Source organism: Sphingomonas yabuuchiae (assembly GCF_014199595.1).
Lineage (GTDB): Bacteria > Pseudomonadota > Alphaproteobacteria > Sphingomonadales > Sphingomonadaceae > Sphingomonas > Sphingomonas yabuuchiae.
Genome location: NZ_JACHNX010000013.1, coordinates 1 through 92,098, shown reverse-complemented (window position 1 = coordinate 92,098; position 92,098 = coordinate 1). Strand labels below are relative to the sequence as shown.

The following is a 92,098-nucleotide window of genomic DNA, read 5'->3' as shown; positions in this document are numbered from 1 at the left end:
ACACGCTACGATCGCTGCCCCACGGCCTTCTTTCCCGCCGTTGCTCTCGCGGCCACCGTCATCTTCTGGCTGTGATCAACGAGTCCTGACCCTAGTGTCTATGTGGTTGACCCCAGCCTCGACAGCGGCGCGAAGCACGGCGAGCGCCGCCTCCTGGTCACGCGGCGGACCGAACACGCCGGGGCCGGCGAGTTGCATCGCGCCATAGCCGAGGCGCTTCACGTTGCATCCGGCGAAGGAATAGGTGCCAGCCTGGTCGATCGTCATCATCTTATCTCCTGTGCTGGCCCCGAGATACGGCTTGCGGATCATAGCGATAAGCCGGAGTGATCCGCACGGGCTGTACGGAAAACCGAACGATGAAGGCTGACCTTGCCGATCTCAATGCGTTCCTGGCAGTTGCGCAGGCGCGGGGGTTCCGCGACGCTGCACGCGCCATCGGGTCGAGCGCCTCGACGCTAAGCGAAGCGGTGCGGCGGTTGGAGGCGCGGCTGGGCGTCCGGCTGCTCCATCGCACCACGCGCAGCGTCGTACCGACCGAGGCGGGGACCCGGCTGATCGAACGTCTGGCGCCGGCACTCGGCGAGGTGGAGGCGGCGCTCGACGTCGTGAACCTTTTCCGCGACCGGCCGGCGGGCACGCTCAAGCTCAACGTGCCGGTCAGCGCGGCGCGGCTGGTGCTGCCGGCGATCCTGCCCGGCTTCCTCGCCGCCTATCCGGACATTCAGGTCGAGATCGTCGCCGAGGACGGTTTCGTCGATATGGTGGCGTCGGGCTGCGACGCCGGCATCCGCTATGACGAGCGGCTGGAGCAGGACATGATCGCGGTGCCGATCGGCCCGCGTGTCCAGCGCTTCGCGACGGCGGCGGCACCGGCCTATCTCGACGCGCGCGGGCGGCCGGACCATCCGCGCGATCTGCTCGACCATGCCTGTCTGCGCGGCCGGTTCCGCAGCGGCGCGCTCACCAGCCCGTGGGAGTTCGAGCGCGACGGCGAGATCGTACGGATCGAGCCGCAAGGACCGTTGATCGCCGGTGTCGCCGGTGCAGTGGAATTGCTGGTCGATGTGGCGGTGGCGGGCGGAGGGATCATTCACCTGTTCGAGGACTGGCTCGCGCCAGCGTTGGGAAGCGGCGCGCTTGAACCGGTGCTGCCCGACTGGTGGCAGTCCTTTTCCGGCCCGTTCCTCTATTATTCCGGTCGCCGTCTCGTGCCGCCGCCGCTGCGCGCGTTCCTCGACTTCATCCGCGGTTAGAGCATCGCGAGCGGCTCGGGGCCGCGTGGCGGCGGGAACAGGTCGTCGAGGCGTCGTAGCTCGGCTTCGGATAGTGTGAGGTCCAACGCCGCCCGGTTGTCCCGCACATGGGCGATGGACCCCGCCTTGGGGATGGGGAGGATGCCGTCCCGTGCAAGCAGCCAGGCGAGAGCGAGTTGCGCGGGCGTGGCGTCGCGCTCGACGGCCATTTGGGCAAGGCCGGGATGGGCCACCAAGCGGCCTTGCTCGACCGGGCTGTAGGCCATGACCGGCATTTGATGCCGCGCGAGCCAAGGGATCAGATCATATTCGGGGCCGCGTCGGGTAAGATTGTAGAGGATCTGGTCGGTCTGGCATTCTTCGCCGCCGCTTGCGATGAATTCCGCCATGTCGTCGGTGTCGAGGTTGCTGACTCCCCAGCGCAAAATCTTGCCCGCCGCGACTAGCCGCTCCATGGCCTCTATCGTTTCCGCTAGCGGAACATTGCCGCGCCAGTGCAGCAGGTACAGGTCGAGCCGGTCGGTTCCGAGCCGGTCGAGGCTCGCCTCGCAAGCTCGCGGCAACCGGTCGCGCGAGGCATTCTGGGGATAGGCCTTGCTGACGAGGAACACCTCGTCGCGTACGCCCGCGATCGCTTCGCCGACCAGGCGTTCGGACTCGCCATCGGCATACATTTCGGCAGTGTCGATCAGGGGCAGGCCAAGCGACAGCCCCTCGCGCAGCGCGGCGATCTCATCCGACCGACGAGCGGGATCTTCCGCCATCATCCAGGTGCCTTGGCCAAGCGCGGGAACGGTCGTCCCGTCCGGAAAGCGGATCATCTTCATGTGGCGGTCAACGTTCGATCAGGCGTATCGGGCCAAAGTCCGGTTGGTGGCCGACTACACCGACGCGGACGACCATATCGCCGCACGCGGGATGTGGGGCAACTCGGGTCAGCTAACCGTAACCCCCTTCCAAAAGGCGATGCGTCCGCGGATGTTTTCGGCTTCGGGCTTGGGATCGGGATAATACCAGGCGGCGTCGGGATTGTCGGCGCCCGCAACGTTCAGGCTGTAATAATGCGCCGTTCCCTTCCACGGGCAGATGGTCCTCGTGGGGCTTGGTCGCAGGAGCGCGGCGTCCACACTCTGCACGGGGAAATAATGGTTGCCCTCGACGATCACCGTATCGTCGCCATGGGCGATCCGTACGCCGTTCCATCGTGCTTCCACCATCATACGTCTCCTGACGCGGATGGACGTCGGCATTTGGTCGATTTTCGTCAAGGTCAGGTCCGGGCCATTCGGCTTTCGGGGGCGATAAGCGCTACCGGATCGGTTCGCCGTGGCGAGCGGAAGTGTCGATTGGTCTTGCCTCCAACGCCCTGGCAGGAGATCGGGCGCTGCCAAATGCGATCGATCCTGTTAACGAACGGCGATGCTCAAGACCCGCATGAAGCGCCTCGCTACCCAGACGGAACTCGACCTTCGGCGCCTTGCCGCCATCGAGGCGGCGGTGGCGGCCTTGGACGACGAGGATCTGCTCGACTTCGCCGACATTTTCGCCGGAGGCGATCCGACGCCGCTGCGTGCCATGGCGGAGGAACAGATGCGCAAACGCGGTATCCGCCTGTGAGGAAAATGCCGTCTCGCTTCCGGCGGCTCGATGGCGCGCTGGCGGAACTTCCGGTCGAGGAGCCGATGCTGCTCACCGAGCTCGACGGTTTCCTCGCCGGGCTTATCGTCTGTCCCCAACCGATCCCCGGCGATGAATGGATGACGGTGATATGGGGCGTCGAGGTCGATGGCGTTCCACCCTTCGAGGACCCGCTCGACGAGCAATGGTTCGTCAAGGCGGTTGCGGCGCGGCGCGACGAGATCGCGCGCGATCTGTCCCGTGGCAAGTTGCAGCCGATCCTCGACGTCGACGAGCGCGATGGCGAGGTTCTGTGGGAGTACTGGATCGACGGCTTTTCCGACGCCATCGCGCTCCGCCCGGAGGCGTGGGACGCGGCGGCGGCCGATACAGAATGGGCCGGTCCATGGCAGCGCCTTCTGGCGCTAGTCGCGATCGCGCGGGGCGAAAGCGATCTCGACAGCGTCGAGGTCAACGCCTTTCAGGACCGTGCGGCGGCCGAGCTGACAGATACGGTCCAGCGCCTTTATGCGGCCCGCGCGGGTGTCGGCGAGGCGAAGGCGACCGCCGTCGTGACGGCGAAGACGGGCCGCAACGATCCATGCCCTTGCGGATCAGGAAAGAAGCACAAGCATTGCTGCGCCTGACCTGACCCGCTGACCCGGCGGGCCTTCGCCGCACCAGATCGACCAAGCGCTGCCCGTCCACGACAGGGAAGGGGAGTACGGTCATTCCACCGAACACATGCTTGATTATCAAGGAGATAGATCCCGCATAACTGAGGGGTGTGCCGTCTATCGGCCCGACAACCGCACCGGGGATTTGCCTTGTCAGGGACGGCGGTGCGGTTCAATTTCGTCATCAGATGAAGACGCCACCCATTTCCGACGAATATGCCCGCGGACGACGCGATGGATTGCACTTCGCGCTGTCGATCCTCGAGGTGGAGGAAGCCAAGTGGGAAGCACTGCTCGGCAAGAGCCCGTCGTGGCGGACGAATGCGATACGGGTCATCCGCCACAAGGCCTATCAGGTCGCGCGCAAACGCGTGCAGACGGCACTTCATCGCTTGTTGCCGAAGTAGAAGGCCGCATTGGCGAACGAAATCGCGCAGAGGATCGACCAAGCCGGCTTGTAGGCCGATCCGCCATGTTCCTGCACTGAACGGGGAAGTGATATGAAATTGTATGGAGTACCGGCCTGGGGTTCGGCGATCGTCGAGACGATGCTAGCGCTGGTCGGCGAGCCCTATGACTTCGTCGACGTCGAAGGTTTCGACCGTCCTGATGCGGCGCAGGACAGGCTGGCGGCGGTCAACCCGCTGCGGCAGGTTCCGACGCTGGTGCTGGACGATGGCGAGGTGCTGACCGAGACCGCTGCGATCGCGCTGTGGCTGGCGGACCGACACGCGGGGCTGGCGCCTGCGCCGGGAACAGTCGAACATCGCCGCTTTTTGCGCCTGCTGATCTGGATCGTGGCGAACGTCTATCCGACCTTCACCTATGGCGATTACCCCGAGCGCTGGGCGCCTTCCGCACAGGACGAACTGACCGCTGCCACCAATGCCCATCGCGAGCGCCTTTATCGCTGGCTCGAGGAGCAGGTCGTCGGCCCCTATGTATTGGGAGAGCAGGCGTCCGCCCTGGATTGCTACGCCGTGGTGATGATCGACTGGCGTCCGGGCCGCGAGTGGTTCGCCGAGAACACGCCGAGATTATTCGATGCCGCCCAGTTGATGCGGCGCAATCCCAAGTTGGCGGCCGTGCTGGCGCACAACAAGTTGATTGTCGATTGATGGCCGATCTTCGGCAATGCACCGCGCCATCTGGTTATCGCATGCGCCGACAAGCACCGACCAAATGACGATTGCACGTTGTGCCAATGCATTGTAGCAATGCGATGTGCAGGCGGTTCCTGCATGTCAATGAAATCAACCACTTGGCAAGTGTATTGGTTGGGTGGGACTCCTGCCGCCCCAGCCGTATCACCATCTAAGCTATTGCTTCGGCGCCAACCATCTCGAGCAGGTCTACGTCGGCTATCAACGTACTGAACCCGACACCACCTTCATGATTGAGGGCCTCGTCGCAATCTAAGAAGCGATGTTCGGGGATTTCATCGTTCACGGCGTCCTGGAATATGTCAGCAGGAGAGAGCATGTCGAAACGCGCTTCTCCGCGCTGACGGACGAGCAGAAGAACGTTGATCGGCTTTTGGGCAGATCAACCGGAATGGCGTGAACGGTCGCATGACAGAGCGGTTCGAGATTTTCGAATGGCGGATGCCGCAGGAATAGGTGGAAGCATGTTGCCACGGGCTGTTGCAGCGCGGGCAACCGAATTTGCTACCTGTACAGTAGGTCATTCGAATAGCCTCGCCCCGCAGCTGCCGACACCTTCCCTCGACCAGGAATTTTAAGCGTAACTATGCCCGCTTGGGGATCCCCTCTACGTTTCGGGGCGACCGGTTCAGACCTAGCTGGCTGATGTCCCTGTCTTCGGCAGCGAAGCGTCGCGATACCAGTCGGCATAGCCGGTGGTGTGGACCATGTGCCGATTGAGATCAGGGGCACCATCGTCCCACCAGACCGGCCCCCGCTCGCCGAGCGCGACCTTGGTGGCGTGGACTTGGGCGCGCGCCTGACGAAGGGCTGGCCCGTCACCTTGCGCCATCGCCGTTCGTACCGCCCGGCGGGCCTGCATCAACGCATCGACCAGTGCCTGTCGCTCGTCCGATGCCAGGGCCGGGTTGCTCTTGCGCCACAACCGACCGCGCACGACGATATAGCGACCATCGGGGGTGATCGGCGGTGGGGATTTGGGTGCCGATAGGCCACCGGGGCGGGTACGGCCCGCCTTCGTCTTGCCCGCGGTTCCGCTATCGATGACGCGTTCGGCCGATCTGGTGCTGGTCACGCTTTCTGCCTCGCAAGGAACGACATATCGTCAGACGAATACACGGGGGGCGGCGTTCCGGGCGGGTGGCGGTTCGGCGTCGATGATGCTTGCGGGCGGCAGGGAAAGGGTTAGGCTGACCGCATGGCCGCTTTCGACGACAGTTCCGATCCCGATCTTGGTGCAGCCTGTAACCGGCTGGCGATGTGGGTGGAGTCGTTGCCGGAGCGGGCACTGATCGATCCGGCGTCCGAACTGGCCGAGGACGATCTGGCGCTTATCCTGCGGCGTCTCCATGCCATGCGGCACTTGGGGGAGGATAGTCCTGCGACGGACCGTCCTCCCGCCGCCGTCGCGCGGGCATCCGTGCCGGTGACGGCGAAAAGCTGACGGCGCGATCGGGGGCGAAGTCGCCCGCCCGACATTTTCCTTCCGTTTGAACGGCTCCGATAGAGGGCAAGGGCGTTCTATGGCCTGGCCGCTGGCAAAGTGTCGGTCGCACCAATGGAGCCGACATGTCCGATCGTCCCAGCCCTACACCGGTGCCCGGAGCGGCCTCGCCCGGGGGAAACGCGACGGGCGAAGGAGCCGCCGCGCTAGGTGACTTTGCCTGACGACCGCCACGCCATTCTGTTCACTATCGGGAGTGCTAATCATGGATGACGAACGCCTCTGGAGTTTCGAGGAAAGCCTCTGGACCGAAGGCCCGGACAATTATCGGGAAAAAGTCGATGCCGAGGTCGTGATGGTGCTGCCCCGGCCGCCTTTCGTACTGACCGGCGACGCAGCGGTGTCGGCGGTGGCGGACACGCCCGTTTGGGAAAGCGCCGAACTGACCGAACGGCAGGTGTCACGACCCCAGGAGGGATTGATCGTCATCGGCTATCACGTCGCGGCCAGCCGGGACGGCGAGGCCTATGAGGCCTATTGCACCTCGGTCATCCGGCGGCTGGAGCATGAGGTCTGGCGGGTCGTGCAGCACCAGCAGACGCCGAAGCTGGCCAAGCCTCTGGCCGAGGCATAAAGATGGGGAAGGAGGGCTCTTCGGTACCGACTGGTCGGGCTCTCCTTTACCATCATCACGATGGAATAGCTTTCGTCCGTCACGCCGAGCAGGCGTTTGCCCGCAGGAAAGCGATCTGAGGCAAGCGTTTAAGTCAGCCGCAGCAGACGTGCGCAAATCCGACATCGGCCTTCGTCGTTTTGGCGAACCCGCTTAACGCCAGCGGGTCGCGCGTTGGATGGCCTCGTCGACCGGTACGTCATGGAGCTGCCGGTAGCGCGCCTCGACCAGGCTGAAGAGTCCGAAGGCCAGCAGCCCGACACCGACGATGATATCGAAAGGATCGGTCAGCCAGGACAGCACCCGCGCCATGCCGCCCGCCTCGCTGGCATGTTCCTCGATCCCGGCCTTGGCCAGAAGATAGCCGCTGATCAGGAAGACGAGGCCGCGTGCTGCATAACCCGCACGTCCGCTCCACTGTACCCAGGAATGTCGCGCTACCGATGGATCCAGATAGCGCAGGAACGATCCTTTGACGGCTTTGGCGAACTGGACCACGCCCAGCACGATCAACACGGCGGCACCCAGCAGGACCAACGCCCAGCCGCCGGGCAGTTGCATGGCCGACCGTGCACTTTCCTGAGCGCCGTCTCCCGACAGGGCCGCTCCGCGCATCAACTGCACCGATTGCGAGGCGAGCAGGAGGTGGATGGCACCGCTGACGCCAGCGCCGATCCGCTCCATCACGCCTTTACGGTCGGTTCCGTGCCGTTCGACATCCAGAGCCGCGTCGGCCAGCCGCCATATGCCATAGGCCGTAAGCCCGACGGCGATGATCGCCAGCAATATCTGGCCGCCGCCCCGGCCGAGATATTCGATCGCACCGCTTTGGTCTTCCGCCCTGCCGGTCCGGACGATCAGCATGGCGATGACGATATAGAGCAGCCCGCGCGTCGCGAAGCCGATCCGGGTCAAGGCCGTCAGGCGCGAGCTGGCGTTCATATGATCTCCCTTACCCCGGACAAAACAAGGACAAAGCGATCTCGTTCCAGCATCGGAATGGCTTTTCGACTTGGCCCCCGCCCTAATAGGTCACGGTCACGACGACCGTGTCGGTATAGAGGCCGGGGGCGGGGGTCGGTTGTGCGGGCACCCGCCCATAGATCACCAGCGCCTGGGCAAGGCCGGTGCCCGAGGCCTGGACGCCGCTGTCCCAACTGGATGAAAAGGCGGCATCGCGGAACAGGCCATAGGTGATGAAGCTGCCCGAGGGCCCGCGCATTCGGCGGCCGCCCGACGCATCGCCATTGCGCCCGGCGTCGAGCCGCAACGCATAGGGCGTCTGGCTGGTGCAGGTCAGGGTCAGGCCGCTTTGCGCCGTAACCGCCTTTGCCAGCACGCCGGTCGTCGGGAAGGTGAGTGCGGTGGCCGCCACGGTGCAACCCTTGGGAAGCGTGGCCGTCACCTCGAAGGTCGGGCGGACGGAGGCGGTGCCCGCAAAGCCGGTGCAGTTGGTGCTGGTGCCGAGCAGTTCGGCTCCATAGCTGAACAGCGTGGCGTTGCCGATGAAGCTGGAGCGATAGGCCCCCGGCACCGCTGTCGCCTGGCCGCCGAACAATCGCGCATAGATGGTGCGCGTCGCCGAACCGGCCCCGTTCAGCAGGTTGGAAATGATGATCGCGGGCACCGTGCCCAACGCCGGATTGTCCAGCGATCCCCAGGCGACCGATCGCGCCGCGTCCTGATAGAGCTGGTAGCGCAGCGATCCTCCGGTGCCCGTCATCAACCGGCCGGAGCCGTCCGTGCCGCCGCTGCCCGCGCCGATGCCGGGACAGAGTTTGACGACGTTGAGCACCGGGATGCTGGTGCAGGTGACCGTGACCGTCCCCGTCACATCGACCGGGCCACTGGTCAGCAGCGAGGGGCTACCGAAATCGATCGACGACACCGTGGCCGAGCAGGTCTGCGCCCGTGCCGGGGCAGGCATGGCCAGACAGGCGAGGACGGCGAGCAGTATGAGGATCAGCCGGGTCATGGCGCCGCACTCGCCATGGGCGTACAGACCGCCCGGATACGCACCTGCTCGCCCGGCTGCGCGGCAAAGGGGAAACGCGCCCGGCAGCGGCGGCCATCGGGATCGGTGACAATCGCTTCGTTCTGGCCCCCGAGCGCGCTCAGGAAGGCGGCACCGTCATAGCCGACCACATCCTCGGGCAGCCCCGGCCGAGCGATCCCCGAGCCCAGCGGCAGCAGCCGACCCTCGCCATCGACGAACTCGACCAGCGCGGCGTCGGTTTCGCGCGCCACGCCGAACGCGATCAGTGCGGGCACGCGGGTAAAGGCCACCGCCTCGGCATGGGTCGAGGCGATGCGCGCGTCGACGGGCAGCGAGGAGGGATCGATGGAGATTGCGCTCGGCTCGAACGGGGCGATGTCGGGAACCAGCAGCTTGCCCGACGCGCCGGTGGTGCCGACCAGCCGGTTCTCGCGGTACACCCGCACGCCGCTCGCGCCCGCATCGGCCACCGCAAAGGACTGGTCGAGCCGCCGCGCCGCATAGAGGTCGCCACCGATCAGCGCGACCGCGCCCTCGGCCTGCAAGGTGCCGGAGACGTTGCCGCCCGCATAGAGGCCGGTCGCCTCGAACTGGGCGAAGCCGGTCGTATGGCGGACGATGGCATGGCCCGCCCGCTCACGGCCATCGGCAACCCGCACCGACCAACCCCAGGAGCCGGGTTCGTGCGCGCCCTGCCGCGACATCTCGGCATAGCCCGAGACGCGCCCCTCCGACACCGTCGCGCCGGTCGTCACCGAGGCGCGTCGTCCGAAGGGCAGGCTGGCCCCGACGAACAGGCCGAAGCTGCGGTCGCCGCTCAGGTCCGCGACGGCATTGGCGAACAGCGACAGCCGCCCGACATTGGCGGTAGAGGACAGGCTGGCGAGCCGATAGCGGTCCCCCGCCGCCGTCTTGGAATTGACGAGGCTCACCCCGACCGAGGCCGAGGTCGCGGCGATAGGCAACGACAGGGAGAATTGATCGACCTCGCGCGGCGCGCCGAAGATCCGCCGGTCGCCCACCAGGATTGGGCCGAAGGACGATGTGCGCGACGCCAGGTCCTCATAGCGGCCGATCGCCCGCATCGACCGGATCAGCACCGAAAAGCCGGACCGGCGCGTCTCGAACGCGATATCGACCAGCCCGCCCGTGCGTCCCCCAGCCTGGCTGACCACCCCGGCGAGCGACAGCAAGGCCTGGTCCCGCAACGTCACGACGCCGCCCGCGCCCAGCTGGACCAGACCCGCGCCCAGCTCGGCATGGCCCTGTAGCGTCAGCCGGTCGGTCATGCCGCGCCGAACCGAGGCCGAACCGATCAGCCGCCGGTCATAGTCGTTCGACAGGATCGCATAGCTGCGTCGGGCAAAGCCGACCTCCGCGCTGAAATCGGTCAGCCCCTCCGCCAGCAACTGGGGAGAGGCATAGAAGGGCGCGGTTTGTACGGTTTCCCGGCCCAGCGCATCGCGGACGACGACGGTCGCGACACCTGCGCCCTGCACGATCGGCGGGTGCATGACGGCATAGGGGCCCTGGGGCACGTCGGCCGACAGGGTGCGGACCCGGTCGATGAACAGGTCCAGCGTCGAGGGGGCGGCGGCGCTGCCCAGCAGTCGCGGCACGGGCATGGTGACCAGGTCGGGCCGCATGCCGAAGGTCCGCTGGATCTGAAGCCCCGCCATGCGGATCGGGCGGGTCCAGGCATGGCCGCCATTGATCGTGTCCCCTGCGCGCAGCGTCACCAGCCGTCTGGGGTCTTCATAGCTATAGCTCGTGGCCAGCCGGGTAAAGCGCGGCCCGCCCGACAACAGGCCGACCGCGCTGCTCTCGAACAGGCCGAACGCGCCGAAGACGCGCGTCCCGAACGCACCCGATGCGCCGGTAAAGCGCGGGCCGACCGCGCTCCGGTCGCCGCTGGCGAACAGCGTATAGTCCAGCACCGCGCCGAAGGGCGGCCGGTCCGGCGTCAGGCCGGAACGGTCGCCGCGCCCGCCGTCGATCAGGGTCGGGTTCTGCACGGTCGGGCCAGCGGCCAGCCACATGATCTGGCGCATCTGCTCATAGCGATAGCGCAGCCCGGAAATACGCTCCAGCGGCACGTCGCCCGTCTCGGCATCCGGTGGGACCTTGACGCCCAGCGTCCGCAACTGGGCGACGGGTGCGGTGAAACTGCCGTCTGCGCGCTGCGTGAACGAGGCGACATAGCCGGTCGGCTTGTCGTTCAGATAGACCTCGAGTTGAAGCGCCTGTTCCTGGCGGCTGGGGTCGACATCAACCCCGACGCGAAGGCTTTCGCTGTCCTGCGCACCGGCGGTCTGCGCGCAGGCCAGCGTGGCCAGGATGATCCCGGCCAGTTCACCGGCGCGGCTGGGTCGCAAGGGAGACCTCGATCGGGCCGCCATCGGAAACGGCCCGCATCCGCAGGTCGGTGCCGCCGGGCAGGGCGGTGCCGGGGTTCAGCGGAATGCGCAGTTCGGACCCGGCCAGCACATAGCCGACCAGCCCCGGCCTCGCGAGAAGCTGCTGGCTGCCCGCGATCAGCTGAAGGTCGGCGATGCGCAGTCGCCTGTTGCCCTTGTTGCGCCCGACCAGCGCCGCGCCGCCGCCCGAACGGTCGATCCGCCATTCCACATCGGGCATCCGGCGCGGGATGTCGGAGAAGAAGGCGGGGATCGACTGACGCACGACGAGATTGACCGTGCCCGGCTGCGCGCGGGTCGGCTCGGGCACTTCGTCGATCAGGACGCGATAGGCCTCCTCGCCGACCGGCGCGGCCTTGGCCGTGCGGACGACACGGATCAGATATTGCTGCTGCGGCGCCAGCGTCGAGAAGGGCGGGCTGGCGACGACCTCATTCGTGGGGGTCAGGACGTCGGTGCCGTTGCGCGACGACCATTTCATCACGCGGACCTGGACCCGTACCGGCCGCTGCTCGGCATTGCTGAGCGTCAGCGAGGTCGTGCGCGCGCCCGGCAGCGGGTCGATGGCGACCGGCGCGACCCGGATGTCGGATGCGTGGCCGATCGCCGGGATCGCCAGCCCCATCGCCGCCGCCGCGAGCGACCGTTTCGGCCACGGCGTCATCAGTATGTCACCGTGACCTGGACGGTATCGGTATAGCTGCCCGCCGCCGGAGTGGTCTGGGCCGGGACGCGCCCGTACACCGTCAGCGACTGCACCGCGCCGTTGCCGATCCCGGCCAGCGTGTCGGTGCCTGCGGTATTGCCCCAGATCTGTGACCGGGCGGGATCGCGGAACAGCTCATAGACGACCGTAGCCCCCGCGCCTGAGGTCATCCGCCGCGCCGCCACCGTCGCTCCCGTGCCCGCACCGGCATTCAGGCCGATATTATAGGGGGTGGTGTTGGTACACTGGACGCCGATCGTGCTGGTCGAGGTGATCGCGGCCTGGATCACGCCGGTATTGCCGAAGGCCAGGTCGCTCGCCGAGGTCAGGCGGCATTCGGCCTGGATCGTCATCGACACCTGGAACTGCGTGCTCTGCTGCGCGGCGGCGGGATCGGCGATCAGGACGCAGCCCAGTGCCGCGATGCCGAGAGGTGCGAGATAGGGTTTCACGATATTGTGCCTCCAAATCACGCCTGATCAAAAGCCCGAAGGCCTTATCAAGGTGCTAAAGCTTCGGAATCGGACGAGAATTTCGGAAGATGCTGTTTGTCGCGGTGGCCTGTGCCATGGCACGACGAACGTGCTAGGGGCGGGGCCATGTCGAAAACCCAAATTCAGTCCGGCAGCGTGACCGTCGACGGCATCACCTATGACTGGCATCTCCAGCGCGAGCCCCATCTGTCGGATGACGAAGGATGGAAGGGCATGACCATCGCCCTTTCCGAACAGGGCGCCAAGCGCGAGGCGCATATGGAGTTTCCGGCTCCGAAGCGGCTGCTCAAGGGCTTGCCGCGCGGGCGGCTCCAACTCGATGACCCGACGATCACGCGCTGCGTGCGCTCGGCACTGGCGGCAGGCTGGGACCCGATGTCGCGCGGGCGGCCGGTGGTCTTCACGGTTGACGCCGAGGGGAATTGAGGCCTCAGGGGCGATCTGCTGTCATGCTAATTTCTTGCCCCTCTCCCCTGGAAAGGGGAGAGGGATAGCGGAGCTTGCCAGCCTGCTGGCTAGCGCAGCTTAGGTGAGGGGTGGAGCGAGCCCAAAGGCTCGCGCGCTCGCCAAGCGAGCGCTTCACCCCTCACCCAGCTCCGACTAGGCCTTTGCTCTCGCAAAGACCAAGTCTGCGCAACCCTCTCCCCTCTGCGAGGGGCGAGGGAAGGAAGAGATGGTTTCGGACGCCGCTTAACTGTCGTCCATAACCAGATCGAACGCGGCGGTGGCCATGGTCAGGCCGTTGACCAACAGCTCCACCTCATGGCGACCGGGATGGTGGCGGCGCGTGCTGAAGTCGCGCATGACTTGACGGATGCCCAGGGTGGCGGAGGCCGATCCGGCAAGATCGAAGGTCTTGAGCTTGAAGACCTTGGCCGCCGTCTTGCTCGCACCCCGCGCATAATGGAGGCGATAGTCGACGACGAGGCGCTGGTCGGCTTGGGCGAGGGACGCCAGCTCCGCCGTGATCGTCACGGCCTCGCCCAATTCCACGGTTGCGGGCTCGACGGTGAAACAGGCGACCCGCACCTGTGCCCCATGCGCTACCCCGATCAGCGCCAGGGCACGCGGATCGCCCTTCTTGATCAGCGAACGAAGTGCATGGCGGACGATCCAGGCCGTGCGCGGCGTCTCGCGATCCCAGCCGTGCAGATGCTCGACCAGCCAGTCGGGGCGATCCTTGCCGATATCGTTCAGGTGGTTGGCGACCGATTTGCGGACATAGAGGCTGGGATCGTCGCGCAACGCATCCAGGATCGGGGCGGCCAGCGTCGGATCGTCCCGCAGCGCCGGGACGCGCGAGGCCCAGGGCAGGCGCGGGCGGCTGCCCTCGCTGGCGAGGCGGCGGACATGCTCGTTCGGGTGGTCCGTCCAGCGGAGCATCTGCGCCAGGGTCCGCGCGGGATCGGCGGCGAGGAACGGGCGGATGGCGAACTCCGCCGAGCCGAACCGGGTCAGGTCGGCCAGCGCCTCCATCGACCGATCGAAATCGCCCAACCCTTGCCGGGCGACGAACTCGGTGACGGCGATCGCCTGGAAACTGTGCGTCAGGTGCGGCGCGATGGCCCTGACGACATGGATTGCGGTGGCGTAATCGGTGGACATAGCTTCATGGAGCGCGTCGGCGATATGGCGCACCCGTTCCATGATCGACAGCCCGTCGAGTCCGTTCAGCGCCGCGTCGAGGAATGCCCTGCGGTCGAAGACGGGCGACGCCGCCACACCTGCATCGGCGATGATCGTCACCGCCGCGACGCCCAGAATGTCCTTCATCAGGGGATAGGTTTTCGCGTCGCTCATGAGGGTCGGTCGTCCGCCTGGAATATCGCTGGTGGCGATCGTTACCGCATCGGCGCGGCATCGTGTGCGCAAAATGCCGTCATCAAACCGCCGCCGGGACGTAACGCGGCTGAAACGTCCCGGCCATAGGCGCAGCCCCCGCAAGCGCCACGCGCATCGCCTATGGGGAAGGCTTCATCATGAAATTCGTTACCGCCAGCGCCGTCGTGGCGCTGCATCTGTCCTTTGCCTCCGCAGCCTGGGCGCAGGCCGTGCCGGAGCCGGGCGCGGACAGCGATGTGATCGTCACCGGCACCCGCGAGCGGGGCCGGACGCAGTTCGATACGCTGGCCCCCGTCGACGTGCTCCCCGAAACGCTGATCCGCTCGGGCGTGTCGGGCGATCTGAACGACACGCTGGCGCAGCTGTTGCCCTCCTTCAACGTGCAGCGCCTGCCGGCGGCGGACGGGCAGGCGTTCGTCCGCCCAGCCACCTTGCGCGGGCTGTCGGCGGACCAGACGCTCGTGCTGGTCAACGGCAAGCGTTACCATCGCTCGGCGCTGCTCGGCACACGCGGGGCGCAGGCCCCCGACCTCGCCAGCATCCCCAGCCTGGCGATCAAACGGATCGAGGTGCTGCGTGACGGGGCCTCGGCGCAATATGGGTCGGACGCGATTGCGGGCGTCATCAACATCATCCTCGACGATGCGCCCGGCATGGAAGCCTATGGCCAGTTCGGCCGATATGATGCGGGCGACGGCAATGATTATCAGTCGGGCATGCGCGGCGGCATCGCGCTGGGCGAGCGCGGCGCGATCGTCTTCATCGGCCAGTTCGAACATGCCGAGGCCACCTCGCGCACCCGCCAGCGCCCCGACGCCATCGCGTTCCAGGCGGCCAATCCGACCCTGACCGTTCCCAATCCCGTCCAGCGCTGGGGCCAGCCGGACGAGGAGCGGCTGCGCGGGGCGCTCGACATGCATTACGAGCTGGCGCCCGGCGCGACCCTCTATGCCTTTGGCACGGCACAGCAGGGGGAGGGCGTGACCGATTTCAACTGGCGCAATCCGGCGGGGACGGGTAGCGTCTATAATGCCAGCAGCGCCTTTCCGGGTTTCAGCTTCCGCAGCATCTATCCGGTCGGCTTTACGCCGCGTTTCGGAACGCGCTTCGCCGACATCCAGGCCGATAGCGGGGTGCGCGGCGAACTGTCCGATGCCTTTTCCTACGACATCAGCGCGTCGTCGGGCCGCAGCCGCATCGACTATACGCTCGCCGAGAGCCTGAACGCCTCGTTGGGGCCGAACAGCCCGACGCGCTTCTATCTGGGGCGGCTGACCCAGGTCGAGACGAACCTGAACGCCGATTTCGTCTATCGCCTGCCCATCGGCGGGGTCGAGCCGCTGAACATCGCCTTTGGCGGCGAGCGTCGGATCGAGCGTTATGTCGTCGGCACCGGCGACCCAGCCTCCTACGCCATCGGGCCGGGGGCGGCGACGGGGCTGGCGCCCAATTCCAACGGCTTCCCCGGCTTCGGCCCGCAACAGGCGGGCCATTTCCGGCAGAGCAGCCATGCGGGCTATGTCGACCTCGCCTGGCGGCCGGTGTCGATCGTCTCGCTCGGCGCGGCGGGACGCTATGAGGATTTCTCCAGCTTCGGCGACAAGTTCACCTACAAGCTGTCGGGCCGCGTAGAGCCGGTGTCGTGGCTGGCGCTGCGCGGCACCTATTCGACCGGCTTTCGTGCGCCGACGCCCGCGCAGTTGAACACGCGAGTGGTCAGCCAGGGGCTCGACACCCGCACGCTCCAAGTGTTCAACCAGGGCCGCCTGGCGCCCAGCGATCCGCTGGCGATCGCGCTCGGCGCCAAGCCGCTGCGCCCCGAAACCTCGCGCAATGCGACCGTGGGGCTGGCGGTGCAGACGCAGATAGGCTTCACCGCGACGGTCGATCTCTATCAGATCGATGTCGACGACCGGTTCAGCCAGTCGGCGACGATCGCCATCCCGACGACCTTGGCCAATCCCAATCGCTTCACCTCGATCAGCTACTTTACCAACGACTTCAACACGCGCACGCGGGGCGTCGACATGGTGCTGGGCTATAACCGCCAGATCGGCGGCGGGCGGGCCAGCGCGACCCTGGCCTATAATTACAACCGCACCCAGGTGCGCAGCGGCACCAGCGCGGCGATCGCCAACGAGACGCAGCGGCGCATCTTCGAGGAACGGCTGCCGCGTCACAATGCGACCGGCACGCTGGGCTATGATATCGGCCCGGTCGGGGTGATGCTGCGCGGGCGTTATTACGGGCCGTGGACTGATGTGACGGGCAATGCGACGGGCGAGCTGTTCCAGCGCTTCGGCGGCATCGCGCTGTTCGACGCCTCGCTCACCTATCGCATCACGCCCAACATCTCGCTCCGGGGCGGGGCGGAGAATATCTTCGACACCTATCCCGCCGAGGCGACCAACCAGGCCAATCGCGGCCTGATCTACTCGCGCAATGCCCCCTATGACACCGATGGCGGGCGTTATTATGTGCGCGTCGGGGTCAGCTTCTGATGATCGACCGGCGCATGATGCTGGCAGGCGGGATGGCGGCGGTCGTCCCGCTGCCGGGGATCGCCGCCCCGACGCGGGCCCATGCGCCGGGACCCGATGACGAAACTTTCTGGGCGGGTGTCGCGGCGGATTATGATCGACCGTCCGACGGCATCGTCCAGCTGGAAAACGGCAATTGGGGTGCGATGGCACGGCCCGTGCGGCTGGCCTATGAGCAGGCCGTCGCGCGGGTGAACCGCGACACCAGCTATTATGCGCGCCGGGGCATGCTGGCCGATCTGCGCGCCGCGCGAGAGGCGGGGGCGAACGAGCTGGGCGTGCCGCCTGAGGAGATCGCCTTCACCCGCAACGCGACCGAGGCGCTGAAGGCGCTGATCCTGGGCTATAACCGCCTCTCGCCCGGCGATGCGGTGCTGTACGCCGATCTCGACTATGACAGCATGCAGGCTTGTATGGAGAGCCTGGGCCCCCGGCGCGGGGTTCGGGTGCGGCGGATCGCCCTGCCGGAACCCGCGACGCGGCAGGCGCTGATCGACGCCTATGCGCAAGCCATGGCGGCGGAGCCCCGGCTGAAGCTGATCCTGCTGACCCATCTCAGCCACCGCACCGGGCTGGTCCTGCCGGTGCGGGAGATCGCCGCGATGGCGCGGGCGCGGGGGATCGATGTCGTCGTCGATGCGGCGCATAGCTGGCAGCAACTGGACTTCGCGCTGTCCGATCTCGACTGCGACTTTGTCGGGCTGAACGGGCATAAATGGCTGGGGGCGCCGCTGGGGACGGGGATCCTCCATATCCGTCGTCCCGCACTGGCGCGGATCGACCGCGATCCTGCCGAGGATGCGGGGGGACCGGACAGCCTGCTGTCGCGGGTCCATACGGGCACGCTGGACTATGCCGCATGGCTGACCGCACCGGCGGCGCTGGCCTATCAGCGGCGGATCGACCGGGCGGCGCGGGCCGCGCGACTGAGGGCCTTGCGCGATCGCTGGGTGGCGCGGGCGCGGCAGGTTCCGGGGATTACCGTGCTGACGCCCGACGATCCGGCCTTGCACGGCGCGATCACGTCCTTCCGCATCGACGGCGTGACGAGCGCGCAAGGCAATGCCGAACTGGCCAAGCGGCTGCTCGACCGGCACCGCGTCTTCACCGTCCATCGCACCGGCCCGGCCAAGGGTGCATGTATCCGCGTCACGCCCGCACTGTTCACATCGATGGCGGAGGTCGACCGGCTGGCCGCTGCCTTGCCCGATCTCGTCGCGTCTTTCCCTCCCTCGCCCCTCGCCGAGGGGAGAGGTTAGCGAAGGACTGCGTTACTCCACGGTCACCAGCGTGACCGACCGGGCGGGAACGGTCAGGGTCAGGCGGTCGCCCCTGATCGCGACGGCCTTTACCGGCTGGGGCACGAAGGGATCGGGCTGGCCGAACTGTACCGGCCGGTCGATGCGGTCGGCGGTGATCGCGGATGCCTGGGCGCGTCGGCCGGACAGGGCGCTTGCCACCATGTCCACGGGCGCGGGTTTGTCGGGGTCGAGGTTGACGATCGACAGGTGCAGCTTGCCCGCCGCATCGCGCGACGCCGAGGCGCTGATCGTCGGCAGGCGCGTCGCGCCCTGGACATAGTTCGGCGTATCGACATCGACCGGAATCTGCGTCGCGCCCTGATGCACCTTGTACAGGTCGAAGACGTGCCAGGTCGGCGTCACCACCATCTCCTTGCCCCGGGTCAGGATCAGCGACTGGATGACGTTCACCATCTGCGCGATATTGGCCATCCGCACCCGGTCGGCATGGTTGTTGAAGATGTTGAGGCTGAGGCCCGCAATCACCGCGTCGCGCAGCGTACTCTCCAGATAGAGGGCGGAGGGCGCGTCCTTTTCGCTGTTGAACCAGGCGCCCCATTCGTCGACGACCAGAGCGACCTTCTTTTCGGGGTCGTAGCGGTCCATGATCGCGGAGTGGCGACGGACCATCTCGTCGGTCAGCTGCGCCCGGCCCAGCGCCTTGGCCCAGTCGTCGCGGGTGAAGCCGACATTGCGGCCCTTGGCATACCAGTCATTGCCGGTGAAGGTGTAGAAGTGGAGCGACAGCCCCCACAGGAGCGGCCGGGGATTGATATAGGCGAGCGGGGTGGGATTGGGCCGTGACTTCATCGTTCCGGCCATGACCTTTTCGGTCCACTCATAATCGTCGGTGTCCGCGCCCACCGCGATCAGCTTCGTCGGGCCGCCCCCAAAGGTGCGCAGGTTGGCGGCATATTGGCGATACTGGGCGACATAGGTTTCGGCCGTCATCTTTCCGCCACAACCCCAGCTTTCGTTGCCGACGCCGACATAGGGCACCGCCCATGGGGCGGCACGGCCATTGGCGGCGCGCTCCGCCCCGGCCGAGCTTTCGACGGGCGCGGTCATGTAGCGCAGCCACTCGTCGGCCTCGCGCACGCTGCCCGATCCGACATTGACCGATACGAAGGGCCTGGCCCCGATCTGGTCCAGAAAGTCCATGAACTCATGCGTGCCAAAGGCATTGGAATCGGGCGCGTTGCCCCAGGCCGCGTTGATGCTGCGTGTCCGTTTGTCGCGCGGGCCGATGCCGTCCCGCCAGTGATAGCCGTCGGCGAAACACCCGCCGGGCCAGCGGATCACCGGCACCTTCGCCTGCCGCAGCGCCTGGGTCACGTCGTTGCGGATGCCGCGCGTATTGGGGATTGGCGAGCCCTCGCCGACCCAGATGCCCTCATAAACGCCGCGTCCGAGATGTTCGACAAATTGGCCGTAAATCTCGGGCGCGATACGGGGGCCGGGACGGTCGGCATGAAGCAACAAAGTGGTGCGCGGCGCCGTCGTTTCACCGTTCGCTGCGGCTGCTGGCGCCGTTGCCGTTGAGAGCGCTAGTACGAAGCTGCCGACCCAAGCAATACGATGCGAAAAGGCAAATCTACCCATCCCCGATCCTCCCCCGATATCTTATATTGTAAGAGTAATGCCACCCATTTGCATATGCAACCTGTCATTCCCCCTGAACTGAAGGCGGCTGGCGGCTCTGGCAGGCCCGCCGCTTTCGCGACATAGCCGGCGCCATGTCCATCCCCCGACTCTCGCCGTCCTGGTTCCGCCACCGGGTCCGATCCAGCGAAGCGAGCCTGGTCCTGCTCGCCATCGCGATCGGTGCGGCGGCGGGATTGCTGAGCGTCGTGCAGGGGGCCATCGCGCGAGGGTTGCAGCGGTTGCTGTTCACGTTGGAGGTGGATCAACGCCTGAGCGCCAGCACGACCGTCCCGGCCTGGGGACTGCTGGCCCTGCCGCTGGGGGGATTGGTGCTCGTCCTGTTCTCGCGGATCACGGGTGCGCGCAAGCGGCGGCTGGTCGACGCGGTGGAGGCCAATGCGCTGCACGGCGGGCGCATGTCCTGGTCGGACAGCCTGGTGATCTCCGGCCAGACGATCCTCTCCAACGGCTTCGGCGCCTCAGTCGGGCTGGAGGCGGCTTATGCGCAGCTGGGGGCGGGGCTGGCCTCGATCACCGGCGGCTGGTTGCGGCTGCGGCGCGGCGATCTGCGCGTGCTGGTCGGGGCAGGGACGGGCGCGGCGATCGCGGGGGCCTTCGGCGCGCCGCTGGCCGGGGCCTTCTATGCTTTCGAGATCGTGATCGGCGCCTATACGCCCGCCGCCATCGCGCCGGTCGCCGCCGCCGCCCTGACCGGGGTGCTGGTCGCGCAGATGCTGGGCGCACAGCCCTATCTGGTCAACGCCGTCGCGGGCGAAGCGGTGCTGACCCATCATTACCTCATCTATGCCGGGCTGGGCGCAGTGGCGGCGGCGCTGGGCATCGTGCTGATGCGCGCGGTCGCGGAGATGGAGACGCTGACCCGTCGTCTGCCGATCCCGGCGGCGTGGCGGCCGGTCCTGGGGGGCGTCCTTCTGATGCCGCTCGCCTGGCTGACGCCGCAGGTGCTGTCGGCAGGGCACGGGGCGTTGCATCTCGACCTGGAATATGGCCTGCCGCTCAGCTTCCTCGCCGCCATCTTCGTGATGAAGAGCGCGGCGTCGATCGTGTCGCTGGGTTTCGGTTTTCGCGGCGGCCTGTTCTTCGCCTCGCTGTTCCTCGGCAGCCTGCTCGGCCATATCTATGCCGATCTGATCGGCCTGATGGTCGGCGCGCCGGTCGTCGATCCGCAAAATGCCGCGCTGGTCGGCATGGCGGCCTTTGCGGTGGCGGTGGTCGGCGGGCCGATGACCATGGCAATGTTGGTGCTGGAGGCGACGCACGACTTCTCGCTGGCGGGGGCGACGATCGCGGCCTCGCTGGTCACGACGACCATCGTGCGCGAGACGTTCGGCTATTCCTTCTCGACCTGGCGGCTTCACCTGCGCGGCGAGACGATCAAGAGCGCGCGCGATGTCGGCTGGATGCGCACCCTGACCGCTGGCCGCATGATGCGCCGGGTCGAGCGTGCGACGCCTGCCCAATGGACGATCGCCGAATTTCGCCGCGCCTTTCCGCTGGGATCGACCAGTCGCGTCGTGCTGGTCGACGAACAGGACCATTATGCCGGGATCGTCCAGACCGCGCGCGCCTATATCGACGGGCTGGACCCCGCCGAGCCGATCGCGACGCTCGCCATCCAGCGCGACCATGCGCTGGCGCCCGAGGCGGATGTGAAGGCGGTCATGCGCGCCCTCGACGCGGCCGGGGCCGACGAAATGGCGGTCGTCGGTCCGGACCGTACGGTACTGGGCCTGCTATCCGAACCCTATGTCCGCCGCCGCTATGCCGAGGAGATGGACAAGGCGCAGCGGGCGTTGTTCGGCGAGGATTAGAAGGCCGCTCATTCCTCTCCCTTGCAGGGGAGGAATGGGCCGGGTTCAGCGCACGCCGTCGATATAGCGGGTCACATTCTCCGCCAGCACGTTCAGCGGCACGTTGCCGCCATCGACCACCGCCTGGTCGAAATCGCGCAGGTCATAGCGTGTCCCGAGCGCCTTTTGCGCGCGGGTGCGCTGCGACACGATCTCGGCCCGCCCGACCTCGTAGCCGCAGGCCTGACCCGGCCAGGAGCAATAGCGGTCCACCTCGCTCTCGGCATTGCTGCGGGGCAGGCCGGTGGCGGCGATGAACTCGGCCAGCGCCTTGTCGCGCGACCAGCCGATCGCATGGATGCCGGTGTCGACGATCAGCCGCACCGCGCGCCAGGCGAGGCCCATCAGATAGCCGAGCCGCCCGGCGGGATCGTCGCGGTACATGCCCAGCTCGTCGGCGAGCTGTTCGGAATAGAGCGCCCAGCCCTCCGAATAGGCGTTGAACGCCAGGATCGAGCGGATCAGCGGCAGCTTCTGCGCATATTCGCCCTGCCAGACATGGCCCGGTATCCCCTCATGATAGACGAGATCGGGGATGGTGACGCGGTTGTGGATCGACGGATCGCCCAGATTGACCCAGACCTTGCCCGGCACGCTGCCGTCGATGGTGCCGGGGCCTCCATAGGCCGCAGGGGCGCCGGGCTCCTGCGCCACCGGCATCCGCCGGATTTCCAGATTCCCACGCGCCAGCCGCCGGAACGCATCGGGCAGGCGCGGGCGGATCGCGTCGATCCGGCCCTCCATATAGGCGACGATCTGCCGCCGCCCTTCGTCACCATCGGGAAAGCCGATGCCGGGTCGCTTTTGATAGGCGATGGCCCGCTCGGCGACGCTGCCCTGGGTCAGTCCTTCGCTGCGCAGGATCGTGTCCATCTGCGCCTGGAGATCGGCGAGCCGGGCCTGGCCCATGGCGTGCAGATCGGCCGCGCTGCGCCGCGTCGTCGTCCCGGCGCGAAGGCCCCAGCCATACCATTCCGGGCCATGCGGGCGGACATTCATGCCGGGTGCCGCGATCGCCACGCCGCGCTGCGCCTGCAACTCGGCCAGTTGCCGCTCCAGTGCGGGCACGATGGCCGAGCGCACGATCTGCGCGGCACGGTTCGTCCAGTCGCCGGGGATCGCGGTCGTCTTGCGCGCGAGTGGGCCGATCAGCGGGCCGTCGGCCTTCGCCGCCTCGGCAATGGTGCCGGTCATGCCCTTGATCGTCTTGTCGAGCAGGAAGGACGGCGGCACCAGCCCCTGTTCGCGTGCCTGCCGGATCCGCACCGTCTCTCCATCCAGCTGCGCGGGCATGGCGGCGAGGCGGGCGAGATAGGCCTCCGCATCGGCCTTGTCGCGAACCGGCTGGTCACCGTCCAGCATCTGCGGCACGTCCAGCCAAGCACCGACATTCTGAATGACGGCATAGGGCGTGTTCCGCCAGTCCCCGATCGTCGCGACGCCATAGGGTAACGCCATGCCGTCCAGCGCGGTCCGGAACGCGCTTTCGACCACCGCAAGACTGGTCAACGTCGCTGGATCGAGCCCGGTGCGCGGCACCCGCGCCACCTGTTTCAGGCCATCGGTCAGGAAACGCTGCCGCGCCGCGATACCGGCGGGCGAGCGATCCTCCAGCCTGCGTCGCAGATCGGCATGGGTGCCGGTATCCACGCCCAAAGTGGTCGCCCGCTCGGGCACGAGTTCGAGCAGCTGCCACGCCAGCCGATCGAGCAGGGCTCCCACATCGCTGGCCGGGCTGGCCGCCCGGACGGAGGCGGCGGCGGAGAGGGCGGTCATACCCGCCAGGGTTTCACGACGGGAGAAGAAGCTGGTCATGCCGCCAGGATGACCGGCGCAGGGGCACAGGTCAAACGGGGATGCGGCCGCCTTGCAGTTGTAACATAAAGTTCATGCCCATGTCGCTTTCCTGTCTTGCCACCGCCCTACCGCCTGCCGTGACGATAGAAGGGGCGGGCGATTTATGAAGAATTTTGCGCGACTTGGGGGGGCTTCGGCCTTGGGCCTGTTGCTGGCGGGAACGGCTTTCGCACAAGGGCCTGCCGTGCCGCAGGGACTGAAGCTCGACCGGGTCGTGCTGCTGATGCGGCATGGTGTCCGCCCGCCGACCAAGTCGCCGCCCATGCCCGAAGGCACCACGAACCAGGCTTGGCCAAGCTGGCCGGTCGCGCCCGGTTATCTGACTCCGCACGGGCGCAGCGGCGTCGAGCGCTTGGGTGGTTATGACCGGCAAGCCTGGACGGCGGCGGGCCTGCTGCCGCGATCGGGTTGCGCCACAATCCGGATCGTCGCCGACAGCGACGAACGGACGATCCGCACGGCCGAGGCCTATGCCGCGGCGCTCGCGCCCGGCTGCCCCGTCGCGATCGATCACAAGCCGCAAGACGTGGCCGACCCGATCTTCTCACCGATCGACGAGCGAGCGGTGGCGTTCGATGCGGCGAAGGCGCGGGCCGCCGTGCTGGCCGGGGCAGGGGGCGAGGCCGGGCTCGTGGCGCTCGACAAGCGGCTGGCGCCTGAACTGGCGCGGCTCGACGCGATCCTCTGCGCGCCTGCCTCGCCGACATGCGGCGTGCGGCAGGCTCCGACCAGCTTGGCTCCGGCCAAGCGCGACAAGCGGCCCAAGCTGACCGGGGCGGTCGACCGCGCCTCCACGGCGGCGCAGATCCTGCTGCTCGAATATGCCGAGGGCAAGCCGATGGCAGAGGTCGGCTGGGGCCGTGCCACGCCCGCCGATATCGAGCGGCTGGGCGTCTTCCATGCCGAGGAATTCCGGCTGCTCGCCCGCCCGCGCTATGTCGCCAAGGCGAATATGGCGGGGATCGCGCCGTTGATCGTCGAGGGGCTGACGGCGGGCAAGGGGCCGGTGATCACGATGATCTCGGGCCACGACACCAATATCGCCAGCCTGGGCGGGCTGCTCGACCTGCATTGGAAGGTGCCGGGGCTGGCGGCGGATGATCCCGCGCCGGCCGGGGCGATCGTGCTGGAGCGGCTGGTCGATGCGCGGGGGCAGGCTTATGTCCGCGCGCTCTATCGCTCGCAGACTGTCGAGCAGATCCGCAAGCTGGCCGATCCGGCGGTGGAGGCCCCTTACGTCGCGGTGCTGCCGATCGCAGGCTGCAAGGCGCGGGGCGTGGTGGGGCTCTGCACGATGCAGGCGTTTCAGGCACAGCTTACCCGCTAAACCATTCCTCCCCATCAAAGATGGGGAGGAATTGGCGGGCCTTACCAGGTCAGGTTCAACCGGCCGTAAAGCTGCCGCCCGTTGAAGCCGAAGGGCGAATAGTACGGAAACGCCGTCACGCCATTGTTGTTGAGCGCGGCGGGTGTCGTGCGGGGATAGACGTCGAACAGGTTCGACGCCCCCAGCGCCAGCGACACATTGTCGTTGAAGCGGTACCGCCCCTCCAAATCGACGATAGTCCGCGGGCCGGTATAGAGGTCGTTGGCGACCACCGATCCGGGTTGCAGGACATCGCCATAATGCACCGCGCGCAGCGTCGCGCCGACCGCCTGACGGGTCCAGTCGACCGAGCCGACGATCTTGGTGCGCGGCGTGCCCTGTTCGATGGTCAGGATGCGGTTGCGGCCGAACAGGCTGGGCGCGGGGTTCAGTGCGGCCGTCGAGGTCGGCACCCGGTCGACGGACAGGTCGTTGATGTTCGCCGCCGCGCTCAAATTGAAATTGCCCAGCGTCTCGCTGCGCCAATTATAGGCGGCGACGATGTCCAGCCCCTTGGTGGTGGTCTGGACGCCGTTGATGAAGAAGCGCGCCGCCTGCACGCCGAACGGCGACAGAAGGCCAGCAACCTGCGCGCTGGCCGAGGACTGGATATTCTCCGACAGCACGATCTGGTTGCGGATGCGGATGCGATAGCCGTCGACCGTCAGGCTGAACCCGCCGAAGCGCACGACCGTGCCCAGCGAATAGTTGCGCGACTTCTCCGGCTCCAGCGGCAGTGCGCCCAGCGTCCGGGCGAGCGTGCTGTCGACCGGATAGAGGCCGGTTTCCAGGATGGTGCCGTTGGTCACCAGCGTCTGGGTCGAGGTATAATATTGCTGTTGCAGCGACGGCGCACGGAAGCCGGTGGACAGCGTGCCACGGAAGGCCAGCCACGGTGCGACGTCGTAGCGGGCCGAGAATTTTGCGGTCGCCGTCTCGCCAAAGTCCGAATAGCTCTCACCACGGACGGCCGCACCCAGGGTCAGGCGATCCCACAGCTTGGCCTCGACATCCAGATACAGGCTGCCGTTGCTGCGATGCGCGTCGACCTGGTTTTCCGGCCGGAAGCCGACGAAACCCTGCGCACCCGACGCCAGATTGGCGGCGGCGCCGGGCGCGCGGTTGTAGCTTTCGGGCTGGCCCGCCTCGATCTTGAAGCCCTCGCGGCGATATTCGGCACCCGCCGCGACGTTGAAGACCGCCGCGCCGAGCGAATATTCGCGCGACAGGTCCAGCCCGGTGACGAGCTGGTCATAGGTCAGGCTACCATCGTCAAAGTCGCGTAGCGTGGCGTTGCCATAGGTCGAATTGGCCGAGTTCAGCGTCGCGAAGTCGATCGTGTTGCGGCCATAGCTGACAGTCAGGTCGGCATTCCAGTCGCCGATCATTCCGCGCACGCCGCCGGTCGCAGTATAATCGCGCGACGTCGTGCCGATCAGCGGCAGGAAGCCGTCCGGATACAGGCCCCGAACCGCCTCGACATTGACGGCGTTCGCCCCCGCGACACGCGGGAAGGCGGCGCTTTCGCTGTCGCGCTGCTGGAAACCGCCATTGGCGTAAGCCGTCAAGCCGCTGTCGCCGAGGGGCAGCGCGGCGCTGAGATAGACGGTGCCCTGTTCGATCTGTGGGTCGCCGAAGCGGGCGCGGATGCGCTGTGGTGCGGGGCCGCGCGGGTCGATATCGGCGCGGTTGGTCGGCTGGCGCGCGACATATTCGCCTGACAGCGTCAGGAAGCCGTCGCTGCCCAGGCCGAAGCCCTTCCAGCCGCTGATCGTCACGGACTCGCCGTCGCGTACCGATCGCGAGGTGCGCGCGGCGTCATATTGGGTGGCGAAGGTGCCAAAGGTCACGTTCGCGCCGCCGCCCGAACGGGCCTCGCGCAGCCGCAGATTGACCACGCCCGCAATCGCGTCCGAGCCATATTGCGCCGACGCGCCGTCGCGCAGCACCTCCACTCGGTCGAGCGCGACCGTCGGAATGGTGTTGAGGTCGACCGCCGCCGCACCGCGTCCGATCGAACCGTTGATGTTGAGCAGCGCCGAGGTGTGCGCGCGCGTGCCGTTGATCAGCACCAGCGTCTGGTCGGGCGACAGGCCGCGCAACGTGGCCGGGCGGATCGCATCCGTGCCGTCCACCGCCGCCTGACGGGGAAAGTCGATCGAGGGCGCGACGCTCGACAGCGCCTGGGCCAGCTCCGTCGTTCCTTGCGCGCGCAGGGCGTTGCCGCTCAGCACGTCGACCGGAGACACGGAGTCGAGGCGGCTGCGCCCCTGCGCCCGGGTGCCGGTGACGACGATATCGTTCTGCGCCGGGGCGGCGGCGGGTTCGGCCTCGGTCTGGGCGGCCGGCTCGGTCGTGCTCTGGGCCAGAGCGGGTGCCGCCAGCAGCGGGCTCAGCAACATGGTGCCGCCAAGCAGCATGGATCGCGCGGTGCGCATCGGGTCATTCCCCCTATTCTTATCAACGAGATGAGCTTTGTTGCTCCTATCTCTACAGCGTTGCTGGGAATTGGGGCGCAAGGCTTGCTTGGGGGGCGATAAGGTTGGCTTGGCGGTGACGGATGGGGGGAAGGCGAAACATCCAGGATGGTCGACAACTCTCCCCTCTCCCCTCACAGAGGGGAGAGGGTTGCGCAGACTTGGTCTTTGCAAAAGCAAAGGCTTAGTCGGAGCCGGGTGAGGGGTGGAGCGCTCGGTTCCCGAGCGCGCGAGCCTCTGGCTCGCTCAACCCCTCACCCAAGCTGCGCTAGCCAGCACGCTGGCAAGCTCCGCTAACCCTCTCCCCTATCCAGGGGAGAGGGAATGAAGAGGGGATTGTGAATGTCGATCCACTTGCAACTTACCAGACGTGGACGCGCTGTTCGGGCGTGAGGTACAGTTTCTGGCCGGGCTGCACCTTGAACGGGCCGTACCACGCGTCGAGATTCCGCACGGTCAGAACCCGCCACGGCGCGGGCGCGTGGACATCGGTGGCGATCCGCGCCCGCAGCGCCTTTTCGCGCATCTTGGTGCGCCAGCTTTGCGCAAAGGCCAGGAAGAAGCGCTGGTCGCCGGTCAGCCCGTCGATCACCGGGGCGGGCTTGCCGCCCAGCGAGGCCTTGTACGCCTCATAGGAGGCGGTCAGCCCTGCGACATCGGCGATATTCTCGCCCAGTTCCTGCTCGCCGTTCAGATGAAGGCCGGGCAGCGCCTCATAGGCGCTATACTGCGCGACCAGCGCCTGACCGGCACCCTCGAACCGCTTCAGGTCGGCGGGTGTCCACCAATTGTGCAGCCGCCCGGTGGAGTCAAAATCGGACCCCAGATTGTCGAAGCTGTGGCTGATCTCATGCCCGATCACCGATCCGATCGCGCCGTAATTGGCCGCCGCGTCGAACTTCGGGTCGAAATAGGGGCTTTCCAGGATCGCGGCGGGGAAGTTCAGCGCGTTCTGGAGCGGCAGGTTGACCGCGTTCACCGTCTGCGGCGTCATCCACCACTCGCCGCGATCGACCGGCTTGCCCAGCTTCGCCAGATGATAGCGATAGAGCGACAGCCTGGCGCGCTGGGCATTGCCGACCGGATCGTCGGCACGAACGTCGAACTTGGGGTAATTCCACCAATGGTCGGGATAGCCGACGCCGACCTTCAGCACCGCCAGCTTGGCGCGCGCTTCCTTCTTGGTCGCGGGTGCCATCCAGTCGAGCGCCGCGATGCGGCGGTCGAAGGCGGCGACGATGTTCTTCACCATCGTCTGGATTTCGGTCTTGGACGACGCCGGGAAATAGCGCGCGGCATAGATTTTACCGACCGCTTCGCCCAGTGTGCCGTTGACCGCGGAAATACCCCGCTTCTCGCGCGGCTGCTGCGCGGGCGTGCCGTTCAGCGTGCGGCCGTAAAAGCCGAACGAGGCATCGTCGATCGCCTTGGGCAGCGAACCCGTGACCTGGTTGATGGTGTGGAAGGCCAGCCAGTCCTGCCAGCTTTGCAGCGGCTCGCTGGCGACCAAGGCCGACAGCTTGGTGATCGCATCCGGCTGCCACGCGATGAAGTCGCGCTGACCGGCGGGCACGCCCGACGCGGTCCAGAAGGCATTCCAGTCGATGCCGGGAGCCTTGGTGTCGAAATCGGTACGGGTCCAGGGATTGTCGCCCTTATGCGCGTCCTGGCTGGCGATGATGTCGGTCTGCGCGGCGGCGATCTTCATCTCCAGCGCGAAGACCCGGTCGGCGCGGGCCTGCGGATCGGACAGCCCGGCCAGCGTCATCAACTGAGTCAGATAGGCGCGATACGCGGTGCGGATTTCCGCCATCTCCGGCTTGTCCGACAGATAATAGTCGCGGTCGGGCAGGCCCAGTCCGCCCTGCATCAGATAGGGCACGTTGCGGGTCGGCCGGTTCAAATCCTGGCTGATGAACAGGCCGAACAGGTCGTTGGTGCTGGCGTAATTGTTGTTGTTGAACGGATCGGTGTCCGAGCGCATCGCCGCGCCGATCGCGCGCGACAGGTCGTGCTTGTCCCTGATCGCGGCGATGGCGGCCAGATCGCCCTGGATCGGCGTCAGCCCGCGCGCCTCGATCCCGGCGGTATCGGTATAGGCGGCATAATAATCGGCGATGCGCTGTTCGTCGCTACCGGGCGCGCCCTTGGCCGATGCGGCGCCCTTGATGATCGCGGCGGTGCGCCCCTCGGCCCGCAGCGAGACGTCCAGCCCGACTCCGATCGAGGATCGATCCGCCGGAATCTGCGCGGTCTTGATCCATGTCCCGTTGGCATAGTCGTTTAAATTGTCGCCGGGTTTGACGCTGTCGTCGATCAGCGCCTTGTCGACGCCGGGCAACAGGCCCGTCTGGGCGATGGCGGCGGAAGAGGCGAGGAGGGCAACCGCAAAGGCAAAGCGCTTCATGATGATCCTGAAATCGGGAGTTCAAGCCCGATGGAGCACCCTTCGCAGCCTTTAAGTCAAGGATCATAACATGAACTTCACGTCATGATCGCCGCTTACGGAAAGCCCTTGCCGCCATGCGCGCCGACGGCGGTGCCGGTGGAGAAGGTCGCCTCGCCGCTCGCCAGCGCGACATAGAGCGAGGCCAGCTCGGCCGGTTGCCCCGCGCGGCCGAGCGAGGTGTCCTGGCCGAACTCGTGCATCTTGTCCGGCAACTGCCCGCCCGCGACCTGAAGCGGGGTCCAGATCGGGCCGGGCGATACGGCGTTGACCCGAATACCCTTCTTGGCCAGCTGCTTGGCCATGCCCCGCGTCAGGTTCTGGATCGCCGCCTTGGTCGAGGCATAGTCGATCAGGTCCTCGCCCGGATCATAGCTGTTCTGCGAGATGGTGTTGATGATGACCGACCCCGGCGGCATCGACGGGATCGCCGCCTTGGAAAAGCGGAAGACGTGATAGACGTTCGTCTCATAGGTGCGGACGAACTGCTCGTCGCTGATCTCCATGATGTCCGCCTTGGACTGTTGATAGGCGGCGTTGTTGACCAGCAGGTCGAGGCCGCCGAGCTGCGCGATCGTCTTGCGCACCACCTCTTCGCAGGCCTTTTGCGTGCGGATGTCGGCGGGCAGCAGCACCGCCTTGCGCCCCGCCTGACGGATCAGGTCTGCGACCTCGCGCGCGTCCGGCTCCTCGCTGGGGTAATAGTTGATCGCGACATCGGCTCCCTCGCGGGCAAAGGCGATGGCGGCGGCGCGGCCGATGCCGCTGTCCCCGCCGGTCAGCAACGCCTTGCGTCCCGTCAGCTTGCCCGATCCGCAATAGCTGGTCTCGCCATGATCGGGGCGGGGCGTCATCTTGCTGGCAAGCGCGGGCCAGGGCTGACGCTGCTCGGGGAAGGGCGTGCTGGTATAGGCCGAGCGGGGATCGCGCAGGCTGGGCGCGCTATCGCCACCCGCCTGCGCCGCCGCCGCGCCCGGTGCCGCTGTGGCCGCGAGACCCAGCGCCGCCCCACCCAGGACGCCGCGTCGCGAGGTTTCGAAATCGCTCATGTCGATGTCCTTCACGAAGACAGGGGAGGTGTCAGGCGGCGATTTCACCCTCGTCTTCGCCATCCCAGTAACGGATACGCTCGGCATGGACCCGGATCATGACCACGCCTGGCGTGTCGATGCCTTCGGGGAAATAACGGTCCAGATCCTTGGTCCAATGCGCCTCGAACTGCGCACGATCCTGGATCAGCGCGGCGCGCCCCTCGATCGCGACGAATAGCGGCGGCCCGCCCAGCATCCCGACCGCCCCGGTATAGCTGAGCGTCACCAGCGGCTGAGCCTGGATCTCGGCCACCTTGCGCGACTGGGTATAGGCGAAGAAATAGCTGTCGCCGTCATAATCGACATCGCCATTGTTGCTCATCGGCCGCGCCGTCATCGCCCCGGACGCGCTTTGCGTCGCCAGCATCGCGAAATCGAGCTTGGCCATCTTCTTCGCCAGTTCAGGCAGCGTCATCGTCGCCATGCGATCATTCTCCCGGCAAGGTCGCAGGCATTGGCGGAAAGCCAAGTCCCTGAAATTGCGCGGAGTTCGTAACGGGCGAAAGCCGATAGGGTTCATCGGGTCTGAAAGCGCACCAGCGCGAGCGTCGGATGGCGGAAGAGGTGTCCGCAGAACTGCTTTATCCTCTGATGTTCGCCAATACCCAAATTCGTTCAGGTTTATCGCTTTTATTCAGGAAATTAGATGGTCACTCATGGCTAAAATGTTCGTCGTTATTCGTCGAGTTTCGCGGTAAGGGTCGGTGTTGCCGAAGACGTCTCATGCAGACCGCCGAGCACCAGGCCGCCGCCCGTCAATCGCGTGTCTACCGCCTCGATGCCGAACGGGAGAACCGCGCTAGCACTGCCGCGCACAGCGCCTATGGCGCTCCGCAGGCGGGCCAGTGTTTCGATGGGTGGGGCGGTGGAAGACATCATTGCTGCGACTCATGTGTTCGCTATATGTTCCGTTGATTCCGTAAGCGGGTCAAGGCGTTGCGCAAGCGGATCGATAATCGGAACGGGACAGGGCCGTGGTAGAAAAGGGCCGCAAAAGGGGCAGCCAAGAAGGCGGGGCAGGGGCCGATCACGATCATATCGGGCGGCGCCTGCGCACGTTGGAAGAGTGTGCATTGCACAAGCGAACGCTGCGCCTCACCTGTCCAAAATGCGGTCACCTCCGTGTTCTCGACGCCGTTACGCTCTGGTGGCTGTCTCATCGGCGAGGTTGGGACGGCACGCTCGGATTGGTGGGGCGACTATGCTGCTCGGCATGCCAGGCGGAGGGACACACCCGGCGTCCCCATGTAATGATCGGGCGGGACCAGCCCACCGGTGCTGATCTGCCCTATCTGGACGCGGGGACGTGGAAGAAGCTTGTCTCGCGCTACCGGTCGTGATCGAACGAGCGAATGTGTAATCTTTACAATATCAAGGTCGATCCCCGGACCTATTTCGACGCGCTTGCCGTGGTCGACGACGCGAGCAACACGCTGGAGGTCGAGAAGGATTACGCAGCGCCAGGGAAGCCCGGCTATGTCGTCCGCATGGAGGAGGGCCGGCGGGTTCTGAGCACGATGCGCTGGGGCTTCCCGACCCGCAAACCGCGCAAGCGACCAGCGCGCGAGGGGGAATTGCCCTTTCTCTACGACTGGTGGACCAACGCCCGGAACATGCAGAGCAACATGTCGAAGCCGTGGCTGATGAAGGCCGAGCATCGCTGTCTCGTACCCTTCACCCGCTTTGCCGAACCCAAGGCAGCATCCCATCGGAAGGCGCCAGGCGACACCAACTGGTGGTTCACCGTCGAGGATCAGGCGGTGCCGTGCTTCGCCGGGCTTTGGAAGGTCGATCAGGATCATGACCGGGTCTATGCTTTCTGCACGACCGAGCCCAATCCTCTGGTGGCGCCCAAGCATCCGAAGGCGATGCCGGTCATCCTGCTGGCCGAAGATCAGGAACGCTGGCTGACCGCCCCGGTCGAGGAAGCGCTCAGCTTGCTGGCGGCCTATCCTTCACAGCTGATGAGCGTCGCCTGAGCATGGTCCGCAACCGCTATTATGACGGGCCGCCGAGCGATCACTTCGACGGTACCCGTTTCTTCAATCCGGGCCAGCCCAGCACCGACCGGGGTCTGGGCGCCATCCTGCGCTGGAAACTGGCGGGGGCTGCTGCCAAATGGCCGAAGTCGGTGCCGGTGACGCCCACCAGGCCTGAGGCGCGCGTCGATGGCCTGTGCGTGACGATGGTCGGCCATGCTTCGCTGCTGATCCAGGCGGCAGGGGTGAACATCCTCACCGATCCGGTCTGGTCGGAGCGTGCCAGTCCATTCCGCCGCGTCGGGCCGAAGCGGGTGACCGCACCGGGGATCGCGTTCGACGACTTGCCGCCGATCGATGTCGTGTTGCTGAGCCATGCGCATTACGACCATCTCGATGTCGACACGCTGCGGCGCCTTCACGCCGTGCACGATCCGCTGATGGCGATGCCGCTCGGTAATGATGCGATCGTCCGGGCGGCGGTCCCGGCAGCGCGGTGCATGAGCGGCGACTGGTGGGAGCGGCTTGACCTCGGCGGCGGCATCGCGACGACGCTGACCCCGGCCAATCATTGGTCGAACCGCTGGCCGAGCGACACACGCATGACGCTGTGGAGCGGGCATTATCTGGAAACCCCGACGGGCTCGATCTGGTTCGTCGGCGACACGGGCTATGGCGACGGACGCATCTTCGGCGAGGTTCGCGAGCGGCTTGGTGCGCCGGACATCGCCCTCATCCCGATCGGTGCCTATGCGCCGAGGTGGTTCATGGCCGCACAGCATGTCGACCCGGTCGACGCCGTAAGGATTTTCAACGATGTAGGGGCAGGGCGAGCGCTGGGTATTCACTGGGGCACATTTCAGCTGACTGATGAAGCACGCAATGCGCCTGTTGAGGAATTGGCACTGGCATTGTGCGGTGCGTGTATTGGAGAGGAACGCTTCGTAGCCGCTGTGCCGGGATGTGCGTACACCTTCGCCAGAGATCTGAAGCAGACCGTCTGAATTTTTGTAAAGCTTGTGGGAAGCTGCCAGTCCGCTTTCGGGCGCCGACCGCCAAAAGCAGACGCTCATTCAGTCGGCAGGGCAGGGGCCTCAAACTTCCGCGGATGGGTGGAGAGCGGAATGGCGGCTTTGGGGCGGGGGAATGCGTTCCCGGCCGTTCGTTCACCTGTGGCGCAACGGAAGGAACCCATCTTAATCTCGACCGGCCAGCGCCATTAGACTGACAGCACCGATCCGAGTGATCGTCTGTGCGGTCGAAACTGCACCGCCGGGGCGCGAGGGCCGGCGCACGAATGCCGGTCGTCGACATGCGGCACGGCAACCAGCGTGCTCGCCCTTTACGGCGCGAGCATCTTCCTATCGGTGAAGGTGAGGATCGTCATGACCTCGCTGCCCGGCAGGGAGAAGCTCTGCTCCTGAAGCATCAGCCCGCTCGCCTCGTTGCGGTCGAACCAGGCCGTCGCCCTTACCGACCTCGGGGTCGAGGCCTCCTTCTTCGACCCGAACATCATGTCGAAGGCCGAGCTTTCGGGGGATGCCTCATAGCGTGGAAACCACTTAGCCGGAATCGAGGGCGACGACCTAAACCACTTGTGTCGGGAGCGTCCGCTGCACACCATCATGATCGGATACCGGTCGAGATCGACAATTTTCCGCAAGGTTGCGGTTCTGCTCGTTCCGAACGCGCACGCCACCTCGTCCAGCGACTTGATGTTCAATCTGCCGACATCCTGCAGCAAGGGAGCCAGAATGTAGCGCGGCAAAACAAGATCAGACGCATATTCGTCCGCGACGCGCTCGGGACCATTCGCCGTGCGCGTCGAGGCACCGCCAATGTCCTCCGGTCGGCATACCAGGCATCGGCCACGATGGTGGCACCAGTGGCCGATCTCGTGAGCGATCGAGAACCTTCGCCGGGTCGGCGGCATCCTGTCGTCGACCGTAATGATTGCGCGGCCGGCCCTACCCACGATGCGCGCCTCGCAGGTGTTCAGCCTGCGCAACCGGATTTTCGCCCCCAGCTCCCAGGCGATGGCCTCGAGGTCGATCTCATTCGGACGCAGGATCCCGAAGCTTCGCAGCAGTCTCTCGGGGTGGGTGTGGGGGAGGTTCAAGCCTCGTCACCTTCTTCCTCCCAGCGACGCAACTCGTCAAGATCCTCCTCAATGCCCCTCTGGTCGGCCTCGTAGCTCGCGCTGCTCTTGCGCGCAGCGAGCGTGAGCCGCCTGTCGAAGTCCGAATCGTTGGCGCGCGCCTGCCGCAATGCGTCGGATCCATGGATCGACCGCACGAGCCGGGGGCGTCGCGCGTCCTTCGTCGCAGCCGCCTTGGCACGCGCCAGCCTCTCACGTCCCGCCTCGGCGATTGCCGCAGCTATGGTGGACTTCACCGACGCGATATCCGCGGGGGTGGTGAACTCCATCACTTCCTCGGGCGACATCGTCAGGAATTCCTCGATTACGACTTGTTGCAGCCGCCCGAGCTTTCCCTCGTCATCCATCTCACGTCCCTTGCTCATACGGGTGCACCTGCTGGGAACGCCCTGCGAAGGCGGTTCGCCAAGCGTCTACGCGCAGCCGCCAGCCCCTTCGTATCCGTCTCCAAAAGCTCCTCGAGCTCCCGACCCAAAAGTCCGTCACAAAGGCCCATAACCAAGAGCTGCAACTTCTCGTCGTCGGCCACAGTGGCATCGACTAGCGCCAAGCATTTCCCATGGAAAATTCGCGCCAGAGCCTGCTCCTCGGGGGAGACGGCGTCATCCGCGACATCGAACCTACCATCGTTGGCGGCGATCGGAATGGAAGTGACGCCCTCGTCAAGGTTCTGCCTGCGCCTGCGATATGAGGTCGAGGCGATGCTCTTCATCGTCTGGATGGCGAAGCCCACGATGTCCACGTCGACTGGGCACGTCCGTTTCGTCACCATCCGGTAGACTGCTTCGTGCAGCAGATCCTTCGGCTCCATGTCGGCGATCCGAGCCAGCCCCCTGCTGATGCCGTCCAGTCTAGCGACATCGAGTTCACCCAGGGCGGACAGGCCTGCGACCACCTCGTCGGAAGTGTAGTTCCGGACGGTGGATGTCCGGTCAGGTTCCAGATTCTCGTCTTCCGCGATCACCGAGATCTCCTGCGTTCTCCTTTGGGGGTGCGCACCTGCGCCAAGATTCGGACGTGCACCGCAAGAAAAATTCTTGGCGTCCGAAACGCTGATCATCCGCGCACTGCAAGGTGATGGCAGCAAGTCTGGCCGCTGCCAATACCTCAAGGCCGGTGTGCATATGGAGTGCAAGATGACGGACATGGCCCGAAGTCACGACAAGTTTCAGTTCACCGTTGACGGTGCCCCCCACGGCACCAACGACAAGACTATGGACGGCAGCCAGATCCGCGAGACCGCGGGCCTGACGCCGGCAAGCGACTTCGTCCTCATCCAGATCGACGGCAGCATCGCCTTCTCGATCGGCATTGAGAGGGATGTCACGTTCGAACGCGGGAAGGTCGCGACCTTCGTCTCCTTCCGCAGCGACCGCATCTACAACTTCACGGTCAACGAGCGGGGGTGGGAATGGGGGGCGCCAGCGATCCTGGCGGCGGACATCTTCCGCCACGGCGGCATCGATGACGGCCTCGAGCTGATCCTCGACAGCGCGGGCGACACCCCCGTGCCGCCCGACGGCGAGGTGCGGTTGGACGGTGAAGGGGTCGAACGCATCCGCAGCCGCGAGCCGAAGACGGTGACCATCAAGGTGAACGGGCGTTCGCGGACGGTGGAGAAGAAGCCGCACAGCTACCGCGAGATCGCGAAGATCGCCTATCCCGACGCCAACTTCGAAAATTTCAACTACACCATCACCTATCTCCATGGCGTCCACGGCGCCGAGGGCGATCTCGTCGAAGGCGAGACCATTCAGGTGAGGAAGGGGATGGTCTTCAATGTCCGCCGCTCTGACAAGTCTTGATCCGCATCTGAAGCGCCTCGTGGACGAGGGGTTCGAGATCGAGGTGCGCAATAGCCATCTCGTCGTTCGCAACGTGCCCTACGTTGCTTTCGACAGGTCCCTGGCCAGAGGCGCACTCACGTGCGCGCTGACGTTGGACGCCACGGGGCTCACCGCGACACCCCAACCGGACCACACCATGTATTTCGCGGGATCCACGCCCTGCCACCGGACCGGCGATCCGATGGCGAACATCATCAACAACTCGTGCCCGCAGACGTTCGGCGACATGCAGGTCGACCACTACCTGTCCTGCAAGCCTGAGATCACCCTGCGGTACGAGAACATCTACGACAAGGTAGTCGCGTACGAGGGGTTCATCGGATCGGCCGCGCGATCCCTGGACCGGACGGCTAACGCCAGGACCAACACCGGGGCGATGGCCGCATCCGACGACAGCCCGTTCGCGATACCGGACTCGGCGTCCGCGCGGTACGGCATCGGCGCCATGAACCGCAAGCTGATGGGGCGGGTGGCCATCATCGGTCTCGGCGGGACCGGTTCTTTCGTGCTTGATGTGCTGGCGAAGACCTGGGTCACCGAAATCCACTTGTATGACGGCGACCAGCTCCTGAACCACAACCTGTTCCGGTCGCCCGGGGCGCCGGAGATGAATCTGCTGAAGGGTTTTCCCTTTAAGGTGAACTATTATTCGCAGATCTACGGACGTTTGCACCGGGGCGTCACCCCCCATTCCGTCAAGGTGACCGCAGCCAACGTCGACGATCTCGCCAATTTTGACTTCGTCTTCGTGTGCGTCGACAAGGGGCACGCCCGACGTGAGATCGCCGAAGGCCTTCACCGGCTGGGGATTCCATTCATAGACACCGGCATCGGAGTCGGGCTCGAGGAGGACGCGATAGACGGCTGCGCGCGAGCAACGTTCATCCGGCCCGGCACGCCTTGGCCCGACGTGGAGAAGCTGCTCCCCTTCGGCGACGACGGCGAGGAGGACGACGTCTATCGGACGGACATCCAGATCGCCGCCGTAAATTCGCTCAACGCGAACATGGCCATTCTACGCTGGAAGCGCTGGGCGAACTACTTCCGCGACGAACGGAACGAGATGAACGCCGTCTACATGATCGAGGGCAACAGCATCTCGAACCGGGGTGGCCGATGAGCCGGGTGGACAGGCTGGAGACGGTTTTCCTGGACGAGATGCCCGAGACCTTGGAGGATGGCGTCCTGTACGTATCGCCGGAATGTCACGTTGCCCTCCACAACTGCGCGTGCGGGTGCGGTGAGGAGGTATCCACGCCGCTGGTCGACACCGAATACACGCTTACTATGCACGAGGGGCAGGCCTCGATCTGGCCCTCGATAGGCAACCACGACTTCGCCTGCGCGTCCCACTACATCATCAAGCGCGGACACATCGTTTGGGCAGGCCGGATGTCCCGCCGCGCCATCGAGGCAGGACGCGAGGATGATCGACGCCTCAAGAGGCCGCCGGCCCCGAGGCCCATCGCTGTTCCGGCCGCACGGCCGGTCGTCACCGGTGGCTACATCCTGAGGGCTGCCGCCTGGATTAGGGAAATCTGGAGGCGGCTGTTCGGATGAGCCAGCGCCGCCGTCTCGATCACCTTCGAGACGGCGGCGAAATCCGCATCGTCCGGTCGACGGGCCGCCGCCGATCGCAGTCTCTATCCAGCTGGCGCGTTGGGATGTGGGCAAACTTGGCGATCAAAAGATCATGCTGGCATGGAAGGATTGGCTGACGAGTGCGCCAATCGCTTGGCGGAATCGCCGAGAATATCGTCTCCAGCAGGTTGAGCAGCGTGATCGAATGGCGGTTTGTCCAGGCAATCTGCCAGGAACCGGCGTGTCTCCTAATAGCCCGTCCTGCCCATACAGCGTCGTCTGGATGAGCATCCGCTTCCGGGGAGCAGGTACCAAGCGCTGTACGGCCGATTATGGGTCGTTTGGAGGAATCCAACCATCATCTTGTTGATGAACATTCATCGCTGATGTCTGCCGAAATTTCGCATCCGCTTAAAACGTCGCGCTAAATTAAATATTTTGCTCAATATGGCACAGTGACAAAATTCAAATAATCACCTCAATGCTGGGCGTTTCTGGATGGTAAGGCTGCTAATTGCGGTGGATTTTCGTGCAGCAGATTACGCGTGAAATAGTCGCGGAACTTTCTCCAGAAGAAGGGCTGATAGACCGAATGGCGTGTGTTCGGTAAGATCACTAAGTCGACATCGCGTCCCGCATCAATGATCGCCTTGGCCAACCTGAGGCTTTCGGTCACGGGCACATTGTCATCGATATCGCCGTGAACAAGCAGCAGCTTGCCGCGCAACTGCCCAGCCACGGTCATGTTAGAATTGCGTTCCCAGATAGCCGCGTCGGCATTGCCCATCGATGCCTCGGGCCACCATGCCTTGTCGAGGCGCAGGTCGTGATTGCCCGACCAGGCAAGTCCGACCTTGAAGAATTCCGGCCGCCGCAACATGAAGCGCGCTGCGTCATAGCCGCCCGCCGAGCCGCCATAAACGCCGACCCGGTTCGCATCGATCGAGGGGTAGCGCGCCGCCATCTGGCGGATCATCGCGATATGGTCGTCGAGGCCGACCTCGCCCAGATTCTGGTAGGACGGCGCACGGAATGCCTTGCCTCGGCGTGAGGTACCGCGCCCGTCGATCATGACGACCACCGCGCCGATCTGCGCCACGCTGGACGAACTGGCAGAGATCGTGTCGCGCCAACCGACCGGGACCTGGGTCGTCGTCGGACCGGTATAGACATTGTCGATCACCGGATAGCGCTGGTTCGGATCGAAGCCGATCGGGCGGTAGATCATGGCGCGCAGCGGCGTGACGCCATCCACCGCAACGCCGTAGAAGGGCTCAGGGGCCTGATAGCCGATCGCCCGCAGCGCGCTGTCGTCCGCCTTGCCCAGCTCCGCGACGATCCGGCCGTCGGCGGCATCGCGTAGGACGGTTCGGGTCGGCTGGGTCGGGGTGGACATCGCATCGACGAACCAGCGGCCATCGTCCGACACCGTGACCTCGTGGTCGAGCGGCTCGGGCGTCAGCAGCCGGGGAGCCGCGCCATCCATCGTCACACGGTAGAGCGCGCGGTAATAACGGTCTCGATCCGCCTCCCGCCCGACACCGGTCAGCAGGATTGTCCGCGAGGGGGCATCGACATGCTCGATGCCCGTCACTTCCCACGCGCCACGGGTAAGCGGATAGCCCTGATCCGGCGCGTCGGGCCGAACGAGATAGAGCTGCGCCCAGCCGCTGCGCTCGGACACATCCAGTTCACCGCCGAGCGCGGGCGCGGCGCGGAAGAAACTGGAAGTCACGAAGACCAGCGGATCGCCTTTCTCCCGCGCGACCATTTTCGCCGCGCCCGTAACCGGATCGGCGTTGTAGACGCGCAACTCGCCATAGCCGCGCTGCGTCCAGACCGAACGGACATGATCCCCCTCCCAATAAAAATCGGGGTCCTGCGGATAGAGGATCGACTCGGACGGGATACCGAGCATCGCCGGCTTGGCACGGCGGTGGCGAACCGCCTGCTCAACATTAATCACCAGTTGTTGCGCCTGAGGCAGCTTCGCGCCGCCCGCCAGCGGATAGATGTACTGGAAGGAACGCGGATAGAGACTGCCCGGCGGATTGGCCTGGGTGATCGAAAGGCGCGGCACGTCGCGCGTGTCCAGTCGCCATGTCGCGATCCGGCGGCTGTCGGGCGACCATTTGACGGAGACCGGCATGGGCGGTTCTTCGCTGCCCGCCTTCAATATGTCGGGCAGCAGCGCAATACCGCGCCCATAGGGCTGGTCGCGCGTGCCGTCGCTGGTCAACCGTACCTCGCGCCCTGACTTTCGCTCGCGCGCATAAAGGTCATAGCCATGGGCCACGACCTCGAACCGGCCATCGGGCGAGACGGCTCCCTCCCCATTCGGCGGCCCCTTGGTCGCTTCGGTCAGCGTCCCATCGGGCGCCAGTGTCCAGCGGCGATCCATTTCGGTAAAGCTGAACGCACCCGTAGCCGGATCGAAGGCGGGTTGCTCGACCGCCAGTGATAGCGGGTCGACGGGCTTGCCGATCTTCGGGGCCAGCAAGGTCGCCAGCCGTGCCTCGTCCATGATCTGGCGCCCCGCCTGGCTGCCCAGGTCGAGATAGCGCAGCATCCGGTGGCCCTGGATACCGGTCCGGTAAAGCAGCCCCTTGTCGCCCTCCGTGAACACCGCGCGCAGCGAGACATTGGCGAGCAGGGTCGACAATTGCGGCCAGAGCAGCCGGTCCGCGCGGGCATAGCGCTCGGCGATGGGGGCGGCCGGAGGGGGCGTGGCGGGGGCGGCGGCACCGGGCGTCTGCCTGCCATGCGACCAGGCAGGCCCGAGTGGCAACGCGAGCGAAAGCGCCAGGGAGAGGCCGAGCGCATGCGATCTCCGTCCGGCTTTCCACTGTGGCATAAACGTAACACAGTCCCTTTTTGAACAGTACGGCACTTGACACCCCTGCGACGAATATATTCTGTATACGAAATACGTAAGAAGGGGGCAAGTGACATGATCGATCGAAAAAAGGCGATTCGTATAGGTTTGATGCTGAGCTGCGCGTGTTTCGCACAGCAATTGTGCGCACAGAACACGGCACGTTCGACGACCGAAGCGCAGACGCAGAGCGATGACGGCGACGGCAGCGGCGACGTGCTGGTCACGGGTTCGCGCATTCGCCGCGACGCCAAGGACAGCCCCGCCCCCGTCGCGGTCGTCACCGCCGCCGAAATCCGGTCGGTCGGATCGCAGCAGATCACCGACGTCGTGAACCAGCTTCCGGCACTCGCCATCACCCAGACGAACCAGACCAGCAATTTGGCGGGCAATGCGGGCATCAACGCCCTCGATCTGCGCGGCATGGGAACGCAGCGGACGCTGGTGCTGGTCGACGGCCATCGCCAGGTGCCCGCCATCCCCGGCACCTCGGCGGTCGATCTCAGCAACATCCCCTCCAGCCTGGTCGAGCGGGTCGAGGTCGTGACTGGTGGTGCCTCGGCGCTCTACGGCGCGGACGCGGTGGCGGGTGTCGCCAACTTCATCCTGAAGAAGAATTATCAGGGGCTGGAATCGAACGTCCGCTACAACGTGTCGACCCGCAACGACATGAACCAGTACGGGTTCGATCTTCTGGCGGGCACCAATTTTGCGGACAACCGCGGTAACGTCACCTTCTACACCTTCTACGACAATCAGCCCGAGGGAATCAGCGGCGCGGACCGGCCGTGGACGGCGCAGGGCTATCCTTTCTACGGCAAGACCAAGGATGCCGTTAAATCCACCATCTATGATGGCGTCTACAACATTTACTCGTCCAACTCGGCGCAGCTGATCCTCAACAAGCAGCTTTATGCCGTGGCCGCCAACGGATCGCTGCGTGCGCCCAATCTGGGGTCGCAGGGTTTCTTGAACCCACAATCGGTCAACATGGCCAATACCAGCGAGGCGCTGGGGACGTTGCTCGCCGGCGAGGGCAGCGAATATCATGGCCGCTATGACGGCTGGCTGCTCTCGGTCCCGTCCGAACGCTTCTCGACCCGCCTCGCCAGCCATTACGACTTCAGCGAGGCGTTCAAGCTTTTCGGCAATGTCAGCTTCTCGCGCAACTTCTCGACCGCCGCCTATGCGCCGCTGACCGCCTTCGGCTATGATGCGGTTCCCGCCGACAGCCCCTATATCACGTCGCAGATGGTCGCGGCGGCAGGCGGCACGATCCCGGCGGGCGGCGTCAACTTCGCACGGCGTGTCATGGAGGTCGGCACACCCGAGACCCAGTATCGCCGCAAGATGGTCCAGGCGGTGGCGGGGGCGGAGGGCGATTTCCACCTGTTGTCGCACAACTGGAACTATACCGCCTATTACTCCTATGGCCGGTCCGAGCAGCAGGTCCGCGATTTCAACGCGACCTCCTATGCCCGCTGGTATCAGGGGCTGGACTCGACGACCGACGCGCGCGGCAACCCAATCTGCCGCAGCACGCTGACCAGCCCCGGCGACGGCTGCGTGCCGATCAATCCGTTCGTCACGCTGACCCAGCCGATGATCAACTATATCCAGTACACGTCGAGCTGGGCGAAGTCGGTCATGACCCAGCAGGTCGCCTCCGGCTATATCTCGGGCGGGCTGTTCGATTTGCCGGGCGGGCCGGTGCAGGCGGTGATCGGCGCCGAATATCGCAAGGAGCGCAACGATATAGGCGTCGCGGCGGAGTATAATGCCGACAGCCCCCGCTACGACCCGACGCTGGGCGTGACGCAGATGCCGCTGATCGGCAATTACAGCGTCAAGGAAGCGTATGGCGAACTCCATGCGCCAATCCTGCGCGCGACGCCGTTCTTCGACAGCCTGTCGGTTGACGCCGCGGTGCGTTTGTCGGATTACAGCACGGCGGGCCGCACCACGACCTGGAAGGTCGGCGGCGAATGGGCGCCGATCCGCGACATCCGCTTCCGCGCGACCTATGGCCAGGCGGTGCGCGCGCCTAATATTGGCGAACTGTTCACGGCGAGCAGCGTCGGCGGCATGTGGGTTACCGATCCCTGCAACGCCTACAACCTCGCTAACCGCATCACCAAAACGCAATATACGGCGGCCAATTGCGCGGCGATCAAGCCGACCGATCTGAGCAACTACTGGATCTACCGCGACATCATCTCAAAGGGGAATCTGGCCCTGAAGCCGGAGACCGCGCGGACGCTGACCGTCGGTGCGGTGCTCCAGCCGCGCTTCATTCACGGTCTGTCACTGACGGTCGATTATTACGATATCGACCTGCGCAACGCGATCGACGCCTTCGGTGCGCAGACTCTCATCAACAAATGCGTCGACCAGCCGAGCCTGAGCAACGTCTTCTGCTCGCTGGTCACGCGCGATGCGGGCAACAACATCAAGTCGGTCGTCACCCAGAAGCTGAACCTGGCGCAATATCTGACGCGCGGGCTGGATTTCGGGCTGAACTACGCCACCGATCTGGAGCGGCTGGGTTTCGGCGCGGGGGCTGGCAACCTGTCGATCAACGCCAATTATACCCGTCTGCTCAACCGCCGCTACACGCTGGACCCGAGCGACCCGAACACCGTCACCGAATATCGCGGCGTGTTCGGCAGCCCGACCTGGAAGGGCGTGATCCGCACCACTTACACGCAGGAGAGCTGGGGCACGACCTGGACGCTGCGCCACTTCTCGCCAATGAAGGCCGCAAGCACGATCACCTCGGCCAAATATGATCCGGTTTTCACGCCAAACGTCTTCTACAACGACTTCTTCGGCTGGGTGCGCCTGAACAAGAATATCGAGCTGTCGGGCGGCCTCAACAACGCCTTCGACCGCAAGCCTCCGCGCATCCCGGGTGCCGAAGCGGGTGGCGCCAATTTCGAGCTGAGCTATCAGGCGGGCGTCTACGACGTGATCGGCCGGACCTTCTTCGTCGGGCTGCGCTTTACGCGATAACCTTCCAGTATAGGCGGCGGTTTTTAGCAATATCTGAGATCCGCCGCCATTATATATTACAAACATTAATTGATAAAATATATAATTATTGTATTTGTTCAGTATTGTTGAATTTTACATTTAATCAATGCGCCTGAAGTTAATATGGGGCCCTGTCAAGAGCAGCCAGAATTTGACGACGTCGATGCTGTCCAGACGATACAAGGCATCATCGTTTCCAGCCGCTTCGGCGAAAACTTGAAAAAATTTTGCCGACACCCGCTTCCTGCCCATGCCGGACGTCCATCATCTGTCCAACGCGATGGGGGATCATGCACTATTACCAATATGAACGAATGGCAGAATACGGGATGCTGGCGAGACACGCCCAATGACCGCAACTGGGTCGTCGCAGCGGCGGTTTTACGTAGGCTTATAGGCACCATCCGTTGACGGGAATGCCAGCGTACGCACGAAAAAGCGGATCACGTCGTCCCGGTAATAGGCTCCGGCTGGTCCTTCCGGATCATGAGCGACGCCAGGCATCACCAGCTGCTCGACCGGCTTATTCGCGCGGATCAGCGCATCGACCATCCGCATACTGCTCGACAATGGCGCGTTCACGTCAGCCGTGCCGTGCATGATCCGCAGCGGCCCCGACAAATGCTCGGCAAGCGCAAGGTTTGAGCCTGCGGCATAGCCGCCGGGGTTGTCGGCAATCCGGCCCATGTCCGGTTCGTTGACCAACGCATCCTCATCAAGCGCGCCCGGAGCACCGGCGTAGCCGGCTTTGAAGAAGTCCGGTGCCACCAGCATCGCGCGGATTGCGAAATAACCGCCCCAGCTGTGACCATGGATGCCGACCCGGGTAAGGTCCATCCAGGGCCGCGTCTTGGCGAGTTGGTGCAATCCTGTCACATAGTCCGAAATCTCATTCTGACCGATCTTGCCATAGGTCGCATCGCTAAACGCCTTGCTGCGGCCTGCGCTTCCACGCACGTCGATCGCAACGACGACAAAACCAGCGGCGGCCAGCGCCTCGGCGCGGCGCATCATTGTGTTGCCGGTATAGGTGCGTGAGAGAACCGTCCCTAACGGACCGCCATAGATATAGGCGACGACCGGATAGCGTCGCGTCGGATCGAACCCAAATGGGTGATACAGCGCGCCGTGAAGTGGTGTCACGCCGTCAGCCGCCAAAACGCGGATCGGCTCAGGGGGAGCATAGCCGGTTGCGGCAACAGCGCTCGCGTCAGCGATTGTCAGCGACATCCGGCCGCTGCCATCGGAGCGAATTAGGTCTCGCCTGCGGGAGCTGGTCCATGATGAGTGGCTGTCGACCAGATACCGGCCTGATGGCGAGATTAGCGCCATGTGGACGCCGGGGTCGACCGACACGGGACGCAGCGCGTCGCCCTTCAGGTTTCCGCGATACAGGCGTTCGTCATAAGGCGCAGCAGGATCGGCACCCGTCACCAGCAGCGTGCCGTCATCGCTCACGCCATCCACCCGGACGACGGGAAACGTACCGCGTGTCACCTGACGGATCAGGCGACCAGCATCGTCATAATGATAGACATGCCGCCACCCATCACGCTCCGATATCCACAGGAAGCCGTGCCCCGCCGCAAGCGGCACGACTTGCGCACGCCAGCCGCCGACCGCGAAATTCAGGTCTGCGACCTTGGTGTCCCGCCGTTCCTCACGAAGAAGCCGCCGAACCTGTCCATCGCGTCCGATGGAAAGGAGGTCGAGCCGTTTGCCGTCACGCGCGAGATGGAGGACGAGCGCGGAGCCGTCGCTACGCCAATCAGCCAGCCAGTCATATCCCTCGTCCTGACCGTTTGACACTTCCCGCAATTCGCCGCTGGCCGGATCGAACAGATGCAGCCGCGCGCTGGCGATCGGCGTACCTACTTTGGGATAGGGGACCATTGCCACCTGTTCGCTCGCGGCGGTGTAATCGACGACCGGAATATGGTGCACCATGCGGCTGTCGATCAGCCAGACGGCCAGCCGGCCGTCGGGTGACCAGGGCTGTTCGGGCAACTCCCATGCAAGATCGGATGTCCCGGTACGCTCTATCACGGTACGGCCCGCCGCGTCGAATACCGCAAATCCCTCGCCCTGTTGTAATACAATCCGGTCGCGGCCGGGTGATATGATCCCTCCTGCTAGGAGCCGTGCGTCCATTCTACTTTTCTCGATACGTCGGACGTCCGGCTTTGCGAAATCGAGCCGAAATCCATTGCCAGCATAGTCGAAAACCAGGCCACGCTCGTCCGGCGTCAGGACAAACGGCATCTGCTCAGGAAGTGCCGCATTCTGCCCGGTAAGAGCGGCGAGCTGCTCACGCAGTCTGACGGGGGTGATGATCGGACGGCGTTTCTGTCGCGCAGCATCGACTATTACCCAGGTTCCGGCCATCGGACCGATTGCGTCCCAAAACACGAGCCGCTCGCCATGCTGTAGCCAGCGCGGAGCGACCATGCTGTCGCGGATGGCTTGCGGCCAAGCCTCGATCCGGGCGGCCCGATCGAGCCGCGAGGCGGTATCATCGGGGGATTGGGCCGGAACGATACCTAATAATCCCGAGGAAATGGTGATGGCTAAGCAGAGAAGGCGAATCATGATCCCGTTCTAGCTCGTGCTATTGCGGTGATACCAATATATCGTCGATGCCTCATTGAGACGGAAACGATCATGATCGACCTACGCCAACTGCAGTTGTTCGTGTCGGTTGCCGAGGAACTGCATTTCGGCCGGGCTGCCGCCAAGTCAGGTATGTCGCAGCCGCCATTCAGCCAGCAAATCCTGCGTCTCGAACGCAAACTGGGTGTCGCCCTGCTCCACCGTACCAGCCGCCACGTCTCACTGACGCCCGCCGGTATGGCGCTGCTCGTCGAAGCCCGCGCGTTGATCGCCAGGCGGGATCGTATCGTCGATATGGTCAGGAGGACGGCAAGTGGGGACGCCGGGACCCTGCGCATCGGCTTTGCGGCATCGTCTGCCGTGGGTGTCCTGCCGATCATCGTCCGAGATCTTCGCCTCGCCCTGCCTGACGTGAACTTGCAGATCGACGACCGCGACGGAATCGACATCGCTGCTGCAATACGCCTTGGCACCCTTGATGCCGCCATCGTTCGCGGGCCGTTCCCCGCGAAGGATATTATGGTCGAGACACTTTACCGTGACGGCTTAGTGGCCGTGTTGCCGGGGTCGCACCCGCTTGCCGGGCGAACGGACCTGGCGATCAACGACTTGGCGGTTGATAATTTCATCCTGTTTCCCCGAACGGGCGCGCCGGAATTGTACGATACGATCATCGGTCTTTGTAGCGGGGCGGGCTTTTCGCCTGCCGTCGTTCAGGAGGCCAGCGCCTGGCTTTCGGTCGTCGGATTGGTAGAAGCCGGTTTGGGCATAACGATAGCGCCAGCCCTAGCCGCGCGAGGCTGTCCGCAGGGCGTCGCGGCAATACCGGTTACAGGCACATTTGACCGCACCGAACTTCTGATCGCCTACCGACAAGGCGAATTGCATCCGTTGGTTGCGCGCTTCCGTGAAATTGCTCTGTCAGCGATGCAGACTTGAGGGTTTCGCTTCGAATGACCGTGATTTCCATGAGTGGCTTTTAGGCGGTAGGTTGGCCTTGGCTGTATTGGCATTGGCAGCATGAACGAATGGCAGCCTGTGAAGAGGCTGACAGGTGTTTCAAACGGCCGGGATTGGGTCGGCTCAGCCGGTTCGCGTCACGTGGGCGAGAAGTTGATCCAGACATATGACAGTCAGACTGACCCTTGATATTCCTCGTTGATCGGTCGGGGCTTAGCGCCCGATCGGTCATGGGCAAATCTGGATCTACCGAGACGTCTGACGTGAACGAACAGCAAATCCCGGCGGAGCTCCGAGGTTCGGACCGGTTCGAGCGGCTGGTCAATTCGATCAGGGATTATGCAATCTATCTTCTGGATCGCGAAGGTCATGTCGCGAGCTGGAATGCCGGAGCCGAGCGGTTCAAGGGATACACCGCCCAAGAGATCATCGGGCAGCAATTTTCACGCTTCTATACCGACGATGATCGCGCCGCCGGCCTGCCGGCCCGTGCGCTGCAGATCGCGGCGGCCGAGGGCGTTTTCGAGGCAGAGGGGTGGCGGCTGCGCAAGGACGGCACGCGCTTCTGGACCAGCGTGGTGATCGACCCAGTGCGTGACGACCAGGGGACGCTGATCGGTTTTGCCAAGGTCACGCGCGATATAACCGACAAGCAGGAGGCGCAGCAGGCCCTGCGGGAAAGCGAGCAGCGGTTCAGCCTGCTGGTGCAGGGCGTGAAAGACTATGCCATCTACATGCTCGACCCCAACGGCTTCGTCACCAACTGGAATCGCGGCGCGCAGGCGATCAAGGGGTATCGTGCCGACGAGATCATCGGCACACATTTCTCGACATTTTACACCGAGGAGGATCGGCAGAGCGGCGAGCCGACACGCGCCCTGCAGGTAGCGATCGCACAAGGCAAGTATGAGGTCGAGGCGTGGCGGGTACGCAAAGGCGGCGCGCGGTTTCGCGCCGGTGTGCTGATCGCGCCCATCGTCGACTGCCGGGGTACGCTGATCGGCTTTGCGAAAATTACGCGCGACCTCACCGAGCGCTGGCAGGCGCAGCAGGACGTCGAGCGTGCGCGCGAGGCGATGGCGCAGGCGCAGAAGATGGAGGCGGTCGGTCGGCTGACGGGCGGTGTCGCGCATGATTTCAACAATCTGCTCACGATCATTCGCTCGTCCGCCGACTTGCTGCGCGTCCCGACGCTATCGCCCGAAAAGCGCGACCGCTATGTCGAAGCGATCTCGGAGACTGCCGATCGTGCTGCGGCCCTAACCTCTCAACTGCTCGCCTTTTCACGTCGGCAGCCGTTGCGGCCTGAGGTTTTCGACGTCAGTGCGCGCGTTCTGGAGATGCGTCCGCTGATCGAGACGAGCGTCGGCTCCTCGATCGTCATCGCGATAGAGCCGGGCGAGGCTGCGATCGTCAACGCGGATCGCAATCAGTTCGAAACTGCGTTGCTGAACCTCGTCATCAACGCCCGCGATGCGATGCCGGCGGGCGGTACGCTGACGCTGGCCAGTGCGACCGTCGACGGCTTGCCCGCCGTGCGCGGTCACGGCCCGGCGAGCGGCCGCTTCGTAGCGCTACGTGTCTCAGACAACGGCAGCGGCATCGCACCGGACACGATGAAGAATATTTTCGAGCCGTTCTTCACCACCAAACCCATGAACAAGGGTACCGGTTTGGGGCTTAGTCAGGTGCACGGCTTTGCCAAACAGTCCGGGGGCGACGTCGATGTCGAGAGCCAAGTCGGTATCGGGACGGCCTTCACGCTTTACCTCCCTTTCGCGGCAGGCATGCAACTGGTCCACGCCGTGTCCGACATTCCGAAACACGCCGCGGTCACTCGGCGTATCCTGCTCGTCGAGGACAATGAGGCCGTCGGCCAGTTCGCGCGGAGCCTACTTGAGGAACTGGGGCAGATCGTCACCTGGGTACAGAGTGGCGAGGACGCCCTCGCGCTGCTTGAGCGTGCGCACGAAAAGATCGACCTCGTCTTCAGCGACGTCATCATGCCCGGCATCAACGGCCTGGACCTTGCCCTCCGTATCCGCGATCGCTGGCCAGCGATGCCTGTCGTACTCACCACCGGCTATAGCGATGCGCTAGCGGAGCAGCAGGACCACGGCTTCCCTTTGTTGCGCAAGCCCTATTCAGTTAGCGGCCTGACGAAATTTATCACCTGACGCGAGAGCAACGCGCTTGCCGTCTGCTCCTCCGCCCAGCGGGAGCCTGCAGTTCGATGAATGGGTGTCGGATGTTGGAAGGCGGGAAAGGTAGACTGAACGGCTGAAAGTGGGTCCTTCTCACCGCGTCGTGCTGGCAGAATATGGTCGATCCTTGGGGTGCGTTGCCCAGGCGGTGTTCGGCGTCGTCTGCATCGTAAAACGCAATTCACCCCCAGCCATGATCTCGTCGTACCGGAGATAGGCCCGCGTTACGGGTATCCCGTTCAGCATCACCTTCCCGACATAAGGATGCCGGTCGTCCAGTTGATCGGCGATCACGGTCAGCTGCCGCCCATTGGGCAAGGAAAGCACTGCTCGATTCAGGAAAGGCCGACCGATCACATATTCCAGGCTGCCGGGCGTCACCGGGTAAAAGCCCAGCGCAGTAAAAACGAGCCAGGCGGACATTTGCCCGAGATCGTCGTTGCCGGACAGTCCGTCCGGCGTCGGGCGATACTGGGTCTCGACGATTTGCGTCAGTCGGGCCTGTGTCCGCCACGGTGCCCCAGCATAGCTGTAGAGATAGGCGACATGGTGGCTGGGTTCATTGCCGTGGATATATTGGCCGATCAGCCCCGCGATATCTTCGGCATGGCTATAGTCGAGTTTCGAATTGTCGAATTCGAACATCGCATCCAGCTTGGCGATGGTGGCCGTATCGCCGCCGAGCGCTCCGACGAGTGAAGCCTGATCCTGCGGTACGAACCAGCTATATTGCCAGGCATTACCCTCGGTATAGTCCGATCCGTAGTTGATCGCCGTGGGATCGAACGGCGTGCGGAACGATCCGTCGCTCTTGCGCGCACGGATGAAGCCGGTCCGGGCATCAAAGCTATTCCGCCAGTTGCCTGCACGTCTTTCGAATGTCGCGGCGATCTCGGTGCGGCCCATGGCGCGCGCCATCCGTGCGATCGTCCAGTCGTCATAGGCATATTCTACGGTCTTGGAGGCCGCCTCCGGCTCCCGATCGATCGGCACATAACCGCGCTTCATATACTCGCCCAAGCCGCCATAGGGCGCATAGGTCGCGCTCGCGACCATGGCGGCAAGCGCCGCGTCCGCATCGAACCCTCTAATCCCCTTCAGATAGGCGTCGGCGATAACGGGTGCGGCGTGATAGCCGATCATCGTCCACGTCTCACGCCCCTGGAACTGCCAGACGGGCAGGATGCCATGAGGACTATCCTTGCGGCTGGCCACGAGTGACTGGACGATCTCGCTCGACAGGCTTGCCGGCTGGACGAGCGTCAGCAGCGGATGCTCGGCGCGGAACGTATCCCAAAGCGAGAAGGTCGAACGGAATGTATAGCCTTCCGCACGGTGCACCTGATTGTCGGGACCGCGATAGCGGCCGTCCGCATCGCTGGCGACGGCGGGCGCCAGCAAACTATGGTACAGCGCAGTGGCCACGGACTTCGCCATTGGGGCAGGCGCGTCAATCTTCACCACGTCCAAGGCTGCGCGCCACGCCTGGGCGGTCTTTGCCTGGATGGCATCGAAATCGCCGGGTTCGCTTGCTAGGTTTGCAATCGCGCCCGCCTCATCGACCGACGAGATTGCACTGATCACTTCAAGCGGTTGGTCGAGGGGGCCGAAATCGAAGCGGGCGACCAATGCGCGTCCGGCGCGCTCCGCAACGGCGTCACTGCCGCGCCCCGGTCCCTGGAAGCCCTTATAAGGGACGTCCGTCTCGGTAGAGACGAACGCGTGCCCTTTGAGCGGAACGGAAAAACGGATCGCAAAGCACAGGTTTCGGTCGGGCGCCCAGCCGCGCGTCTGTCGGCAGCCGGTCACGATGCCGTCGGGACGCAGCCTAATCAAGGACCACAGGACCTTTCCCGGATAGTTGTAAAGCGAGCTGCGCAGATCGAGCACCAGATGCATGGAAGGCGCGCCAGACATGGTACGATAGCGGGCGACGCCGATCCGTGTCCCTGTGGTCAGCTCCGCCTGGACGCCTCGATCCTCCAGCTTGACGGCGTAATAGCCTGGCCGCGCGACCTCTGTCGCGTGATCGTAGCGCGAGCGATAACCCGACCCCGGCTTGCCTGCGTTGCCGGGCTCCAGTGGCACGCTATCCCCGCTGACCGGCATCATGAGGAAATCGCCGAGATCCGAATGCCCGGCACCGGAGAAGTGCGTCAGCGAAAAACCTTGGATGGTCGGATCTTCATAACGATAGCCCGCCGCATGGCTGTAGCATTCCCGAATGACGCAAGTTGTGTCGGTGTCGGGCGAAAATTGCACCATGCCAAAGGGCGCGACCGCCCCAGGAAAGGTGTGACCTTCTCCTCCCGTGCCGATCATCGGGTCGACCCGATCATAGGTCGACTGCGCGGACAGCGGCATCGCGGCAAGACTGGCGAGCAGGGCCAGCACGGCCCCTTGGCGGGAATGCTTCATCGCTGCATTAAAGCATTCCGGGGCCTCTGGCGAAAGTCGCTCGTCGCTGTACGTCCATCATTTCAAAGGTTTGGCTAGGCTGCCGCATGCAAGGCGGGCTGGGTGTCCGGTTGCCGGGTCTTTCATCAAACCTCCGCTGACGTTGGAAATGTCGCGGCCCTGATATGCACAGTTAAAGCCAGTTCGTCGCGTGCGGTCAAAACCTTGCGACGTACATCGAGGGGAAGGGCGGGGCGCGCGTCCAGGAACCGATCGACGACATCTAGCGCCGCCGCATCGCGCTGGCCGCCGATAAAGGCGTCGATCCAGGCAGGCAGGAAGAAGATGCGGCGGTTCTGACGGATCCATTCGAGCCGGTCGAGCGCCGGGCGCAGGAAGGGCAGAGTAAGTTCGGCCTGCTCGACCGTATTGAACGCGCCCAGGCTTTCGCTCACCCAGGCTTCGTTGAGCGCGGCATCGTCGAAATAGCGGGCAAAGTAGGCGGCCTTGACCGCGCGGTCGGGTGTCGCCGCACGGGCGACGAAGGCGTCCTTCACCGTTTCGCTCGTTTGGTCGAGCCGTTGCTCGGTCGCGTAGAGCGCGGCGGCATCGGGCGCTGCGACTGCGATCAGGCGACGGACGATCGCCCAACGTGTCGGCTGGCGGATTGCGGTGCCGACCAACATCGCGCGGCCCGCCAGAAGGTCGCGCAAGCGAGCAAGTGCGAGCGGCGTCCGCGCGGTTGCAACCAGGCGATCGAGCGCATCCTTGCGCAGGCCGTAACCGAGCGTGGCATCATCGATCCGGGCGAGCAGCGCCCGTTCCCAGCGGGGCCGCAGTGGCGCGGCGGCGTCGTCGGGCAGGTAGACGTCGAGTGCGGCCGCGCCGCGCGACAGGATGGTGCGCGAAATCTGTTCGTCGGTTTCGGCGGGCAGGTGGTCGAGCAGCATGGCGATATAGCGCGCCGGTGAGAAGCGGACGTCGCGGACCGTGTCCCACACCGCGCTCCACAGCATCGCGCGGAGCAGCGGGTCCTCGACCGTGCCGACGTTCGCCACGATCCAGGCGAGGGTGCGGCCGTCGGGCAGGAACAGGCCGTATCCCTGGTCGTCGTCGTTCGGCCAGACATAGTCGGGCACCGGCAACCCCGCCGCCCCGGCGACGATCGCGGTCGTGCCGGAGAAGGCGGCGTCGAGGACGACATCGGGCCGGGTCTTATAGCCCAGCCGTACCCGGACCTTCATCGGCCATGCGCCGGCGCGGTCGCCTGGCAGCGACCGCGCCGGCCGCTGGACGAGCGTCAGCGACCCGATCCGACCGCCCGCGATGCGGAGCTGCGTGTCGACGCGGGGGAGGCCGGCGCGTAGCATGTACTGGCGGCCGAAATCGGTCAGGTCGACGCCCGACGCCGACCCGACTGCGCCGAGCAGGTCCTGCCAGGTCGCGTTGCCATAGGCATGATCGATGAGGAAGCGTTGGAGGCCACGGCGGAACCCCGCCTCGCCGACCAGGAAGGCGAGCTGTTTGATGACCGCCGGCGCCTTGTTGTAGACGATCGGGCCGTAATTGCTCTTGGCGGCATTGAGATTGTCGAGCGGCTGCCACAGCGCCTGCGTGCCGCTGGTCGCATCGGCGCGATAGGCGGGCGTCTTGGTCGACAGGAGGAAGGTGGTCCAGGCGTTGCTGTCAGGCTGAAGCTCGGCCTGGATGCGCGCGGCCATATAGGTCGAGAAGCCTTCCTTCAGCCACAGGTCGTCGAACCAGCGCATGGTGACGTCGTCGCCGAACCATTGATGGCTGATCTCGTGGTAGATGGTGGCATCGCGGCCGACGCGCTGCGGCAGCGTTGGCGGCTCGCGGAAGATGAAACGGTCCTTGTTGTAGAAGACCGCGCCGACATGCTCCATGCCGCCGAAGGGAAAGGCGGGAGCAAGCACCAGGTCGAGCTTGGCGAAGGGAAAGGGGACCTCGAACCAGTCGCTGAGCCAGCGCACTGCGGCGCGGTTGGTCGCGATCTGCGCCTCGGCATCGACCTCGGCACGGCGCGAGGCGCGCGCGTAAAGGCTGATCGGGCGCTCCCCCGCGGGCGCCGACGTCCAGCGCGTCCAGGGAGCGGCGGCGAAGGCGGCAAGATAGGTGGAGATTGGCTCGGTTTCTGCAAAGCGCCAGCGCGTACCGCCGGTCGTCGGCTGCTGCCCATCGAGCGGCCCGTTGGCGATCACCGTCCAGCCGGTCGGCGCGGTGATCGTCCAGCGGAAGCGCGCCTTGAGGTCGGGCTGGTCGAAACAGGGGAACAGCAGATTGGCATCGGAGGGGACGAGCAACGTGTAGAGATAGGCCTGGCCATCCTTGTCGTCATGATAGCGGATGATCGCCGCCCCCGATGCCGCGATCGGTGTCGCGAACCGTGCCGAGACGATATTGGCGCCGGTCTTCAGCAACGCTGCGGGCAGGACGAGGTGTCCGTCGACCCGCCCTGCGGCCGGTAGCGGACGGCCGTTGACCGTCAGATCGGCGAGCGTGGGGCCGCGAAAGTCGAGGACCAGATCGCCGCTGTCGCCCGCGCGATCGAAACGGATGACGACCGCGCCCGCGGCGGTGTCCGCCGCGGTCAAGTTGAACGACAGGTCATAGCGGAGGCCGAAGATCTGCGCCGCCCGCACCCTTGCGAGGTCGAGCGAAATGCCGCGTTCGATGGCGCCCTCCGCCGACAGGCCGGCGGCACGCGCCTGTGCCGCGGTCCACAGCCCCATCGGTGCGAGTATCGCGGAGCGGAGCAGCGTACGGCGTGTGTCGAGGAAGTGCAGGTCGGCCCCCTGTCGCGGTGGAGCGCCGATCCTAAGAAGATGGGGCGGTGCCTGTCGATCGGTTGGACCGTCCCGGCGTGCCGTTCGTTGGCTTGGCCATGGCGACGATAGCGACAGCACCGACGACGGGGAGACCGGGGGCAGGATGGCGCCCGCGTCGGTTGTTGGTGACGCGCTCGGCGCTGGGCTTCGCGCATGGCCGAGCCATCGTCGCACGTGCTGAAGTGCAGGGTATCGAGGTTGTGACGCTTCCCGGTGATCGCCTCTCACTGGGGCTACCCGACGATCCGCGGCGCGCCTACTCGGAGGCGAAATCGACGCTAGCGGTGGTGGTCGCGCCACCGTCGAAACGGCGGTTGCAGCCGATCGCGCCCAGCGCCGACTGGCGGGTCGACCTTGCCGAAGGGTGTCCTGCGCATTGCAGCTATTGCTATCTCGCAGGGTCGTTGAAGGGGCCGCCGATCACCCGCGTCTACGCCAATCTCGACGAGATACTGGACGGGCTGCCAGCGTATCTGGGACAGGGCAGCATCACCTCGCGTAGCGAGGCGCGCGCGCACGAAGGCACGACGTTCGAGGCGTCCTGCTACACCGATCCGCTGGGTCTGGAGGCGATCACCGGATCGCTGTCGGCGGCGATCGCCTGGTTCGGCCGCTGGGAGGCGGCGGCGCAGTTGCGCTTCACCACGAAGTTCGCTGACGTCGGGCCGCTGCTCGGCCTCGACCATCAGAAACGCACGCGGATGCGCGCCTCGATTAATCCGACGATGTTTGCCCGGTTCGAGGGCGGTACGGCGCCGGTCGCAGCCAGGCTCACGGCCCTGGCCGACATGGCGCGCGCGGGCTATCCGATCGGCCTGACGATCGCGCCGATCATCGCGGCCGACGGCTGGCGCGAGGCGTACGACGCTTTGCTCGCCGATGCGGCAGGGGCGCTGACAGGCATCGCCGATCTCGACCTGACGGTTGAACTCATCACGCATCGCTTTACGCCCGGATCGAAGGCGGTGCTGGAGAGCTGGTATCCCGGCTCCGCGCTCGACATGGGGGCGGATAACCGGACGACAAAGCGCACCAAGTTCGGGACTGAAAAGCAAGTCTATGATGCGCCGACGATGCGATCACTTCGCCTGTTTTTCGAGGAAAGGATCGGGACGCTGCTACCGGCGGCGCGCATCCTCTATTGGACATGACCGTCTTCTTCACCGCCGACACGCATTTCGGCGATCACCGCACGATCAACATCCACAAGCGACCCTTCGCCAGCGTGGCCGAGATGGACGCCGAACTGATCGGCCGCTGGAACGCCGTCGTGGGCGTAGAGGATGTCGTTTGGCATCTGGGTGATGTCGCGCGGCGGCCGGCTGATGTCGCGGCGCTGCTCGCCAGGCTCAACGGAACCAAGCATCTGCTCCGCGGCAACAACGATCCCGACGCCACGGGCGCCGCACCGGGCTGGGCGAGCGTCGGCGACTATGCCGAGATCGAGGTCGAAGGCCGTGCGCTCGTCCTGGGGCACTACGCCTTTCGCAGCTGGAACCGCCAGCACAAGGGCGCGCTTAACTTGCATGGACACAGCCACGGCCGCCTGACACCGATGCCGCGCCAGTTCGACGTCGGTGTCGACGCGCGCGATTTTCAACCGGTGACGTTGGCGCAGCTGCTTGCGAAGTGAGCCATGGGGTCGACCGAGGATATTCTTGTCATGACGGCGCGACGAGGCCGCATCGCTCGCCACTGACCTGATCCACAACCTCAAGCTCGAGGGATTTCCGACGCCTTCGAAAGAGTTTATCGGCTGGCGTGCCAGGTTGGACGGCGAATGGAGGCGGCCGCTGCATGAACCCGTCACGTTTGCGTGCGCAAAGCGGTTTCGTGGTGCCCAACGGCCGTATGCGACCAAGATTAATAAGCGTCCGCTTTTGGGGGCTGGGAAGGCCAGTCTGAACGTCCATGCCCGTAACTGAGGACACTGGTGATCCGCCAGGCACCATCCTGCTTCGCCCAGACCATCACGAATTTGGCGATCCCTTCGCATCGTCCCGTCGCCAACTCACAGAAGCGGTGTTCGCCTTCCTCGATCGCGCCATAATCCTTGATCGGATAGACGCGGAACGTCGCCGGGATCAGCTCGCGCTTCACTTTCCCGCAGATGTATTTGCGCACCCCGTCCACCATCGCGTCATGCTCGAAGGTCGCACCGCCAGTGTCGTGGTAGAAGGCGACCTTCGGATCGAAATAGCCGGAAAAGGTCGGCAGGTCGCAGCGGTTGTAGGCGTCGAACACCTGCGCATCGAGCGCGCTGATCTCGGTCGTCAACGGATTGGCCGGGGGCGGCATGGACGTCGCGAGCAGGGCTGCGGCAACGGCGATCGCGGTGATCATGACTTTGGTCCTGTCAGTTCATCTGGCCGCGGAGGAAGGCGATCAGCTTCGGATCGCTCCCCGTGCGTTCGAGGATGGGCAGGATGACCCGCCACCCGTTGTCGCTGTTGGTCAGGATGACGATGCCGTCGCCGCTCGCACGATCGATCGCGGCGAAGGTGAACGCCCCAGCATCCTTGCCGGTGTGAAGCATCGTCGTACCATCGGGAAAACCAAGGAGCTGCCAGCCAAGGCCAAAGCCGGTCCAGGGCGGACAGGTGGCCGCTTTCGATCCGGCACATGTTTTGGGCGTCAGGTCGGCCTGCGATATGCTGCGCTCCGCCGCGACAGATGCGGACAGGCCCCGGTCGTTGCGCGCATCGATCAGGAAGCACGCATAATCCCGCGCGGTCGCGTGGGCCAGGTCGGCAGCGTTGTATCGCGTCACCCGCTCGACCGGCAGCGGTTTGCCTGCTTCGTCATAGGGCACGGCGATCGGCACGGTCTCACCTTGCGCCGACACATAGCCTGATACGCGCATATGGGCGGGGGCGAACAGCCAGCGGTGAGCAAGCGTCTCGAACGACTGCCCGGTGCGGTGCTCGGCGTAGCCTGCCGCATATTGATACCCCTCGCCCGAATAGCCGGTGGTCGTGCCGGGATCATGATCGAACGCCAGCCCCTTCGCATCACGCCAGTTCGGCAACCCGGTGCGATGGCTCAGCGCCATGCGGACCGTCAGGTTCATCCGCCGGGGATCACCTGACAGGTCGGGGTCGCTCCAGTAGCGATCCATCGGATCGTTGAGCGACAGCTTGCCGGCGGACACCAGTCGCAGGATGACCTCCGCCGTCAGCGGCTTCGTCAGCGAGGCGAGATTGTAGGGCGTGGCGACGGTCGCCGCCCGGTTCGGTCCTGCCATGCCCCATGCGCCCGTCGAGACGATCTGTCCGTCGCGGATCACAGCGACCGACGCGCTTTCCACGCCCTGTTCGTGAAGGGTTGTTGTCATATCCGGCAGTGCGGTGTTCGTCTTAGCGTCCGCCATGAAGGCGCAAGCCGTCAGCACAACCAAACCGCCGTAAACCGCCTGCTTCAGCACACTGACTGTATTAATCATATGCAACAGCTAGCGGTGTCTAAGCACGGGAGCAATTAAGATCGTGATATCCATCGAGGTGACAGACATGAGAACTGCGCAGAATTGTCGAAACGCCAAGCTCTTGGAGAAGCTCGCGGGTGATGGAGCAGGGCGAAGGCTTTGGTGTTCCGCCGCGCCCGGCATTAACGGATGGCACAAAGCGGGGAGTCAAAAAAAGAGTCGCGAATGGCTCCATATGGGTCATTGGCCAATCTGTTGGCCAGCTATGCTAAAGCATTGGATTGGTGATGAGATTGCTCGGTCTATGCCGCAACCTCGTAAAGGTTGCGGCACGCCTGGTCACGCTGGCTGACCGTTTCCGCCAGTCGAACCGAAAATTTGGCCGGTTGAATAGCTCAATGAAGGATCGGCCGCGGCAACGTAAAGCGCCGCAATTTCTGCAGGCTGGCCCGCTCGTGCCATTGGCGAATCCCCACCGAAGCTTCGCAATTTTTCAGGCGTCGCCCCGCCGCTGACCTGTAGGGGAGTCCAGAATGGGCCAGGCGCAACTGCGTTGACGCGGATGCCGCGGTTGGCAAGCTGCTTAGCCATACTCTTGGTAAAGTTCAGCACTGCGGCGCGGGTCAGCGCATAGTCGACAATGTCGGGCGAAGGATTGCTAGCCTGTTCGGAAGATGTGTTGACGATCACCGCGCCCGCGCCCATCCGTTCGAGGGCCGCCTTCGTCAGCCAGAACGGTGCGTAGACATTGGTCTTCATCGTATCGTCAAAATCCTGGCTCGAAATATCGGCGATCCCGGGACGCGTCTGTTGACGTGCTGCGTTGTTGACGAGGATATCGAGCCCGCCCAACTGTTCGCTCGCCTGCTGGACCAGCCGGCGGCAAAAACGTTCGTCGCGCAGGTCCCCTGGAATGGCGACAGCCTTGCGACCTTCAGCACGGATCAGCCCAATGACTTCCCGAGCGTCCGGTTCTTCCGCTGGCAAATAGTTGATCGCGACATCGGCGCCTTCGCGCGCATAGGCAATCGCCGCAGCCCGGCCAATGCCGCTATCCCCACCAGTGATCAGGGCCTTCTTGCCTGCTAACTTGCCGGAGCCCTTGTAGCTTTTTTCACCGTGGTCCGGTCTCGGCGTCATCTTGGATGCCAAACCGGGCCAAGGCTGGCGCTGTACGGGATAGGGGGGCTTTGGATAAGCGGCCGCTGCCAGCGTTGTTGCTGCGCTACTGCCGCCGTCCTGTGTTGCGGCGTTCGCGGCTGTCGCCGCAATGGCACCAGTAGTGACAGCTGCACCCGTCACGAATGTCCGTCGTGTTGTATCGGTCAATGTTATAGCTCCCGGAACGATCATACTCACAAGCGCCAAACGATCGCCCCTGTTCCAAATTTGGTTGTAATGTTTCCTTGCTGCTCTGGCGCCACCAGCATTTGCCACCTGGCAACACGAATGAGCATCTGCGAGCGACGTTCGTCCCTGCTAGGCTATACTTTGAAAGCCGGACGATTTGATCGAGGGTCGTCTGATGTGGGTATGCGCAGAAAGGCGGATGAGTGTTTGAGCCGGGCTGATACGAACCTTCGTATTGCCCGCTATGGCAACATCAACACCGGGTCAGGAAAATTGGCCTGCCAGGCGTCACGCAAGCAGGCACGATTACCGGAAGGAGAGTGGGGAAACCACTCAGCTAGCAAGCTAGCTAATATGGTAACGTTATAACTTCACGGTGCCTATAATCGGTTATCGGAATGAAGGTACAGCCATTCCGCTTGTCGACGACGTGATCCGCTCGACGTGAACAGTTTCGATCCAACAGCAGTATCATTTTTTAGAATAGCCGAAGCGGAACTATATAGTTCTACCCCATGTTATAAAAGCGATTTTAGGAGACCCGATATGAATGATGTCCAGTGGAAAGCTGCCGCCATTCTAACCGGTCGCAGGGTCGCTACTAAATTTGGCAACTTGGCTACCTGTATCACAGAGTTCGAGGCTTTGAACACCGCCCAACGCTTGTCTGCTAGGGTCGTAGTGCCAGGCTGTATGAGCATCGGCAAGGGTGCTGCAGTTCGCACTCTTTCTGACGATACAATTAGGGCGCTAGCAACTCAGCTTCCAGCCGCAAAACGCCGTGTCCAGGTTATTTAACCTAAGATTTCTAATCACAAGACCCAGGCTCACCGATAGGTAAGACGGCTTGCACGAACCATTTCTTCAATCCAGTTTGCTAGAAGGGTAGCGTATACGCGCTGATGCTTTTCTTCGCGCATGGCATGGCTCGCCCCGTGAATTATACGGTGACTTAGTGAATTGGCTTGTCTGAACGAAGCTTGCATGGAAAGCATGGCTTCGCGCGGAATCTGCTCATCACGTTCTGACTCGATGATGAGTACGTCGCCCCTAAATTCGGTGCATGCAGAAAGGGCACGGTCTGATCCTGGGGAATGGGGCTTCTCGCGATAGGCGCGGACTACCGCTTTATCGAGCTTCGCCTTAGGTGTTTCCCAATGGTCATCGGGATAAAGGGCAGGAACGCGCATGGCGAGCCATCGGACAGGGCGATTTGCCGTCAGTAGCATTGCCAGATAGCCGCCGTAGCTGGTTCCAACGACGCCAATCGCATGGCCGTCGACCAAGGGCTGTGACGCCAGATAGTCATACGCGGCAAGAACGTCGTTAAGGCTATCTTGGCGGGTGACCTGCTCCTTGTCGGCACCGCTCTCAGCATGGCCACGAAGATCGAACGTCAGGCAGATACAGCCCAAGCGCGCCAGTTCCTCGGCATGCCCAAGGTCCTCTTCCTGATCGCCTCCCCAACCGTGGATGAACAGAAAACCCGGTACAGGAATTTCCGGTCGAAGAAGCGTGCCGACGATCTTTTGATCATCAACAGCTAGCGAAACAGCGTTTTTGTCGATGTCCTTAGGATCCGTCACGCATACCTCATCGCGTATTTTGTCATTGCGCCGACAACCGGGTCAACACCCTGGTAATAGACAACCGCTCCCACAGGGGGGGTGATCTGCTCATAGACCTCTACGGTGGAACAGCGTACATGTGACGTTCCAGGCTCAGCCCGGAATGCCTCAAAAGCTGCGATCTCGGCGCCGCTGGCGCCCCCAACTCGCCATGATTGCTCCAGCACGCCAATCTGCCGATTTCCGGCAGCATCCGTCCCCTCAATAACGTCGTAGTTCCGGCGCGTGAGGATGATCCCCGGATAGGCGGCATGAGCCGCTTCATCAAATACCGCCGCGCAGTCGATGGCGCGCGCTAGATTATCAGGCAGTTCCAGTTTTCGCAGGGCGTCAAAGCCTCCGCGAACGATATGAAGATCGGACCCTCCATATACCTCTCGGCCCTTATGATCGACGGTGAGGTTCTGGCTGCCCCAGTAGCTGATGGTCTGTCCGGCAAGTTCGATTAAACCCACGCTATAGGTCACGACATCAGTCAGGTTTTCCTCGAGCACAATGCCGTGCGTCGCAAGGGTGAGGGCATCTTCTCGACCGAGCACGATATCAAGCGCCTCGACATCGTCGACGACGATCTGGCCAAGACCGGCTTTGCCGCAAACGTCTTTGATACGCACCGGCCCTTTGGCCAGCAGCAGTCGCCCCGCCTTGGCTGCATCGGTATGACTAAACGCCGTGTATCCCGGCAGGGCCGCGTCACCCATCAACCGCGCCATGTCGTTTGACCATTGTTTGGGTCGTAGGGCGTCATCGTCGACCAAGCCGTGAGTGATGGCTTTCGTGCCGACGAAGGGTGCGGGCACCACACCTCCAAGGAAATCACGGGCTTCGCTTATCCCCGCTTCGTTGGCTTTGTGAATTTCAAGCGCCTCGCTTGGCACAAGAAACGCGTCCGTCCCTACGGCTTCCCATGCGTCCATTGGAGCGAGATGTGGTTGGTCCAACAATGCAGCGATGCGTCTGAGCAGCATTGTTCGTGACGCCTGATCGTGCGCATTGCCGAGAGCGTTCCCGCGATCGATCAAGGCTGCCACACCGCTTTTGCGCCACGGCGCGGCCACTGGGATGAGAGGTGACAACGACTTCTGACTTTGGAGTTCGGAACCGCCGTGCATGTCGCCCACCTTGGTTAAGGAACAGCCTCAACGAGCCTTACGGCAACCGGTTCATCGATCGGCTCATTATCATTTTCTGGGCTTTGGTGAGCAGCGGAGGCCCCTGTGGCACATCATACCCGTATCAAACGTCATGCATGTTTGCCGACCAAGAAACGGTTACGTGTTTATGTTTCCGGTGCGGCATCTGGTAGGTCGGTCCATCATCGGTTCAATGCACAAGATGCCCGCGCCAAACACCTGGCTGCCCCGATGAAGCTTTAGTCGAGCAGCGTTATGCTGCACTGCATCCAAATTTGTAACTGCCCGTTAGGCCCGGACCGGACCATGGCTGACCTCATATATCGAGGGCAGGGGATTCTTTGGGAGCAGTTATGAGCGAATGCAGATCGTCCTCATCCGACACCAGCAAGCCTCGACTAGCCTTGGCGCTTCAGGGCGGCGGAGCGCACGGTGCCTATGGCTGGGGCGTGCTTGAGCGGCTGCTGGAGGAGGACATCGAGATTGTCGCCGTCAGCGGTGCAAGCGCGGGAGCTTTGAACGGTACTGCCCTGGTCGCCGGGCTCGCCGACGGCGGACGGGCCGGGGCGCTGGCGGGGCTGGAGCGGTTGTGGAAGGCGGTCGCAGACGGATCGCCGTTGCGGCCGTTCGACCATCAATGGGGCGGGCCGCTGTTCGAGCCGTGGTTCCGACGTTCACTGGAACTGTCCAAGATGATGGGGCGCTATGTCGCTCATCTGTCGCCGCAACTGCGCGAGATGCGTGCGCTGCGCCGAGTGGTGGCGTCAAGCATCGACCTCAATGCGCTGACGCGCGATACGGCATTGCCGCTTTATATTGCCGCGACAGCCGTGTCGAACGGCGCGGCGCGGCTGTTCGGTAACGACGAAATCACGGTTGATGCGATCATGGCCTCTGCGTGCCTGCCCGATCTGTTCGCGGCGGTGACGATCGATGGCGAGGATTATTGGGATGGTGGCTTTTCCGCCAACCCCGCGCTTGAGCCCCTGATCTTTGACGGGCACGGCGCGACGGACCTTTTGATCGTACAGATCACGCCCTTTGCGGTGGAAGACGCGCCAACCTCGCTGGGCGGTATCATCGGGCGGATGAGCGACATCGGCTTCAACGCCTGTCTGCTCCGCGACCTGAAGGCGCTTACCGAGATACAGACGATCGCGCGCACGGCGCGGTCATCCGATCCAGCGATGCAGGCGCTGGCCGCGACCAACCTGCACATGATGCCCGCCCCACCCGCCCTGGCCGAGCGTGGGTCGGCCAGCAAGCTCGACACCCGCTGGTCGAAGCTTCAGGAACTGCGCGCGCTGGGCCGTGCCACGGCGGATGCCTGGCTGGATGGGAATGCCGACCAGTTCCGCCGGTCCTCGACCCTGACCGACGACGACTTGCCGGAGGCAGTCGCCGCGTGATCCGGTTCGCCGGTCTGATCCGTCGATCAGACCGGCGACTGGCTACAGACCACGTCACTCAGTATGGCGGCTTCGTCATGTAGGCCATGGCGCCGGCAGGCCTGCTCGCACTGGGCAAGGGCCTGACCCATCACGCGCGTTCTTGTATGCGACGCGGCAAGTTGAGCCGCAGTCCGCATGACGCTGGGCATGGCGCGCCGCTGAACGTTCGGCATGACGGGCAGGATAGCCGCCAGTGTATCCAGGATCAGCGCCATGGTTTGATGCTGTCGCGACTCGCTGCTGGCGACCATCAGGCTTTCAATCGTATCAACGAGCTGTAGCGGCAGGCGATCGTCATAGGTCAGCCGGGCATCGCTGGATGCGCGGGGCGGATCCTGCCGCCACGCGACGGCGAGGTCGCGCAGCGCCTGGACGGTAATGGAGCCTACGGCCGGATCCGACCGCGCCGTGGAAATCGCCGTCCAGCCGATCGTATGGAGATGATGGAGGCTATAGCCCGCATCGTCCGCGATATCCCGTTTCCGGGTCAAGACCATGGCGGCGCCAACGGTCTGCACGATATCGTCGTCCGCATGAGAGAGGCTGGCCAGCGGGTGGCCGATCGTAACGAAATCGCCGATTGCCGGGTGGATCGCGATACGCAGATCGGGATGCCTGGCAAGCAAGGCCTGAAGCGCGGATATGTTGACGCGGGCGAGGTGGCCGCTGAGCGGGGCAGGAACGACGGTGCCGGTGGCTTGGCCATTGGGGGCCTTGCTGACGGTGAGCAGGGGAAGTTGCCGTTGCCGCGCAGCGACGGCAGTGTCGACCATCGCCTCGATCAGCGTCGCCGGGCGCATCTGATCGATCGTGCCGTAGATCAGCAGGATCAGCGCGAACAGGGCGACCGCGCCCAATATGGTCGACATCATCACGCCGAAGATCGGCGCCCGCGTATGGGTGGTCTGCACGAGCGTGATCAGCGCGAACAGAGAGATGCCGACGAAGAAGCCGAACCAGGCCCGGTTCGACGATCGCCGCAGATAGTGGTCGACGATTTGCGAGTTGAGGACGGTCGCACCCTGCTGCACCGCCAGGATCAGGATCGAGAAGGTGATCGAAGTGACGGTGAACAGACTGCCCGCGATCGCCGTCAGGACGCCGATCGCCGACTGCGTGTCGCCGACATATTGGGCAAGCCATCGCCGCAGGGGGCTCCACGAGTGCGCCGGACCTGCATGATTGTCCAGCCAATCGATCGCCTCCGCCAGAATGACGAAGGCGACGACGATCAAGGCGGGAACGGCGATGAATTCGAACAGCGAGCGGTGCAGGCGCTCGATGGTCGTGCGGACCGTTTGCCGGGCGGGACCTTGCGCCATGTCAGTGCATCTTGCCGATCGAGATCATCAGAATGCCGATGATCGTCACGACTACGCCCGCCAGGCGCAATTTGGTCGTTGGGGTCTTCTTCATGCCGAGCCAGCCGGAATGGTCGAGCACGACTGCCGTTATCAGGTTGGCGGTAATGAGAAGGCCATTGAACACGCCCGCGCCGACCTTGTCGATGAACAGGAGTCCGGTGAAAACCGCCAGCGCACCGACCAGCCCGGCGGTCGGCATCCACCATCTGACGGTCGCGACATCGTTGCGGGTCGGTAGCGGCATGGGGCGCAGGATGAAGATCAGCAGGAAGAGCGAGGCGACGGGAATGAATGACAGGTCGGCTGCCATCCAGGGATTGGTGACGGCGTGGCGGAACTCGGCGTTCAGCGCTGCGCCGATCGCCTGCAAGCCGCCACAGACGAGGATGAAGGGGTAAAGCAGCTTGCCCGCCAGCCCCTTGTCCGCCTCATCGTCATCCTTTTTGCCAGCACCCAGGGTGATACCGATCACGCCGACGATCATGACGGCGCCACCAATCCACGGGAGCGGCTCGAAACCGCTCTTCTGCAGGCCCAGCACGCCGAAGGCATCCAGAGCCAATGATGCCAGGATGTTGCCCGTGACGGTCAGGCCGTTGAGCGGCCCCGAGCCGACTTTGTCGACGAACAGGAGGCCCGCGACGACGGCGGCCGACCCGGCGATGCCACCAAAAGCGTCATACCAGTGGATTTGAGCAAAGCTGCCCGCCTGCGGCAGCGGGAAGGGGATCGCTAAGACCACGAAGGTCAGCACGATGATGATCGGGACGAAGGTCACGAAGGCGGCCAGCCATGGATTGACCAGGCTTTTGCGCAAAAGCGCGCTGAGGGCGGCGCCCATGGCCTGGAACGCGCCGCTCAGGACGATCAGCGGATAGGTAAAAGCCAGCATGGCACGCCCCCTGTTTGGCTGTCACATGGTCTAAGTGGGGACCGCTCCCGGCGCATCCATTCGCCGGGAGCGGCAAGAGGGATCAGTCGACCAACTCGACCTTCTTCACGCCATCCTTGCGTACATGCACCTTGTGACGCTGGCCGTCCTTGGTCGCCATGACCTCGACATGCTTGGGCTTGCGGGTCCGCTCGGCATGGTCGCTATAGCCTTCCTCGTCGAGCAGCCTGGTGACATATTCGTCGGTTAGCTCCGTATCCTCGCCATGCGCATCGCCCTTGTCATGGGGCGGTTTGGGCTGATGCTTCTTGTCGGCCTTGACGGCCTGCCACTCAGCCCCGGCGATACGGATTTCCTTCGCCTTGAACTCGGCGGGCTTATCCACCCCCTTCACGCTGATCGTTTGACCAGCCGACAGGTCCAGTGCGCGTTCACCACCCGGTCCCAGATCGACCAGCTTGTTGCCCTCGTCCGTCTTCAGCGTGAAGCGGTGGGCGAAAACATCTTCGACGGTACCAGTCAGCTCAACCGTATTGCTCATGTCAGCGTCCTTCAGGTTTTTCCTATAAGGCGACGCTCACAACCGATTGCATACGATATCGTTTCTAAAATCTGCTTACCGGTGCCGATTGTTTGTTAAATCTCCGATTAAAAACCTAACATGAACCAAAAATGATACAGGTATGACGATAGGGCTTTGATATCATCATAATTGGACGCTTGCCTCCGAGCAAAAACACAGCCCTTGCTCACCCATTCAGGCTGATATTTCTATCTATCAATCGTTTCGGAGCCATCCTGTTGAGGTGGGTCAGCTAGCGATGACCGCAACTTCGATTTTGACCCGGAATGGAATGAATATCGGATATTGTCGGGCGGGCATCGGGATGCGAATGGCTGATCTCAGGTCAGCAGGCACGGTCTCCCCGCCGATCGTGGCGTAGGTACAGCCATGCACAATAGCACGTGTGCACAGTTGGCCGTATCTCAGCTTATCCGTTTGAGCCGGGGACTTGAGCAGCAGACGCAGACACCAACCGATGGGAGCACGGCTCGCGTCTTTGGCTTACCCGGCGGCCAAAGTGAATGAATGGTAGAAATTGGGAAAGTGGAAACTGGCAGTGAATGACCGGGAATGGGTTATATTAGCGCAAAGACTACCTGAGCTGCGGACCTTCGATAGGATAAGCGACGCGAAACCCAATGTGTGAAGTTGGAAGATCGTGTTCCTGTGCCTGATAGGCGGCCGGTCGAAAATTGGCGCAGTAATTCATCGCGCATAGATAGCTGCCGCCCTTGACCAAGCCGACATTCTGATCGCCTGCGACCCATTCCCAGACATTCCCGACCATGTCGTAAAGCCCCAGGTCGTTCGCCTCGAAGCACCCCACCGGCGCGATCCCGGCATAGCCGTCGTCGGCGGTGTCCCGCATGGGGAAGACGCCTTCCCAGACATTGGCCCTGGGCTTGCCGTGATCGAATGCCCAGTCGAGCGGGTCGCGGGTGGCGTTCTGATCGCCGCGCGCCGCTCGCTCCCATTGTTCGGTGGTGGGCAGCGCCCCGCCGGCCCAACGGGCATAGGCGGCGGCGTCGTCGCGATCGACATGGACGACCGGCTCGTCCATCCGGCCGGTCAGGTCACTGCCGGGGCCCTTGGGGTGCCGCCAATCCGCGCCCTTCCTCCACCGCCACCAGCGCGCGGCATTGTCGAGGGAAGCCGGTTCGGTCGGCGCGACGAAAAGCGCGGACGCGCCCTGGCGTTCGGCTCGTGTTCGATAGCCGGTTGATGCCACGAAGGTCGCGAACTGGCGGCTGGTCACCTCATGCGCGTCGATCCGGAATGCCGCCACGCGGACCGGCTGTCCAGGTCGATCCGGGCCATCCTCGCCCAGCAGGACGATGCCCTCGGCGATAGTGACGACGGCATCCTTCGCAAGACAGCGATTCCCAGGCGGCGCAGCTCGCGCGCCCAACGCGCCGGATGCGGCCAGCGCCAGGAGCAGCGCCGCCCCGATCCTCATGGCCGGGCTGCCGGTGCGGGCGCGGCCTCGGCATCGGCCGGTAGCGGCACCACGCCCTTGGCCTTGGCATAGCGGTCATAGGCCGCCACGAGGCTGGCCAGCCGCGCGGGCTCGGCCGCCGCGAGATCCCTGGTTTCGCCGGGATCGCTAGCAACGTTGAAAAGCTGCCAACGCCCCGTGCTGACCCCACCGCGCGTGTAGCGATTGGTCGGCTTTGGCAGCAAGACGATTTTCCAATCCCCCTGGCGAAGCGCCCGGCGGAAGAAGAGTTCATAGCCGAGCGTTTCGTCGGCGGATCGGATGCGGTCAGCGCTGGCGGTCAGCACGGGGCGAAGGCTGTGCCCCTCATGGGGCAGGATGGCATGGCCCGCGAACTGGCTCGGCTGACGCAGGCCTGCATAGTCGAGCAAGGTCGGCGCGACGTCGCGGACGTCCAGATTGGCGTTGGCGATCCGCCCGCCGCCGGTCACACCGCGCCCCGCCGCAAAGGCGCTCACCCGGATGCCCCCCTCGGTCGTATAGCCCTTCACCAGCCAGGACGGCACCGAATTGGCCTGGGCCCAGCCCGGACCATAGCCGACATAGCTGGTCGGCTTGCCGATATTGTCCAGGCTGTTGTCGATGCCCAGCGCCTGCGCCGGGGGCAGGGCGGCATCGGGCGAGCCGACCTTGAAGCGGGGGCTCGGCGCTTCGATCACATTCCCCTCCGGGCCGTTATCGGCGAAGAACAGGATGATCGTGTTGTCATAGCGGCCTTGCGCCTTCAGCGCGGCGATCACCCGGCCGACATTCTGGTCCATGCGGTCGACCATGGCGGCATAGACTTCCATCTTGCGCGCCTCGACGGCCCGTTCGTCGGTGCTGAGCGAGGCCCAGGGCCTGGCCAGCTCGAGGCTGTGCGGCACGGCATCGGCCGGAACCAGCCCCAGCGCCTTTTGCCGGGCCAGTCGCTCGGCACGCAGCGCTTCATAGCCTGCGTTATAGCGGCCCCTATATTTGGCGATCGTCTCCGCCGGCGCCTGGAGCGGCCAGTGCGGAGCGGTGAAGGGCAGATAGGCGAAGAAGGGGCGGCGATCCCCCGCCTTGGCCGATGCGTCAAGATAGCCAATCAGCCGGTCGGCGAAATAATCCGCCGAATACTGCCCCTTGGGCAGGGTGGCGGGCTTGCCGTCGTCGCGATAGCTCGGCGCCAGCCCCGCCTTGGTCCAGGCCTCGTTCTGGTCCGCGCCGAAATGGTTCGACAGACCCTGCAGCAGGGCGAAGCTGTGTTCGAACCCCCGCGCGGCGGGTTCGCGCTCGGGCGTCAGGCCCAGATGCCATTTGCCCGCCATCAGGGTCGCATAGCCACCGGCGCGCAGCAGTTCGGCAATGGAGGCGACCCGGTCGTTCAAATACCCCTCATAGCCGGGCAGACCTAGCGTCGCAGGGCCGAGCAGTTCCGCCATCGTGCCCAGCCCGGCTTCGTGATTGTCGACCCCGCTCATCAGCATCGAGCGGGTGGGCGAACAGGTCGGCGCGGTGTGGAACCCGGTGAAGCGCACCCCCGAAAGCGCCAGCGCGTCGAGATTGGGCGTCGCGATCTCGCCCCCGAACGCGCCCAGGTCCGACCAACCAAGATCGTCGGCGACGATGATCAGGAAATTGGGGGCATCCCTCGGCGCCGTTTGCGGTTCGCTCGCAGGCGGGGCCGGGGCCGCCGGCGCGGCGAGAGCGGGCGTGGCCGCGATCAGGGCCGAGGCGGCGGCCGTCAGAAATCTCACACCGATCATGTTTGCTCCCATTGTTGGCGACCATGCGCGCAGCCGCACGCTCGTGATAAAGGTTGGCGCCGTCGCGACAATGATAATTTGCCTACTAGATCGATAGGAATTACTTCGTTCGTTTCCTGAACGTCCTTTCATAGCCCTAGGCGGGCGGTCGCTGCCGCATGTCCGTCCCCGCCATGAGAGAGTGTCCATGCCGATTTCGACAGCCCTTCCTCGCCGTGCCTTATGGCTCGCCGGTGCGGTCCTGCTCGCCGCGCCCGCCACCGCTCAAGAGACGCTGGTCGCCCATGACGACGACCGGGGCGCGACCGCTGCGGTCTCGGATAGCGGCGCGAGCGAGGATGTTCTGGTCACCGCACGCCGCCGGACGGAACGAAGCCAGGACGTACCGATCGCCATCAATGCCTTCGGCGCGGCGCAGATTGAATCTACCCGCACCTTCAACCTGCGCGACCTGCAGCAACTGACCCCCAGCCTGGTCGTCACCAACACCAATCCGCGCAACACCAGCATCAATATTCGCGGCCTGGGCAACAATGTTGCGGTCTATAATGACGGGCTGGAACCGGCGGTCGGCGTCTATCTGGACGGTGTATATCTCGCACGGCCGGGCCAGACGGTGTTCGATCTCGCCGATCTCGAACGGATCGAGGTGTTGCGCGGGCCGCAGGGGACGCTGTTCGGCAAGAACACCTCGGCGGGCGCGGTGGTGGTGACGACCCGGCAACCGACCTTCGACTGGCAGGCGGGCGGCGATGCCAGTCTGGGCAATTACGGCTTCCGCCAGCTCCATGCCTATGTCTCCGGGCCGTTGTCGCAGCATCTGGCGGCGCGGCTGTTCGTGTCGAAGACCGACCGCGATGGCTTTACCCTCAACCGCTTCGACGGACGATACGGCCAGGATTTCCATGACCTGAACCTGCGTGGCCAGCTGCTCTACAAGCCTACCGACACGCTGACCTTGCGGATTATCGGCGATTGGGGACGGCAGAGCAGTTTCACGGCCGGGAGCATACTGCTGGGCGCCATTCGGAATTACGACAACGGCGCGCTGTTCCCGAACAACTATTATGACCGGTCCGCGCGGCTGGGCTATACGCCGGTCGCGGCGAACCCGGGGCTGCGGACGACCGACACCGATGCCGATCCGCGTTATCGCATGAACCAGCATGGGGTGAACGTCACCACCGACTGGGATATCGGCCCCGCCACGCTGACCTCGGTCACCGCTTACCGCGCCTGGGACTGGTACCCCCATAACGACGGCGACGGCACCAGCATCGACGCGGGTGCCGATTTCCACCAGAGCAACGAGCAGCGTCAGGTGAGCCAAGAATTGCGCATCGCCTCCAACGGCGCACGGCGCGTCGATTATGTGGCGGGCCTTTATTATCTCTATCAGTCGATCGAGGCGGAGGCGGTCAACCGCTATGGTCGCCGCGCCGCCGACTGGTTCCTGCTCCCGACCACCAATGCGGCCGTCGGCGCCGCTGCGCTGAACGGATATAATGTCGTCAGCCATTCGCGCCCCGTCACCGACAGCTATGCCGCCTTCGCCCAGACGATTTGGCATATCACCGATGCCGTCGATCTAACGACCGGCCTGCGCTACACCTATGAAACCAAGGCCGGCTATTTCGATCAGGACGCCAGCGGCGCATCGCTCGCCGGGCTGACGGCGGCGCAACAGGCGGCGGCCCAGGCGATCCGGACCCGTTATGGCGTGCGGAATTTCTATACCGCACGGACCGAAGCCGGGAGACTCTCGGGCCAGGCGACCCTGTCCTGGAAGGTCGCCGCGCCGGTCCTCGCCTATGTGACCTATGCGCGGGGCAACAAGTTCGGCGGGCTGAACCTGGCCAACATCACCACCACCGGACAGTTCGCCGCCAATCCCGTCATTCGTCCCGAGACGATCGACAGTTATGAGGTCGGCGCCAAGACGACTTGGGCGGACGGTCGTATCACCGCGAACGTCGCGGCCTTCTGGACCGACGTCAAAGACTATCAGACGACGATCGTCGACGTCGAGCGCAACGGCGTCAGCTTCTTTACCAACGCCGCCAAGGTACGGACCCGCGGCATCGAGGCGGACCTGCGCGCCGCGCCGACACGGTGGCTGACATTGTACGGATCGAGCACTTATGACGACGCCCGCTACATATCCTATGCCAACGCACCGTGCCCGATCGAGATCACGGGACGGACATTATGCGATTTGAGCGGGCAGCGCCTGCCGGGCGTCTCCCGCTGGGCCGCATCGGCCGGGGGCGAGGTGCGCGCGCCGCTGGGGATAAATTTCGGCCACGAGGCCGAGGTGTATGTGGGCTCGGATTATAGCTATCGCTCCTCAAGCAACAGCACCGCCAGCCTCAGCCGCTATTCCGATATCCCGGCTTATGCGCTGGTCAACCTCCGGTTCGGGATCAGAGCCGACGATGGCCGATACGACATCCAGTTCTGGGGGCGGAACATAGCGAACTCCACCTATTATCTGTCCCTGGCTGCCAACAACACGGGCGCCGTTACCGCCACGCTGGGCGATCCTCGGACCTACGGCCTTACCCTTCGAACCAAATGGTAGATAATCTTGCATTGCGACACCCTGCGATCGCAATGCCAAGGCGGCTCCATAGAACATTCGTGAACGTCGGCGCTTGTCAGGGATCGACGTTTAGCGCGTTGGTCAGGAAGGACGGCTTTGTCCCACTTCTCGCCATTTCCCCTATCGCTGGTCGAGGCGTCGGAGAACATGAATGGACGTCCGAAGTCGGAGAGTGCAAAATGATTGCTGAATGTCGTGTTGTGGGTCGTCGCCGCCTCAAACTGGCGAACAAGACCGACCCATCGTTTGCCGTTTTAGCAGATCGGCGCGGCATCCCGGAGCCAGCCGTTCAACTTCTCGCAGCAGTCCCGTTTCTCCATCTCCGACGAGCCGTTTCGTGAAAATGTAATCGGAAACCGGTTTTGGGAAAACGGCTGGATCGAGAGGCGTCTGGAGCCTGAGGTCGCCGATGCCGTCCCTCTGAACCTTCGTTTGTGGGACAGTCGCCAGCAGTGAACTGCAACGCGCCGACGCCGCCTTGCGAGCGAACATGACGCAGAGCTTCAATCCTCAAAGGAGCTTCTGCGGTGCCGCTTGGTAGGGTGCCTTTTGGTCTTCCTTAATTATGACTCCAGGTGGACCAAAGGGCCAATCCGAGCCGAATTTTTGATGTTCCATTTGGGCGGAAATCGGACCGGCCAGAGTAGGGACTCAGAGGGTATACTCAAAAACAACCGGGTCAGGGTCTAAGCTGGCACTGAAGGCAACCCGCTGTTGAATCTGCATTGATCAGGTTTGCGGGAACAACCTCGATCTACAGCCATTTACGCAACATGCTGTCATAATGACATGGTGATGCAATGATTGATGATGGAGTCCCGACAGTTCGGGACCTCGCGCTTGCGGTGTTCGAGACGAACGGCCGCCTTGTGGACGCGGGGAACGAGCTGGTCCGAGCCGCCGGCCTGACGACCGCCTGGTGGCAGGTGCTTGGGGCTCTCGGCTATTCGTCCCAACCGTTGCCCGTCTCGCACATCGCGCGAAACATGGGTCTGACCCGCCAAGCGGTGCAGCGCGTCGTCGATCTGCTGGTCGGGCATGGCCTTGTCACGATGGAAGCCAATCCGCACCACCAGCGGGCCAAGCTGATCGTGCTCACGCTCGCCGGGCGGGAGGCGCTGACCGGGGCCGAGCAGGCGGTCGTTCCGCTCGACGCTGCCATTCTCGATCGCGTTGGCTCCGATCGCCTCGCCGTCGCCATCGCGGTGCTGCGCGAGATGAACGGCGCCATGACCGACTATTTCGCATCACGGTCCGCGGCGACAACACCCATCCAGCCGGAGGATTTCGCATGACCGACGCAACCCCACCACGCGCCTTCGATGCCGACGTCATCATCGTCGGGGGTGGCCCGATCGGGCTGACGACGGCGTGCGCACTCGCTCACCACGGCGTCGATTGTCTGCTGATCGAACAGCGGCACGACGTGAAGGAATGGTCGCGAGCCAACAATCTATGGGCTCGCCCGCAAGAGCTTCTCGCGAGCATCGGCGTGCGCGACGCCATTGCTGAAAACGCGTTCGCCATCACCCGCGTCAATACCTTGCTCAATGGCCGCCCGGTCGATCCTGTCGCCATCGCCGATGTGGACAGCCCCTATGGTCCCGTCCTCTACAGCGGGCAGGATGTGATCGAGCGAACTCTAGGCGAGCAGGCCGAAACCAAAGGCGCGCGCATCCGGCGCGGGCTGAAGCTGGTAGGCTTCGTACAGGACGACGCCGGCGTGACGCTCACGGTCGCGTCGGTCAGCGAGGATGACGAGGACTCGGCAACCGGTCCCGAACAGACACTGCATTGCCGCTACATGATCGGCGCGGACGGATCGAAAGGCTTCGTGCGCGGCGAACTGGGCCTGGGGTTCGAGCCGCAAAAGCTGCTGAACTGCATGAACCGGCAGATTGACGCAAAGCTTAGCTGGCGGCGATCCACGGATTTCGATCATCTCTGGTTCTTCTACTATCCACGCGGATTTTGCGGGGTGCTGCCAGTGTGGGGTGGCTATCACCGCCTGTTCTTCCTTGCCGACGACACCGGCATTCCCGATCGCGATCCTACGCTGGAGGAGATGCAGGCCATTGCGCGCGAAGTGACCGAGGACGAAACCCTTACGCTTACCGACCCGATCTGGCTGACGCACAGCCGGTTTCAGCACGGGGCCGCGGCGCATTACGCCAAGGATCGCGTGCTGCTCGTGGGCGACGCCGGGCACCTGTCGCTGCCGGCAGGCGGGCAGGGCATGAATTCCGGCTTCCACGACGCGATCGGGGTGTCATGGCGACTGGCGATGCTGTTGGCAGGTGAGGGCGGACCGGTACTGCTTGACTCCTATGACGAGGAACGGGGCGGAGAGCATCGCCGGCTCGACGCGCAACAGGTGCGCGGCTTCCAAAACAGCGTCTACCGCGGCAAGATCAAGGATGCCGCGATGGACGTCGCCGCCAGGTTCCTGCCCAACATCGGCACGCTCATCCAGGGAAGCGCCGATCTCCAGCAACTGACGGTCGCCTATCCCGACAGCCCGCTCAGCGAGGATCATCTGGGCAGCATCGGCGATCTTGTCAGTCGCCATGCGGTCAAGGCCGGTGAGCGCGCGCCGGATGCCAGCGTGATCGCGGCGGACGGATCGTCAACGACGTTATTTGCGCATCTCTACAATCCCGATGGCCGGACCTGGGGCTGGGCACTCCTCGGCTTCGATGGCCGCAAGGCGGAGGCGCTGCCGGAACTACGCGCGGCCTTCGCCGCCGTCAGGTCATGGAGCTGGGTGAGGCCGAGGCTGGTGCTGGGCACGGCAGTCGCGGGCGAGCAGGATGCGCTTGTGCTCTCTGATCTCGATAACGAAGCGCATGCCGCCTACGGGATCAGCGACGGTGTGGTGGTTCTAGTCCGGCCTGATGGTCACATCGCCTACCGTGGTCGGGCCGACCGGCCCGAGCTGCTTTCCGCCTATTGCACGCGCATTTTCGGCAACGCAACATTCTGACCTGTGCAACGATAAAGCTTCATGCTTGGAAGGGTGTGCTTGGCACGGTGTTACAACCGAACGGTTGTTACACACGGCTGAAGGCGATCGTTCTTATAGTATTCAAACGTGGGATTTTAAGCGCCTTCGGCTTTCCGCTTCAGGATTTTCAAGGGGGATCTCGCGGTGCGGGTTCATCCCCGTCAACGATCGAGGGCGTTGTCGGCGCCATCGGCACCGAACATCTCGGCAAAACCGTGCTGGCACGCGATCGAAATTCCACGGGCCCGTGCGAACATGCCACGTTCGAAAGTCGCCACGCCCTCGCGCCAATCCGAAGCACTGACCAGCGCGTCGGCTAGATCGGCGGCGTCGAGCATCGCGAGGTTCACCCCGGTGCCGAGCGGCGGCATCACATGCGCGGCGTCGCCAATCACCGTCAGCCCCGGCCGCGTCGGCCAATCGAGAGCGGGCGCAAGCGCCATGATCGGGCGCACGGCAGCCAACCGATCCGCATCCGCAATTAAACGGCGCAGTGGAGTGGCCCAATTGTCGAACAGCGCCAACACCGTATCAGCCCCCAACATCGCCGGTCTGCCCGTCAGCTCCTCGTCGTTCAGATCACGGTGGAAGGCGGCATAGACCCGGATCATAGCGTTGCCGTTTCGCTGCGCGATTAACCCCTTGCTCTCGCCAAGCGCGAACATGGTGCCGCGGCCGACGAGACGTGACAGGTCAGTGTGCCGATCGTCGACGTCGGTCAGCCAGAACTCGACGAAGGAGATGCCCGTATAGTCGGGCATGATCGGCGTGATAGCGCGGCGGACACGCGACCAGGCCCCGTCCGCACCCACCACAAGGTCGAAGGGGCCGACAGCACCATCGTCGAGGCGTAGGGCGTGTCCGCCATCCGGATGCGCCACCACCTCGCGAACCCGTGCCGCCCAACGGATGTCCCATTCACCGAGTGGCGACAGTAGCAAGCGGCGGAGCACAAGCCGGTCGATTTCGGGGCGCTGGCCCTCTCCCGGTAGGGGAACATCCTCATGCAGGACTGCCGCGGTCATATGATCGAGCAGACGCTGTTCCTGGTCCTCATGTCGGGCGATCGCCACGAAGCGCTCCAGCAAACCGGCGCGTTCGAGCGCAAGCTGGCCCTCGCCGGGGTGCAGATCGAGCATCCCGCCCTGATCGCGGGCATCGACCGATGCGTCGCCATCGAAGATCGTGGCGCTCCAGCCATGACGGTGGAGGACATTGGCGAAGGTCAGCCCAGCGGGGCCTGCGCCCACGACGGCAATGCGGGGGCGTTGCGCTGGTCCGGAATGGCGATTATCCATAGGTGCCTATATATATAATCATAGGAGCCTATGCAATGATGTCTGATGAGGAGGAGTGGCGGCCAGAACAAATGCCAACAATTGTGATCGCCCATCTGGGTCGCCTGCTAACCCGAGCTAGCGATCACGAACTGCGTAAGGCAGGGATTACCGCATCGCAGCTTCCCGTGCTGGTCGCGCTGAAGGATGGCGAACGGCGGACGCAGAGCGATCTGGCGCGCATCGCTGGCGTGGAGCAGCCGAGCATGGCGCAGCTTCTCGGGCGGATGGAGCGCGAGGGCCTCGTTCGCCGCGAACCTTCTATCGACGATCGTCGCAGCAGCCTGATATCACTGACCGATGCCGCGCTACAAAGGTTGGCACCAGGCCGTGATGCGCTGCGCGCCGTCGACACCAAGGCGCGGAGCGGTTTCACCGAGGCTGATTTAAGGCTCTTCCACAGCTTCATTGCGCGAATGGCGAACAACATCGCGGCGGACTGATTGTCTCAAAATTTAATCGATTTTGGGACAACTAACGACCGCCCGGCCTGCCCCGATGCTGGCTGCACGACTCCCCGCTCCGAACATGAATGAACGTCTGAAGTTGGGGAGCAATGAAGACGGCGCGAATGACCGGATCTGGGTCTGCCCGGCCGTATAGCTGCTCGACGCGTTCCGAACCATTCCCGGCCGTTTTGTAGATCGGCGCGGCATCCTGAAACCGGCCGATCTACCAACCCGCAGCACTCCCGTTTCTCCATCTCCAACAAACCGTTTCGGGAAAACGCAATCGGGAACAGATTTCGAGAAAGCCGGCTCGCCGGGCGCTTCAGGAAGACGGAAGTTGCGTGTGTCGTCCCGCTGGCCGTTCGTTTTCGGGAAGGGCACCCCTTGCCTTCTAGGCTCATTCTAGCGGCGCGTTTTCAGAAACGCCCCCCCCGCTTCTCCCATGAAGGGGAGGGTACTCTTCAGCAGCGTCTCCGAGCCTACGCGTGCGCCCCAATCGCCCCTACAGCCGATAACCCAGAGACAGCATCACGTTGCGCGGTGCCGACACGAAACAGTCGCCGCGCGCCAGGCAGGAGGCATAGGCGCGGTTGTCGAGCAGGTTGGTCGCGTTGACGCGCAGGCGCCAGCGGTCGCGCTCCAACTCCACCAAGGCGTCGACCATCGTGCGCGCAGGGGTGACGATCGTCCAGGCGGCGTTACTCGACACCTGCTGGCCCAGATAGCGCACACCCGCGCCCAGCCGCAGCGTCGCCCATTTGCCCTCGAACGTCTTGGTCCCCCAGGCCGAGGCGGTGTGGCGCGACAGATAGCCGCTGGCAGCCGCATCGCCGGTGACGTCGTTATACCCATAGGCGAGCGACAGGTCATAGTGGCCGGGCAGCGTGCGCGTCGCCTCCAGCTCGAAGCCTTGGGTGGTCAGCTCACCCGCCTGGATCTGGCCGAGCGGGTTGCTGGGATCGGCGATGGGACGGTTGCGCTCCTCGATGTGGAAGGCGGTCAGCGTGACCAAGGTCGCGCGGTCGGGTTGCCACTTCACGCCGCCTTCGAACTGCTGGCCGGTCTGCGGGCGGAAGGGGGTGCCGTCGGCGGTGCGGCCGGCGACGGGCTGGAAGCTCTCGGTATAGCTGACAAAGGGCGACAGGCCGGCGCCGACCTCTCCGATGATGCCGGCGCGGAAGGTGGTGGCGGTGTCAGTGGTGCGGCTGGTGGTGCCTGTCGTGGTGTTCAGGCTGGCCCCGCGCACCCGGTCCCGCCGCGCGCCCAGCACCATCGAGACGCGGTCCCACAGCCGGATCTGGTCCTGGACATAGAGGCCGAGCTGCTTCTGCGTGTCGCGGGTGAAGGGGGCAACGAGCGGCGGTTCGACGATCGACGTATAGTCGATGTCGTACAGGTCGATCACCTGATAGCCGTAATTGTCGCTCTTGCGGACCTGGTTCCAGCTATAGTCGACGCCGGCGAGCAACGTGTGCTCGACCGCCGGGCCGGTGTGGAAGCGCCACTGGACGTTGTTGTCGGTCGAAAACACGTTGAGCCGCGCGACCGACGATCCCGCATACAGGCCGATTCGCCGCCCGTTGCTCCCGGCAGCATAGGGGTTGGTCGGGTTGCTGTAGCTGTTGGGGTAATGGGTGAAATAATCGACGTCGCTGTCGATGTAGCGCGCCTTCAGGCTGAGCTTCAGGTCGTCGGTAAAACGGTGGGTGACGATCCCCGACCCCTGGAGCAGCCGCCCGTCATAGCGGTCGTAGCCTGGCTTGCCGACGAACAGGTAGCGCGGCAGGCGCGGGTTGCCGGGATTGTCCCGCAGCGTGCCGACGATCGGCAGGAAGTTCGCGGTCGAGCCGGTATGATCGTCCTGATAGAGGCCGAGCAGCGTCACATCGGTGGCAGAGCCCGGCCGCCAGGTGACGGACGGCGCGATCATCATCCGGTCGTCGGGGACGTGATCGACATAGGTATCGGCATCGCGCACCCGCGCGACGATCCGCGCCGCCAGCGTATCGCCCGCCACGCCGTTGACGTCGGCCAGCACTTCCTTGCGGTCGTAGCTGCCATAGACAAGGTTCAGGTCGGCGCTGTTGGTGAACAGCGGCGTCTTCGACACGAGGTTGACGATCCCGCCGATCGAGCCCTGCCCGAACAGGACGGAGGCGGGGCCGCGCACCACCTCCACCCGCGAGAAATTATACGGGTCGGACGCGATGCTGGCATAATAGCTGAAGATGTCGCGCATTCCGTCGCGGAACTGCAGCGCATTGACTCCGCGGATGGTGAAGCTGTCGACGCGGGTGTCGTGGCCATAGGCGTCCGAGTTGACGCCAGCGGCATAGCGGACGGTGTCGGCGATATTGATCGCGCCCTGCGCCAGATAGACGTCGTCCGGGATGACGGTGAGCGGCTGCGGCACCTCGATCAGCGGCGTTTCGGTCTTGGTGCCGGCGAAGGCTTGGTCGCGGCGCCCTTCCACCACGATCTCGCGTTCCCGGTCTGCGGCGATCTCTTCGGCGGTGCGGCGGTCGGTATCCTCCGGCGCGGCCGCGCGGGCGGGCAGGGCGGCGATCGCGGCGAGCGCAACCCCGGCGAGGATGATGGGCTTCATGATGTCGGTCCCCTTATGTGTTCAGGGGCGCCTAGTGCGATTGAGAGTGATTCGCAAATCAATCATGGCATAACCTACATGACCATACCCGTCCTGCGGATCGCAGCGCTGGTCGGACGCCCGCTTTCTAGAACCATCACTCGCGCGAGCAACCTCGGCTTGCTTCAAGCCAACAATTCCCCCGGGTAGGCCGAGGCGGCGCGCGCGTTGACACTCTCGTCCGAGGGACCCCGCTATTCTTCAACTATAATCGCGGGCTTAACTATGACGCTCGCCGCTGCCATTCGAGGAGAACGCGGATGACCCGATAGCGGCATTGGCGACAGTCGAAGGTGTCATAATTGCACGGTCGTGATACTCACCAGCGTCGGCTACCGCGACCAACCGGCAGCAATCGTATTCCCGTCTGATGCCGTGCTGTGGTTTCGGGAAGCCATGAATTTTCGCCAAATTCGATCCCAAAGAGAATGCCCCGGCTGTCGCTGACCGTCCCCGATCGGTAGTTGCTGAGCGGCAGATGCGGCGTTGCCGACGTTGCAGCGAAGAAAGTAAGCTGCCTCATGGTGAAACGAACCGGCCCCACGCCGGCGGAGGCGCTGACGATCGCCGAAGCCGTGTTCCATACCCGCTACGACGGCGCGGCCTTCGCCTATGCGGCAGGGTCAATCATGCGCGGGGAAGGCACGTACCTGTCCGACATAGACTTGGTTGTCGTGTTCGATCGCCTCGACGCCGCGCGGCGGGAGTCCTTCACCGTCGATGGCGTGCCGATCGAGGCGTTTATTCATGACCCCGAAACGCTGGCATGGTTCGTCAACGAAGACGTGGCGCGGGGCCGCCCCAGCATCCTCAATATGATTGTAGAAGGTAAGATAGTCGGTCCTGGTCAGGAGCGGGCTAATGCTCTGCGCGGTGAAGTAGCGGCGCGGTTGAGCCGCGGACCGCTGCCGTTTTCAGCCGCAACGTTGAACGGGCTACGATATGAGATCACGGACGCGGTGGACGATCTTCGCGGCGATCGAACGGCGCAGGAGCTGTTGGCGATAGGAGCCATGCTTCATCCCAAGCTCGTGGAACTCGCCTTGCGTGGCCGGCGCCGTTGGAACGGGACGGGCAAATGGGCTCCACGCCTTCTAACGAACATCGATGCCGATCTTGCGAGCCGGTTCGACGATGCCTTTCGAGTGCTGTTCGCAAAGGGCGATGCTGGTCCGGTAATCGCTCTCGCGGAAGCCGAACTGGCCCCGCATGGCGGCACGCTCTTCGACGGGGATCGTCGGGAGGCACCTGCATCATGGCGCGTCGCTTAGAAGAAACGCTTTCCCGTAACTCGATCCCAATGGGAATGCCCCGGCCGTCTCGCTGGTGGTTCGTTTTTGAGAAGCCAGCTCCCTTCGCTTGACGCACAGTGTACACGGATTAAATTGTTAAGCGCCTAAAAAGACAGCGATGCAGGTATGGTGACAACCTGCGGTCTCTTGCGAGACAGTCACGCTTGAGCGGGTGACGCCGCTCTTGGCCATGGCCGGACACAACGAGGATTGCCCTCGTGCGTGGCCGGTCGTCGTTGTCTGACCACGATCGGCTCGTGTCCGTCTCACCAACGGAAAGGCACGACCATGAAGCTGAATCACATCAACCTCTACAGCCACGACACCGAAGCTGACCGCGCTATGTTCGAGCATTATTTCGGGCTGCGCACGCTAGTCGTGCGCAGCACGAAGATGGCGATCATGCAGGACGATGATGGCCTTGTGCTGATCCTCAACCATTTCGAAAACAAGCTCGACGGCTTCGACTACCCAAAGCAGCTCGACATTCTGCATGTCGGCTTCATCCAAGAGTCGCGCGATGCCGTCGATGCCCTGTATGCCCGCCTAAGCGGCGACGGCTGGGGAACGCAGGCGCCGCACGAGGCGCATGGTGCCTGGTCCTTCTATTTCAGGGCAAAGGGCGGCTATTTTATCGAAGTGACGACTCTGACGCCGATAGGCCCCGAAGAAGCGTATCATGGTGACCGGCAGTAAGGTTCGTTTCTGGTCGGCGGAGCCATCCGCCGGCCATTTCCGACTGCGATGCCGTTCAAACGAACCAGCGAACAGCCCGGCCTGCAATCCCGTATGTCCGGTCTTATTCTTGGGATGACATATGTTCACGCACATCATGATCGGCAGCAACAACCTTGAGCGATCCAGAGCCTTCTATGACGCTACGTTCACGGCGCTGGGCGGCAAGCCAGGCGAGAGGGATGAGAGAGGCCGGCTGATCTACGACCACGACGGTGGGCGGCTGATGATCACCCGGCCGATCGATGGCCACCCGGCGACTGTCGCCAATGGCGGAACCATCGGCATTGCCGCCATCAGCGCCGATCATGTTCGCGCTTGGCACGAGGCCGGCACCGCGCATGGCGGCACATCGATCGAAACCCCACCGTGCGAGCGCCCGAACGGCGTTTTCGTCGCCTATCTCCGTGATCCGGATGGCCATAAGCTGACCGCGCGGACAAAGGCGAGGCGGTAGCTTCATGGAACTCTACCATCCAGCTGGGCAAGGAGGCTCATGTCCATCGGCATCAGCCTGATCGTCCTTCTGGCGGCGGTTCTGCACGCGAGCTGGAACGCCCTTCTGCGCGGAGGCGGCGACCGGCTCTGGTCGATGACGATCATGTGCATCGCCATTGCACTCGCCTGTGCCCTGATGGCGCCCTTCGTGCCGGTTCCCGCAACAGCGAGTTGGGGCTGTGTCGCTTTATCGGCGCTGCTGCACGTCGGATACAACCTCTTCCTCGTGCGCACCTACCGGCAAGGCGATCTCGGGCAGACCTACCCGATCGCCCGCGGCGCCTCGCCGCTTCTGGTCTCGCTCGGTGCTGCAGTCTTTGCGCGCGAGCTGCCAGACGCGCTCAGTCGGACGGGCGTGCTGCTGGTGTCGGGCGGCATCGTTGCGCTGGCCTTCCAAGGACGGGTCATCGGGCGGCAGACATTACTTTTCGCGCTCGGCACCGGCTGCTTCATCGGTGCCTACAGCGTGACCGATGGCGTCGGGGTGCGGCTGTCCGGCTCGCCTGTCGGCTACACCGTCTGGATGTGCCTGTCGTGGGGCCTGCTCGCGCCGGTGACCTACATCGTGCTGCGGGATGCCCGTTCTCTGGTGCGCGGGCGCAGGGAAATGCTGGTGGCGGCCGGTGGGGGGCTCGCCTCGCTTCTGGCCTATGGCATAGTCATCTTTGCCATGGCGCACGGCACGATGGGACCGGTGTCGGCGCTGCGGGAGACAAGTGTCGTCTTCGCGGCCCTGATCGGACGCGTCTTCCTGCACGAAAGACTGAGCCGTTATCGGATCACGGCCTGCCTGGTTGTCGCCATGGGGGCTCTTCTGATCGGACATGCAGGCTGAAGAGAGGACAGATCGGAACGTTGCTGGGGTGAGCGACCGCTCGCGATCCGGATGAGCGCGTCTTACCGCGTGAGGCGGCGAGGTTTCCGCGATCAGAGCAGTTCATGCCCGGCGCTGCACAAAATACTGTGCTGGCGTGGTGCCGAGCGCCTTGCGGAACATCGTGATGAACGCGTTGACCGAATCGTAGCCCAATTCGGCCGCGACCTGCTGGACGCTGGCGCCGCTCGCCAGCTCGCGTAACGCAACGACGAGGTGGAGCTGTTGGCGCCAGCGGCCGAAGGTCAGGCCGGTCTCGCGCAGCATCAGCCGCGCCAGCGACCGCTCGCTCATCGCGACGCGGATGGCCCAGCTGGCGAGCGTGCTGCGGTCCGACGGCGCGGCGGTCAGCGCGTCGGCGATGGCGCGAATCCTGCTATCGCCCGACACCGGCAGGTTCAGGCGCCGGCGCGGCATTTCGGCCAGCTCGTCAAGCATCACCCGGGCCAGGCGGGCGGCATGTCCGTCCGGGGAATAGTCGCTCGGCTCGTGCGCTAGGCGATCGATCATCGCGCGGATCATCGCGGTCAACTCCAGTGCGCAGCAATGGTCGGGAAGCCTGCTCGCGCCGGGCTCGACGAACAGATAGTCGACCCGCGCATTCGCGGTCGCGCGTGCGCTGTGCGGCACCCCGCCCGGAATCCAGATGCCGCAGCCCGGCGGCACGATCCACACATCGTCCGCGGCGATACAGGTGACCGCGCCGTGCGACGCCAGGATCAGCTGCGCCTTGCGATGGACATGGGTGGGCACTTCGGCGGCATGGTCGGTGAAGTCGAGCCGGTGCGCGATCGCGGTCGCGTCCGCCGCGTCCGGATCCAGGATGGCAGTGGCTAACATAGGTCGTGACATCAAGATGGCAGTTTATAGGGATAGATTGGCTGGATAGCTAATATCATAGCTTGCTGAGAGTGACTATCAACAAGCGATGGGATACTGGCTTTTCTGGTATGGCGGGTGGATCGGACCCGAAATCGCGCTGCCCCAGTGGCAGTGGCCGCGATGGCGGAACCCGCTGCGCAACCCGCTGCGCAACCCGCTGCGCAACCCGCTGCGCAACCCGGTCGTCAAGACGGACGTCGAGGCGCTACTGTTCGCCGCCAAGAGCTTCGTTGCCGCGCTGCTGGCCTATTATGTCGCGCTTCGCATCGGGCTGCCGCGCCCGTCTTGGGCGATCGTCACAGTCTACCTTGTGTCGCAGCCTAGCGCCGGAGCCTCGCTGGGGCGTGGCGTCTACCGGCTGGCGGGCACGCTGGTCGGTGCGATCGCGACGGTGGCGATCATCCCGACATTCGCGAACGAGCCGCTGGTGTGCAGCGTGGTGCTGGCCGGATGGATCGGCCTGTGCCTGTTCCTGTCGCTGCTCGACCGGACACCCCGCGCCTATGCCTTCGTGCTGTCCGGTTACACCGCCAGCCTGATCGGCTTCCCCGCCGTCGCGGCACCGGACACAATCTTCGATACCGCATCGGTGCGGGTGCAGGAGATCGCACTTGGGATCCTGTGTGCGGTGCTGGTCCATCGCTATGTGATGCCTCGACCAATGACCGGCCAATTAAAGGCGAAGCTGGCGGCAACGTTGCGCGATGCCCGCCAGCTCGCTGGCGACGCGCTGCGTGAGGTTTCGGAGGACGAGCGCCGCGAGGACCGCCACCGGCTGGCCCTAGACCTGCTCACGCTGCGGGGGCTGGCGACGCACCTTCCCTATGATCCGGTCGCGGGAAGGCCAAGTGCTGCGTCGGTGCAGCTGCTGCACGACCGACTGGCGCGGCTGCTGCCGCTCCTAGCCGACGTCGAGGAGCGGATCGATGCCCTTCGTGCTCGTCGCTTGGGCATGCCGGTGAAACTGGCGCAGCTCGTGCTTGACGTTCGCGCCTGGATCGCCTCGGACGAACTTGTCGAGCGGGAGGCGGGCGCGCTCTGGTTGATCCGTCATGCCCGTTCGCTCGCACACGGTGAATCCGACATCGGAGATGCGCAGTCGGCCAATGTCGCGGGGCACCTCGCCGACCTGGTCGGCCTGCTCCACGACGGCGACCGGCTTTGGCATGAGGTAATCACGGGGGCGTCGCCGTGCGCGGTAGAGCCGCTCTTCGTCAAGAAGCGGGTTAAAGGCTACGTTTTCCACCGCGATCCCGTCATGGCGGCACGCGCCGGGGCGGGCGCCATCGTCGGGATCACGCTCGGCTGTTTCGCCTGGATTTGGTCGGCATGGCCCGATGGCGGGCTGGCTGTATCGATGCTGGGGGTTACCTGCGCGCTGTTCGGCAATGTCGACAATCCCGTTCCCTTCGTCCGAAAGTACATTGTCGGCTCGATCTACGGCGTCGCGATCAGCCTGGCCTACAGCTTCGTCATCCTGCCGCGCGTCTTCGACTTCCCAACCCTGCTCGCTGTGCTTGCACCCACCTTCCTATTCGCCGGATCTTTGCAGGCGCGGCCCGCAACCGCCTTCATGGCGCTCGGCATGACGTTGACAATTCCGATCTTGGTCGGGCTGGGGGCAGAATATGGCGGCGATTTCGCCGACGCCGTCAACAGCAGCATCGCCCTGTTCGTGGGCGTCGGCTTCGGCACGGTGAGTATGGCGCTGTTTCAGACCGTCGCCCCCGATGCCGCCATCCACCGCCTGCTGCGGCTCGGTCGCCGCGACGTGGCACGCCGCGCGCGAGGCGGTGGTCCCGCAGAGGCGGCATGGACCGGGCTGATGATCGACCGCGCCGCGCTGCTGATGCCGCGGCTCGCCCTGTCGGCGCGGCCGACGAAGGCGACGCTGGATGAGACCTTGCGCCACCTGCGCATCGGGCATGCGGCGGGACGGTTGCATCGTCGGCTCGGTCGGCAGGGCGGAGCGGTCGCGGACGACGCGCGGGCGGTGCTGGCGGACGTCGCGGCACATTTTGGGAGTGCCAGCGCGCCGAGCCTCGCCGAACTCAGCCGCAGTGTCGACGCGATGGCCGCGCGGATCGCCGACGCGGCAGAGGCAGATCGCGCGCTGCTCGATCCACTCACTGACCTGCGGTTCGCGCTGGCGCCGGTGCCACAGGGCGAGGTCGCGGCATGATCTCCGACATCGTCATCGGTGGCGTGCTCATTCCCGGTCTGCTGGCAGTCGCCTGCTTGGCGCTGGTGCTGACGGTCGCGATTCTTCGTCTGCTTTCTGCCACCGGCGCATCTCGGCGGCTCGCCTTGCCGCCCGTCGTCGAGCTTGCCGTCCTCGTCATCGTCTTCGGCCTGCTCGTGCAGAGCCTGCCTGCCACTGGATTACTCCAATGAAGCCATATCTCGCCTTGCTCGGGCGCTACGCCGTTACGCTTTCGCTTGTCGCTATCGCCGCGCTGGTGGCGCTGCACCTGTGGGACCGTCACCAACGCACGCCGTGGACCCGCGACGGTCGTGTCCGTGCCGACGTGGTGCGCATCTCGACCGACGTCGGCGGTCTCGTCACCCAGGTGCCGGTCCGCGACAATCAGGTCGTCCGTCCCGGGCAGCTGCTAATCGTCCTCGACCGGCCACGCCTCACCGCCGCTATCGGCCGCGCCGATGCCGCCATCGCCGAGGCTCAAGCGCAACTCGAACAAGCACGTAAGGAAGCGCGGCGCGATCTTGCGCTCGGAGATCTCGTCGCGACCGAGGCGCGCGAGCAGAATGTCGCCAAAGTCAGGACAGCCGAAGCGGCACTGGCGCGCGCGATCGCCGACCGCAACGTCGCGATGGTCGATATGCAGCGTACCGAAATCCGTGCCACTGTTGCCGGCACCGTCACCAACCTCGACATCCACCCCGGCGACTATCTCGCGGCGGGGGCGCAGGCGATGGCGCTTGTCGACACCGCCTCGCTCCGGATCGAAGGCTATTTCGAAGAGACGAAGCTGCACAACGTGGCCATCGGAGATCGCGCCCGCATTCGCCTGATGGGCGACGATGGCGAGATCCTCGGCCATGTCGAGAGTATCGCCGCTGCGATCGCCGACGACCAGCGCGACGATACCGGCAACCTCCTACCCAAAGTCGCGCCGACCTTCTCTTGGGTACGGCTCGCCCAGCGTATCCCGGTCCGCGTGCATATCGACCGGATGCCCGCGACGACGCGCCTGATCGCGGGGCGGACCGCGACGGTCGAGATCGTGCCCGCCGCGATCGCGGCGGGAGGCCGCCCGTGAGGCGCCTGCTCGCACCCACCTTCGTGGCGAGCCTTGCGCTGCTGGCCGCCGGCTGCGTAGCGGGACCGGACTACCGCATACCGCCCGCAGCCATCGTCAATCGACCGCAGGCGTCCGCGCCGTTCTTGGGCAGTCGAGATCCTGCCGTGACCCAGGCAGACCTGCCACCGCATTGGTGGCGTCTCTACGGCGATACCCGGCTCAATGCCTATGTGACCGAAGCACTTGGCGCCAACACCGATTTGCACGTGGCCGATGCCAATCTGCGCCGGGCGAGCGCGATCGTGCGCGAGGCCGCGGCCGCGCGCACAGTCACGACGGGCATCAGCGGCCAGGCGGCGGGCGCCCGCATCGGCGGGCCGACCGGGACCTTGCCGGCGCCGCTCAGCTACGCGCTCGGCTTCGATCTCAACTACCCGCTCGATCTGGCGGGCGGCATCCGTCGGGGGATCGAGGCGGCGAACGCACAGGCAGAGGCGACACTTGCCGCGCGCGACCATGTGCGCGTGGTCGTGGCGGCGGCTGTCACCCGCAATTATGCGCGCGTCTGCGCCGACGGCGTCGCGCTCGCCGCTGCGCGGCACGTCGTCACGATCCAGCGTTCGACCCTCGACGTGGCGTTACGAATGGTGCGCGGCGGCCGCGGGACACGCTTCGACAGCGATCGCGCACGCGCAGCCGTCTTCGCCAGTGAAGCCACCATCCCCGACATCCTCGCCGACCGGCGTGCCGCGCTGTTCGCGCTGGCGGCGCTGATGGGACGCGTTCCGGCCGACTATCCACGCGAGCTGGAAGGCTGCACGACGATACCGTCGCTCCGTCGCCCGCTGCCGATCGGCGACGGTGCGATGCTGCTCAAGCGCCGCCCTGACATCCGGCGAGCCGAACGGCTGCTCGCTGCCGCGACCGCCGGCATCGGAGTCGCCGAAGCCGATCTTTACCCCCGTATCAGCCTCGGCGGTTCGGCGGGAACCGCCACGTCGGTCGGCCGTGCGCTGGCGCCTTCGTCGTTCGGCTTCAGTCTCGGCCCGCTGGTCTCCTGGTCCTTTCCCGACCGCAAGGCGGTCCGTGCGAGGATCGATGAGGCCGGTGCTGATGGCGACGCCGCGCTCGCGGGCTTCGATGGTTCTGTGTTGCTGGCCCTTCAACAGACCGAAACCGCCCTGTCCGCTTATGCGCGGTCACGCGACCGACTGGACGCGCTGGAACGCGCGGCGGGAGCTGCCGGCAAGGCAAGCGGGGACGCCGAAAAGCTGCAACGCTTCGGTCGCACACCGTTCCTCGACGTGTTGAACGCGCAGGCCAGCTACGCCGACGCGCAAACAAGCCTGTCGTTCGCGCGCGCCAGCCTGGTCGATCGGCAGATTGACCTCTTCCTTGCACTCGGCGGCGGTTGGGAGTGAGGCCGATAAAACTTGTGGCTCAAGCGCTACATCCTGATTATCCGCGCTTGCCTGAGGCCAAGCGTCGTTGTTTGGGCGGTCGGCACAGACTCAAGCAATGAATGGCCGTCATTCGGGAACGTTTATGAGAGGCGTTCCGCTTTCCCATAACTCGATCCTTTTTGGGAAAGTTGGCGGCTCATCGGGCAGGCTAGGGCTCAGCTCCTCCCCGGCTGCCAACATGAATGAATGGCAGAAGGTGGGGAGCTGAAAGGAGTCGGCGAACGTCCACAACCGGGTCGAATTATCCCATGCTTGGCATAGGCGTGTCGCCGCTAGGTGTATCTTCCGATGGCGGCATATCAGTTTCGGGATCGGGCTGACCGGCGGCCTGAATTTCGCTGGGGGCACAGCGTCGGAAGTCCTGCGTTTCGCCATTGGTGAAGAGCGTGGACATGGTGTCGTTGTCTGCGTCTGTGATATCAAACGTCAAACTGCCGCTCGTACCGATCATACTGACCCGGCGACCCTGCATCGTCCAGCGGAAGCTGGCACCATCGCCAAAGTCTGCGACGCCGCCTTTGATGAAGCCGAAATAGCCTTTTTGTGAGCAGGCATCGCTGCCAGTCTTTGCTCCCACCCAACGCCCTATCAGCCAACCGGGTTTGACCAGTGCGGTCAGCTTTTCTTCGGCCGCCTTATCGGCTTCCTCGGATGCTGCGCGTTCGGCCCGTTCGGTATTATCGTCGACCAATTGCTGGTGATAGGCATCAATGCCTTGGGCGGTGACGAGGAGCTGGCCGTCGTCACGCGCTGAAGGGGCGACCGCCATGTTGAGCGGGGCATGGTCGATCAGCGATCCGCCGGGGCCCTGAACCGTCACGCTGGTGTTGGATTGGGCCTTGTGGACCTGGGGATCATAGCTCTCCAGAGTGGCGTTGCTGAAGGTGACCGAATAAGCTTTGGCCAAGTCGGGCTTGGGCGCGATCATTTCGCGCAGCGTGTCTTCGACTTCGGGTGCCACGCAGATGCGTGCGTCACCGGCTTTAAGGAGCGCATTGGCGTCATTGGCGGCAGGCTTGCAGCCGGGCAGCAGGATGAGACCTGCGCCCAGCATGATGATGGCTTTGGACATGGGGTGTGCCTTTCAGACGGGAAAAGGACTGGTGGATGGGAGACGGCGGGCGGTCGGGCACGCCAAGCACCGTCAGCATGGACTGCTAGTGCCGGGGCAGGGGTGCCGGGCAGTTGCTGATGAAGTCGCGCGCCGACATGGGCAGGTCGGGAAAGGGGAAGCGGTTGACGGTGCCGCCCGAGCGCAAGGCAATGCTGGTCGCCCGGGTCAGGGCGGTCAGCTGATCGTCACCAAGTGGGATTTGCCATTGGATATCGGAGCCGACGGGCTTCCAACTGATGTCGACCGGGCGAGACAGGGTGTTGTCTGGACTGATGATGTCGAGGGTGGCGCGGGTTTCGCCCTTTGTCACTATCCCCCGGCTATAGCCGGTGATCAGCAGGGTCGGATCACCGTCCGTGCGCCCGATCTTGTACTCATAGCGCCGGTCCGACGAACGGGTGCGGACATAGCAGATGCCACGGCGGATGGGGTACATGGCCCATACCCCCAGAGTGAGGGGGGCATCCGCATCGATCGCAGTCACACGGCTGGCCAGATAGTCACCCCGCAGCTTGAGTTTGAAGCTCTCGAACAGCTGCCCCAGCGCGCGGTCGGCACGGGGCAGGCCGATGGCCTTGCCGACTACACCGCGCAGGTTGGCCCATTCGCGCGTACAGGCCATGCGTGCCGGTTGCGCAGCTGCCAAGTCGGTCTGGCCCGCTTCGATGAGGCGTACGCCTTCGGTGGCCGTACACATCATCCAACCCCGGGTCAGCGGGCGGAAGGGTTCGTCGAACAAGCGGTCGGTATCGGAGACCGTTTGCGGGTTGGTTGTGGTGTATTGGGCATAAGCTGCCGGGGCCGCGGCCAGCAGCACGAGGCTGGTCGCCCAGCCGAGATGACGTCGGGGCATGGATGTGCCTTTCCAAAAGAGACAAAGGACCGGGGGATGGGAGACGGTCGGTCGATGTCTGGCGCAGCCGCTTTCCGGCTACATCGGGTGGTCAGGGCTATTTGGCGTCTCGCGGATCGCGGTATTCCTGGAGGAATACCCACACAGCAGCGTCGGTAGGCGGCACGTCGATGCGGTCCAGCGTCGTGTGGGTTGATAGGACCAGCTGGTGGAGCTGCATCACGAAGTCTTCGTCTTGCGCGCCGACGTCGAATGTCCATTGCACGGCGGGCCCTTTGGCGACCCAATTGGCCTCGGTGGTGCGCGGCGTGCGCCCCGGTGCCCCATAAAGATCGATCGTCCCCGTGCCCTTGCTGGCGGCCATGGGTTTGGCAGGTATCATCTGGATGACGACCTGGACCGGTCCCTCCCAGCTGACATAATCGACTTTGGCCTTCTGCTGGATGGAGTCGTGAGACGCAAAGCAGACATTGTAGCGGATGGGGTAGAGCTTCCACGCTCCGACGGTGCGAGGCCCGGCCTTGTCGATGGCCTCGACGCGGTATTTCAGAAACGCGGTGGATAGCTGATCGGCGAGGATCGCATCTATTCTAGGGTCAGGACTCGTTGATCACAGCCAGAAGATGACGGTGGCCGCGAGAGCAACGGCGGGAAAGAAGGCCGTGGGGCAGCGATCGTAGCGTGT

The 92,098-nt window shown here is 64.4% G+C and carries 73 protein-coding genes and 1 pseudogene; 35 read left to right on the top strand and 39 right to left on the bottom strand.

Translation table 11 applies throughout. The annotated features are described in order from the left end of the window. Window positions 1-93: 93 nt before the first annotated feature. A pseudogene (locus GGQ89_RS14830) lies at window positions 94-270 on the bottom strand (aldo/keto reductase); the annotation flags it as partial. 89 nt (window positions 271-359) lie between these two features. On the opposite strand from GGQ89_RS14830, the gene GGQ89_RS14825 reads away from it, so the two are divergent. Next, on the top strand, window positions 360-1,256 hold the full coding sequence (locus tag GGQ89_RS14825) for a LysR family transcriptional regulator (protein ID WP_184106230.1): 897 nt from the start codon (window positions 360-362) through the stop codon (window positions 1,254-1,256). On the opposite strand, the gene GGQ89_RS14820 is transcribed toward GGQ89_RS14825, so the two are convergent. Continuing rightward, on the bottom strand, window positions 1,253-2,083 hold the full coding sequence (locus GGQ89_RS14820; RefSeq protein WP_184106229.1) for an aldo/keto reductase: 831 nt from the start codon (window positions 2,081-2,083) through the stop codon (window positions 1,253-1,255). The two genes, GGQ89_RS14825 and GGQ89_RS14820, sit on opposite strands and share 4 nt — an antisense overlap. 108 nt (window positions 2,084-2,191) lie before the next feature. After that, window positions 2,192-2,473 carry a DUF427 domain-containing protein gene (locus GGQ89_RS14815; protein WP_184106228.1) on the bottom strand — a complete coding sequence of 94 codons (282 nt, stop codon included), beginning with the start codon at window positions 2,471-2,473 and terminating at the stop codon, window positions 2,192-2,194. 202 nt (window positions 2,474-2,675) lie between these two features. Here GGQ89_RS14815 and GGQ89_RS14810 point away from each other — a divergent pair, with 202 nt between their 5' ends. From GGQ89_RS14810 to GGQ89_RS14795, 4 genes are all read left to right on the top strand, one after another. Next, window positions 2,676-2,873, top strand: a complete 198-nt coding sequence (locus GGQ89_RS14810) for a hypothetical protein (protein WP_244955798.1) — start codon at window positions 2,676-2,678, stop codon at window positions 2,871-2,873. A gap of 5 nt (window positions 2,874-2,878) precedes the next feature. Continuing rightward, complete coding sequence (locus tag GGQ89_RS14805; RefSeq protein ID WP_221238969.1) at window positions 2,879-3,520, top strand: UPF0149 family protein; 642 nt, start codon at window positions 2,879-2,881, stop codon at window positions 3,518-3,520. A gap of 218 nt (window positions 3,521-3,738) precedes the next feature. Further along, on the top strand, window positions 3,739-3,957 hold the full coding sequence (locus GGQ89_RS14800; protein ID WP_221238968.1) for a hypothetical protein: 219 nt from the start codon (window positions 3,739-3,741) through the stop codon (window positions 3,955-3,957). Between the two features lie 93 nt (window positions 3,958-4,050). Next, window positions 4,051-4,668: a glutathione S-transferase family protein gene (locus GGQ89_RS14795; protein WP_184106225.1), complete on the top strand. Its 618-nt coding sequence runs from the start codon at window positions 4,051-4,053 to the stop codon at window positions 4,666-4,668. Between the two features lie 679 nt (window positions 4,669-5,347). Here GGQ89_RS14795 and GGQ89_RS14790 read toward each other — a convergent pair. Next, entirely contained in the window at window positions 5,348-5,788 is a 441-nt protein-coding gene (locus tag GGQ89_RS14790) for a hypothetical protein (protein WP_338112273.1), read from the bottom strand. Between the two features lie 123 nt (window positions 5,789-5,911). On the opposite strand from GGQ89_RS14790, the gene GGQ89_RS14785 reads away from it, so the two are divergent. Then, entirely contained in the window at window positions 5,912-6,157 is a 246-nt protein-coding gene (locus GGQ89_RS14785; RefSeq protein ID WP_184106224.1) for a hypothetical protein, read from the top strand. A gap of 265 nt (window positions 6,158-6,422) precedes the next feature. Beyond that, window positions 6,423-6,791 carry a hypothetical protein gene (locus GGQ89_RS14780; protein ID WP_056435242.1) on the top strand — a complete coding sequence of 123 codons (369 nt, stop codon included), beginning with the start codon at window positions 6,423-6,425 and terminating at the stop codon, window positions 6,789-6,791. Between the two features lie 192 nt (window positions 6,792-6,983). On the opposite strand, the gene GGQ89_RS14775 is transcribed toward GGQ89_RS14780, so the two are convergent. From GGQ89_RS14775 to GGQ89_RS14755, 5 genes are all read right to left on the bottom strand, one after another. Beyond that, the gene (locus GGQ89_RS14775) at window positions 6,984-7,772 is read right to left on the bottom strand and encodes a DUF1206 domain-containing protein (RefSeq protein WP_184106223.1); all 789 of its coding nucleotides are present in this window, start codon (window positions 7,770-7,772) and stop codon (window positions 6,984-6,986) included. Between the two features lie 82 nt (window positions 7,773-7,854). Beyond that, window positions 7,855-8,805: a Csu type fimbrial protein gene (locus tag GGQ89_RS14770; protein ID WP_184106222.1), complete on the bottom strand. Its 951-nt coding sequence runs from the start codon at window positions 8,803-8,805 to the stop codon at window positions 7,855-7,857. Next, window positions 8,802-11,201 (bottom strand): fimbria/pilus outer membrane usher protein, encoded by a 2,400-nt coding sequence (locus tag GGQ89_RS14765; protein WP_184106221.1) that lies wholly within the window; start codon window positions 11,199-11,201, stop codon window positions 8,802-8,804. The genes GGQ89_RS14770 and GGQ89_RS14765 overlap by 4 nt, the downstream gene beginning before the upstream one ends. Further along, window positions 11,179-11,907 carry a fimbrial biogenesis chaperone gene (locus GGQ89_RS14760; RefSeq protein WP_184106220.1) on the bottom strand — a complete coding sequence of 243 codons (729 nt, stop codon included), beginning with the start codon at window positions 11,905-11,907 and terminating at the stop codon, window positions 11,179-11,181. Before GGQ89_RS14760 ends, GGQ89_RS14765 begins: the two co-directional genes overlap by 23 nt. Then, window positions 11,907-12,401, bottom strand: coding sequence for a Csu type fimbrial protein (locus tag GGQ89_RS14755; RefSeq protein WP_083706617.1), 495 nt, complete (start codon window positions 12,399-12,401; stop codon window positions 11,907-11,909). Before GGQ89_RS14755 ends, GGQ89_RS14760 begins: the two co-directional genes overlap by 1 nt. A gap of 147 nt (window positions 12,402-12,548) precedes the next feature. Between GGQ89_RS14755 and GGQ89_RS14750 the strand changes: the two genes are divergently transcribed. Then, window positions 12,549-12,869 carry a hypothetical protein gene (locus GGQ89_RS14750; protein ID WP_076715718.1) on the top strand — a complete coding sequence of 107 codons (321 nt, stop codon included), beginning with the start codon at window positions 12,549-12,551 and terminating at the stop codon, window positions 12,867-12,869. Between the two features lie 264 nt (window positions 12,870-13,133). Here the strand turns inward: GGQ89_RS14750 and GGQ89_RS14745 are convergent, their stop codons facing one another. Then, window positions 13,134-14,243 (bottom strand): DNA alkylation repair protein, encoded by a 1,110-nt coding sequence (locus tag GGQ89_RS14745; protein WP_184106219.1) that lies wholly within the window; start codon window positions 14,241-14,243, stop codon window positions 13,134-13,136. A 179-nt stretch (window positions 14,244-14,422) separates the two neighbouring features. On the opposite strand from GGQ89_RS14745, the gene GGQ89_RS14740 reads away from it, so the two are divergent. After that, a complete protein-coding gene (locus tag GGQ89_RS14740) occupies window positions 14,423-16,786 on the top strand; it encodes a TonB-dependent receptor plug domain-containing protein (RefSeq protein WP_184106218.1) in 2,364 nt (787 codons plus the stop codon). Beyond that, complete coding sequence (locus tag GGQ89_RS14735) at window positions 16,786-18,084, top strand: aminotransferase class V-fold PLP-dependent enzyme (protein WP_184106217.1); 1,299 nt, start codon at window positions 16,786-16,788, stop codon at window positions 18,082-18,084. The genes GGQ89_RS14740 and GGQ89_RS14735 overlap by 1 nt, the downstream gene beginning before the upstream one ends. Window positions 18,085-18,096: 12 nt before the next feature. Here GGQ89_RS14735 and GGQ89_RS14730 read toward each other — a convergent pair whose 3' ends face one another. Next, complete coding sequence (locus GGQ89_RS14730) at window positions 18,097-19,608, bottom strand: alpha-N-arabinofuranosidase (RefSeq protein WP_240456311.1); 1,512 nt, start codon at window positions 19,606-19,608, stop codon at window positions 18,097-18,099. Window positions 19,609-19,862: 254 nt separating this feature from the next. On the opposite strand from GGQ89_RS14730, the gene GGQ89_RS14725 reads away from it, so the two are divergent. Then, window positions 19,863-21,602 (top strand): chloride channel protein, encoded by a 1,740-nt coding sequence (locus GGQ89_RS14725; protein WP_184106215.1) that lies wholly within the window; start codon window positions 19,863-19,865, stop codon window positions 21,600-21,602. A 45-nt stretch (window positions 21,603-21,647) separates the two neighbouring features. On the opposite strand, the gene GGQ89_RS14720 is transcribed toward GGQ89_RS14725, so the two are convergent. After that, window positions 21,648-23,456, bottom strand: coding sequence for a DUF885 domain-containing protein (locus GGQ89_RS14720; protein WP_184106214.1), 1,809 nt, complete (start codon window positions 23,454-23,456; stop codon window positions 21,648-21,650). Window positions 23,457-23,601: 145 nt separating this feature from the next. Between GGQ89_RS14720 and GGQ89_RS14715 the strand changes: the two genes are divergently transcribed. Next, a complete protein-coding gene (locus GGQ89_RS14715) occupies window positions 23,602-24,825 on the top strand; it encodes a histidine-type phosphatase (RefSeq protein ID WP_184106213.1) in 1,224 nt (407 codons plus the stop codon). Window positions 24,826-24,866: 41 nt separating this feature from the next. On the opposite strand, the gene GGQ89_RS14710 is transcribed toward GGQ89_RS14715, so the two are convergent. The 4 genes from GGQ89_RS14710 to GGQ89_RS14695 form a co-directional block, all read right to left on the bottom strand. Further along, a complete protein-coding gene (locus GGQ89_RS14710; RefSeq protein ID WP_184106212.1) occupies window positions 24,867-27,302 on the bottom strand; it encodes a TonB-dependent receptor plug domain-containing protein in 2,436 nt (811 codons plus the stop codon). Between the two features lie 400 nt (window positions 27,303-27,702). After that, window positions 27,703-29,748: a M13 family metallopeptidase gene (locus tag GGQ89_RS14705; protein ID WP_184106211.1), complete on the bottom strand. Its 2,046-nt coding sequence runs from the start codon at window positions 29,746-29,748 to the stop codon at window positions 27,703-27,705. Window positions 29,749-29,843: 95 nt separating this feature from the next. After that, window positions 29,844-30,836 (bottom strand): SDR family oxidoreductase, encoded by a 993-nt coding sequence (locus tag GGQ89_RS14700; protein ID WP_184106210.1) that lies wholly within the window; start codon window positions 30,834-30,836, stop codon window positions 29,844-29,846. 31 nt (window positions 30,837-30,867) lie between these two features. Beyond that, window positions 30,868-31,302, bottom strand: coding sequence for a pyridoxamine 5'-phosphate oxidase family protein (locus GGQ89_RS14695; RefSeq protein ID WP_184106209.1), 435 nt, complete (start codon window positions 31,300-31,302; stop codon window positions 30,868-30,870). Between the two features lie 928 nt (window positions 31,303-32,230). Between GGQ89_RS14695 and GGQ89_RS14690 the strand changes: the two genes are divergently transcribed. Further along, the gene (locus GGQ89_RS14690) at window positions 32,231-32,857 is read left to right on the top strand and encodes an SOS response-associated peptidase family protein (protein WP_184106208.1); all 627 of its coding nucleotides are present in this window, start codon (window positions 32,231-32,233) and stop codon (window positions 32,855-32,857) included. Window positions 32,858-32,859: 2 nt separating this feature from the next. Continuing rightward, a complete protein-coding gene (locus tag GGQ89_RS14685) occupies window positions 32,860-33,861 on the top strand; it encodes an MBL fold metallo-hydrolase (RefSeq protein WP_184106207.1) in 1,002 nt (333 codons plus the stop codon). Window positions 33,862-34,199: 338 nt separating this feature from the next. Here GGQ89_RS14685 and GGQ89_RS14680 read toward each other — a convergent pair whose 3' ends face one another. Genes GGQ89_RS14680 through GGQ89_RS14670 form a run of 3 tightly spaced genes read right to left on the bottom strand, consistent with a single transcriptional unit; the run spans window position 34,200 to window position 35,979 of the window. Beyond that, a complete protein-coding gene (locus tag GGQ89_RS14680) occupies window positions 34,200-34,976 on the bottom strand; it encodes an ImmA/IrrE family metallo-endopeptidase (protein WP_184106206.1) in 777 nt (258 codons plus the stop codon). Next, a complete protein-coding gene (locus tag GGQ89_RS14675) occupies window positions 34,973-35,380 on the bottom strand; it encodes a hypothetical protein (protein ID WP_184106205.1) in 408 nt (135 codons plus the stop codon). The genes GGQ89_RS14680 and GGQ89_RS14675 overlap by 4 nt, the downstream gene beginning before the upstream one ends. Continuing rightward, window positions 35,377-35,979 (bottom strand): hypothetical protein, encoded by a 603-nt coding sequence (locus tag GGQ89_RS14670; RefSeq protein ID WP_184106204.1) that lies wholly within the window; start codon window positions 35,977-35,979, stop codon window positions 35,377-35,379. Before GGQ89_RS14670 ends, GGQ89_RS14675 begins: the two co-directional genes overlap by 4 nt. 73 nt (window positions 35,980-36,052) lie before the next feature. Here GGQ89_RS14670 and GGQ89_RS14665 point away from each other — a divergent pair, with 73 nt between their 5' ends. Genes GGQ89_RS14665 through GGQ89_RS14655 form a run of 3 tightly spaced genes read left to right on the top strand, consistent with a single transcriptional unit; the run spans window position 36,053 to window position 38,422 of the window. Beyond that, the gene (locus GGQ89_RS14665) at window positions 36,053-36,820 is read left to right on the top strand and encodes a multiubiquitin domain-containing protein (RefSeq protein WP_206362692.1); all 768 of its coding nucleotides are present in this window, start codon (window positions 36,053-36,055) and stop codon (window positions 36,818-36,820) included. Continuing rightward, window positions 36,795-37,982, top strand: coding sequence for a ThiF family adenylyltransferase (locus GGQ89_RS14660; protein WP_184106203.1), 1,188 nt, complete (start codon window positions 36,795-36,797; stop codon window positions 37,980-37,982). The genes GGQ89_RS14665 and GGQ89_RS14660 overlap by 26 nt, the downstream gene beginning before the upstream one ends. Beyond that, window positions 37,979-38,422, top strand: a complete 444-nt coding sequence (locus tag GGQ89_RS14655) for a ubiquitination-like system serine protease family protein (RefSeq protein WP_184106202.1) — start codon at window positions 37,979-37,981, stop codon at window positions 38,420-38,422. Before GGQ89_RS14660 ends, GGQ89_RS14655 begins: the two co-directional genes overlap by 4 nt. Before the next feature lie 499 nt (window positions 38,423-38,921). Here GGQ89_RS14655 and GGQ89_RS14650 read toward each other — a convergent pair whose 3' ends face one another. Further along, window positions 38,922-41,231, bottom strand: coding sequence for a S9 family peptidase (locus tag GGQ89_RS14650; RefSeq protein ID WP_184106201.1), 2,310 nt, complete (start codon window positions 41,229-41,231; stop codon window positions 38,922-38,924). A 162-nt stretch (window positions 41,232-41,393) separates the two neighbouring features. On the opposite strand from GGQ89_RS14650, the gene GGQ89_RS14645 reads away from it, so the two are divergent. After that, window positions 41,394-44,330, top strand: a complete 2,937-nt coding sequence (locus tag GGQ89_RS14645; RefSeq protein ID WP_184106200.1) for a TonB-dependent receptor plug domain-containing protein — start codon at window positions 41,394-41,396, stop codon at window positions 44,328-44,330. 402 nt (window positions 44,331-44,732) lie between these two features. Here GGQ89_RS14645 and GGQ89_RS14640 read toward each other — a convergent pair whose 3' ends face one another. Beyond that, window positions 44,733-46,940: a S9 family peptidase gene (locus GGQ89_RS14640; protein WP_184106199.1), complete on the bottom strand. Its 2,208-nt coding sequence runs from the start codon at window positions 46,938-46,940 to the stop codon at window positions 44,733-44,735. A gap of 72 nt (window positions 46,941-47,012) precedes the next feature. Here GGQ89_RS14640 and GGQ89_RS14635 point away from each other — a divergent pair, with 72 nt between their 5' ends. Together GGQ89_RS14635 and GGQ89_RS14630 are read left to right on the top strand one after the other, a co-directional pair. Then, window positions 47,013-47,900: a LysR family transcriptional regulator gene (locus tag GGQ89_RS14635; protein ID WP_184106198.1), complete on the top strand. Its 888-nt coding sequence runs from the start codon at window positions 47,013-47,015 to the stop codon at window positions 47,898-47,900. Window positions 47,901-48,151: 251 nt separating this feature from the next. Then, on the top strand, window positions 48,152-50,098 hold the full coding sequence (locus tag GGQ89_RS14630) for a hybrid sensor histidine kinase/response regulator (RefSeq protein ID WP_184106197.1): 1,947 nt from the start codon (window positions 48,152-48,154) through the stop codon (window positions 50,096-50,098). A gap of 120 nt (window positions 50,099-50,218) precedes the next feature. On the opposite strand, the gene GGQ89_RS14625 is transcribed toward GGQ89_RS14630, so the two are convergent. Together GGQ89_RS14625 and GGQ89_RS14615 are read right to left on the bottom strand one after the other, a co-directional pair. After that, complete coding sequence (locus GGQ89_RS14625; protein WP_184106196.1) at window positions 50,219-52,543, bottom strand: GH92 family glycosyl hydrolase; 2,325 nt, start codon at window positions 52,541-52,543, stop codon at window positions 50,219-50,221. Window positions 52,544-52,668: 125 nt separating this feature from the next. After that, window positions 52,669-55,275 carry a M1 family metallopeptidase gene (locus GGQ89_RS14615; RefSeq protein ID WP_240456309.1) on the bottom strand — a complete coding sequence of 869 codons (2,607 nt, stop codon included), beginning with the start codon at window positions 55,273-55,275 and terminating at the stop codon, window positions 52,669-52,671. A gap of 221 nt (window positions 55,276-55,496) precedes the next feature. Here GGQ89_RS14615 and GGQ89_RS14610 point away from each other — a divergent pair, with 221 nt between their 5' ends. Together GGQ89_RS14610 and GGQ89_RS14605 are read left to right on the top strand one after the other, a co-directional pair. Next, window positions 55,497-56,522 (top strand): SPL family radical SAM protein, encoded by a 1,026-nt coding sequence (locus GGQ89_RS14610; protein ID WP_338112271.1) that lies wholly within the window; start codon window positions 55,497-55,499, stop codon window positions 56,520-56,522. Next, window positions 56,519-57,004 (top strand): metallophosphoesterase family protein, encoded by a 486-nt coding sequence (locus tag GGQ89_RS14605; protein ID WP_184106193.1) that lies wholly within the window; start codon window positions 56,519-56,521, stop codon window positions 57,002-57,004. The genes GGQ89_RS14610 and GGQ89_RS14605 overlap by 4 nt, the downstream gene beginning before the upstream one ends. A 230-nt stretch (window positions 57,005-57,234) precedes the next feature. Here GGQ89_RS14605 and GGQ89_RS14600 read toward each other — a convergent pair whose 3' ends face one another. The 5 genes from GGQ89_RS14600 to GGQ89_RS14580 all read right to left on the bottom strand — a co-directional run bounded on the left by GGQ89_RS14600 (window position 57,235) and on the right by GGQ89_RS14580 (window position 62,885). Continuing rightward, window positions 57,235-57,714 (bottom strand): nuclear transport factor 2 family protein, encoded by a 480-nt coding sequence (locus GGQ89_RS14600; RefSeq protein ID WP_184106192.1) that lies wholly within the window; start codon window positions 57,712-57,714, stop codon window positions 57,235-57,237. Window positions 57,715-57,727: 13 nt separating this feature from the next. Further along, window positions 57,728-58,705 (bottom strand): serine hydrolase domain-containing protein, encoded by a 978-nt coding sequence (locus GGQ89_RS14595; RefSeq protein ID WP_221238967.1) that lies wholly within the window; start codon window positions 58,703-58,705, stop codon window positions 57,728-57,730. A gap of 429 nt (window positions 58,706-59,134) precedes the next feature. Beyond that, on the bottom strand, window positions 59,135-59,935 hold the full coding sequence (locus GGQ89_RS14590) for an SDR family oxidoreductase (protein ID WP_184106232.1): 801 nt from the start codon (window positions 59,933-59,935) through the stop codon (window positions 59,135-59,137). Between the two features lie 1,037 nt (window positions 59,936-60,972). Beyond that, window positions 60,973-61,731, bottom strand: coding sequence for an alpha/beta hydrolase family protein (locus tag GGQ89_RS14585; protein WP_338112270.1), 759 nt, complete (start codon window positions 61,729-61,731; stop codon window positions 60,973-60,975). Beyond that, window positions 61,728-62,885 (bottom strand): DUF3182 family protein, encoded by a 1,158-nt coding sequence (locus tag GGQ89_RS14580; protein ID WP_184106191.1) that lies wholly within the window; start codon window positions 62,883-62,885, stop codon window positions 61,728-61,730. The genes GGQ89_RS14585 and GGQ89_RS14580 overlap by 4 nt, the downstream gene beginning before the upstream one ends. Before the next feature lie 374 nt (window positions 62,886-63,259). Here GGQ89_RS14580 and GGQ89_RS14575 point away from each other — a divergent pair, with 374 nt between their 5' ends. Continuing rightward, the gene (locus tag GGQ89_RS14575) at window positions 63,260-64,315 is read left to right on the top strand and encodes a patatin-like phospholipase family protein (protein ID WP_184106190.1); all 1,056 of its coding nucleotides are present in this window, start codon (window positions 63,260-63,262) and stop codon (window positions 64,313-64,315) included. Window positions 64,316-64,341: 26 nt separating this feature from the next. Here the strand turns inward: GGQ89_RS14575 and GGQ89_RS14570 are convergent, their stop codons facing one another. The 5 genes from GGQ89_RS14570 to GGQ89_RS14550 all read right to left on the bottom strand — a co-directional run bounded on the left by GGQ89_RS14570 (window position 64,342) and on the right by GGQ89_RS14550 (window position 70,403). Next, on the bottom strand, window positions 64,342-65,679 hold the full coding sequence (locus tag GGQ89_RS14570) for a DUF2254 family protein (protein ID WP_184106189.1): 1,338 nt from the start codon (window positions 65,677-65,679) through the stop codon (window positions 64,342-64,344). Window position 65,680: 1 nt separating this feature from the next. Then, on the bottom strand, window positions 65,681-66,613 hold the full coding sequence (locus GGQ89_RS14565) for a DMT family transporter (protein ID WP_184106188.1): 933 nt from the start codon (window positions 66,611-66,613) through the stop codon (window positions 65,681-65,683). Between the two features lie 82 nt (window positions 66,614-66,695). Continuing rightward, window positions 66,696-67,154, bottom strand: a complete 459-nt coding sequence (locus tag GGQ89_RS14560; protein WP_184106187.1) for a hypothetical protein — start codon at window positions 67,152-67,154, stop codon at window positions 66,696-66,698. Window positions 67,155-67,770: 616 nt separating this feature from the next. Then, window positions 67,771-68,634 carry an SUMF1/EgtB/PvdO family nonheme iron enzyme gene (locus tag GGQ89_RS14555; RefSeq protein WP_184106186.1) on the bottom strand — a complete coding sequence of 288 codons (864 nt, stop codon included), beginning with the start codon at window positions 68,632-68,634 and terminating at the stop codon, window positions 67,771-67,773. After that, the gene (locus tag GGQ89_RS14550) at window positions 68,631-70,403 is read right to left on the bottom strand and encodes an arylsulfatase (protein WP_184106185.1); all 1,773 of its coding nucleotides are present in this window, start codon (window positions 70,401-70,403) and stop codon (window positions 68,631-68,633) included. The genes GGQ89_RS14555 and GGQ89_RS14550 overlap by 4 nt, the downstream gene beginning before the upstream one ends. Before the next feature lie 187 nt (window positions 70,404-70,590). On the opposite strand from GGQ89_RS14550, the gene GGQ89_RS14545 reads away from it, so the two are divergent. The 3 genes from GGQ89_RS14545 to GGQ89_RS14535 all read left to right on the top strand — a co-directional run bounded on the left by GGQ89_RS14545 (window position 70,591) and on the right by GGQ89_RS14535 (window position 75,988). Then, a complete protein-coding gene (locus GGQ89_RS14545; protein WP_184106184.1) occupies window positions 70,591-72,984 on the top strand; it encodes a TonB-dependent receptor in 2,394 nt (797 codons plus the stop codon). An 821-nt stretch (window positions 72,985-73,805) separates the two neighbouring features. Then, window positions 73,806-74,300 carry a MarR family winged helix-turn-helix transcriptional regulator gene (locus GGQ89_RS14540; protein WP_184106183.1) on the top strand — a complete coding sequence of 165 codons (495 nt, stop codon included), beginning with the start codon at window positions 73,806-73,808 and terminating at the stop codon, window positions 74,298-74,300. Beyond that, window positions 74,297-75,988 (top strand): FAD-dependent oxidoreductase, encoded by a 1,692-nt coding sequence (locus tag GGQ89_RS14535; RefSeq protein WP_184106182.1) that lies wholly within the window; start codon window positions 74,297-74,299, stop codon window positions 75,986-75,988. The genes GGQ89_RS14540 and GGQ89_RS14535 overlap by 4 nt, the downstream gene beginning before the upstream one ends. A gap of 182 nt (window positions 75,989-76,170) precedes the next feature. Here the strand turns inward: GGQ89_RS14535 and GGQ89_RS14530 are convergent, their stop codons facing one another. Beyond that, a complete protein-coding gene (locus GGQ89_RS14530; RefSeq protein WP_184106181.1) occupies window positions 76,171-77,259 on the bottom strand; it encodes an FAD-dependent monooxygenase in 1,089 nt (362 codons plus the stop codon). A 119-nt stretch (window positions 77,260-77,378) separates the two neighbouring features. Here GGQ89_RS14530 and GGQ89_RS14525 point away from each other — a divergent pair, with 119 nt between their 5' ends. Beyond that, complete coding sequence (locus GGQ89_RS14525) at window positions 77,379-77,789, top strand: MarR family winged helix-turn-helix transcriptional regulator (protein WP_184106180.1); 411 nt, start codon at window positions 77,379-77,381, stop codon at window positions 77,787-77,789. A 508-nt stretch (window positions 77,790-78,297) separates the two neighbouring features. Here GGQ89_RS14525 and GGQ89_RS14520 read toward each other — a convergent pair. Then, on the bottom strand, window positions 78,298-80,400 hold the full coding sequence (locus GGQ89_RS14520) for a TonB-dependent siderophore receptor (RefSeq protein WP_184106179.1): 2,103 nt from the start codon (window positions 80,398-80,400) through the stop codon (window positions 78,298-78,300). A 560-nt stretch (window positions 80,401-80,960) separates the two neighbouring features. On the opposite strand from GGQ89_RS14520, the gene GGQ89_RS14515 reads away from it, so the two are divergent. From GGQ89_RS14515 to GGQ89_RS14500, 4 genes are all read left to right on the top strand, one after another. Beyond that, window positions 80,961-81,710 carry a nucleotidyltransferase domain-containing protein gene (locus GGQ89_RS14515; RefSeq protein ID WP_184106178.1) on the top strand — a complete coding sequence of 250 codons (750 nt, stop codon included), beginning with the start codon at window positions 80,961-80,963 and terminating at the stop codon, window positions 81,708-81,710. A 309-nt stretch (window positions 81,711-82,019) separates the two neighbouring features. Then, the gene (locus GGQ89_RS14510; protein ID WP_184106177.1) at window positions 82,020-82,427 is read left to right on the top strand and encodes a VOC family protein; all 408 of its coding nucleotides are present in this window, start codon (window positions 82,020-82,022) and stop codon (window positions 82,425-82,427) included. Between the two features lie 121 nt (window positions 82,428-82,548). After that, window positions 82,549-82,923 (top strand): VOC family protein, encoded by a 375-nt coding sequence (locus GGQ89_RS14505; protein ID WP_184106176.1) that lies wholly within the window; start codon window positions 82,549-82,551, stop codon window positions 82,921-82,923. A gap of 39 nt (window positions 82,924-82,962) precedes the next feature. Beyond that, entirely contained in the window at window positions 82,963-83,799 is an 837-nt protein-coding gene (locus tag GGQ89_RS14500) for a DMT family transporter (RefSeq protein ID WP_184106175.1), read from the top strand. 102 nt (window positions 83,800-83,901) lie between these two features. Here GGQ89_RS14500 and GGQ89_RS14495 read toward each other — a convergent pair whose 3' ends face one another. Next, window positions 83,902-84,678, bottom strand: coding sequence for an AraC family transcriptional regulator (locus tag GGQ89_RS14495; RefSeq protein WP_240456307.1), 777 nt, complete (start codon window positions 84,676-84,678; stop codon window positions 83,902-83,904). Window positions 84,679-84,766: 88 nt separating this feature from the next. On the opposite strand from GGQ89_RS14495, the gene GGQ89_RS14490 reads away from it, so the two are divergent. From GGQ89_RS14490 to GGQ89_RS14475, 4 genes are read left to right on the top strand one after another with little or no spacing between them, the layout of a single operon-like run. After that, window positions 84,767-86,902 carry an FUSC family protein gene (locus tag GGQ89_RS14490; protein WP_184106173.1) on the top strand — a complete coding sequence of 712 codons (2,136 nt, stop codon included), beginning with the start codon at window positions 84,767-84,769 and terminating at the stop codon, window positions 86,900-86,902. Next, window positions 86,899-87,114: a DUF1656 domain-containing protein gene (locus GGQ89_RS14485; protein WP_097383938.1), complete on the top strand. Its 216-nt coding sequence runs from the start codon at window positions 86,899-86,901 to the stop codon at window positions 87,112-87,114. The genes GGQ89_RS14490 and GGQ89_RS14485 overlap by 4 nt, the downstream gene beginning before the upstream one ends. After that, complete coding sequence (locus GGQ89_RS14480; protein WP_184106172.1) at window positions 87,111-88,001, top strand: HlyD family secretion protein; 891 nt, start codon at window positions 87,111-87,113, stop codon at window positions 87,999-88,001. Before GGQ89_RS14485 ends, GGQ89_RS14480 begins: the two co-directional genes overlap by 4 nt. Beyond that, a complete protein-coding gene (locus tag GGQ89_RS14475) occupies window positions 87,998-89,404 on the top strand; it encodes an efflux transporter outer membrane subunit (RefSeq protein ID WP_184106171.1) in 1,407 nt (468 codons plus the stop codon). Before GGQ89_RS14480 ends, GGQ89_RS14475 begins: the two co-directional genes overlap by 4 nt. A 283-nt stretch (window positions 89,405-89,687) precedes the next feature. Here the strand turns inward: GGQ89_RS14475 and GGQ89_RS14470 are convergent, their stop codons facing one another. The 3 genes from GGQ89_RS14470 to GGQ89_RS14460 all read right to left on the bottom strand — a co-directional run bounded on the left by GGQ89_RS14470 (window position 89,688) and on the right by GGQ89_RS14460 (window position 91,777). Continuing rightward, window positions 89,688-90,518, bottom strand: a complete 831-nt coding sequence (locus GGQ89_RS14470) for a hypothetical protein (protein ID WP_184106170.1) — start codon at window positions 90,516-90,518, stop codon at window positions 89,688-89,690. Window positions 90,519-90,603: 85 nt separating this feature from the next. Next, a complete protein-coding gene (locus tag GGQ89_RS14465) occupies window positions 90,604-91,413 on the bottom strand; it encodes a hypothetical protein (protein WP_184106169.1) in 810 nt (269 codons plus the stop codon). Window positions 91,414-91,510: 97 nt separating this feature from the next. Beyond that, complete coding sequence (locus GGQ89_RS14460) at window positions 91,511-91,777, bottom strand: hypothetical protein (protein WP_184106168.1); 267 nt, start codon at window positions 91,775-91,777, stop codon at window positions 91,511-91,513. Window positions 91,778-92,098 lie beyond the last annotated feature (321 nt).

Coding starts and splice junctions, on each gene's coding strand:
- GGQ89_RS14825 (WP_184106230.1), top strand. CDS start 360: ATGAAGGCTGACCTTGCCGATCTCAATGCGTTCCTGGCAGTTGCGCAG.
- GGQ89_RS14820 (WP_184106229.1), bottom strand. CDS start 2,083: ATGAAGATGATCCGCTTTCCGGACGGGACGACCGTTCCCGCGCTTGGC.
- GGQ89_RS14815 (WP_184106228.1), bottom strand. CDS start 2,473: ATGGTGGAAGCACGATGGAACGGCGTACGGATCGCCCATGGCGACGAT.
- GGQ89_RS14810 (WP_244955798.1), top strand. CDS start 2,676: ATGCTCAAGACCCGCATGAAGCGCCTCGCTACCCAGACGGAACTCGAC.
- GGQ89_RS14805 (WP_221238969.1), top strand. CDS start 2,879: ATGCCGTCTCGCTTCCGGCGGCTCGATGGCGCGCTGGCGGAACTTCCG.
- GGQ89_RS14800 (WP_221238968.1), top strand. CDS start 3,739: ATGAAGACGCCACCCATTTCCGACGAATATGCCCGCGGACGACGCGAT.
- GGQ89_RS14795 (WP_184106225.1), top strand. CDS start 4,051: ATGAAATTGTATGGAGTACCGGCCTGGGGTTCGGCGATCGTCGAGACG.
- GGQ89_RS14785 (WP_184106224.1), top strand. CDS start 5,912: ATGGCCGCTTTCGACGACAGTTCCGATCCCGATCTTGGTGCAGCCTGT.
- GGQ89_RS14780 (WP_056435242.1), top strand. CDS start 6,423: ATGGATGACGAACGCCTCTGGAGTTTCGAGGAAAGCCTCTGGACCGAA.
- GGQ89_RS14775 (WP_184106223.1), bottom strand. CDS start 7,772: ATGAACGCCAGCTCGCGCCTGACGGCCTTGACCCGGATCGGCTTCGCG.
- GGQ89_RS14770 (WP_184106222.1), bottom strand. CDS start 8,805: ATGACCCGGCTGATCCTCATACTGCTCGCCGTCCTCGCCTGTCTGGCC.
- GGQ89_RS14760 (WP_184106220.1), bottom strand. CDS start 11,907: ATGACGCCGTGGCCGAAACGGTCGCTCGCGGCGGCGGCGATGGGGCTG.
- GGQ89_RS14750 (WP_076715718.1), top strand. CDS start 12,549: ATGTCGAAAACCCAAATTCAGTCCGGCAGCGTGACCGTCGACGGCATC.
- GGQ89_RS14745 (WP_184106219.1), bottom strand. CDS start 14,243: ATGAGCGACGCGAAAACCTATCCCCTGATGAAGGACATTCTGGGCGTC.
- GGQ89_RS14740 (WP_184106218.1), top strand. CDS start 14,423: ATGAAATTCGTTACCGCCAGCGCCGTCGTGGCGCTGCATCTGTCCTTT.
- GGQ89_RS14735 (WP_184106217.1), top strand. CDS start 16,786: ATGATCGACCGGCGCATGATGCTGGCAGGCGGGATGGCGGCGGTCGTC.
- GGQ89_RS14725 (WP_184106215.1), top strand. CDS start 19,863: ATGTCCATCCCCCGACTCTCGCCGTCCTGGTTCCGCCACCGGGTCCGA.
- GGQ89_RS14720 (WP_184106214.1), bottom strand. CDS start 23,456: ATGACCAGCTTCTTCTCCCGTCGTGAAACCCTGGCGGGTATGACCGCC.
- GGQ89_RS14715 (WP_184106213.1), top strand. CDS start 23,602: ATGAAGAATTTTGCGCGACTTGGGGGGGCTTCGGCCTTGGGCCTGTTG.
- GGQ89_RS14710 (WP_184106212.1), bottom strand. CDS start 27,302: ATGCGCACCGCGCGATCCATGCTGCTTGGCGGCACCATGTTGCTGAGC.
- GGQ89_RS14705 (WP_184106211.1), bottom strand. CDS start 29,748: ATGAAGCGCTTTGCCTTTGCGGTTGCCCTCCTCGCCTCTTCCGCCGCC.
- GGQ89_RS14700 (WP_184106210.1), bottom strand. CDS start 30,836: ATGAGCGATTTCGAAACCTCGCGACGCGGCGTCCTGGGTGGGGCGGCG.
- GGQ89_RS14695 (WP_184106209.1), bottom strand. CDS start 31,302: ATGGCGACGATGACGCTGCCTGAACTGGCGAAGAAGATGGCCAAGCTC.
- GGQ89_RS14690 (WP_184106208.1), top strand. CDS start 32,231: ATGTGTAATCTTTACAATATCAAGGTCGATCCCCGGACCTATTTCGAC.
- GGQ89_RS14685 (WP_184106207.1), top strand. CDS start 32,860: ATGGTCCGCAACCGCTATTATGACGGGCCGCCGAGCGATCACTTCGAC.
- GGQ89_RS14675 (WP_184106205.1), bottom strand. CDS start 35,380: ATGAGCAAGGGACGTGAGATGGATGACGAGGGAAAGCTCGGGCGGCTG.
- GGQ89_RS14660 (WP_184106203.1), top strand. CDS start 36,795: ATGTCCGCCGCTCTGACAAGTCTTGATCCGCATCTGAAGCGCCTCGTG.
- GGQ89_RS14655 (WP_184106202.1), top strand. CDS start 37,979: ATGAGCCGGGTGGACAGGCTGGAGACGGTTTTCCTGGACGAGATGCCC.
- GGQ89_RS14645 (WP_184106200.1), top strand. CDS start 41,394: ATGATCGATCGAAAAAAGGCGATTCGTATAGGTTTGATGCTGAGCTGC.
- GGQ89_RS14640 (WP_184106199.1), bottom strand. CDS start 46,940: ATGATTCGCCTTCTCTGCTTAGCCATCACCATTTCCTCGGGATTATTA.
- GGQ89_RS14635 (WP_184106198.1), top strand. CDS start 47,013: ATGATCGACCTACGCCAACTGCAGTTGTTCGTGTCGGTTGCCGAGGAA.
- GGQ89_RS14630 (WP_184106197.1), top strand. CDS start 48,152: ATGGGCAAATCTGGATCTACCGAGACGTCTGACGTGAACGAACAGCAA.
- GGQ89_RS14625 (WP_184106196.1), bottom strand. CDS start 52,543: ATGAAGCATTCCCGCCAAGGGGCCGTGCTGGCCCTGCTCGCCAGTCTT.
- GGQ89_RS14615 (WP_240456309.1), bottom strand. CDS start 55,275: ATGGGGCTGTGGACCGCGGCACAGGCGCGTGCCGCCGGCCTGTCGGCG.
- GGQ89_RS14605 (WP_184106193.1), top strand. CDS start 56,519: ATGACCGTCTTCTTCACCGCCGACACGCATTTCGGCGATCACCGCACG.
- GGQ89_RS14600 (WP_184106192.1), bottom strand. CDS start 57,714: ATGATCACCGCGATCGCCGTTGCCGCAGCCCTGCTCGCGACGTCCATG.
- GGQ89_RS14595 (WP_221238967.1), bottom strand. CDS start 58,705: ATGACAACAACCCTTCACGAACAGGGCGTGGAAAGCGCGTCGGTCGCT.
- GGQ89_RS14590 (WP_184106232.1), bottom strand. CDS start 59,935: ATGACGCCGAGACCGGACCACGGTGAAAAAAGCTACAAGGGCTCCGGC.
- GGQ89_RS14580 (WP_184106191.1), bottom strand. CDS start 62,885: ATGCACGGCGGTTCCGAACTCCAAAGTCAGAAGTCGTTGTCACCTCTC.
- GGQ89_RS14575 (WP_184106190.1), top strand. CDS start 63,260: ATGAGCGAATGCAGATCGTCCTCATCCGACACCAGCAAGCCTCGACTA.
- GGQ89_RS14570 (WP_184106189.1), bottom strand. CDS start 65,679: ATGGCGCAAGGTCCCGCCCGGCAAACGGTCCGCACGACCATCGAGCGC.
- GGQ89_RS14565 (WP_184106188.1), bottom strand. CDS start 66,613: ATGCTGGCTTTTACCTATCCGCTGATCGTCCTGAGCGGCGCGTTCCAG.
- GGQ89_RS14560 (WP_184106187.1), bottom strand. CDS start 67,154: ATGAGCAATACGGTTGAGCTGACTGGTACCGTCGAAGATGTTTTCGCC.
- GGQ89_RS14555 (WP_184106186.1), bottom strand. CDS start 68,634: ATGAGGATCGGGGCGGCGCTGCTCCTGGCGCTGGCCGCATCCGGCGCG.
- GGQ89_RS14550 (WP_184106185.1), bottom strand. CDS start 70,403: ATGATCGGTGTGAGATTTCTGACGGCCGCCGCCTCGGCCCTGATCGCG.
- GGQ89_RS14545 (WP_184106184.1), top strand. CDS start 70,591: ATGCCGATTTCGACAGCCCTTCCTCGCCGTGCCTTATGGCTCGCCGGT.
- GGQ89_RS14540 (WP_184106183.1), top strand. CDS start 73,806: ATGATTGATGATGGAGTCCCGACAGTTCGGGACCTCGCGCTTGCGGTG.
- GGQ89_RS14535 (WP_184106182.1), top strand. CDS start 74,297: ATGACCGACGCAACCCCACCACGCGCCTTCGATGCCGACGTCATCATC.
- GGQ89_RS14525 (WP_184106180.1), top strand. CDS start 77,379: ATGCCAACAATTGTGATCGCCCATCTGGGTCGCCTGCTAACCCGAGCT.
- GGQ89_RS14520 (WP_184106179.1), bottom strand. CDS start 80,400: ATGAAGCCCATCATCCTCGCCGGGGTTGCGCTCGCCGCGATCGCCGCC.
- GGQ89_RS14515 (WP_184106178.1), top strand. CDS start 80,961: ATGGTGAAACGAACCGGCCCCACGCCGGCGGAGGCGCTGACGATCGCC.
- GGQ89_RS14510 (WP_184106177.1), top strand. CDS start 82,020: ATGAAGCTGAATCACATCAACCTCTACAGCCACGACACCGAAGCTGAC.
- GGQ89_RS14505 (WP_184106176.1), top strand. CDS start 82,549: ATGTTCACGCACATCATGATCGGCAGCAACAACCTTGAGCGATCCAGA.
- GGQ89_RS14500 (WP_184106175.1), top strand. CDS start 82,963: ATGTCCATCGGCATCAGCCTGATCGTCCTTCTGGCGGCGGTTCTGCAC.
- GGQ89_RS14495 (WP_240456307.1), bottom strand. CDS start 84,678: ATGTTAGCCACTGCCATCCTGGATCCGGACGCGGCGGACGCGACCGCG.
- GGQ89_RS14490 (WP_184106173.1), top strand. CDS start 84,767: ATGGGATACTGGCTTTTCTGGTATGGCGGGTGGATCGGACCCGAAATC.
- GGQ89_RS14485 (WP_097383938.1), top strand. CDS start 86,899: ATGATCTCCGACATCGTCATCGGTGGCGTGCTCATTCCCGGTCTGCTG.
- GGQ89_RS14480 (WP_184106172.1), top strand. CDS start 87,111: ATGAAGCCATATCTCGCCTTGCTCGGGCGCTACGCCGTTACGCTTTCG.
- GGQ89_RS14470 (WP_184106170.1), bottom strand. CDS start 90,518: ATGTCCAAAGCCATCATCATGCTGGGCGCAGGTCTCATCCTGCTGCCC.
- GGQ89_RS14465 (WP_184106169.1), bottom strand. CDS start 91,413: ATGCCCCGACGTCATCTCGGCTGGGCGACCAGCCTCGTGCTGCTGGCC.
- GGQ89_RS14460 (WP_184106168.1), bottom strand. CDS start 91,777: ATGGCCGCCAGCAAGGGCACGGGGACGATCGATCTTTATGGGGCACCG.